The organism is Paractinoplanes durhamensis, assembly GCF_016862175.1.
Lineage (GTDB): Bacteria > Actinomycetota > Actinomycetes > Mycobacteriales > Micromonosporaceae > Actinoplanes > Actinoplanes durhamensis.
This window is the reverse complement of the sequence record NZ_BOML01000006.1, coordinates 114462-225704: the sequence shown is the minus strand read 5'-3', so window position 1 is coordinate 225704 and position 111243 is coordinate 114462. Positions and strand designations below refer to the sequence as shown.

General features: G+C 70.5%; 113 protein-coding genes (2 of these 113 running past the window's edge). 51 read left to right on the top strand and 62 right to left on the bottom strand.

Annotation, left to right across the window (positions count from 1 at the left end; all coding sequences use genetic code 11):
• A protein-coding gene (gene glpX / locus Adu01nite_RS03985; protein ID WP_203724893.1) for a class II fructose-bisphosphatase crosses the window boundary here: on the bottom strand, positions 1 to 816 show its 5' portion. 222 nt of this gene lie to the left of the window's left edge; the window shows 816 of its 1038 coding nt (coding positions 1–816); the start codon lies at positions 814 to 816; its stop codon lies beyond the left edge, outside the window.
• A 103-nt stretch (positions 817 to 919) separates the two neighbouring features.
• On the opposite strand from glpX, the gene Adu01nite_RS03980 reads away from it, so the two are divergent.
• Positions 920 to 1510, top strand: coding sequence for a DUF4245 domain-containing protein (locus tag Adu01nite_RS03980; protein WP_239132114.1), 591 nt, complete (start codon positions 920 to 922; stop codon positions 1508 to 1510).
• A gap of 17 nt (positions 1511 to 1527) precedes the next feature.
• Entirely contained in the window at positions 1528 to 2316 is a 789-nt protein-coding gene (locus Adu01nite_RS03975) for a hypothetical protein (protein WP_203724891.1), read from the top strand.
• On the opposite strand, the gene Adu01nite_RS03970 is transcribed toward Adu01nite_RS03975, so the two are convergent.
• From Adu01nite_RS03970 to Adu01nite_RS03955, 4 genes are read right to left on the bottom strand one after another with little or no spacing between them, the layout of a single operon-like run.
• Positions 2313 to 2516, bottom strand: coding sequence for an exodeoxyribonuclease VII small subunit (locus tag Adu01nite_RS03970; protein ID WP_203724889.1), 204 nt, complete (start codon positions 2514 to 2516; stop codon positions 2313 to 2315). The two genes, Adu01nite_RS03975 and Adu01nite_RS03970, sit on opposite strands and share 4 nt — an antisense overlap.
• Positions 2516 to 3742, bottom strand: coding sequence for an exodeoxyribonuclease VII large subunit (gene xseA / locus Adu01nite_RS03965; protein WP_203724887.1), 1227 nt, complete (start codon positions 3740 to 3742; stop codon positions 2516 to 2518). Before xseA ends, Adu01nite_RS03970 begins: the two co-directional genes overlap by 1 nt.
• Positions 3743 to 3751: 9 nt before the next feature.
• Positions 3752 to 4336 (bottom strand): hypothetical protein, encoded by a 585-nt coding sequence (locus tag Adu01nite_RS03960; RefSeq protein ID WP_203724885.1) that lies wholly within the window; start codon positions 4334 to 4336, stop codon positions 3752 to 3754.
• A 51-nt stretch (positions 4337 to 4387) separates the two neighbouring features.
• Positions 4388 to 4924, bottom strand: a complete 537-nt coding sequence (locus Adu01nite_RS03955) for a hypothetical protein (protein ID WP_203724884.1) — start codon at positions 4922 to 4924, stop codon at positions 4388 to 4390.
• Between the two features lie 98 nt (positions 4925 to 5022).
• Between Adu01nite_RS03955 and Adu01nite_RS03950 the strand changes: the two genes are divergently transcribed.
• On the top strand, positions 5023 to 6003 hold the full coding sequence (locus Adu01nite_RS03950; RefSeq protein WP_203724883.1) for a 4-hydroxy-3-methylbut-2-enyl diphosphate reductase: 981 nt from the start codon (positions 5023 to 5025) through the stop codon (positions 6001 to 6003).
• A gap of 11 nt (positions 6004 to 6014) precedes the next feature.
• Here the strand turns inward: Adu01nite_RS03950 and Adu01nite_RS03945 are convergent, their stop codons facing one another.
• Positions 6015 to 7166 (bottom strand): DNA recombination protein RmuC, encoded by a 1152-nt coding sequence (locus Adu01nite_RS03945; protein ID WP_203724881.1) that lies wholly within the window; start codon positions 7164 to 7166, stop codon positions 6015 to 6017.
• A 53-nt stretch (positions 7167 to 7219) separates the two neighbouring features.
• Between Adu01nite_RS03945 and Adu01nite_RS03940 the strand changes: the two genes are divergently transcribed.
• Positions 7220 to 7960, top strand: coding sequence for a hypothetical protein (locus Adu01nite_RS03940; RefSeq protein WP_203724879.1), 741 nt, complete (start codon positions 7220 to 7222; stop codon positions 7958 to 7960).
• Here Adu01nite_RS03940 and Adu01nite_RS03935 read toward each other — a convergent pair.
• The 4 genes from Adu01nite_RS03935 to Adu01nite_RS03920 all read right to left on the bottom strand — a co-directional run bounded on the left by Adu01nite_RS03935 (position 7957) and on the right by Adu01nite_RS03920 (position 13187).
• On the bottom strand, positions 7957 to 8505 hold the full coding sequence (locus Adu01nite_RS03935) for a hypothetical protein (protein ID WP_203724877.1): 549 nt from the start codon (positions 8503 to 8505) through the stop codon (positions 7957 to 7959). The two genes, Adu01nite_RS03940 and Adu01nite_RS03935, sit on opposite strands and share 4 nt — an antisense overlap.
• A gap of 84 nt (positions 8506 to 8589) precedes the next feature.
• A complete protein-coding gene (gene valS, locus Adu01nite_RS03930; RefSeq protein WP_203724875.1) occupies positions 8590 to 11133 on the bottom strand; it encodes a valine--tRNA ligase in 2544 nt (847 codons plus the stop codon).
• A gap of 49 nt (positions 11134 to 11182) precedes the next feature.
• Complete coding sequence (locus Adu01nite_RS03925) at positions 11183 to 11677, bottom strand: methylated-DNA--[protein]-cysteine S-methyltransferase (protein ID WP_203724873.1); 495 nt, start codon at positions 11675 to 11677, stop codon at positions 11183 to 11185.
• A gap of 85 nt (positions 11678 to 11762) precedes the next feature.
• Positions 11763 to 13187: a DNA-3-methyladenine glycosylase 2 family protein gene (locus tag Adu01nite_RS03920; RefSeq protein WP_203724872.1), complete on the bottom strand. Its 1425-nt coding sequence runs from the start codon at positions 13185 to 13187 to the stop codon at positions 11763 to 11765.
• Between the two features lie 101 nt (positions 13188 to 13288).
• Between Adu01nite_RS03920 and ychF the strand changes: the two genes are divergently transcribed.
• From ychF to Adu01nite_RS03905, 3 genes are read left to right on the top strand one after another with little or no spacing between them, the layout of a single operon-like run.
• Positions 13289 to 14374 (top strand): redox-regulated ATPase YchF, encoded by a 1086-nt coding sequence (gene ychF / locus Adu01nite_RS03915; RefSeq protein WP_203724870.1) that lies wholly within the window; start codon positions 13289 to 13291, stop codon positions 14372 to 14374.
• Positions 14375 to 14429: 55 nt separating this feature from the next.
• Complete coding sequence (locus Adu01nite_RS03910; protein ID WP_203724868.1) at positions 14430 to 14669, top strand: hypothetical protein; 240 nt, start codon at positions 14430 to 14432, stop codon at positions 14667 to 14669.
• Positions 14666 to 15061: a PIN domain-containing protein gene (locus Adu01nite_RS03905; RefSeq protein ID WP_203724866.1), complete on the top strand. Its 396-nt coding sequence runs from the start codon at positions 14666 to 14668 to the stop codon at positions 15059 to 15061. The genes Adu01nite_RS03910 and Adu01nite_RS03905 overlap by 4 nt, the downstream gene beginning before the upstream one ends.
• 12 nt (positions 15062 to 15073) lie before the next feature.
• On the opposite strand, the gene Adu01nite_RS03900 is transcribed toward Adu01nite_RS03905, so the two are convergent.
• Genes Adu01nite_RS03900 through Adu01nite_RS03890 form a run of 3 tightly spaced genes read right to left on the bottom strand, consistent with a single transcriptional unit; the run spans position 15074 to position 18204 of the window.
• Positions 15074 to 15655 carry a Uma2 family endonuclease gene (locus Adu01nite_RS03900; RefSeq protein WP_203724864.1) on the bottom strand — a complete coding sequence of 194 codons (582 nt, stop codon included), beginning with the start codon at positions 15653 to 15655 and terminating at the stop codon, positions 15074 to 15076.
• Positions 15656 to 15712: 57 nt separating this feature from the next.
• On the bottom strand, positions 15713 to 16975 hold the full coding sequence (locus tag Adu01nite_RS03895) for an SUKH-3 domain-containing protein (RefSeq protein WP_203724863.1): 1263 nt from the start codon (positions 16973 to 16975) through the stop codon (positions 15713 to 15715).
• Positions 16972 to 18204 carry an SUKH-3 domain-containing protein gene (locus tag Adu01nite_RS03890; RefSeq protein ID WP_203724861.1) on the bottom strand — a complete coding sequence of 411 codons (1233 nt, stop codon included), beginning with the start codon at positions 18202 to 18204 and terminating at the stop codon, positions 16972 to 16974. Before Adu01nite_RS03890 ends, Adu01nite_RS03895 begins: the two co-directional genes overlap by 4 nt.
• A gap of 122 nt (positions 18205 to 18326) precedes the next feature.
• On the opposite strand from Adu01nite_RS03890, the gene Adu01nite_RS03885 reads away from it, so the two are divergent.
• From Adu01nite_RS03885 to Adu01nite_RS03865, 5 genes are read left to right on the top strand one after another with little or no spacing between them, the layout of a single operon-like run.
• Positions 18327 to 18755, top strand: coding sequence for a YbaB/EbfC family nucleoid-associated protein (locus tag Adu01nite_RS03885; RefSeq protein ID WP_203724860.1), 429 nt, complete (start codon positions 18327 to 18329; stop codon positions 18753 to 18755).
• Positions 18745 to 19071: a hypothetical protein gene (locus tag Adu01nite_RS03880; RefSeq protein WP_203724858.1), complete on the top strand. Its 327-nt coding sequence runs from the start codon at positions 18745 to 18747 to the stop codon at positions 19069 to 19071. Before Adu01nite_RS03885 ends, Adu01nite_RS03880 begins: the two co-directional genes overlap by 11 nt.
• A 4-nt stretch (positions 19072 to 19075) precedes the next feature.
• Positions 19076 to 24985 (top strand): toxin glutamine deamidase domain-containing protein, encoded by a 5910-nt coding sequence (locus Adu01nite_RS03875; RefSeq protein WP_203724856.1) that lies wholly within the window; start codon positions 19076 to 19078, stop codon positions 24983 to 24985.
• The gene (locus tag Adu01nite_RS03870; protein ID WP_203724854.1) at positions 24982 to 25605 is read left to right on the top strand and encodes a hypothetical protein; all 624 of its coding nucleotides are present in this window, start codon (positions 24982 to 24984) and stop codon (positions 25603 to 25605) included. Before Adu01nite_RS03875 ends, Adu01nite_RS03870 begins: the two co-directional genes overlap by 4 nt.
• Positions 25602 to 25925: a hypothetical protein gene (locus Adu01nite_RS03865; protein ID WP_203724853.1), complete on the top strand. Its 324-nt coding sequence runs from the start codon at positions 25602 to 25604 to the stop codon at positions 25923 to 25925. The genes Adu01nite_RS03870 and Adu01nite_RS03865 overlap by 4 nt, the downstream gene beginning before the upstream one ends.
• On the opposite strand, the gene Adu01nite_RS03860 is transcribed toward Adu01nite_RS03865, so the two are convergent.
• The 4 genes from Adu01nite_RS03860 to Adu01nite_RS03845 form a co-directional block, all read right to left on the bottom strand.
• Positions 25892 to 26362, bottom strand: coding sequence for a GNAT family N-acetyltransferase (locus Adu01nite_RS03860; RefSeq protein WP_203724851.1), 471 nt, complete (start codon positions 26360 to 26362; stop codon positions 25892 to 25894). The two genes, Adu01nite_RS03865 and Adu01nite_RS03860, sit on opposite strands and share 34 nt — an antisense overlap.
• Positions 26363 to 26457: 95 nt before the next feature.
• Positions 26458 to 26949: an SRPBCC family protein gene (locus tag Adu01nite_RS03855; protein WP_203724849.1), complete on the bottom strand. Its 492-nt coding sequence runs from the start codon at positions 26947 to 26949 to the stop codon at positions 26458 to 26460.
• Positions 26936 to 27283 carry an ArsR/SmtB family transcription factor gene (locus Adu01nite_RS03850; protein WP_203724847.1) on the bottom strand — a complete coding sequence of 116 codons (348 nt, stop codon included), beginning with the start codon at positions 27281 to 27283 and terminating at the stop codon, positions 26936 to 26938. Before Adu01nite_RS03850 ends, Adu01nite_RS03855 begins: the two co-directional genes overlap by 14 nt.
• 111 nt (positions 27284 to 27394) lie before the next feature.
• The gene (locus tag Adu01nite_RS03845; RefSeq protein ID WP_203724844.1) at positions 27395 to 27865 is read right to left on the bottom strand and encodes a MarR family winged helix-turn-helix transcriptional regulator; all 471 of its coding nucleotides are present in this window, start codon (positions 27863 to 27865) and stop codon (positions 27395 to 27397) included.
• Between the two features lie 164 nt (positions 27866 to 28029).
• Between Adu01nite_RS03845 and Adu01nite_RS03840 the strand changes: the two genes are divergently transcribed.
• Together Adu01nite_RS03840 and Adu01nite_RS03835 are read left to right on the top strand one after the other, a co-directional pair.
• Positions 28030 to 28911 (top strand): G5 domain-containing protein, encoded by an 882-nt coding sequence (locus tag Adu01nite_RS03840; RefSeq protein WP_203724842.1) that lies wholly within the window; start codon positions 28030 to 28032, stop codon positions 28909 to 28911.
• Positions 28912 to 28958: 47 nt separating this feature from the next.
• Positions 28959 to 29792 (top strand): nucleotidyltransferase domain-containing protein, encoded by an 834-nt coding sequence (locus tag Adu01nite_RS03835; protein WP_203724840.1) that lies wholly within the window; start codon positions 28959 to 28961, stop codon positions 29790 to 29792.
• A 33-nt stretch (positions 29793 to 29825) separates the two neighbouring features.
• On the opposite strand, the gene Adu01nite_RS03830 is transcribed toward Adu01nite_RS03835, so the two are convergent.
• Positions 29826 to 30188 (bottom strand): PH domain-containing protein, encoded by a 363-nt coding sequence (locus Adu01nite_RS03830; protein ID WP_203724839.1) that lies wholly within the window; start codon positions 30186 to 30188, stop codon positions 29826 to 29828.
• Positions 30189 to 30201: 13 nt separating this feature from the next.
• Positions 30202 to 30516, bottom strand: a complete 315-nt coding sequence (locus Adu01nite_RS03825; protein ID WP_203724837.1) for a 4a-hydroxytetrahydrobiopterin dehydratase — start codon at positions 30514 to 30516, stop codon at positions 30202 to 30204.
• A gap of 182 nt (positions 30517 to 30698) precedes the next feature.
• Here Adu01nite_RS03825 and Adu01nite_RS03820 point away from each other — a divergent pair, with 182 nt between their 5' ends.
• Positions 30699 to 31124: a (deoxy)nucleoside triphosphate pyrophosphohydrolase gene (locus Adu01nite_RS03820; RefSeq protein ID WP_203725120.1), complete on the top strand. Its 426-nt coding sequence runs from the start codon at positions 30699 to 30701 to the stop codon at positions 31122 to 31124.
• On the opposite strand, the gene Adu01nite_RS03815 is transcribed toward Adu01nite_RS03820, so the two are convergent.
• Complete coding sequence (locus Adu01nite_RS03815; RefSeq protein WP_203724835.1) at positions 31110 to 32645, bottom strand: long-chain-fatty-acid--CoA ligase; 1536 nt, start codon at positions 32643 to 32645, stop codon at positions 31110 to 31112. The genes Adu01nite_RS03820 and Adu01nite_RS03815 overlap by 15 nt on opposite strands.
• An 85-nt stretch (positions 32646 to 32730) precedes the next feature.
• On the bottom strand, positions 32731 to 33903 hold the full coding sequence (locus Adu01nite_RS03810) for an acyl-CoA dehydrogenase family protein (protein ID WP_203724833.1): 1173 nt from the start codon (positions 33901 to 33903) through the stop codon (positions 32731 to 32733).
• Positions 33904 to 33947: 44 nt separating this feature from the next.
• On the opposite strand from Adu01nite_RS03810, the gene Adu01nite_RS03805 reads away from it, so the two are divergent.
• The 4 genes from Adu01nite_RS03805 to Adu01nite_RS03790 are packed head-to-tail and all read left to right on the top strand — an operon-like array spanning position 33948 to position 37607.
• Complete coding sequence (locus Adu01nite_RS03805) at positions 33948 to 34574, top strand: TetR/AcrR family transcriptional regulator (protein WP_203724831.1); 627 nt, start codon at positions 33948 to 33950, stop codon at positions 34572 to 34574.
• Positions 34571 to 35980 carry an aldehyde dehydrogenase family protein gene (locus Adu01nite_RS03800; RefSeq protein WP_203724830.1) on the top strand — a complete coding sequence of 470 codons (1410 nt, stop codon included), beginning with the start codon at positions 34571 to 34573 and terminating at the stop codon, positions 35978 to 35980. Before Adu01nite_RS03805 ends, Adu01nite_RS03800 begins: the two co-directional genes overlap by 4 nt.
• Positions 35977 to 37065, top strand: a complete 1089-nt coding sequence (locus tag Adu01nite_RS03795; RefSeq protein ID WP_203724828.1) for an alcohol dehydrogenase catalytic domain-containing protein — start codon at positions 35977 to 35979, stop codon at positions 37063 to 37065. Before Adu01nite_RS03800 ends, Adu01nite_RS03795 begins: the two co-directional genes overlap by 4 nt.
• Positions 37065 to 37607, top strand: a complete 543-nt coding sequence (locus tag Adu01nite_RS03790) for a DUF6886 family protein (RefSeq protein WP_203724826.1) — start codon at positions 37065 to 37067, stop codon at positions 37605 to 37607. The genes Adu01nite_RS03795 and Adu01nite_RS03790 overlap by 1 nt, the downstream gene beginning before the upstream one ends.
• Here the strand turns inward: Adu01nite_RS03790 and Adu01nite_RS03785 are convergent.
• The 11 genes from Adu01nite_RS03785 to Adu01nite_RS03735 all read right to left on the bottom strand — a co-directional run bounded on the left by Adu01nite_RS03785 (position 37604) and on the right by Adu01nite_RS03735 (position 47970).
• Entirely contained in the window at positions 37604 to 38197 is a 594-nt protein-coding gene (locus Adu01nite_RS03785; protein WP_203724824.1) for a TetR/AcrR family transcriptional regulator, read from the bottom strand. The two genes, Adu01nite_RS03790 and Adu01nite_RS03785, sit on opposite strands and share 4 nt — an antisense overlap.
• Complete coding sequence (locus Adu01nite_RS03780; protein ID WP_203724822.1) at positions 38194 to 39396, bottom strand: acyl-CoA dehydrogenase family protein; 1203 nt, start codon at positions 39394 to 39396, stop codon at positions 38194 to 38196. Before Adu01nite_RS03780 ends, Adu01nite_RS03785 begins: the two co-directional genes overlap by 4 nt.
• Positions 39396 to 40388 (bottom strand): phosphotransferase family protein, encoded by a 993-nt coding sequence (locus Adu01nite_RS03775; protein ID WP_203724819.1) that lies wholly within the window; start codon positions 40386 to 40388, stop codon positions 39396 to 39398. Before Adu01nite_RS03775 ends, Adu01nite_RS03780 begins: the two co-directional genes overlap by 1 nt.
• Positions 40385 to 41170, bottom strand: coding sequence for an SDR family oxidoreductase (locus tag Adu01nite_RS03770; RefSeq protein ID WP_438871066.1), 786 nt, complete (start codon positions 41168 to 41170; stop codon positions 40385 to 40387). The genes Adu01nite_RS03775 and Adu01nite_RS03770 overlap by 4 nt, the downstream gene beginning before the upstream one ends.
• Positions 41167 to 41910 carry an SDR family oxidoreductase gene (locus tag Adu01nite_RS03765; RefSeq protein WP_203724817.1) on the bottom strand — a complete coding sequence of 248 codons (744 nt, stop codon included), beginning with the start codon at positions 41908 to 41910 and terminating at the stop codon, positions 41167 to 41169. Before Adu01nite_RS03765 ends, Adu01nite_RS03770 begins: the two co-directional genes overlap by 4 nt.
• 44 nt (positions 41911 to 41954) lie before the next feature.
• Positions 41955 to 43217, bottom strand: coding sequence for an ABC transporter substrate-binding protein (locus Adu01nite_RS03760; protein WP_203724816.1), 1263 nt, complete (start codon positions 43215 to 43217; stop codon positions 41955 to 41957).
• Positions 43214 to 44227 (bottom strand): branched-chain amino acid ABC transporter permease, encoded by a 1014-nt coding sequence (locus Adu01nite_RS03755; protein ID WP_239132124.1) that lies wholly within the window; start codon positions 44225 to 44227, stop codon positions 43214 to 43216. The genes Adu01nite_RS03760 and Adu01nite_RS03755 overlap by 4 nt, the downstream gene beginning before the upstream one ends.
• 2 nt (positions 44228 to 44229) lie before the next feature.
• The gene (locus Adu01nite_RS03750; protein WP_203724812.1) at positions 44230 to 45108 is read right to left on the bottom strand and encodes a branched-chain amino acid ABC transporter permease; all 879 of its coding nucleotides are present in this window, start codon (positions 45106 to 45108) and stop codon (positions 44230 to 44232) included.
• Position 45109: 1 nt separating this feature from the next.
• Positions 45110 to 45814, bottom strand: coding sequence for an ABC transporter ATP-binding protein (locus Adu01nite_RS03745; protein WP_203724810.1), 705 nt, complete (start codon positions 45812 to 45814; stop codon positions 45110 to 45112).
• Entirely contained in the window at positions 45811 to 46518 is a 708-nt protein-coding gene (locus Adu01nite_RS03740) for an ABC transporter ATP-binding protein (protein WP_203724809.1), read from the bottom strand. The genes Adu01nite_RS03745 and Adu01nite_RS03740 overlap by 4 nt, the downstream gene beginning before the upstream one ends.
• 816 nt (positions 46519 to 47334) lie before the next feature.
• Positions 47335 to 47970 (bottom strand): alpha-ketoglutarate-dependent dioxygenase AlkB, encoded by a 636-nt coding sequence (locus tag Adu01nite_RS03735; RefSeq protein WP_203724807.1) that lies wholly within the window; start codon positions 47968 to 47970, stop codon positions 47335 to 47337.
• 551 nt (positions 47971 to 48521) lie between these two features.
• On the opposite strand from Adu01nite_RS03735, the gene Adu01nite_RS03730 reads away from it, so the two are divergent.
• Positions 48522 to 50615, top strand: coding sequence for a beta-glucosidase (locus tag Adu01nite_RS03730; RefSeq protein WP_239132113.1), 2094 nt, complete (start codon positions 48522 to 48524; stop codon positions 50613 to 50615).
• Between the two features lie 58 nt (positions 50616 to 50673).
• Here the strand turns inward: Adu01nite_RS03730 and Adu01nite_RS03725 are convergent, their stop codons facing one another.
• Positions 50674 to 52209, bottom strand: a complete 1536-nt coding sequence (locus Adu01nite_RS03725; RefSeq protein WP_203724805.1) for an MFS transporter — start codon at positions 52207 to 52209, stop codon at positions 50674 to 50676.
• 85 nt (positions 52210 to 52294) lie between these two features.
• On the opposite strand from Adu01nite_RS03725, the gene Adu01nite_RS03720 reads away from it, so the two are divergent.
• Both Adu01nite_RS03720 and Adu01nite_RS49055 read left to right on the top strand, forming a co-directional pair.
• Positions 52295 to 53029: a TetR/AcrR family transcriptional regulator gene (locus Adu01nite_RS03720; RefSeq protein WP_203724804.1), complete on the top strand. Its 735-nt coding sequence runs from the start codon at positions 52295 to 52297 to the stop codon at positions 53027 to 53029.
• Between the two features lie 35 nt (positions 53030 to 53064).
• Positions 53065 to 53298 (top strand): hypothetical protein, encoded by a 234-nt coding sequence (locus Adu01nite_RS49055; protein WP_239132112.1) that lies wholly within the window; start codon positions 53065 to 53067, stop codon positions 53296 to 53298.
• Positions 53299 to 53825: 527 nt separating this feature from the next.
• Here the strand turns inward: Adu01nite_RS49055 and Adu01nite_RS03710 are convergent.
• The 8 genes from Adu01nite_RS03710 to Adu01nite_RS03675 form a co-directional block, all read right to left on the bottom strand.
• On the bottom strand, positions 53826 to 54824 hold the full coding sequence (locus Adu01nite_RS03710) for a succinate dehydrogenase/fumarate reductase iron-sulfur subunit (RefSeq protein ID WP_203724803.1): 999 nt from the start codon (positions 54822 to 54824) through the stop codon (positions 53826 to 53828).
• Positions 54824 to 56746, bottom strand: a complete 1923-nt coding sequence (locus Adu01nite_RS03705; RefSeq protein ID WP_203724802.1) for a fumarate reductase/succinate dehydrogenase flavoprotein subunit — start codon at positions 56744 to 56746, stop codon at positions 54824 to 54826. Before Adu01nite_RS03705 ends, Adu01nite_RS03710 begins: the two co-directional genes overlap by 1 nt.
• A 14-nt stretch (positions 56747 to 56760) precedes the next feature.
• On the bottom strand, positions 56761 to 57585 hold the full coding sequence (gene sdhC, locus Adu01nite_RS03700; RefSeq protein ID WP_203724800.1) for a succinate dehydrogenase subunit SdhC: 825 nt from the start codon (positions 57583 to 57585) through the stop codon (positions 56761 to 56763).
• A gap of 191 nt (positions 57586 to 57776) precedes the next feature.
• Positions 57777 to 58703: a hypothetical protein gene (locus tag Adu01nite_RS03695; protein ID WP_203724798.1), complete on the bottom strand. Its 927-nt coding sequence runs from the start codon at positions 58701 to 58703 to the stop codon at positions 57777 to 57779.
• A gap of 73 nt (positions 58704 to 58776) precedes the next feature.
• Positions 58777 to 60237, bottom strand: a complete 1461-nt coding sequence (locus tag Adu01nite_RS03690; RefSeq protein WP_203724796.1) for a TldD/PmbA family protein — start codon at positions 60235 to 60237, stop codon at positions 58777 to 58779.
• Positions 60234 to 61661, bottom strand: a complete 1428-nt coding sequence (locus tag Adu01nite_RS03685; RefSeq protein ID WP_203724794.1) for a TldD/PmbA family protein — start codon at positions 61659 to 61661, stop codon at positions 60234 to 60236. The genes Adu01nite_RS03690 and Adu01nite_RS03685 overlap by 4 nt, the downstream gene beginning before the upstream one ends.
• 32 nt (positions 61662 to 61693) lie before the next feature.
• Complete coding sequence (locus Adu01nite_RS03680) at positions 61694 to 62248, bottom strand: Uma2 family endonuclease (protein ID WP_203724792.1); 555 nt, start codon at positions 62246 to 62248, stop codon at positions 61694 to 61696.
• 79 nt (positions 62249 to 62327) lie between these two features.
• The gene (locus tag Adu01nite_RS03675) at positions 62328 to 64103 is read right to left on the bottom strand and encodes a S9 family peptidase (protein ID WP_379138358.1); all 1776 of its coding nucleotides are present in this window, start codon (positions 64101 to 64103) and stop codon (positions 62328 to 62330) included.
• 154 nt (positions 64104 to 64257) lie between these two features.
• Here Adu01nite_RS03675 and mshB point away from each other — a divergent pair, with 154 nt between their 5' ends.
• From mshB to Adu01nite_RS03655, 4 genes are all read left to right on the top strand, one after another.
• Positions 64258 to 65160, top strand: coding sequence for an N-acetyl-1-D-myo-inositol-2-amino-2-deoxy-alpha-D-glucopyranoside deacetylase (gene mshB, locus Adu01nite_RS03670; RefSeq protein ID WP_203724788.1), 903 nt, complete (start codon positions 64258 to 64260; stop codon positions 65158 to 65160).
• A complete protein-coding gene (locus tag Adu01nite_RS03665) occupies positions 65157 to 65648 on the top strand; it encodes a hypothetical protein (protein ID WP_203724786.1) in 492 nt (163 codons plus the stop codon). Before mshB ends, Adu01nite_RS03665 begins: the two co-directional genes overlap by 4 nt.
• Before the next feature lie 7 nt (positions 65649 to 65655).
• Positions 65656 to 66153, top strand: coding sequence for a hypothetical protein (locus tag Adu01nite_RS03660; protein ID WP_203724784.1), 498 nt, complete (start codon positions 65656 to 65658; stop codon positions 66151 to 66153).
• Positions 66154 to 66329: 176 nt separating this feature from the next.
• Entirely contained in the window at positions 66330 to 66803 is a 474-nt protein-coding gene (locus Adu01nite_RS03655) for a hypothetical protein (RefSeq protein WP_203724782.1), read from the top strand.
• A gap of 11 nt (positions 66804 to 66814) precedes the next feature.
• Here the strand turns inward: Adu01nite_RS03655 and Adu01nite_RS03650 are convergent, their stop codons facing one another.
• Positions 66815 to 67780 carry a GNAT family N-acetyltransferase gene (locus Adu01nite_RS03650; RefSeq protein ID WP_203724780.1) on the bottom strand — a complete coding sequence of 322 codons (966 nt, stop codon included), beginning with the start codon at positions 67778 to 67780 and terminating at the stop codon, positions 66815 to 66817.
• A gap of 82 nt (positions 67781 to 67862) precedes the next feature.
• On the opposite strand from Adu01nite_RS03650, the gene fdxA reads away from it, so the two are divergent.
• The 7 genes from fdxA (at position 67863) to Adu01nite_RS03620 (ending at position 74107) form a co-directional block, all read left to right on the top strand.
• Complete coding sequence (gene fdxA, locus Adu01nite_RS47540; protein WP_239132111.1) at positions 67863 to 68186, top strand: ferredoxin; 324 nt, start codon at positions 67863 to 67865, stop codon at positions 68184 to 68186.
• Entirely contained in the window at positions 68183 to 69274 is a 1092-nt protein-coding gene (gene dapC, locus Adu01nite_RS03645) for a succinyldiaminopimelate transaminase (protein WP_239132123.1), read from the top strand. The genes fdxA and dapC overlap by 4 nt, the downstream gene beginning before the upstream one ends.
• A 77-nt stretch (positions 69275 to 69351) precedes the next feature.
• Positions 69352 to 69765: a hypothetical protein gene (locus Adu01nite_RS03640; protein WP_203724777.1), complete on the top strand. Its 414-nt coding sequence runs from the start codon at positions 69352 to 69354 to the stop codon at positions 69763 to 69765.
• Positions 69762 to 71246 carry a hypothetical protein gene (locus Adu01nite_RS48365; protein ID WP_203724776.1) on the top strand — a complete coding sequence of 495 codons (1485 nt, stop codon included), beginning with the start codon at positions 69762 to 69764 and terminating at the stop codon, positions 71244 to 71246. The genes Adu01nite_RS03640 and Adu01nite_RS48365 overlap by 4 nt, the downstream gene beginning before the upstream one ends.
• Before the next feature lie 205 nt (positions 71247 to 71451).
• Positions 71452 to 72000 carry a hypothetical protein gene (locus Adu01nite_RS03630; protein WP_203724775.1) on the top strand — a complete coding sequence of 183 codons (549 nt, stop codon included), beginning with the start codon at positions 71452 to 71454 and terminating at the stop codon, positions 71998 to 72000.
• 10 nt (positions 72001 to 72010) lie between these two features.
• Positions 72011 to 72646, top strand: coding sequence for an SIMPL domain-containing protein (locus Adu01nite_RS03625; RefSeq protein ID WP_203724774.1), 636 nt, complete (start codon positions 72011 to 72013; stop codon positions 72644 to 72646).
• 57 nt (positions 72647 to 72703) lie between these two features.
• Positions 72704 to 74107, top strand: coding sequence for a DUF4407 domain-containing protein (locus Adu01nite_RS03620; RefSeq protein WP_203724773.1), 1404 nt, complete (start codon positions 72704 to 72706; stop codon positions 74105 to 74107).
• Positions 74108 to 74109: 2 nt separating this feature from the next.
• Here Adu01nite_RS03620 and Adu01nite_RS03615 read toward each other — a convergent pair whose 3' ends face one another.
• The 11 genes from Adu01nite_RS03615 to Adu01nite_RS03560 all read right to left on the bottom strand — a co-directional run bounded on the left by Adu01nite_RS03615 (position 74110) and on the right by Adu01nite_RS03560 (position 83184).
• Positions 74110 to 74739 carry a hypothetical protein gene (locus Adu01nite_RS03615; protein ID WP_239132110.1) on the bottom strand — a complete coding sequence of 210 codons (630 nt, stop codon included), beginning with the start codon at positions 74737 to 74739 and terminating at the stop codon, positions 74110 to 74112.
• A 501-nt stretch (positions 74740 to 75240) separates the two neighbouring features.
• The gene (locus tag Adu01nite_RS03610) at positions 75241 to 75855 is read right to left on the bottom strand and encodes a hypothetical protein (RefSeq protein ID WP_203724772.1); all 615 of its coding nucleotides are present in this window, start codon (positions 75853 to 75855) and stop codon (positions 75241 to 75243) included.
• 8 nt (positions 75856 to 75863) lie between these two features.
• Complete coding sequence (locus tag Adu01nite_RS03605; protein WP_203724771.1) at positions 75864 to 76349, bottom strand: hypothetical protein; 486 nt, start codon at positions 76347 to 76349, stop codon at positions 75864 to 75866.
• Between the two features lie 59 nt (positions 76350 to 76408).
• A complete protein-coding gene (locus Adu01nite_RS03600) occupies positions 76409 to 76897 on the bottom strand; it encodes a hypothetical protein (RefSeq protein WP_203724770.1) in 489 nt (162 codons plus the stop codon).
• Positions 76898 to 77399: 502 nt separating this feature from the next.
• Entirely contained in the window at positions 77400 to 78104 is a 705-nt protein-coding gene (locus Adu01nite_RS03595; protein WP_203724769.1) for a hypothetical protein, read from the bottom strand.
• A complete protein-coding gene (locus tag Adu01nite_RS03590) occupies positions 78101 to 78562 on the bottom strand; it encodes a hypothetical protein (RefSeq protein WP_203724768.1) in 462 nt (153 codons plus the stop codon). Before Adu01nite_RS03590 ends, Adu01nite_RS03595 begins: the two co-directional genes overlap by 4 nt.
• Before the next feature lie 62 nt (positions 78563 to 78624).
• Positions 78625 to 79149: a hypothetical protein gene (locus tag Adu01nite_RS03585; RefSeq protein WP_203724767.1), complete on the bottom strand. Its 525-nt coding sequence runs from the start codon at positions 79147 to 79149 to the stop codon at positions 78625 to 78627.
• A 696-nt stretch (positions 79150 to 79845) separates the two neighbouring features.
• On the bottom strand, positions 79846 to 80553 hold the full coding sequence (locus Adu01nite_RS03575) for a carbon-nitrogen hydrolase family protein (protein WP_203724766.1): 708 nt from the start codon (positions 80551 to 80553) through the stop codon (positions 79846 to 79848).
• Between the two features lie 35 nt (positions 80554 to 80588).
• Positions 80589 to 81338, bottom strand: coding sequence for a class I SAM-dependent methyltransferase (locus tag Adu01nite_RS03570; protein ID WP_239132109.1), 750 nt, complete (start codon positions 81336 to 81338; stop codon positions 80589 to 80591).
• Between the two features lie 156 nt (positions 81339 to 81494).
• The gene (locus Adu01nite_RS03565) at positions 81495 to 82538 is read right to left on the bottom strand and encodes a DNA polymerase III subunit beta family protein (RefSeq protein ID WP_203725111.1); all 1044 of its coding nucleotides are present in this window, start codon (positions 82536 to 82538) and stop codon (positions 81495 to 81497) included.
• A gap of 46 nt (positions 82539 to 82584) precedes the next feature.
• Positions 82585 to 83184: a LysE/ArgO family amino acid transporter gene (locus Adu01nite_RS03560; protein WP_203724765.1), complete on the bottom strand. Its 600-nt coding sequence runs from the start codon at positions 83182 to 83184 to the stop codon at positions 82585 to 82587.
• Between the two features lie 71 nt (positions 83185 to 83255).
• Here Adu01nite_RS03560 and Adu01nite_RS03555 point away from each other — a divergent pair, with 71 nt between their 5' ends.
• Positions 83256 to 84068 carry a LysR family transcriptional regulator ArgP gene (locus Adu01nite_RS03555; protein WP_203724764.1) on the top strand — a complete coding sequence of 271 codons (813 nt, stop codon included), beginning with the start codon at positions 83256 to 83258 and terminating at the stop codon, positions 84066 to 84068.
• On the opposite strand, the gene dapD is transcribed toward Adu01nite_RS03555, so the two are convergent.
• Positions 84058 to 85005: a 2,3,4,5-tetrahydropyridine-2,6-dicarboxylate N-succinyltransferase gene (dapD, locus tag Adu01nite_RS03550; RefSeq protein ID WP_203724763.1), complete on the bottom strand. Its 948-nt coding sequence runs from the start codon at positions 85003 to 85005 to the stop codon at positions 84058 to 84060. The two genes, Adu01nite_RS03555 and dapD, sit on opposite strands and share 11 nt — an antisense overlap.
• 71 nt (positions 85006 to 85076) lie before the next feature.
• Between dapD and dapE the strand changes: the two genes are divergently transcribed.
• Positions 85077 to 86150 carry a succinyl-diaminopimelate desuccinylase gene (gene dapE / locus Adu01nite_RS03545; RefSeq protein WP_203724762.1) on the top strand — a complete coding sequence of 358 codons (1074 nt, stop codon included), beginning with the start codon at positions 85077 to 85079 and terminating at the stop codon, positions 86148 to 86150.
• Here the strand turns inward: dapE and Adu01nite_RS03540 are convergent, their stop codons facing one another.
• Positions 86151 to 86327 (bottom strand): hypothetical protein, encoded by a 177-nt coding sequence (locus Adu01nite_RS03540; protein ID WP_203725140.1) that lies wholly within the window; start codon positions 86325 to 86327, stop codon positions 86151 to 86153.
• 161 nt (positions 86328 to 86488) lie between these two features.
• Between Adu01nite_RS03540 and Adu01nite_RS03535 the strand changes: the two genes are divergently transcribed.
• The 6 genes from Adu01nite_RS03535 (at position 86489) to Adu01nite_RS03510 (ending at position 97706) form a co-directional block, all read left to right on the top strand.
• A complete protein-coding gene (locus Adu01nite_RS03535) occupies positions 86489 to 87268 on the top strand; it encodes an LOG family protein (protein WP_203724761.1) in 780 nt (259 codons plus the stop codon).
• 1 nt (position 87269) lies between these two features.
• Complete coding sequence (locus Adu01nite_RS03530; RefSeq protein WP_203724760.1) at positions 87270 to 87833, top strand: LOG family protein; 564 nt, start codon at positions 87270 to 87272, stop codon at positions 87831 to 87833.
• Between the two features lie 23 nt (positions 87834 to 87856).
• Positions 87857 to 88942 carry a hypothetical protein gene (locus tag Adu01nite_RS03525; RefSeq protein WP_203724759.1) on the top strand — a complete coding sequence of 362 codons (1086 nt, stop codon included), beginning with the start codon at positions 87857 to 87859 and terminating at the stop codon, positions 88940 to 88942.
• A 337-nt stretch (positions 88943 to 89279) separates the two neighbouring features.
• Positions 89280 to 90302 (top strand): LacI family DNA-binding transcriptional regulator, encoded by a 1023-nt coding sequence (locus Adu01nite_RS03520; protein WP_203724758.1) that lies wholly within the window; start codon positions 89280 to 89282, stop codon positions 90300 to 90302.
• A 34-nt stretch (positions 90303 to 90336) separates the two neighbouring features.
• Positions 90337 to 94263, top strand: coding sequence for an ATP-dependent helicase (locus Adu01nite_RS03515; RefSeq protein WP_203724757.1), 3927 nt, complete (start codon positions 90337 to 90339; stop codon positions 94261 to 94263).
• Positions 94260 to 97706, top strand: a complete 3447-nt coding sequence (locus tag Adu01nite_RS03510; RefSeq protein WP_203724756.1) for an ATP-dependent helicase — start codon at positions 94260 to 94262, stop codon at positions 97704 to 97706. The genes Adu01nite_RS03515 and Adu01nite_RS03510 overlap by 4 nt, the downstream gene beginning before the upstream one ends.
• An 8-nt stretch (positions 97707 to 97714) precedes the next feature.
• Here Adu01nite_RS03510 and Adu01nite_RS03505 read toward each other — a convergent pair whose 3' ends face one another.
• A complete protein-coding gene (locus Adu01nite_RS03505) occupies positions 97715 to 98125 on the bottom strand; it encodes a pilus assembly protein CpaE (protein WP_203724755.1) in 411 nt (136 codons plus the stop codon).
• 222 nt (positions 98126 to 98347) lie between these two features.
• Between Adu01nite_RS03505 and cspE the strand changes: the two genes are divergently transcribed.
• On the top strand, positions 98348 to 98551 hold the full coding sequence (gene cspE, locus Adu01nite_RS03500; RefSeq protein ID WP_203724754.1) for a transcription antiterminator/RNA stability regulator CspE: 204 nt from the start codon (positions 98348 to 98350) through the stop codon (positions 98549 to 98551).
• Between the two features lie 101 nt (positions 98552 to 98652).
• On the opposite strand, the gene Adu01nite_RS03495 is transcribed toward cspE, so the two are convergent.
• Positions 98653 to 99366, bottom strand: a complete 714-nt coding sequence (locus tag Adu01nite_RS03495; protein ID WP_203724753.1) for a lysophospholipid acyltransferase family protein — start codon at positions 99364 to 99366, stop codon at positions 98653 to 98655.
• Between the two features lie 118 nt (positions 99367 to 99484).
• Between Adu01nite_RS03495 and Adu01nite_RS48360 the strand changes: the two genes are divergently transcribed.
• Entirely contained in the window at positions 99485 to 99607 is a 123-nt protein-coding gene (locus Adu01nite_RS48360; protein ID WP_275414616.1) for a hypothetical protein, read from the top strand.
• Positions 99608 to 99667: 60 nt separating this feature from the next.
• Complete coding sequence (locus Adu01nite_RS03490) at positions 99668 to 100558, top strand: hypothetical protein (protein WP_203724752.1); 891 nt, start codon at positions 99668 to 99670, stop codon at positions 100556 to 100558.
• A 3-nt stretch (positions 100559 to 100561) separates the two neighbouring features.
• Here the strand turns inward: Adu01nite_RS03490 and Adu01nite_RS03485 are convergent, their stop codons facing one another.
• Genes Adu01nite_RS03485 through Adu01nite_RS03470 form a run of 4 tightly spaced genes read right to left on the bottom strand, consistent with a single transcriptional unit; the run spans position 100562 to position 103845 of the window.
• Positions 100562 to 101500, bottom strand: coding sequence for an ABC transporter permease (locus Adu01nite_RS03485; protein ID WP_203724751.1), 939 nt, complete (start codon positions 101498 to 101500; stop codon positions 100562 to 100564).
• A complete protein-coding gene (locus Adu01nite_RS03480) occupies positions 101490 to 102281 on the bottom strand; it encodes an ABC transporter ATP-binding protein (protein ID WP_379130972.1) in 792 nt (263 codons plus the stop codon). Before Adu01nite_RS03480 ends, Adu01nite_RS03485 begins: the two co-directional genes overlap by 11 nt.
• Before the next feature lie 18 nt (positions 102282 to 102299).
• A complete protein-coding gene (locus Adu01nite_RS03475) occupies positions 102300 to 103406 on the bottom strand; it encodes an ABC transporter substrate-binding protein (protein ID WP_203724750.1) in 1107 nt (368 codons plus the stop codon).
• Positions 103407 to 103413: 7 nt separating this feature from the next.
• On the bottom strand, positions 103414 to 103845 hold the full coding sequence (locus Adu01nite_RS03470) for an RrF2 family transcriptional regulator (RefSeq protein WP_203724749.1): 432 nt from the start codon (positions 103843 to 103845) through the stop codon (positions 103414 to 103416).
• A 181-nt stretch (positions 103846 to 104026) separates the two neighbouring features.
• Here Adu01nite_RS03470 and Adu01nite_RS03465 point away from each other — a divergent pair, with 181 nt between their 5' ends.
• The 6 genes from Adu01nite_RS03465 to Adu01nite_RS03440 all read left to right on the top strand — a co-directional run bounded on the left by Adu01nite_RS03465 (position 104027) and on the right by Adu01nite_RS03440 (position 109858).
• Positions 104027 to 105334, top strand: a complete 1308-nt coding sequence (locus tag Adu01nite_RS03465) for a M16 family metallopeptidase (protein ID WP_203724748.1) — start codon at positions 104027 to 104029, stop codon at positions 105332 to 105334.
• Positions 105331 to 106650: a M16 family metallopeptidase gene (locus Adu01nite_RS03460; RefSeq protein WP_203724747.1), complete on the top strand. Its 1320-nt coding sequence runs from the start codon at positions 105331 to 105333 to the stop codon at positions 106648 to 106650. Before Adu01nite_RS03465 ends, Adu01nite_RS03460 begins: the two co-directional genes overlap by 4 nt.
• Positions 106647 to 107609 (top strand): NAD(+) diphosphatase, encoded by a 963-nt coding sequence (gene nudC / locus Adu01nite_RS03455; protein ID WP_239132108.1) that lies wholly within the window; start codon positions 106647 to 106649, stop codon positions 107607 to 107609. The genes Adu01nite_RS03460 and nudC overlap by 4 nt, the downstream gene beginning before the upstream one ends.
• 135 nt (positions 107610 to 107744) lie before the next feature.
• Complete coding sequence (locus Adu01nite_RS03450; RefSeq protein ID WP_239132107.1) at positions 107745 to 108599, top strand: phytanoyl-CoA dioxygenase family protein; 855 nt, start codon at positions 107745 to 107747, stop codon at positions 108597 to 108599.
• Positions 108600 to 108683: 84 nt separating this feature from the next.
• Positions 108684 to 109097: a hypothetical protein gene (locus tag Adu01nite_RS03445; RefSeq protein WP_203724745.1), complete on the top strand. Its 414-nt coding sequence runs from the start codon at positions 108684 to 108686 to the stop codon at positions 109095 to 109097.
• Positions 109094 to 109858: a hypothetical protein gene (locus Adu01nite_RS03440; RefSeq protein ID WP_203724744.1), complete on the top strand. Its 765-nt coding sequence runs from the start codon at positions 109094 to 109096 to the stop codon at positions 109856 to 109858. The genes Adu01nite_RS03445 and Adu01nite_RS03440 overlap by 4 nt, the downstream gene beginning before the upstream one ends.
• Positions 109859 to 109964: 106 nt before the next feature.
• On the opposite strand, the gene Adu01nite_RS03435 is transcribed toward Adu01nite_RS03440, so the two are convergent.
• Positions 109965 to 110207 carry a mycoredoxin gene (locus Adu01nite_RS03435; RefSeq protein WP_203724743.1) on the bottom strand — a complete coding sequence of 81 codons (243 nt, stop codon included), beginning with the start codon at positions 110205 to 110207 and terminating at the stop codon, positions 109965 to 109967.
• An 80-nt stretch (positions 110208 to 110287) separates the two neighbouring features.
• Here Adu01nite_RS03435 and Adu01nite_RS03430 point away from each other — a divergent pair, with 80 nt between their 5' ends.
• On the top strand, positions 110288 to 111243 hold the 5' portion of the coding sequence (locus Adu01nite_RS03430; RefSeq protein ID WP_275414615.1) for an ATP-dependent DNA helicase UvrD2. It continues 1183 nt past the right edge of the window; only the first 956 of its 2139 coding nucleotides appear in the window; the start codon lies at positions 110288 to 110290; its stop codon lies off the right edge, out of view.

Below are 111243 nucleotides of genomic sequence, written 5' to 3'. Positions count from 1 at the left end.
GTCGCCGGTGACCAGGTCGTCGGTGGTCAGCACCCGGTCGAGGTCGTGCCCGGCGGCCAGCGCCTTCTCCCGCTCGGCGTCGTCGCGCGGCCACAGCTTCGCCTGGATCATGCCGCCCAGGCACTTCAGCGCACACGCCGCGGTGATGCCCTCGGGCGTGCCGCCGATGCCCATCAGCACATCCACATCGGACTCCATCCGGGCCGCGGAGATCGCGCCGGCGATGTCGCCGTCCGAGATGAACTTGATATTGGCGCCGGCCTCGCGAACCTCCTTGACCAGCGTCGCGTGCCGCGGCCGGTCGAGGATGCAGACCGTCACGTCGGAGATGCTCGAGCGTTTCGCCCGGGCGATGCGGCGCAGATTTTCCGCGGTGCCGGCGTTGATGTCGACGACGTCGGCGCAGTCCGGGCCGACCGCGATCTTCTCCATGTAGAAGACCGCACTCGGGTCGAACATCGCGCCGCGCTCGGCGACCGCGAGCACCGCCACCGAGCCGGGCATGCCCTTGCTCATCAGGGTGGTGCCGTCGATCGGGTCGACCGCCACGTCGACCTCGGGGCCGGTGCCGTCACCCACCCGCTCCCCGTTGAACAGCATCGGGGCTTCGTCCTTCTCGCCTTCACCGATCACCACGGTGCCGCGCATCTGGATCGAATTGATCAGCTTGCGCATGGCGTCGACGGCCGCGCCGTCACCGCCGTTCTTGTCACCGCGGCCCACCCACCGGCCGGCCGCCATGGCGGCTGCCTCGGTGACGCGAACCAGATCGAGGGCGATGTTGCGGTCGAGATCCTGTGGAACCCGGGCAGGCATGAAAAGTGCCTCCTCGCGACGTTGCGGGGCTGGTAGTCCACCCGATCCTCACATGGCCGGATGCGCAAAGTCCCGTCCCAGCGACATGGTTAACAATGGGTGCGTGGATCCCACCTCGCGAACCGACACCCCGGCTGACGCTCCTGGCGGCGCTGCGGAGAGCAGCCCGGCTCCGCGCCTTGCCCGCGACGCCGAGCGGGCGCCGCGCGACATGATCATGTCGCTGGCCGTGTTGCTCGTCCCGATCGCGCTGCTGCTGATCCTCTACCGCACCCTGCTGAGCGGCGACGCGCCGATCACCGTCGACCCGGCCCCCGCCATCCAGGAGGCCCAGCAGGCCGCTGCGTTCACCGTCGTGGTGCCGCAGGGCCTCGGCGACGACTGGCACACCTCCAGCGCCACGTTCCGGCGCCAGGCCGACGGGGCCACGCTGCGGCTCGGCTACGTCGACCCGGATTCCGACCCGATCCAGCTGGTGGAGAGCAGCGTGCCCGCGGCCACCCTGCTGCCGGGCGAGCTGGGCGCCAAGGCCGCGGCGAAGGGCAACTTCCGCACCGACGACGGGGTGTGGACCGTCTACGACGCCCGGCCGGGGGAGCGGGCGCTGGTGCTCGCCTCGCCGGATCGGACGATCGTGGTGGTCGGGAAGACCGACATGACGAACCTTCAGGCCCTGGCTACGGCGCTGGGCTAGATTTAAGCTGCCCCGTCATGACCACGTTGCGGGGGACCGTCGCCGTGGCCGCGCTGGCCGCCCTGCTCGGTCTCGGGATGAGCGGCTGCAGTGTCGCCAAGACGGATGCCGGCGCCACCAGCGATGACAAGACGGCCGCGGCCGATCCGGGGCCGTCGGGCGACGCGCAGGCCGCCCTCGCCGCCGCCACCAAGGCGCTGAGCTCGGGCAACTACACCTTCGTGGTGGCCTCGCCGACGCTGACCGCCGAGGGCATCGTGCACCTGCCCAGCGAGAGCGCCGAGCTCACCATCGACACCGGCAGCGCGAAGTTCGAGATCGTGCTCGCCGAGCCGGACCGCTGGGTGCGGCTCTCCACCGGCCTCGCCGCCGGGGCCGGCCCGGACACGTGGTTCCACGTCGACTCGAGCGAGATCAAGGAGGGCGGTGACCTCGCCTTCTATCTCACCGACCCGGACGTGATCGACGTGAGCGCGCTGTTCGACGCGGTGACCGAGGCGCGCCTCGACGCGAACACGATCACCGGCACCATCGACGGCACCAGGGTGAACTCGCCGGACGGCTTCCTCGACGACGCCACGATCAAGGCGATGGGCTCGGCCGCCGCGTCGCTGCCGTTCACCGCGACCGTCGACACCAAGGGCCGGCTCGCGGAGCTGGACATCGAGGCCCCGGCGGCCGGGAAGGTGCAGGCCGGCAAGTGGGTCTTCACCGTCTCCGGCTACGGCGAGCAGGAGGCCCGGAAGAAGCCGGCCGGCCAGATCCGGGACCTGCCGCCCTCGGGCTACGCAAAGCTCAACGGCTAATCCGCGTCGCGGGCGGCCCGGGCGGCGTCGATCCGCTCCCGGGCGCCGTCGAGCCAGCGCTGGCAGACGTCGGCCAGCTTCTCGCCGCGCTCCCACAGGGCCAGCGACTCCTCCAGCGAGCTGCCGCCCTGCTCGAGCCGCCCCACCACGTCGGCCAGCTCGGTGCGGGCCTGCTCGTAGCTCAGCGTGTCGTCGCTCATCAGCTCTCCTTCACGGTCGCGTGCAGCTCGCCCTCGGCGAGGCGCACCCGCAGGACGTCGTCGGTCTTCACGTCGCTCGCCGCCCGGACCACGTGGCCGTCGGCGCGCTGCACGATCGCGTAACCCCGCTGCAGGGTGGACTTCGGCGACAGCGTGCGCAGCCGGGCCACCGTGTGCCGCAGGTCGTCGTCGGCGCGGCGCAGCCGATGGTCGAGGCTGCGGACCGCCCGCTCGCGCAGCGCGGTCACGTCGGCCGCCCGCTGGTCGATCAGCAGCTCCGGCCGGGCCAGCGACGGCCGGGACCGCCACGCCTCGATCCGGCTCTCCTCGCGGTCGACGAGGGTGCGCACCGCCCGGTCGAGCCGGCGCCGGGCCGACTCGATCAGCTGCCGCTCCTCGCCCAGGTCGGGCACGATCCGTTTGGCCGCGTCGGTCGGTGTCGAGGCCCGCAGGTCGGCCACGTAGTCGACCAGCGGGGTGTCGGTCTCGTGGCCGATCGCGCTGACCACCGGGGTGCGGGCGCCGAAGACCGCCCGGCAGAGCGCCTCGTCGGAGAACGGCAGCAGGTCCTCCACGCTGCCGCCGCCGCGGGCGAGCACGATGACGTCGACCGTGTCGTCGTTGTCGAGGACCTTGAGCGCGTCGATGATCTGCGGCACCGCGGTCGGCCCCTGGACCGGCACGTTGATCACCCGGAAGTCGACGGCCGGCCAGCGGCGCCGGGTATTCATCAGGACGTCGCGCTCGGCGGCGCTGGCCCGGCCGGTGATCAGGCCGATCCGCTGCGGCAGGAACGGCAGCCGGCGCTTGCGCTCCCGGGCGAACAGGCCCTCCGCGCCGAGCAGCTTCTTCAGCCGCTCCAGGCGGGCCAGCAGCTCGCCCAGGCCGACCTGGCGGATCTCGTCGGCGCGCAGGCTGAGCGTGCCGCGGGCCGGGTAGAACTCCGGCTTCGCGTGCATCGTCACCCGGGCGCCCTCGGCCAGCTCGGGCGCGCCCGAGTCGAGCACGTCGCGGTGGGCGGTGACGGTGAGGCTGAGGTCGGCGGACGGGTCGCGCAGGGTCAGGAACACCACGGCCGAGCCGGGGCGGCGGCTGATCTGGGCGACCTGGCCGTCGACCCACACCCAGCCGAGCTTCGCGATCCAGGCCCCGACCTTCTGACTCACGACGCGCACCGGCCACGGCTCTTCGGCGGTGCTCTTCGGCGTCGACTCGGGGTCACTCACCCGGCCAGACTACGGAAGACCTCTGACATTCTCGTCGTCCACCGTCTCGGGCCGGGGCTCGGCGTGCCGGGGCGGGGCGGACGATGGCGCCGGCTCCGATTCCCGGGCCGGCGTGGCCGGCGTGGCGACCATGACCGCGAGCAGCGCGAATATCCCGATGCAGGCCCAGAAGAGCAGGTCGACGAGGGCGTGCCCGGTGTCCAGGCGCCAGTGGTCGTCCTTCTCCGCCAGCAGGGTGAACGGGAAGCCGTGCCGGGTATCGTAGTCGCTCCGGCAGCAGACCGCCGCCGACGTGTGGGGAAGCGCACTGATCAGCAGGCCGGCCAGGGTGATCAGGGTGCCGGTGAGCCAGGCGGCCGGGCCGGGCCGGCGCCGGAGCACGCCCGCCCCCAGCAGGATGATCCCGGCGGCCGCGACCACCAGGTGAAAGATCAGATAGGGGACGTCGATCCCGCCGGTCGCGCCGGTCACACCCATCGCGAGGTTCAGCACGCCGAGCGCCAGGCAGGCCCAGCCGACCAGCAGCCGGGTCATGCTCAGGTAGGACGACAGGCCGGTCTCCTCGTCGGCGGCCTGCGGCCCGGCGTCGCGCATGCGACCGAGTATTGCCGCAAAGACTGCCCTATTCGGCCGAATCGGTCCTTGTCAGGCCTGCGGTACCGCGCGACCGCTCCGGGCCCGCCGCACCAGCACGCCGACCACCACGAGCAACATCCCGGTGTACGCCCACAACAGCAGATTCGTGGTCAGCGACACCAGATCGACGGTCCAGTCCGCGGAGTCCGCCAGCCGCCGCGCCACCTGCGGATCGTCGGCGATCGCGGCCCGCTGCAGCCAGGTGTACGGCCAGCCGCGATCGGCGATGTACGCGTACGCGCAGCAGGTGCGCTCGGTCAGCGCGACCAGGCCGGCCGCCGTGCCGAACAGCCCGAAACCGGCCATCACCAGAGCGGTGAGCCGCCGCGGCAACCGGATCCGGTGCGGCATGAGCAGCACCAGGCCGGCCGCCACCAGCACCAGCCCGACCGCGAGATCGGTCGGCCCGTGCGTCGCCACCAGGACCCAGGTCAGGCCGCCCACCAGGGATAATGCACCGAGCAGCCAGCGCAGCAGCCGCCCGGTGGCCGCCCAGCGGTTCGTCGGCCCGGTGTCTGTCTTCTCGATCAACGCCTCGTCCGCCACCCGACGAGTATGCCGCCGATATCGACAATCGTCCCCTCGACCTTGTGGCGGACATCGCACGCCGGTCGTAATACGGCGAGCGCACGTACCATGGCCGGGTGACCGAAGCTCGTAAGCGTGTGTTGCTGGCCAAGCCCCGCGGCTACTGTGCCGGCGTCGACCGGGCGGTGCAGACCGTCGAGGAGGCGCTGAAGCTCTACGGTGCGCCGGTCTACGTGCGCAAGCAGATCGTGCACAACAAACACGTGGTGAGCACGCTCGAAGCGGCCGGCGCGATCTTCGTGGAGGAGAACGAGGAGGTCCCCGAGGGGTCCACCGTCGTCTTCTCGGCACACGGCGTCGCCCCCGAGGTGCACGAGCAGGCCAGGGCGCGCAACCTCAAGGCGATCGACGCGACCTGCCCGCTGGTCACCAAGGTCCACCACGAGGCCAAGCGGTTCGCCGCCGACGACTACGACATCCTGCTCATCGGCCACGAGGGCCACGAGGAGGTCGTCGGCACGGCCGGTGAGGCCCCGGCACACATCCAGCTGGTCGACGGCCCCGACTCGGTCGACAAGGTGGTCGTGCGCGACCCGTCGAAGGTGGTCTGGCTCTCCCAGACCACGCTCTCGGTCGACGAGACCATGGAGACGGTGGCCCGGCTCAAGACCAAGCTGCCGCTGCTGATGTCGCCGCCGAGCGACGACATCTGCTACGCCACCCAGAACCGCCAGCACGTGGTCAAGGAGATCGCGCCGGACTGCGACGTGGTGATCGTCGTCGGCTCGAAGAATTCGTCCAACTCGGTGCGCCTGGTCGAGGTGGCCGTCGACGCCGGTGCCCGCACCGGTCACCTGGTCGACTACGCCTCCGAGATCCAGGACGAATGGCTCGAGGGCGCCACCACGGTCGGCGTCTCCTCCGGCGCCAGCGTCCCCGAGGACCTGGTGATGGACGTGCTGTCGCACCTGGCGTTCCGCGGCTTCGGCGAGGTCACCGAATACACCACGGCCGAGGAGCGGCTCACCTTCTCGCTGCCGCAGGAGCTGCGCCGCGACATGAAGGCCGCGGCCGCTGCGGCCGCCGCTCAGTCCTGACCGACCTCCTCTCAGTCCGGACCGACCTCCTCGAACAGCTCCGGCGACTGTGGTTGCCGCGGCGCCGTCTCCACCTGCGGCGGGGTGGGCAACTCCTGGCGGGAGACGCCCATCTCGGCCAGCTTGCGCGCGCTGACCAGCACCCGTGACTCCAGCGAGCCGACCGCCTTGTTGTAGGCGGTGACCGCCCCGCCCAGCGCCGACCCCAGCTTGCCGACGTGATCGCCGAGCGTGGTGATCCGCCCATACATCTCGCGGGCCAGGTCGTGCACGGCCACCGCGTTGCGGGCCAGCTCTTCCTGCCGCCACGAATAGGCCACCGTCCGCAGCATCGCCACCAGGGTGGCCGGGGTGGCCAGCACGACGTTGCGCCGGAACGAGTGCTCCATCAGCGACGGGTCGTGCTGCAGGGCCGCGTCGAGGAACGGGTCGGCCGGCACGAACAGCACCACGAAATCGGGGGACGGCTGGAACGCCGTCCAATATTCCTTGCTCGCCAGCGCGTCGACGTGCCCGCGCAGGTGGCGGGCGTGCTGGCCGAGGAGGGTGTCGCGGGTGCGCTCGTCGCGCGCCTCGGCGGCGGCCAGGTAGGCGTCGAGCGGCGCCTTCGCGTCGACCACCACGCTGCGCCCGCCGTGCAGGCGGACCACCAGGTCGGGGCGGATGCCCTGCTCGTCGGTGCTCGCGGTGACCTGCTCGGCGAAGTCGCAGTGCTCCAGCAGGCCGGCCGCCTCGACCACCCGGCGCAGCTGATGCTCACCCCAGCGACCCCGCACCTGCGGCGACCGCAACGCCGCCACCAGCTGTTTCGTCTCGGTCCGCAGGCCGCCCGCGACGTCGCCCATGGCCCGCACCTGCTCGCGCAGCTCGGCGTAGGCGTCCACCCGGTCACGCTCCAGCTCGGCGACCCGGCGCTCGTAGCGGCGCAGCGTGTCGTGCAGCGGGGCCACCGCCAGCGCCACCGACTCCTGCGACTGGGCCGCGGACTCGTAGGACAGGGCGCGCATCGACTGCTCGAGCCGCTCCTCGCCGTCGCGGTGGGCCTGCACGGTCGCCTCGAGCCGGGCGATGTCGGTTGCCGCCCGCAGTCTCGCCGCCAGCCAGCCCAGGGCGGCGCCGGCCGCGAGACAGAGGAGCACTACGGCCAGCGTTGCGACGGTCACGTTCGAAGATTGCCAGAGAGGTACGACAAGAACCGCGAGGGTACCTTGGGAACATGAGTGTGTTGCTGATTCTGGGCATCGTCATCGTGGTCCTTCTCGTGGTCATGCTGGCCCGCCGCAACGGCGCCGCCTCGCAGGCGACCCGCCTCGAGGACGCGCGGGCCGACGCGCAGCGGTGGTATGAGCGGCTCGGCGGCCAGGTGATGAACCTGCACGGCGACGACCCGGCCGCCCGGCAGGCTCTGGCCGACGCCGGCGAGCGGTACAACGCGGCCGGCGGTCAGCTCCAGCAGGCGAAGACCGTCAATCAGTTCGCGCTCGCCCGCGAGTCCGCGCTCGAAGGCCTGCAATACGTTCGCGCCGCCCGCGTCGCGATGGGGCTCGACCCGGGGCCCGACCTGCCGCCGCTGGCCAGTGCGCAGGGCGTGGGCCAGCTGACCCAGGAGCGCGAGGTCAACGTGCAGGGCCAGCACTACAAGGCCGGCCCGCAGCCCGGCGCCGACACGCCCTACTACTACCCCGGCGGCCGGGTGCAGGGCCGCCCGGTGCCCGCCGGGTGGTATTCGACGCCGGTGTGGAAGACCGCGCTCGGCGCCGGTGCCGGTGTCCTCGGCGGCATGCTGATCTTCGACGCGCTGTTCTCGCCCGGCTTCGGTGACATGGGCTACGGCGACGGTTTCCAGGACGGCTACGCGGACGCCGCGGGCGACTTCGGCGGCGGTGGCGACACCGACTTCGGTGGCGGCAGCGACTTCGGCGGCTTCGACGGCGGCGATTTCGGCGGGGACTTCTAGACCGCCTTGGTCGGCATGTGCTGGGCCAGCGCGCGCTTCAGGGCGCGCGGCCCGGGCCACACCTCACTCAGGTCGGCGGTGAAGGCCGGCCCGTCGCTGGTCTCGGTCATCGCCGGGCCGCCCGGGCCCTCGTCGTCGACCGGGTGCACCCGGTCCAGGTCGACCGGGGTCACCTCCAGCACGCTGCGCAGGCCGGACCGGCGGACCACCACGGTCTCGATGTCCGGCCAGGCCAGCAGGATCGGGTCGCTGTCCTGCGCGGCCAGCTCCAGGCCGCCGGAGGAGATCCGGACCCAGGTCTTCAGCGAGCCGCGGGTCGACCAGGCGTAAGCGCCGGCCGCCACCACGCTGATCACCCCGGCCTGCAGGAAGCTCTGCCACCACGGGTTGCCGGTGCCGCCGACGGCGAGCGCCATGATCGGCGACACCGCGGCGAACGACACCATCAACAGCAGGAAGACGGCGATGAACGTGCGGATCGGGGAGGAACGGAACAGCACGGCGTCGGTGGCCGGTGCTTCGACCTGCTCGGGCGCGATCGACATGCTTTTCATGCTGCCCGGTGCGGCTCCCGGGTTCCGGATTTTGCCGGAACCGGGAGCCGCCGGACTGCCCAGAGCGCAGGCGATTCAGAACGCGCAGGCGATGACCAGCTCCGGGGTGCGGTCGGGCAGGCGGTCGAGCTTGCCGATCCGGCCGGCCGAGCGCAGGTCGCCCTCGATCAGCGCGAGCCGGTCGAGCATCGCCGCCGGGCCGAGCGCCTCGGCCAGCGGCACCTCGGCCTTCATCGACAGCTTCCGGTCGGACTTGGCCCGCCGGACCTGCCGCAGCGCCTCCCCGGCCAGCTCGAGCAGCGAGGGGTCACCCTCGGGCGCGACCCGGGTCAACTCGTACTTCGTCGGCCAGGTCGCGGTGTGCACCGAGCCGTACCGCCACCAGGACCAGACCTCCTCGGTGACATACGGCAGGAACGGCGCGAACAGGCGCAACAGCACCGACAGGCCGGATGCCAGGGCCGCCCGGGCCGAGTCGCCGGCCGGGCCGTCCGAGTAGGCCCGCTCCTTGACCAGCTCGATGTAGTCGTCGCAGAACGACCAGAAGAAGCTCTCGGTCACCTGCAGCGCCTCGGTGTGGTCGTACCGGTCGAAGGCCTCGGTCGCGGTCGTGACCACCTCGGCCAGCCGGGCCAGGATCGCCCGGTCGAGCGACTCGGTGACCGGCTGTCGCAGCGCGGCGGCCGCACCCAGGCCGAGCGCGAACCTCGACGCGTTCAGCAGCTTCGTCGCCAGCCGCCGGCCGACCTTGATCTGCGCCGGGTCGAACGCCAGGTCGGCGCCGGGCCGGCCGTTCGCCGCCCAGTAGCGAACCGCGTCCGAGCCGTTCTGCACCAGCAGGTCCATCGGCGTGACCACGTTGCCCTTGGATTTGGACATCTTCTTGCGGTCCGGGTCGAGGATCCAGCCGGAGAGGACCGCGTTGCGCCAGGGCAGCACGTCGCTCTCCAGGTCGGCGCGCAGCACCGTGCAGAACAGCCAGGTCCGGATGATCTCGTGCGCCTGTGGCCGGTGGTCCATCGGGAAGACCCGCTTGAACAGGTCTTCGTCGTCGTGCCAGCCACCGACGATCTGCGGCGTGAGCGACGACGTGGCCCAGGTGTCCATCACATCCGGGTCGGCCGCGAACCCGCCGGGAACACCCCGCTGCGACTCGTCTAACCCCGGCGGACACTCCGAGGAGGGGTCAACCGGCAACGACGTTTCGTCCGGTATGAGAAGCTGGTCGTAGTCCGGTTCGCCAGCGTTGTCGAGCCGGTACCAAACCGGGATGGGCACGCCGAAGAAGCGTTGCCGGCTGATCAGCCAATCCCCGGTCAGGCCGGTCACCCAGTGCTCGTAGCGGTGTCGCATGTGCTCCGGGAACCAGTGCAGCGCCCGCCCGCGGGCCAGCATCCGGTCGCGGATCTCCGGATCGCGCCCGCCGTTGCGGATGAACCACTGCCGGCTCGTGACGATCTCGAGCGGCGAGTCGCCCTTCTCGTAGAACTTCACCGGGTGCGTGATCGGCGTCGGCTCGCCGGCCAGATCACCGGCCTCGGTCAGCACCCGGACGATCTCCCGCCGGGCGGCGTTGACCGACAGGCCGGCGAACGGCTGATAGGCCGCGGCCGGGACACCGGCCGGCCGGTCCGGCAGGAACCGGCCGTCCCGGCCCAGGACGACCCGGGTCTCCAGCTGCAGGTCCCGCCACCAGGTGACGTCGGTCAGGTCGCCGAACGTGCAGACCATGACGAGACCGGTGCCCTTGTCGACCGCGGCGAGCGGGTGCTCGTGGACCGGGACCTCGACGTCGAAGAACGGCGTGCGGACGGTCTTGCCGAGCAGGTGCTGATAGCGCTCGTCGCCGGGGTGGAAGACCACCGCGACGCAGGCCGGCAGCAGCTCCGGCCGGGTGGTGTCGATCTCGACCGGCCCGTCCGGCCCGTGGAAGCGCAGCCGGTGATAGGCGCCCTGGCGCTCCCGATCCTCCAGCTCGGCCTGGGCGACCGCGGTGCGGAACCCGACATCCCACAGTGTCGGGGCCTCGGCCGTGTAGGCCTCGCCCCGGGCCAGGTTGTTGAGGAAGGCCCGCTGCGAGACGGCCCGGGCCCGGGCGCCGATCGTCGTGTAGGTCAACTTCCAGTCGACGGACAGCCCGAGCCGCCGCCACAGCGCCTCGAACGCTTTCTCGTCCTCGGTGGTCAGCCGGCCGCACAGCTCGACGAAGTTGCGCCGGGAGATCGAGACGGCCTGCTTGCCGGGCTTGTCCGGCGGCTGCCACTGCGGGTCGTAGGGCAGGGCCGGATCGCACCGGACACCGTAGACGTTCTGCACCCGGCGCTCGGTGGGCAGCCCGTTGTCGTCCCAGCCCATCGGGTAGAAGACGGTCTTGCCGCGCATCCGCTGAAACCGCGCGACCGTGTCGGTATGGGTGAACGAGAAGACGTGCCCCATGTGCAACTCGCCCGATACGGTCGGCGGAGGGGTGTCGATCGCATATACATCCGAGCGCTCCTTCGAGCGGTCGAACGCATATGTGTCCTCCTCCTGCCAGTGGCGCGCCCACTTGTCCTCGAGGCCGTCCAGGGACGGGCGCTCGGGGAGACCGGCGCGCGCGGTCGTTCCCGTATCAGTCATGGCTGAATGCTACGGCCGGGGCCACCGCCGGTCTTCCGATAATCGCCGCTCACGCCGCCTCGTAGTCGAGCAGCCACCGCTTCACCGGCAGGCCCCACCGGTATCCGCCGAGCGAGCCGTCCAGCCGCAGCACCCGGTGGCACGGGGTGAACAGCGCGACCGGGTTGCGGGCGCATGCCGCCGCGGCCGCCCGGATCGCCGCCGGCCGCCCGGACAGCTGAGCGAACTCGCTGTAGGTCACCGGGCTGCCCGGCTTGATCTCGCGCATCACCCGCCAGGCGTGCGCGATGAACTCGCCGTCGATCCGCTGCTCCACCACCACCCGGTCGAGCGCACCGCGGTCGCCCTCGAAATAGGACCGCACGTGCCCCGTGACCGGCCCGATGTCGGCATCCGGCCGGGCGTCCTCGCGGAGCCTCGGATGGATCAGCGGCAGCAATTCGTCCACCTCGGCGGTGAAGCCGGCCGCGCGCACGCCGCCGGTGTCGCCCACCACGATCGTGAGCGGGCCGGCCGGGGTATCGATGGTGTGGTGCTTCAACATGGCGTCCTCCAGGGGGTTCGGGAACAAGCGTGGCCGGTTCCGGCCGGCTGCGGGAAAGTTTCTGCGGGCCTGTGGATAACCGTCGTCACGAGGCTCGCCACAGGCGGATGAGGGCGTATGAGCGCCACGGCCGCCACCGCTCGGCGTGCTTCTCCAAGGCCTTCGGCGTGGTGGGCAGGCCGAGCGCCGCCGCCCCGCGCCGCACGGCCAGGTCGGTCGGCAGGAACACGTCCGGGTCACCGATCGCGCGCATCGCCACATAGCCGGCGGTCCACGCGCCGATCCCGGGCAGCTCGATCAGCCGGGCGACCGATTCCTCCCGGTCCGCGCCCGGCTCCAGGTCGATCTTCCCGGCCGCGACCGCCTCGGCCAGGCGCCGGATCGTCTGCCGGCGGCTCACGGGCATCCCGAACGCGGTGTCCGGCAGCTCCGCGAGCGTCGCCGCGGACGGGAACCCGACCAGGTCCGGGCCGTCGAAGCCGCCCGCGGCCCGGAGCATCCGGGTCAGCGTCGTCCGCGCCCCGGCCACGCTCACCTGCTGCCCGACGATCGCCCGCACGGCCATCTCGAAACCGTCGACCGCCCGGGGTACCCGTACCCCCGGCTCGGCAGCAATCGCCGCGCTCAGCGCGACGTCCGCACCCAGCGTCGCATCGACCGCGTCGGGGTCCGCATCCAGGTCGAACAGGCGCCGGCAGCGCGCCACCGCCGGCGCGAGATCGCGCACGTCGGTCAGCCGCAGCGTGGCGGAGACCCATCGGCGCTCCGGCGTCAGCTCGACCGTCGCGCTGCCGTGCGGCAGAAGCAGACCGCGACGGTACGTCGTACCGCTGCGCTCCTCCACGCCCGGCAGCGCCCGCATCTCCAGGAAGTCGAGCAGCGCCGGAATGTGCAGCGGCGACCGGTAGGCGAGTCGCAGATTGATCGTCCCCGCCTCCGCCTGCGCCACCGGACGACGCTCGCGCAGCTGGCCCGGGGCCTGCGCGTACACCTCGAGGATCGTGTCGTTGAACTGGCGCACGCTGCCGAAACCCGCCGCGAACGCGATGTCCGCCAGACCGAGATCGGTCGTCTCGATCAGGATCCGCGCGGTCTGTGCCCGCTGGGCGCGAGCCAGTGCGAGCGGCCCGGCCCCCAGCTCCGCGGTGAGCATCCGGTTGAGGTGCCGCTCGGTGTAGCCGAGCCGGTTCGCCAGGCCCGGCACCCCTTCCCGGTCGACCACGCCGTCGCCGATCAGCCGCATCGCCCGGCCGACCAGGTCGGCCCGCACGTCCCAGTCCGGCGAGCCGGGCGCGGCGTCCGGCCGGCAGCGCTTGCAGGCGCGGAAGCCGGCCCGCTGGGCGCCGGCCGCGCTCGGGAAGAACGTGACGTTCTCCCGCTTCGGCGTCATCGCCGGGCAGGACGGCCGGCAGTAGATGCCGGTGCTGGTCACGGCCGTGTAGAACCAGCCGTCGAAGCGCTGGTCGCGGCTGTCCACGGCCCGGTAGCACCGCTCGAAGTCAAGTTCCATGACGTCGAGTCTGCTCCGCCGAGGGGCCGATCGGCTGGCGGAATTCGGACATGACCGTCGCCGGGCCGGCCGTCGTCGGCGGGTGCGTAAACTGGGCTTCCGTGAGCCTTACCATCGGAATCGTCGGCCTGCCGAACGTCGGCAAGAGCACCCTGTTCAATGCCCTGACCAAGAACGACGTGCTCGCCGCGAACTACCCGTTCGCGACGATCGAGCCCAACGTCGGCGTGGTCGGGCTGCCCGACGACCGCCTGGGAAAGCTCGCCGAGCTGTTCGGCAGCGAGAAGATCCTCCCCGCGCCGGTGAGCTTCGTCGACATCGCCGGCCTGGTCCGGGGCGCGTCGAAGGGCCAGGGCCGCGGCAACGCGTTCCTCGCGAACATCCGCGACGCGTCCGCGATCTGCCAGGTGGTGCGCGCGTTCTCCGACCCGAACGTGCTGCACGTCGACGGCAAGGTCTCGCCGGCCGACGACATCGAGACGATCAACACCGAGCTGATCCTCGCCGACCTGCAGACGGTCGAGAAGGCGCTGCCGCGCCTGCAGAAGGAAGCGAAGCTCAAGAAGGAAAAGGCGGCCACGGTGGCCTCCGCCGAGGCCGCGTTCAAGCTGCTCAACGACGGCGTCACCCTCTACCAGGGCGCCGCCTCGGCCGGCATCGACCTCGACCTGCTGGCCGAGCTGCACCTGCTCACCACCAAGCCGTTCCTGTACGTCTTCAACGTCGACGAGGCCGAGCTCGGCAACGAGGCGTTCCTCGACGAGCTCCGCGCCCTGGTCGCCCCGGCCGAGGCCGTCTTCATGGACGCGAAGATCGAGTCCGAGCTGATCGAGCTGGACGAGGCCGACGCCCTGGAGCTGCTGCAGTCCACCGGCCAGGCCGAGCCGGGTCTCAACCGGCTGATCCGGGTCGGCTTCGACACGCTGGGCCTGCAGACCTACCTGACGGCCGGCCCGAAGGAGGCCCGCGCCTGGGTGGTCCCGGTCGGCGCGACCGCCCCCGAGGCCGCCGGCGTCATCCACAGCGACTTCCAGCGCGGCTTCATCAAGGCCGAGATTGTCAGCTACGACGACCTGATGGCGGCGGGTTCGATGTCCGCCGCAAAGGCGGCCGGCAAGGTCCGCATGGAGGGCAAGGACTACATCATGAAGGACGGCGACGTCGTGGAATTCCGCTTCAACGTCTAGTTCCAGGGCCGTATCGGGGCCCAGGAGCGCGGTAACACCGTGGTATGGTCGCGGTATGGCGAAGACGCGGAAGGTCACCATCACGCTGCCGGTCGAGCTTCTGGAAAGCATGCGGGCGCACACCGACAACGTCTCCGGTTATCTGACCGAGTTGGCCGAACGTGCCGAGCGCCGCCGGCTTCTGCGGGACGAGCTTGACCACTATCAAGGTGAGTTCGGCGCGTTCACCGATCAGGAGATGGTCGAGGCTCAGGCTCTTCTGCACGGGACCGAGGGGATCGAGCGCGCGGCGTGAGCATCGAATCGCTGGTGCTCGATTCGCAGGGCCTCTCTTCGTGGATCGACCGGGACCGCAAGATGATGCGGCTCCTGGAGCAGGCAGAGCGGGACGGGGCCGATCTCGCCATATCGGCCGCCACGATCATTGAGGTTTCGTACGGCGGCGTGGACATCGCGCGGCTGAACTGGCTTTTGTCCCGGATTCGGGTGGAGCCGGTGACAAAGGAAACTGCCCGCCGCAGTGCCGCTCTCCTGCGGGAGGCAAATCTGCATGGGCACAAGTACGCCATCGACGCCATGGTCGCCGAAGTGGCACTGCGGCTGCCGGGGCCGGTGGTGGTGCTGACATCCGACGTCGACGACATGACAAAGCTGTGCGGCCAACGGGTCCGAGTCGTCGGGTTGTAACCAGGGACCGGCTCAGCTCTTGCGGCCGGGCACCAGCCCCTCCAGATCGAGATTGATCGCGAACGGCGTCGTGGTGCGCAGCTCGTGCCGGTGGATTCCGGTCGGCACGTATGCCCGAGTCGGTCCGTCGAGTTCGTAGGCATGGACCACCGGTGATCCGTCCTCGTCCTCGACGCGCCAGTGGTTCGCGATGCCGGCCTCCGCGTACTTTCGTAGCTTGACGCTGCGGTCACGGTGGGCCGATTCCGGCGAGACCACCTCCACGGTCAGAAGAGTCTCGTCAGGCGTGAAGAAGGTGCGGGACGGATCGTACGGCGCGGTCGTGGCCAGGAGATCGGGCTCCGGGCGATTCCATCGGTCGAGCCGGATCGTAATTTCCCGGTCGACTTCGACGCCTGCCGGTGCCTGGTCCATCAAGGACTTCACCAGCGCGGTGACCATCCGGGTGTGCCACACCCGCTGGGGTGACAGTCGGAAGACGAGCGCGCCGTCGATCAATTCGGTGTGGCGCGGTGCTTCGGCGAGCTTGTCGAGGTCATCGGCGTACCAGCCCTCAGGGCGCGGTGGCCGCATCCACTCGGGCACCGCAGTCATGCCGGGACCGTAGCATTCGATGACGGTGGCATCGGCCTGCTGCGATGACCTTCCGGGTCAGTCCTCGCCCGGGCCCCATGTGCCGTCGTCGGTGACGCGGTAGGTGCGGTAGCCGACGACCAGGGTTTCCAGGGCCTCGCCGAACGAGTCGGCGATGAACCACTCGCCGGCCTGGTCGAGGTCGAAGATGCGGCCGCGCTCGTCGATCGCCAGGATCGACTCGTTGTTGATGCTGCCGATCGGGAACAGGCGGGCGCCGATGACCTGGCCGAAGTCGTGCAGCACGTCCGCGCTGTGCTGGGCGAACGCCGGGCCGATGTAGACGACCCGGGAGCGCTGCTCCAGGCCCGGCGCGTGGCGGTGGATGACCACCGTGCCGGCGGTCTGGGCCAGGGCCTCGATCATGGCCGGGAACGCCTGGTGGCGGTGCTCCCTACCGTGGACCTTGACCACGTTTTCCGTCTCGAACTCGGCCAGGGAGACGGCGAAGGCGGGCGCGACGTCCGCCTTCCAGCCGCCGCGGCGCAGCTCCGAGGCCACCACGTCGGAGAACCGCTCCGGGTCGGGGCTGGGCGTCGGTGTCACCGGGTTGTCGTGCAGCGCGGCGACCGCGTCCCAGGGCAGAAGCCTGAGCTGGGTGAGGACGTAGACGCAGGTCTCGCACGGGTCGTTCGGCCGGCCGCCGAGCGGGTCGCCCGCCTCGCGGATCTGGAACGTCTCGAACTGGGCCGCCCCGAGCAGCTCGCGCGCCTCGTCGAGGGTCAGCGGGGTCCGGCCGTCCAGGGCCCGCTTGCGATCCGCCTCGTGCAGCACGTCCGAGCAGACGATCATCTCGGCGTGCCGCTCGCAGCCGCGGACGGTCTGCTGCGGGGTCTGCTCGGCCAGGCGCTCCAGGACCAGCCGGTGGTGGTTGAGCTTCTGGTCGCCCTTGGCGCCGCGCGCGATGTGGACGCGGCCCTCGACGGTGGCGTGGGCGGCGACGCCCGGTGCCACCCGCCGCCGGGCCTCGCGGCGCAGCTGCACCTCGGGGTCGGCGGTCCGGGGCGGGTCGACGACCGCGGCCCGCTGCTCGCCGTAGACCCGCTCCAGCGTGTCGGACGGCCAACTCGGCCACGTCGACACGCGGCCGGTGGCCCGGTCGATGACGGACGAGCCGGCGCCGATCTCGTCGGGCGAGGACGTGCGCCGGACCGGCGTGGTGGTGACGATGAAGCCCAGCTCGAACTCCACCACCGTGGCGCGGTATTCCGCGCCACGGGCCAGCGACTCGGCCCGGGCCCAGGCCGCGGCACTCGCGTCGGCGTCCACACGAGTGATCATTGCTGGACCCTCCAGGTGCCGTCGTTGTGCAGCCGGGCGGCCGGGTGACCCATCAGCAGCGCGGTGAACGCCTGCTCGACGGTCTCGCCGATGAACCACTCGCCGCCCTGGTCGAGGGCGAAGACGCGGCCGCGCTCGTCGATCGCGAGGACCGCCTCGTCGTGCCCCTCGATGCCGAACGGGAACAGCCGGGCCCCGACGAGGATGCCCAACTCGTACAGTGCGTCGGCCAGGTGCCGGAACCCGCCCAGGCCGATGTCGAAGGTCCGGACCCGGGTGGCGACACCCGGGCAGCTCCGGTTCGGGATGACGCCGTAGAACTCGGTGATCGCGGCCTCGGCCGCGGGGAACAACTCCAGCTCGAACTCGGCGCCCGGCATGGCCAGGACCCACGCCATCGCCAGCGCGCCGATCTTGGCCCGGTGCTCCCGCGACTCCGGTTCCCACCCGCGGTCGGCCAGCTCCCACGCGACCTCGGCGGGGAAACGGCCGGGCTCCGGGTCGGTGCCGGACGTCAGCCGGCGCTCGGCCCGGGGCGTCGGCGACACGACGGCGAGGCCGACCAGCACGGTTTCGCAGGTGATGCACAACCGGGCCGGCTCGCCGCCGAGCGGATCGCCGCTCTCCCGGATGTGGAACGTCTCGAACTGACCCTGCTGGAGCAGGTTGCGCGCCTCGTCGACGGTGAGCGGAACGCCGCGGGCCTTGTCGGCCTCGTAGAGCACATCGGACACGACCAGCAGCTCGGCGTGCCGCTCGGCGCCCCGGATCGCACTCGCCGCCGGGATCGCCGCCAGGGCCTGCGCGACCAGCGGATGGTGCTGCAACTCCTGGTCGCCCTTGGCGCCGCGGGCCCGGAACAACCGGTCGCCCAGCGTGATGTGCGCGGCGACCGAGGGGCTGACCCGGCGGAACGCCTCGCGCATCAGCTCGGCGACCGGGTCGGAGGTCTGGTGCCGGCCGATGGCGGCGTCGCGTCGCTCGCGGTAGCGCTCGTCGAGCTCGGCGGTGGACGCGGGCGGCCAGTGCGAGAGCCGGCCGGTGTCCCGGTCGATCACGGTGGTGATGTCCTCGCCCGGCTCGGTGCGCACCTCGGTCGGCAGCAGCATCGTCACCGCGTAGCCGAGAGCCAGCTCATCGACGTGCGGCGTGCAGATGTAACCCCGCCGGATCGACTGTTTGTGCGCCCAGCCCTCCGCGATGAATTCCGCCTCGTCCAGCGTGATCATCCGGCTTCCCCCATGACGATGAGCTTAGAACTATCGGACAACGTCTATTGTCGGGCGCCCTCGGAGTTGCCCGTGGCTGGTAAGTTTTCGAGTCAAATCGCCAGTCCTCGGGGGAGACCAGCGTGACCAGACAGTCCGATCGCGACGCCAACCACGCACTGCGGGCCCGTTTCGATGACGTGGTGTCGCAGTACGAGCGCCTGCGCTCCGGGCTCGACGACATGCAGGAACGCCTGGCCAGGATGGCCGTGACGGCCGAATCGCCGGACGGCATGGTGCGGGCCACGGTCGGCCCGCGCGGCCAGTTGATCGACCTCAAATTCGACCCCGACGTCTATCGCCGCCACGACCCCGACGAGCTGGCCCGCACCATCCTGCGCACCGTCGAGAAGGCCGTCGCGAAGACCACCGACCAGGTGCAGGAGCTGGTCGGCGAGTTCCTGCCGGCCGACTCCGGCGCGTCCCGATTCCTGCGCGACGGCAACTTCGGGTCGCTGCTCTCCCGGCAGGACCGGATCATGCGAGAGGCGGGCGACGACGATGACCGGTGAGCTCTATCTCGAACCCCAGCGCGCCAGCGACGCCGGCCGTGACCTTTCGCTGGCCGGCTCGCAGATGGTCAGCCTGGACAGCAGCACGGTCGCGAGCATCGCCGCGGCGAGCCAGGGGCAGCCCTGGGGCACCGACGACATCGGCGCCGCCTTCCAGAAGAACTACGGTCCGCTGCTTCAGCAGTTCACCGAGGCCTTCGGCCAGATCGCGGGCTACGTCGAGGCGCTCGGTGACGCCGCGCAGAAGTCGGTCGAGGACAACATGAGCGCCGACGCCCGCTCGTCGGAGACCGTCATCAAGTCGTACAAGGCCTGACGCCATGGCCGTGCTGCCGAGCCCGATTCCGCATCCGCTCGACTATTCGCCCTGGGACCTGCCCGGCTGGGCCTACGACGCCCTCGAATGGGTGGTCGGCTTCGACTGGCCGGAGGGCAACGAGAAGGTCACCTGGGACATCGCCGACCAGTGGTACGACCTGGTCGACGCGATGGCCGTGCCGCGCGAGGACGCCGCCGAGGCGGCCGAGCGGATCATCGACGCCTACGGCGGCAGCGGCACCACGATCGACGCCTTCATCGCCGCCTGGATGAAGGTCGCCAACGGCAACGAGGCGCCGCTCAACGCCCTCGTCGACTTCGCCTATCAAATGGGCAAGATGGTCGAGGAGTGCGGCCAGGACATCGAGAGCGCCAAGCTGGAAGCCTGGATCGAGCTCGGCATCTTCGTCATCGAGCTGATCGGCATGGCGGTCACCGTCGCCCTCACCCTCGGTGCCGCCTCACCGGCCGCCGGCGGCCTGATCGCCGCGACCCGGATGGCGATCCAGCAGATCTTCAAGAAGCTGATCGCGCAGCTCGCCAAGAAGGCCATCAAGCAGGGCCTCAAGGACATGGGCAAGCGCGTCGCCAAGGATCTGCTCACCAAGAAAGGCCTCAAGCAGCTCGCCAAGAAGGGGCTGCACGAGGCCAAGGACGAGGCCAAGGAGGAGTTCCTCACCAACCTCGGCATCCAGGCTTACCAGACGGCGAACGGCCGGAACAAGCTCGACTGGGGCGATCTCGCGGATCTCGGTCTCGCCACCGGGGCCGGCGCGGCCGGCGGGTTCGCGGCGCACGGCGGCAGCATCGGTGCGGGCGGCAAGCACGGCCTCTTCCGCGGCGCCGCCTCCGAGGTCCTCGGCGATCTGGGCGGGTCCGCGGCCACCGGCAACCTGTCCGATTTTGAGAGCCTCGCCAAATCCGCGACGTCCGGCGTTTCCGGCACGGCGATCGGCAACACGCATCACGATTTCAAGGGCATGAATGCCAGCCTCGTCGGCGCCGGTGACCTTTCGCTGAGCGACTTGCCGTCGGCTTCGTCGTCCCCCTCCGCAACTTCTTCCGGTACGGATGTGAGCTCCGCGGTCGGCGATTTCTCCTCGGGTGGCAGCCCGGTCCAGCCTGGATCTTCGGGTGGTTCGTCGGGAGGCGCGTCGCCCTCGATCCTGTCGTCCGGTGGGTCGGACGGGTCGGTGACGACCGCGGCCTCGCCCGTCGCGTCGACCGCGTCGCCGGTGGTCAGCCATCACGCCGACACCGCGACGGCGGCGGCACCCGCTTCGGCGTCCGCCGGTCACCCGGCCACGTCCTCGCCGTCGTCCGGCACGGTCTACGCGTCTTCGGCGGCGAGTCCGTCGGTGGATGCCGGCTCGTCCGTCTCCAGTGGTGCCTCGCTGGCGTCGTCGGCGCCGGCGGTCGACGCCGCCGCGCCGGCCGGGTCGCACGCGACCGCCTCGGCATCGGCCTCCGCGCCGGTCTCCACCACGGCGAGCACGCCGACGAATGCGCCGGTGGGCTTTGCCGGGAACACCGGCGGTCCCAACGTCACCGCGTCTCCCGCTGCCGCGCCCACCGGGGGCGCGCCGAGTTCGACCGTGTCGCTCACCGGGAGCAGCCCGGCGACAAGTCCGTCGAGTCTCAACGTCGGCCCGTCGACGAGCGGCCCGACCGGCACCAGCCCGTCGGTGAACCTCTCGCCGAGCAGCAACCCGTCGTCGAGCGTCACCTCGCCGCAGAGCCTGGACACCGGCGGTGCGCGCTCCGGCGGCCCGACCATCAGCTCGACCGGCGGCGTGAACACGTCAGGCCCGAACGTCACGAGCCCGAGCACGACAAGCCCCAACATCAACAGCCCCAACATCAACAGCCCTGGTGGTACGGGGCCGAACGTCACCAGCAATCCGACTCCGAACAGCCCTGGGCCGACCAATCCGGGGCCGAACACCAGCACTCCGACCACCGCCGGGCCCGATGCGAGTCGGCCGCGCACGGACACGCCGCTGGCCTCGACCGGCACCACCACGCCGGACACGTCCTCGCCCTCGAAGTCGTCGCCGAACCCAGCCGATTCGGGACGCCCGAATTCCACCGCGCCGAATTCCACCGCGCCGAATTCCACCGCCCCGAATTCCACCGCGCCGAATTCCACCGCGCCGGACTCCTCCCCGTCGCCGGATCGGCGGGACACGCCGCCGTCGTCGACACCCGGGGATCGGTCGCATCCGGACTCCGGCAAGAACGATCCGCTGGTGGGGGCGGCCGGGCACGCCAATCCGAACCTGACGTCGCGGACGCCCGACCAGGCTCGGTACGAGCAGGCCTACTTCGATCACCAGGCGCAGAACAAGCAGCCCGTCCTCGACCGGATCTTCGCCCGGGAGCGCGGCCGGCACGACACCGTGATCGACGCCTACCGGCAGCAGCAGTCGGCGGCCCGGCGCGAGATGTGGAAGTCGAGGCTCACGCTCGACTTCGCCAGTGCGGCCCACTACCGGAGCCTGGAAGCCCACTACCGGCAGAAGGGCCAGGACGCTCGGCAACTCCGCGACCAGGTCGACGACGCCCTGCACCGGGTGACGCTCGACCTCGGCGACCCCAATGATCCGTTCACCACGCCGGCCGACTTCGACAAGGCGAACAAGGACCGCGGACACCTCGCGGACGGCCCGGTCCACGACAACGACCAGTCGAAACTGCCCGGCGGACGGCCGAGCTCACGGACCCTCCGGAAGTACGGCGAATTCGGTGGTCTGCGCCGTCCGCTGGCGATGCACCAGCAGGACCTGGAGCGGGTGGTGCCCCGTGATCAGAACGGGGTGCCGGTGCGCACGCCGGACCCTCGCGGCCCGCTGCTGAAGCTGCTCAACGACGGCGGGCCGATCGCGGACCCCACCCGCGGCTACAACTGCCTCGACTGCTCGCTGTCGTTCCTGGAGACCTATCTGCACGGCCGGCCGACCGTCTCCGCGCCCCGCACGGTGGACAAGTACACGTTCGGCGAGTCCGACGCGCAGCCGGGCGAGGCCCGCGGCACGTACCGGGCCGAGGAGGCGACCGGCAGCGCCTTCACCCACGTCACGCCGAACGACCCGACCAAGACCCCGGCCGCGGTCAAGGTCGAGATCGATCGCGGTTTCGAGGCGGTGGCCCGCACGCTCCTGCAGGGCGGCCACGGTTCCACCGCGGTCATCGTCACCGAGTGGCAGAGCGGAAGCGCGCACGCCTGGAATGCCGTCAACCACCACGGCACCCTGCTCTTCATCGACCCGCAGACCGGCGAGCACCAGGACGCGACGAACTGGCAGGGCGGCCCCGGCCACCGGACGCTCTACGGCCACACCGGCACCTCGTTCGGCGGCAACGCGGTCGGGCTGCACGCCCTGATGGTCGACGGCCAGGGCAATCCGATGGCCGTCCCGAACACGCAGCTGTCGCCCTACAGCAACCAGAAGACGCTGCCGGCGCCGCCGCTGGCCTACCAACAGCAGCAGGCCCAGCTCCAGCAGCAGGCAATCCAGCAACAGCAACAGAACCAGACACTGCCTGCTCCGCCACCGATCACGACGCAGCAGCAGACGCTGCCGCCTCCGCCACCGATCACCACGCAGCAGCCTGCGCCGCCGATCACGCAGCAGACGACGCCCACGCCGCCGCCGATCACGACGCAGCAGCAGTCGGCTCCTCCTGCACCGCCGGTGACGACGCAGCAGTCCGCGCCGCCGGTCACCACGCAGCAGTCCGCGCCGCCGGTCACGCCACACACTCAGCCGTCGCCTTCGGTCGACACGCATATGCCGCAGCCGGAACCGACGGTTGAGTCGGGGGATCCGACCGTTCGGACGCCCTCGGTGCCGGATGTGACGCCGTCGCCGCAGGTGGACAGCTCACCGCGTACGGAAGAAACGCAGAGCTCGCCGTCGCCGTCGCCGGAGCCGGCGCCGAAGCAGCGAAGCTCTGATCCGCTGTCGGCCCTTGATCCCAAGAATGACCCGCTGTCGGTGCTCGATCCGGCGCCGCGCAAGACCGGCGACATCACGACCGCGCTGGCCACCGACACGACGGTGACGCCGTCGCCGGAGCCGGCCCCGACGGTGGACCCGCGGGCGGCCGAGGAGCAGCGGCAGAAGGAGAACTACCAGTTCGCGACCCAGCGCGCCCGGCTGGACTTCGACGAGTCGCACCGGCAGGGGATGGGCCGGGATCTGCGCAAGCAGTCCGAGGTCCGGTTCGAGCAGGCGATCGAGCTGGGTCGTGCCGCCCGGGGTGCCGACGATAGCCACGACTACGTGACCGCTGACCAGCTCACGGCCGACCGCAAGCGCACGGAGCACGATGCGGAAGGGCTGCTCGACCGGGCCATCGAGGTGGAGAACGGCGCCGACATCGGCGACGTCGAGCTCACCGGCAACGACTGGGAAGTGGTCAACGAGACCGACGGCGGCAGCGATCTCGCGGTCGGTCCGGTGGAGACCGACGACCGGTCGAGCCTGACCGGTGACGACGGCCCGCGCTCGATCGACACCACCCGCCGCTACAACACGCGCGGCGGTCTTCGTCCGCCGCTGCGGATCCACCAGACCGACCTGGAACGCGCGATGCCGCGCGACGAGGACGGCAACGTGGTGCGCAACGCCGATCCGCGGCGCGGCCGCTGGTTCGGCCTGATGAACGACGGCGGCCCGGAGGCCGACCCGACCCGCTCGATCAACTGCGGCGACTCGGTGCTCTCGCTGTTCGACACCTACATGCACGCCCGGCCGCGGGTGTCGGCACCGCGAACGTTCGACGGCTACCACAACGGCGACCCGAGCCGCCCGATCGGCGCCGAGCGCGGAGTCTCGGCCCGCATCGAGAACACCACCGGCGGCCGCTTCGAGGGCCTCACCGACGTGAGCTCACTCGACCCGAACCACGCGCGCGCCGAGATCCGGCTCGCGGAGGGCCGCATCCACCGCCACCTGCTCAGCCTCGGCCACGGTTCGTTCGCGTTCATCACCACCCAGGACCAGGCCGGCCGCACGCACGAGATCGCCGCGGTCAACCAGAACGGCACGATCCTCTACCTCGACCCGCAGACCCGCGCGGTGACCGAGAACTCCCCGCTGCGCACGAACACCGGCTTGGACGTCCCGTCGGACGTGGTCCGAATGGACGCGCTGACGGTCGACGGTCAGGCCCGCCCTCGCCCGCTGACCACCGGCGACGGCCCGTTCATCGCCGCCGACCCGGCGGGTGCCGTGCCGGAGCCCGACAAGGTCTACTCCGAGGCGCAGCAGGCGGAGATGAAGCAGTACGGCAGCGAGTTGGGCCTGAGCGAGAAGCAGTCCGAAGGCTTCATCTCGGTGGGATCCATCGAGAAGCCGGAGAACGTGGCGAAGGGCCGGCCCGCCAAGGAAGCGCTCACGACCGAGCAGGTCAAGCAGCAGATGGACAACTGGACGAACGAGGTGCGGCCCCGGGGCTATCCCTATCACTTCACCAGCCGTGCGCAGTTCGAGGCATTTACCAGCGAGGTTCAAGACCTGCAGGAGGCGTACGGGTTGCCGAGCGGCCGCGTTGTGGTGCAGGGATCGTCGCTCCGGACGCCCAATGCCGGCGATGTCGACGTGGCGATCGTCGTGCCGGACGCTCAGTTCGATGCCTATGGTGAGGAGTGCCGGGACGGTATCGATAGCCGGGCGAGCGCCGGAGCGAACAAAAAAATGGGCAAGGATTTGAACCGGTGTCTCGCCAAGGGATTCGTGCCGAAGTTCCTGGCAAATCGTCCGGCCGGCGTAACTCAGACGTTTGCCCAGGCCACGCACGAGCTGGCGGCCCGTTACGGGCTGCCCGGGCTCGATCTGTCCGTTATGAAGGCGTCGAGTGTTATGATCATGTACCCGGATTTGGACCTCGATATGGATCGGCAATGAGCGGCTTGCAGAGCAAATTCTTCCGTTATGGAGAATCCGCCGAGGAGGAAGTTTCGGAGGCGGAGGCGCGCGCGGACGAATCGTTTGCGCGGGGTGTTTTCGACGCCGCCGGAGAATTGGTTCGTAAAGAGCATTACCGCAAGGGCGAGCTGAAGCAGGTTCGTTATTACGCCGGTGGACTCGAATCAATTATCGCCGAGCATGCTCGCGATTATCCCGGAGTAGAGTTCGCGGCGGTCCGCACCGAGAGTGCGCCGGAAGGCTTCCGGTGGACGTTCCTCGCCCGGTTCGCCGCCGACGGAAGCTCGCTGGGTTTCATCACCCACCTCGTCGATCCGGCCGGCTCGGAGCTGATGACCCTGGAGTACGACGCCGCCGGCGACCTGCGGGTGATCACCAAGGACTGGGACGAGTCGCCGGACGAGAGCGGCATGCTCTTCGAGTACGGATCCGACGGCCAGAACGTGCTCGTCAGCGACCTTGAGTACGGCGACTCCCTGAACTTCGAGGGCGTCCTGCAGGCGATGCCCGACCCGGCCTTCTACGCCGACGGTCTCGCGCTCCCCGCCGCGTTGGCCGGCACCCCGATCCCCGCGGTGCGCGACCACTTCCCGCGGTGACCGACGAGGTCGATCTCTCCGAACTGGACTGCAAGATCTTTGTGAGCGGCGCCGGCGGCCGGGATCAGCTCGACGCGTGGATCAACCCGGTGGCCGCCGGCGGCGATACCGAGATCTTTGTGGGCGAGAACGAGGACGCCGGCGCAGGGCATGGCTTCCTGTTCTTCGACCACGTCGTCGAGGTCTACTTCGCCCGGCAGGCCGACCTGAATCGTCGCGTCGGCGTGGTCTCCGCAATCCTGAACGAGCTTCGGCGACGCGGGCTCTCAGCGGTCGCGGCCTGCGACTACGAGGAGCGGCTGCCCAGAGACCGTTCGTAGCAGACGGAGATGTCCGAGCCGGTGTAGGCGCCGAACACCGGGATTTGGTGGTAGCCCTCTCGTTCGTAGAAGCGCATGGCGTCGGGCTGGCCGTTGCCGGTTTCCAGGCGCAAGGTGGTCCAGCCCTGGGCTCGGGCGTGCGTCTCCAGCGTGCGCAGGATGGCGGTGGCCACGCCCGTTCCTCGGCTGGCCGGCGCTACGTACATGCGCTTCACCTCGGCGGTTGTCCGGTCCAGCCGGCGCAGGGCGCCGCAGCCGATCGCCTCGCCGTCGGGGGTGACCGCCACCAGGAACAGGTCGATGTCGCCGGCCGTGGGGATGATGCCGGGCTCGTTGGCGGCGTCTCCGTAGCGCTCGTCGAGCTCGACCCGCTGCGCCTTGCGCAGCGCGGCGCCCGCCAGGTCGTCCCAGCTCCGCTCCTCGATGGTCCAGGTCACCGTGCGGCCCTTTCTCGCGATAACGGCGGCCCGTTCGGCCGTGGTACAGGAGCGTAGGGCACGAAGGCCTCCGGCCGGAGGCCCTCGCGTGACGGCTAGGCCAGGGAGCGGGCGACCTGTTCCAAGGCGTCGTACGACTCCTGCATGCCGCCCTCCATGCCGGACTCGATGACCATGTCGCGGCCGGTCTTGTCCTTCATCTCCATCAGGGCCTCCAAGTAGGTGCGGCCGTCCTTCTCGGTCAGCGTCACGGTGACCACGGCGGCGTTCTCGTCCGGGTCGGGGATGCCCTCGAAGGCCTCGGTGTTGACCAGGCGGTCGGGGGCGGAGATCTCCCGATACTCGCCGTGGAAGGCGACCTCGAAGCCGCCGTTCGCGGTCATCACGTAGCGCCAGCTGCCGCCGACCCGCAGGTCGACCTCGACGCTGGTCACCGCGCCGCGCTCGCCGGCCCACCAGCGCTTGATGAGCTCGGGCTCGGTGTAGGCGCGCCAGACCAGGTGGCGTGGGGCGTCGAACTCGCGGATGATCAGAATCTGGTTGTCGGTGGGAAGGGTCACCTTCGCCGTGCCGCTAGTCGGTGCCATCGGGTTCCTCCTCTTTGAGCTCCGCAAGAACGGTGTCCAGCAGGTCGAATCGAGCGTTCCACGACTGCTCGTACTTGCGGAGCCAGTCGTGGATCGGGCGCAGCGGCTCCGCGTTCAGCCGGTAGAGCCGCTGCCGGCCCTCGTCGCGGACGCGCACCAGGTCGACCTCGCGCAGCACACGCAGGTGCTTGGAGACCTGGGGCTGGGCCAGGCCGAGCATGGCGACCAGGTCGTTGACCGGGCGCTCGCCCTGGGCCAGGAGGTCGAGGATCTGCCGTCGCCGGGGTTCGGCCACCGCATTGAACGCATCCGTGGTTGTCGCCGCTCGTGCCATGCCTCGAATCGTATACCCATAACGGAATACGTCAAGGCGCTTGGCTTGAGCAGCGCGGGGCGGTCCGCTTGCGGTTGGGGGAGTTTTGGAGCGTACGTCAGGAAAAGGGGTTTATGAATCTCCGGCGATGGCGTTCAGGGCCTTGGCCAGCTGGGGGAGATCCAACTCGGTCAGGTGCTCGAAGATGTGGTGGCGGACGCTGGCCAGGTGAGTGGGCCAGGCCTCGCGCAGGCGAGCGAGACCATTTTCGGTCAGCACGGCATTCCAGCCGCGGGCGTCCGAGTCGCACTTGATGCGCTTGACGTAGCCCTGCGCCTCGAGCTTCGCGGCCAGCCGGGTCATCCCGCTCAGGGACATGTCGCAGGCCTGGGCGAGCTCGCTCATCCGCAGATGACCGCACGCCGACTCGGAGAGGTGGCGCAGCACGCTGTATTCGCTGGCCGTCATGCGTTGCTCGCGCTCGAGGTCGTTGTTGAGGGCTCTCGGGAGCACGAGCATCATGCGGCCCAGAGCGCGCATGACCGCCTCCTCCTCCGCGCTGAGCGGAGCGAGCCCGTTCGGCGGTGGGGTCGTGGCGGACATGCCAGTGATCGTACGACTCGGGCGCCCACGTGCTTGCTTGGCGAAACAAGCCCCTTGATCGGCTCGCCAGGGAAAGGCCAGATGCTTGCCTTGAAAGCAGCGCAAGGCACAATGCTCTGGTGCAAAACCAGACAACTAGTGACTCGTGGCAGAAACTGCTCGAAATGCCACGAAAGTCTTGGTGGGCAAGGCTGCCCTTCGGGGTACGGATGGCGGCCGGCACCGGTGCGCTGCTGATCTTCGTCGGTGGTGGGGTGGCCGGCGTCGCCGCGCTGACCAGGGACGACGGCGGAAAGACCCAGGCCGTGGCCGAGGCGGGGCAGGCTGCGGCCGGTTCGCCGGCCCGGCCGTCGACCGGCGATGGCCTGGCGCCGATCCAGCGGGAGCCGGTGCCCGGGCAGGCCGGCGCGGTCGAGGCGCAGGCTCAGGCGCACGCCAAGGCGCAGGTCCAGGCGCGGGCGCAGGCCCGCGACATCCAGCCGGCCGACCGCACCGCCACCCGCGACCCGGCATCGGTCGCGGCACGGCCGGCCCCGCGCGCGCCGGGCGCTGCGGTGCCCCCGCGCCGCGCGCCGACCGCGCCGCGCGCTCCCGGCGCTCCGGCCGCGCCGGCCGGACCGGTCACCACCGTCCAGACCGAGGTGGAGACCCGGGAGATCCCGTTCGAGACGCGGCTGGTCCGCGATCCGGCTCTCCCGCGCGGCGCCAAACGGATCGAGACGCCCGGCCTTCCCGGCGTGGAGACGCTGCGTTACCAGGTCACCGTCGTCGACGGGCAGACCACCGACCGGCAGCTGATCGACGCGACCGTCACCACGCAGCCGCAGCATCGGATCGTCGCGTTCGGGACCCGGCTGGGGATGAACCATGACCGTGACTCGGAATGCGGCGATGCGCTGCGGCTCTGCGTTCCGCTCGGCCGTAGGGCGGCCTGCCCGCCGGAGGAGCGCGCGGAGAACGCCGGGGTGCTCAACCTCGGCGGCTCGGTCACCGTGGCGGACGAGGACGTCGCGATCCTCAACGAAATCGGCGAACTGGCCTGCTGAACGAGAATCCGCTGTCGCTCGGCCGGAACCCGGGGAAGACTTGATCCGTGCCGCTGACCGATGAACGTCTGATCGAACTGGCCCGCAGCGTGGCCGAGGTGCCCGGGGTGGTCGGCATCGTCCTCGGCGGCAGCCGGGCGCGTGGCTCGCACGCCGACGACTCCGACACCGACGTGGGCCTCTACTACCGCACCCCGCTGGATGTGGACCGGCTCGACCGGCTGGCCAAGTCGGTGGCCGGCCCGTCCGCGGTCGTCACGGCGCCGGGCGGGTGGGGGCCGTGGGTCGACGGCGGCGGCTGGCTGAAGATCGACGACCACCCGGTCGACTGGATCTATCGCGACCTCGACCGGGTGCAGGCCGTCTACACCGACGCCGAGCAGGGGAAATACGCGTTCCATCAGCAGAACGGGCATCCGCTCGGCTTCCCCGACCATGCGTATGCGGGGGAGCTGGCCCTCAGCCGCATCCTGGTGGACCACACCGGCGAGCTGACCGCGCTGCGGGAGAAGCTGCGGGTCTTCCCGCCGAAGCTGTCCGAGGCGCTGGTCGCCGGGCTGTGGGAGGCGGATTTCCTGGTCGCGCTGGCCCGTAAGGCGGTCTCCCGGCGGGACAGCGCCTACGTGGCCGGGTGCCTCTTCCGGGTGGTCGGGGTGTGCGCGCACGCCCTGCACGGGGCGGCCGGTCGCTGGCTGATCAACGAGAAGGGCGCGGTGGCCGCGGCGGCCGGGCTGCCGGGGGCGCCGGCCGGCTTCCGGGCCCGGGTGGACGCGACCTTCGCCGGCATCGACGGTGACCCGCTGCACCTGTCGGCGGCGATCGACGCGGCCGCCGACCTGGTGCTGGAGACCGCGGACGCGTGCACAGCGATGATGCGCTGAGCCGGAGCGGGCGCGGCCCGCTCCGGGGTAACGTCACGAAGCGTAGTGCAGGATCACATTGTGTACGTGCTGGGTCTTCTCCACGCCGCGGAACTCGACCTCGTGCTGGTGGGTGCCGACGGTGATGACGATGGTGCCGGAGGAGAAGAACTCGCCGGCCCAGCTCTTGTTGCTGACCACGCTGACGCTGCTCACCTTGCTGTACGGGATGCTGGTGATCGCGAAGCGCTTACCCACGAACGACTTGTCCTGGATGATGACGCGGCGGTTGGTCAGCCCGATGAAGCCGGTGCCGGCCCCGATCGCGTCGTAGACGGCAATGATCTGCTCGCCCTCGAGCAGGCCGCTCTGGATCTGCTGGAGCTGGCCCTTGTTGTCGTAGATGACGTCGCTCATGGCCCGAGCGTAGCTACTGGGGGGTACCGATGACCGTGCGGTAGAAATCCTCGATCCGCGCGGCCAGGGTGACCTCACCGTCAGTGATGGCCTCGCCGTCTCGATCACCCAAGCAGATCTGAGTGTGACCGTCGAGACGCCGGATAGTGGGGCGTATGCGCAATGTGTCCGCCGCCACCTTGATTCGTTCCGTCAATGCGGCATGCTGACTTTCGTCGCATACCAGTTCGCGCTTCAGCTGGACGCCGTCGCGTTCCCACCCGCTCAGCAGAGCAAGTGCGTCGGTCAGATAGTCGGACCGGGTCCCCCGCCGTCTTCTGGCCCGCATCGCCGCACCCCCTAGGCGTCGTTGCCGGCTTGTGGCCAAACTGTCGCCGTGTCGTCATGGTCGGTGCCCACAGTCTTGTCTTTTGCGCTAACCATGTCCACGCCCACATATCCGTGTTTGCGTGACGATCGGGACGGCTCGGGCAGACTGAACGGTGAACTTTTATGGGAAGCTTTGATCTCATGCCGGGGGAACAGCACGTCAGCGCCGTGAAGTCACGCAAAGTGATCGTTGCGGCAGCCATCATCACCGACGGTCGCGTTCTCGCGTGCGAACGCTCCGCGCCACCCGAGGTGGCCGGCCGCTGGGAGTTCCCGGGCGGCAAGGTCGAACCGGGGGAGACCGACGAGCAGGCCCTGGCGCGCGAGTGCGTCGAGGAGCTCGGGGTCCGCGTCGAGGTCGGCGCGCGGATCGGCCCGGACGTCTCGCTCGCGCACGGCCGCGCGGTGCTGCGGGTCTTCGCGGTCACCCTGCTCGGCGGCGACCAGCCGCAGGCCCTCGAACACACGGCGATGCGCTGGCTGTCCGCGGACGAGCTGGACTCCGTGCCCTGGCTGCCCGCGGACAAACCGATCGTCGCCGCGCTCCCGCCGCTACTCGCCGTCTGAGTAGGTCTTGCGCAGCTCCCGCTTGAGCACCTTCATGCTCGGGCCGAGCGGGAGCGCCTCGGCGAAGCGGATCTTGCGGGGGTATTTGTGCCGGCCGAGCTTCTCCTTCGACCATTCGATGAGCTCGTCGGCCGTGATACCGCCCGGGTCGGCCACCACCACCGCGCAGATCTCCTCGCCGTGCGTCGAGTCGGGCACGCCGATCACCGCGACCTGCACCACGGCCGGGTGCCGGGCCAGCGCCTCCTCGACCTCGCGCGGGTAGACGTTGAAGCCGCCCCGGATCACCAGGTCCTTCTTGCGGTCGACGATCGTGATGAACCCGTCCGCGTCCTTGGTGCCGAGGTCGCCGGTGCGGAACCAGCCGTCCACCACGGCCTGCGCGGTGGCCTCGTCGTTGTTGAGGTAGCCGGCGAAGACGTTGTGCCCGCGGATCACGATCTCGCCGAGCTCGCCGTCCGCCATCAGCTCGATCCGCTCGTCGATCTCCGGCCGGGCGATCTCCACCTCGACACCCCAGATCGGGTGGCCGACGGTGCCGGCCTTGGTGCCGAACGCGGGCTGGTTGGTGGTCGCGGTCGGCGAGGTCTCGGACAGGCCGTACCCCTCGAAGATCTTTGCCTGGAAAACCTCATCGAACTTTTCGAGTACGGCGACCGGCAGCGACGCGCCGCCCGAGACGCAGAGCCGCAGGGCCGGCAGGCGATCGGCCTTGGGCGCGGCCTCCAGGAGTCCGATGTACATGGTCGGTACGCCGTGGAAGATGGTCACGTTCTCCTTGACCATCAGGTCGATCGCGGCCTCGCCGGAGAAGCGGGCCTGCAGCACGAGCGTGCCGCCGAGCCGGAACGTCCCGTTCATCCCGACGGTCTGCCCGAACGTGTGGAACAGCGGCAGGCAGCCCATCACCACGTCGCCCTGCCTGAGGTCGTGGATGTCGAAGACGTTCACCATGGTGTTCATCACCAGGTTGAGGTGGGTGAGCAGGGCGCCCTTGGGCTTCCCGGTGGTGCCGCTCGTGTAGAAGACGACCGCTACGTCCTCGGCTTCGCGACTGGCGTAGGTCTTCAGCGGCGGCACTGTCGCGGCCGCATCCTCCAAGCGCTCGACACCCGGCACGGCCGGCCCCACCGATACGACCTTGATGCCGGTTTTTTCGGCGGCCGCGGTGGCGTTGGCGAGTTGCGACGAGTGCGCGACCAACAGGGAGGCGCCGCTGTCGCTGAGAACGTAGGCATTTTCGTCGGGGGTGAGCAGCAGATGCATCGGGACGATCGTGGCACCGGCCGCGAGCACCGCGAAGTAGATCCGGGGGAAGTCGGCCAGGTTGGGGATCTGGATGGCAACCGTGTCACCGGGACCAACACCAAGGGCTTTGAGACCTGCGGCGTACGCAAGAGTTTGGTCCCATAAATCGCGATAAGTGATGCGTTCACCGGTCGCGCTGTCGATCACAGCCAATGTTGAGGGATGTTTCCGGGCCGCCTCGGCCAGGACGGTGGCCAAAGACAACTGTGTCATGGCTGAGTCACCTCCGGCATGCCCTTCTGGCCCTCGCCTGCGATGCCGTCGCTCGGTGCGGCAGGGTGCCGCTCGGTGCAGTCGGTCATGCCAAGTGCCCTCCGATCTTCGTGTACCCGCGGAGCAGGTCGCGGGAGATGATCAGCCGCTGCATCTCGTCGGTGCCCTCGTAGATCCGCATCAGGCGAACCTGCCGGTACCAGCGCTCGATCGGGAGTTCGCGGGTGTAACCCATGCCGCCGTGGATCTGCATGACCCGGTCGACGACGCGATTGACCATCCCCGCGCCGTACAGCTTGGCCATCGATGAAGCGTGCCTCGGGTCCCAGCCCTGGTCAACGGTCCAGGCAGCACGAAGAATCAGCCAGCGGGCCGCCTCGACCTCCACCTCGGAATCCGCGAGCATCCACTGGATCGCCTGATTCGTCCCGATCTTCGCGCCGAACGTCTCGCGGGTGTTCGCGTATTCGAGCGCCATCCCCAGCGCCCGCTCCGCGATGCCGAGCGCGTTGGACGGGATCAGGTAGCGACCCTTGCCGATCCACTTCATGCCCAGCTCGAAGCCCTGGCCGATCTCGCCGAGGATGTTGCGGTGCGGCACCCGGACGTCCTCGAAGATCAGCGACGCCGGCCCGCCCTCGCCCATGGTCTGGATGAATTCGGAACGCCAGCCCATCGACTTGTCGACCAGGAACGCGGTGGCGCCGCCCTGGCTGGCCCTCTTCGACGGGTCGGTGACCGCGACGACGATGGTGAAATCCGCGTCGTTGCCGTTGGTGATGAACGTCTTCTCGCCGTTGAGCACCCAGTCGTCACCGTCGCGGACCGCCCGCAGCTTGATGTTGGCGGCGTCCGACCCGGCGCCCGGCTCGGTGATCGCGAAGCACGAGATCCGGTCGCCTTCGATGGTGGGCAGCAGAAATTCGCGCTTCTGGTCCTCATTGGCGTAGTAGAGGATGTTGTCGGCCTCGCCACCGAACTTGAACTGCACGAAGGTGCGGCCCAGCTCGGTCCAGATCAGTGACTGGAGGACGGCCGGCAGGTTCATCCCGCCGTACTCCTCCGGGGTCGACAGACCCCAGAAGCCGAACTTCTTCGCCTTCTGTTGAAGCTCGCGCAACTCGCTGAGCTCCAGTCCGGGCTGGTGGCGGCGCTCGCGGAGCAGCGCCTCCTGCTCCAGCGGCATGACCTCTTTGGTGATGAACTGACGGGCCGTATCGCGAATCGCGCGTTCCTCGTCGGTGAGCGAGAAGTCCATATGATTAAACTAGCGGCGTAAGTTTTACTTGGGAAGGTGCTGCGATGGCGCGACCGAAACAAGCGTTGCTGACCCGCGAGCGGATCGTCGCGGCGGCCGGCACGCTGGTCGATGCCGAAGGGCTGGAGGCGCTGAGCGTGCGCCGGCTCGCCGCCGAGCTGGGCGTGCAGGGCCCGTCGCTCTACAACCACTTCCCGACCAAGGCCGACATCGTCGATGCGGTCGCCGACGCCGTCGTCGAACAGGTCGACCTCTCGGTCTTCGGCGAGAAGCCCTGGCCCGAGGCGCTGCGGAGCTGGGCGCAGGATTACCACGGGGTGCTGACCGAACACCCCAACATCGTGCCTGTCCTGGCGCAGGGCCCCGGCCGCCGCCCGGCCGGCCTCGCCATGGCCGAGGCGGTCTTCGGTGCCCTGGTCGACGCCGGCTGGCCACCCGCACGCGCCACCCACATCGGCGCGCTCATGCGTTACCTGGTGACCGGCTCCGCCCTGGGCTCCTTCGCCCTGGGCTTCGACATCGACCCCGACCTCTACGACCGTTACCCGCATCTGCACAACGCGCCGCGTCTGGCGGCGCATCATCAAGCCGTGGACGAAGGCGCCTTCAACCTCGGCCTCGACCTGCTCATCAACGGCCTGCTGGCTCAATTCGAAGGGACCCGCCGATGACCTCCCTCGACCGACCGCTCCTCTACCTTGGCGGAGAGTGGGTGACCCCGTCCACCTCGAAAACCATCCCTGTGGATAACCCGGCCACCGAGGAGACCATCGCCCAGGTGCCGGCCGGTACGGCCGAGGACGTCGACCGGGCCGTGACCGCCGCGCAGGCCGCCTTCGACGGCTGGGCCGGCCGTTCCCGGGCCGAGCGCGGCGAGGTTCTGGACCGCCTGCACACGGCACTCGCCGCCCGGGCCGGCGACATCGCGAGGACCGTCGGGCTCGAGCTGGGCACGCCCCTCAAGATCGCGAAAGCGGTCCAGGCCGGACTGCCGCTCACGGTCCTCCGCGGGTACGCCGACCTCGCCGCCCGCCCGGTGGAGGACGAGACGATCGGTAACTCCCTGATCGTCCACGAGCCGGTCGGTGTGGTCGGCGCGATCACCCCGTGGAACTACCCGCTGCACCAGGTGGTGGCGAAGGTGGCGGCGGCCCTGGCGGCCGGCTGCACCGTCGTGCTCAAGCCCAGCGAGCTGACGCCGCTCGTGGCCTACCTGCTGTTCGACGCGGCCGACGAGGCGGGGGTGCCGGCCGGCGTGCTCAACCTGGTCACCGGCACCGGCGCGGAGGTGGGCGCGGCCATCGCCGGTCATCCCGGCGTCGACATGGTGTCGTTCACCGGATCGACGGCGACCGGCCGGGCCATCACGCACGCCGCCGCCGACCGGATCGCGCGGGTCGCGCTGGAGCTGGGCGGCAAGTCGGCCAACGTGATCCTGGAGGACGCCGACGTGGTCAAGGCGGTGAAGGTCGGGGTCGGCAACGCGTTCCTGAACTCCGGCCAGACCTGCACGGCCTGGACCCGGATGCTGGTGCACCGGTCGCACTACGACGAGGCGGTCGCGCTCGCCGCGAAGACCGCCGCCGGTTACACCGTGGGGGACCCCTTCGACGAGGCGACTCGGCTCGGGCCGCTGGTCTCGGGCGCGCAGCGCGATCGCATACGCGGCTTCATCGAGCGGGCCACCGCGCGCCTGGTCGCCGGTGGCCTGGATGCGCCGCTTCCGGCCAAGGGGCATTTCGTGGCCCCCACCGTCTTCGCCGACGTGGATCCGTCCTCCGAGCTGGCCCAGGAGGAGATCTTCGGCCCGGTGCTGTCGATCATCCCGTTCGACTCCGACGACGAAGCCGTCGAAATCGCCAACAACTCCCGGTACGGCCTGGCCGGCGGGGTCTGGGGCTCGCCCGACCGCGCGCTGGCCGTGGCCCGTCGGCTGCGGACCGGTGCGGTCGACGTCAACGGCGGTGCCTTCAACCCGTTCGCGCCGTTCGGTGGCTACAAGCAGTCGGGCGTCGGGCGCGAGTTGGGCGAGTACGGTCTGGCCGAGTTCCAGCAAACGAAGGCGATTCAACGATGAGCGCTTACTTCAACGGGGTGGTGGTCCGCTCGGCCGGGGAACGGCCCGCGGTCGCGGAGCTGCGCCTGCCGGAGATCGGTCCCGGCCAGGTGCGGGTGCGGATCAAGGCGGCCGGCGTCTGCCACTCCGACCTGTCCATGGTGAACGGCACGATCCGCGCGCCCTATCCGCTGGTCCTCGGCCACGAGGCGGCCGGCGAGGTGGTCGAGGTCGGCGAGCACGTCACCCGGGTCGCGGTCGGCGACCACGCGGTCCTCAACTGGCAGCCGCCGTGCCGCGAGTGCTGGTTCTGCGCGCACGGCGAGCCGTGGCTGTGCTCCACGTCGTCCGGGGTGGCCGCCCTGGAGAACGGCGTCACCCTCGACGGCGCCCCGGTGCACGTCTCGCTGGGCCTGGGCGCGTTCGCCGACGAGGTGGTCGCCCCGGCCAACGCGGTCATCGGGGTGCCGGCCGAGCTGCCGTTCGAGCAGGCCGCCCTGCTCGGCTGCGGCGTCCTGACCGGCACCGGCGCGGTGCGCAACACCGCCCGGGTGGCCGCGGGCGAGTCGGTCGTGGTGATCGGCCTGGGCGGCGTCGGCCTCTCGGTGGTCGCCGCGGCCCGCGCCGCCGGCGCCTCCGACGTGATCGCCGTGGACGTCTCCGAGGCCAAGAAAGGCTTAGCGGAAGCGGCCGGGGCAACGGATTTCGTGGTCTCGTCGGACGCGCTGTCCAAGGAGATCCGGGTCCGCACCGCCGGCCGGGGCGCCGACCACGCCATCGAGTGCGTCGGCCGGTCGGCCACGATCCGCGCGGCCTGGCGGGCCACCCGCCGCGGCGGCAAGGTCACCGTGGTCGGCATGGGCAGCAACGACGACCTGGTGCAACTGTCCGCCCTGGACATCTTCTCGTCGTCGCGGACCCTGCGCTCCTCGGTCTACGGCGCCGCCGACTTCGACACCGAGATCCCGCGCCTGGCCGCCGACGTCCTGGGCGGCACCCTCGCGATCGACCACCTGATCTCCGACCGGATCGGCCTGCCGGACGTCCCCGAGGCCTTCGACCGGATGTCCCGCGGGGAGGGAGCCCGGTCGGTGGTGCTGCTCTGATGCGACCGGCGCCGGGCGAGGTGCTGCACTTCTCCGAGGACCCGGCCATCGAGCGCTTCGTGCCGCACGTGGCGGCCACCGCGGTCGAGACCACGCCGTACGTGTGGGCGGTGGACGCCCGCAGCGCACCCAGCTACTGGTTCCCGCGGGACTGCCCGCGCGCCATGGCGTGGGTACGCGCGGGCACCACCGACCTCGATCGCGAGCGCATCATCGGGGCCGGCAGCGGCACCCGGGTGCACGCGATCGAGTACGCCTGGCTGGACGCGATGCGAACCACCACGCTGTACGCGTACCGGCTGCCGGCCGCGGCGTTCGCGGAGATCGCCTCGCCCGGCGCCGACCCGCACGCGCACGTCGCCACCGAGCCGGTGGTGCCGCTCGGTCCGCCCGAGCCGGTCGGCGACCTGGTCGACTGCCACGCCGCCGCCGGCATCCAGCTCCGCCTGCTCGACAACCTGTGGCCCTTCTGGGACGAGGTCATCACCAGCACGGTCGGCTTCAGCGGCATCCGGCTCCGAAACGCCGCTGCTCGGCCTTAGTCTGCCGCCAGCAGCGACGTGATCGTGCGGGCCATGGCGGCCCGCGAAGCGTTCACCGTCAGGCCCATCACCTCGCGCCAGGCCGACCAGGTCGCCCACATGCTCACCGCGGTCAGCGCGTTCAGCTTCTCCTCGTCGCCGCCGATCTCGGCGGCGAAGAGCGTCGCCAACTCCTCGCGCACCCGAACCATGTGCAGCTTGCGGTATTTCTGCAACGCCTCCGAGAACGGCTCCTTCACCGCCGACGCCTTCGCGTTCGGGGTGATCTGCTCCAGCAGGCGGGCCCGCTGCTTGCAGAACGCGTCGATCCGCTCGGGCAGCGGCAGCTTCGCCGAGATCGGGCGGTAGGCCGCGTCCCGCCATTCCAGGACGCGCTGCCCGCTCTCGGCGAACAGCGCCTCCATGTCGGCGAAGTGGCTCCACAGTGCCCGCAGCGAGACTCCGGCCTGCTTGGCGATCCGGTCCGCGGTCGGCCGCAGATCGCCCTCCCGAATGAGTTGCAGGTGGGCGTCGACGATCGCGTTACGGGTGCGTTCGGAGCGCGCCGTGCGGCCGTCGACGCGCTGCGGTGGGGTGGCGGATTGGGTCACTGTGCGCTCCGGTAACGGTTCAACTCCCGTCGGGCCAGGGAGCGTTTGTGCACCTCGTCCGGGCCGTCGGCGAGGCGCAGGGTGCGGGCCCCCGCCCACAGCGCGGCCAGCGGGGTGTCCTGGCCGACGCCGGCGGCGCCGTGAGCCTGGATCGCCTTGTCGACGACCCACTCGGTCATCGAGGGAACAATAATCTTGATGGACTGGATCTCGGTGTGCGCACCCCTGTTGCCGACCGTGTCCATCAGCCAGGCGGCCTTGAGCACGAGCAGACGGGCCTGTTCGATGCGTACCCGGGATTCGGCGATCCAGTCCTGCACCACACCCTGCTCGGCCAGCGGCTTGCCGAACGCCGTGCGGGCCAGCGCCCGGGTGCACATCAGCTCCAGGGCCCGCTCGGCCATGCCGATCAGGCGCATGCAGTGGTGGATGCGACCGGGGCCGAGCCGGGCCTGCGAGATGGCGAAACCGCTGCCCTCTTCACCGATCAAGTTCGCGGCGGGTACGCGTACGTCGTCGAAGTAGACCTCGGCGTGCCCGCCGTGATCCCCATCGGTGTAACCGAAAACCCGCATGCCGCGCTCGACCCGCACGCCGGGCGTGTCCCGCGCGACCAGGATCATGCTCTGCTGCACGTGGCGGGCGGCGGACGGATCGGTCTTGCCCATCACGATGAAGATCTTGCAGTTCGGGTTCATCGCGCCGGAGATGTAGAACTTGTGGCCGTTGATGACGTACTCGTCGCCGTCGCGGGTGATCCGGGTGCCGATGTTGGTGGCGTCGGAGGAGGCGACCCCCGGCTCGGTCATCGCGAACGCCGAGCGGATCTCGCCGTCCAGCAGCGGTCGCAGCCACCGGTCCTTCTGCGCGGCGGTGCCGAACTGGCTCAGCACCTCCATGTTCCCGGTGTCGGGGGCGGCGCAGTTCAGGGCGGCCGGGGCCAGCTGCGGGCTGCGGCCGGTGATCTCGGCGAGCGGAGCGTACTGAAGGTTGGTCAGGCCGGCGCCGTCCGCGCCGGGGAGGAAGAGGTTCCACAGGCCGGCGGCGCGCGCCGCCACCTGCAGACTCGGCAGGACCGACGGCGGCGACCAGCCGTCGTGCTCGGCGAGCGACGGCTCGGCCGGGTAGACGTGCTCGTCCATGAAGGCGAGCAGCCGCTTGCGGTAGTCCTCGGTCTTGGCGTCGAAGTCGAAGTCCATCAGTTCCCCTCCAGCGCCTCGTGGCCGCGCATCACCAGCGGGCCCACCAGGTTGCCGATCGAATCGAACCCGTCACCGACCGTCTGCCCCTGAACGTATCGGTAGTGCACGCCCTCGAGAATCACGGCGAGCTTGAATGCGGCGAACGCCACGTACCAGTGCAGGTCGCTCACGTCGCGCCCGCTGCGCTCGGCATAACGAGCACCCATCTCGCGCAGCGTGGGATGCCCGGGCACCTTCAGCGGCACGGTCGCCCGGCCGTCGCTGACCTGCAGCGGCAGCCCCGCGTAGACGAGCATCAGGGCGACGTCGCTGAGCGGGTCGCCGAGCGTCGACATCTCCCAGTCGAGCACCGCCCTGACCTCGAGGGAGTCGCCGATCAGCACGTTGTCGAGCCGGAAGTCGCCGTGTACGACCGTGCCGGGGCCACCGGCCGGGATGTCCACGGCCAGCCGCGCGTGCAGCTCGTCGATCCCGGGGACGTCGCGGCTGCGGGACGCGTCGAGCTGCTTCTTCCACCGGTGCACCTGGCGCTGGTTGAAGCCCTCGGGCCGGCCGAAGTCGGCGAGCCCGATCGCGGCCGGGTCGAGAGCGTGCAGGTCGGCGAGGGTGTCCACCAGCGACAGGATCAGCCCGCGCAGGGCTTCCCCGCCCATCACCGCCAGGTCCGTCTCGTCGCGGTAGATCCGGCCGTCGACGTGCTCCATCATGTAGAACGGCGCGCCGATCACCGACGTGTCGGTGCACAGCAGCACCGGCCGCGGCGCCGGGAACCCGGCCTTGGCGAGTGCCTCCAGCACCTTGTGCTCGCGGACCATGTCGTGCGCGGTCGGCAGCACGTGCCCGAGCGGCGGCCGGCGCAGCACCCACCGCTGCTCACCGTCGGTGATCGCGTAGGTGAGGTTGGAACGGCCGCCCGCGAACATGGTCCCGCTGAGTGCCCGCGTCGACCCGAGGTATTCCTGCAGCTTCGCCAGGTCGAGCCCCTTCACCGGGCGTTCCCCTCGTGAGCCCGCTGCATCTTGTTCATCCCACCGAGCCAGCGGTCGGGGTCGGCGGCCCGCAACTTGTAGTAGTCGGTCACCTCGGGGTGCGGCAGGATCAGGAAGCTCTCGCCCTCGAGCGCCTTGGCGGCGACCTCGGCCACCTCGGCCGGTTCGAGCGCGCCGTCGGCCAGCAGCGCGGCACTCGCGCTGCCGCGCGTGTTTCCGCGGGTCAGCATGTCGGTGCGCACTCCCTGCGGGCACAGCGCCTGCACGATCAGACCCCGATGGGCGTACGTCGCTCGCAGCCACTCCGCATACGCCAGAGCAGCGTGTTTGGTCACCGCGTAGGACGCGCTGCCGAGCAGGGACAGCAGGCCGGCCGCGCTGACCGTGATCATCAGCCGCTTCCGTTCGCCCTGGTCGAGCCAGCGCGGCAGCAGGTGCCGGCTCACGTAGACGTGCGACATCACGTTGACGGTCCAGTCGCGGGTCCACGCCTCGTCGGGGGTGTTCTCGTCGCCGGCGGTGAGCACCCCGGCGTTCGAGCAGAACAGGTCGACGCCGCCGAGCTCGGTCCACGCCACCTCGATCAGGCGGCGGGTGTCGTCCTCGTTCGCGGCGTCGGCCGGGACCGCCAGCCCGCCGATGTCGCTGGCCACGGCCTGGGCGGCCGACGCGTCGAGATCACTGACGATCACCTCGGCGCCGTCGGCCGCGAATCGGCGGGCCAGGGCCGCACCGATCCCACCGCCGGCGCCGGTGACCACGACCCGCTGCACCGCGGTCACTGCACCGCCCCGGTGAGCAGAAGGCCGCCGTCGATGACGACGGTCTGCCCGGTGATCCAGGCGGCGTCCGGCCCGCAGAGGAACGCGACCGTGCCGGCCACGTCCTCCGGCACGCCGAGGCGCTGCAGCGGGTAGGCGGCCGAGACCTCGGCCTCGCGGCCCTCGTACAGAGCGGTCGCGAACTTCGTCTTGACCACGGCCGGGGCGACCGCGTTGACCCGCACCTTCGGCGCCAGCTCGACGGCCAGCTCCTCGGTGAGGTGGATCAGCGCGGCCTTGGTGACGCCGTAGAACGCGATGCCCGGCGCCGGGCGGACGCCGGAGACCGACGAGATGTTGACGATCGAGCCGCCCTCGGCCAGCCCGCCGCGCAGGGCTTCCTGCACCCAGCCGAGCGTGCCGAGGACGTTCACGTCGATCATCTTGCGGGCCGCGCCGAGATCGAGCGAGCCGAGCGGACCGTACGCCGGGTTGATGCCGATGTTGTTGACCAGCGTGGTGATCGGTCCGAACCGGCCGAGGACGGTGTCGATCACCACGGCCCGGTGGTCGGCGTCGTCGCCCTTGCCGGCGATGCCGATCGCCACCTCCGGACCACCGAGATCCTTGGCCGCCTGGTCCAGCGCCTCCGCGTTCCGCCCGGTGATCGCCACCCGGTAGCCCTCGGCCACGAAGCGTTGCGCGATGGCGAATCCGATTCCTCGACTGGCCCCGGTCACGATCGCCACTTGGTCCGCCATCGCCGCTCCCTTGCTCGATACAAAATATATTCCGGTGTCTGAAGCTACTGTGCCGTAGGGATTCCGTTCTGTGGAGGTGCGACCGCCGTTCCGGTGTAGGCCGCGACCGCCCCGTCCCCGTCGTCGGTCTGGTACGCCGTACCGAAGTAGGCGGCTTTGCCCCCGGTGAGCTTGGTCAGCTGCTCACCCGCGTACCCCGAGTGATCTTTCGCCGAGAAGCGCACCGGCACCAGCCCAGGCCCGGTGAAACCGCCCTTTTCGACGGCGGCGATCAGGCTGTCCCGGGTGAGGTCCTTGCCCGCGGCCTGCAGCGACTGGACGAACAGATAGCCGACCGACATGCCGTAGACGATGTTGTTGTCGAACTCCGCGTTGCCGTTGTAGTCGGAATTGACCTTTTTGTAGAGCTGGATCCACGGGTTCGCGTCGTCGTTGGCCAGCGGCAGGTAGTTGGCCGCCACCACGCCCTCGAGCAGGCCCGCGGCCGGGCCTAGCGTCTTGGTGAGGGTGGTCGGGTCGGAGCCGACGTTGCTGACCACGAACTGCGGCTTGAAACCGATCTTCGCGGCGGTGCCGATCGACAGCGCGGTGAAGCCGGGCACGGTGGCCAACATCACTACGTCACAGGCGGCGGCCTTGAGCGCGCCGATCTGCGGGCCGACGTTCGGGTTGCTCGTCACGTACGACTGCTTGGCGGTGACCGACCCGAGAATCTTCTCGATGCCTTCCAGGCTGTCCCGGCCGAAGTCGTCGTCCTGCCCGAGGAAGCAGACCTTCTTACCCGGGTACGTCTCCTTCACGTACGTCCCGAGAATCTTGCCTTCGACCGTGTAGTCGGGGTTGAACCCGAATGTCCCCGGATACTTGTCCGGCTGGTTCCAGCTGCGGCTGCCACTGGCCACGAAGAGGTCGGGCACCCGGTTGGTCTTGAGGAAGTCGAGCACGCCGGTGTGCGTGGGCGTGCCCAGGCCGTTCAGGATCGCGAACACCTTGTCCTGCAACACCATCTGCCGGACTACCTGCTGGGTGTTCGACGGGTTGTAGCCGTCATCCATGATCTTGTAGGTGATCTTGCGGCCGTTCACGCCGCCGTTCGCGTTGACGAAGTCGAAATAAGCCTTGGTCGCCGGCGCGATCTTCGAGTAGCCGGCGGCGGCCGGGCCGGTCAGCGGCATGTGCGTGCCGACCGTGATCTCGGTGTCGGTCACTCCGGGGGTGTCGCTGCTACTGCCACTATTGCTGGTTCCGTTGCTGCTGCAGCCTGCGGCCAGCAGCACAACGGCGAGGACGGTCGCGGTGCGTCTCATTTGCGGCCTTTCTGACTTTTGCGGCGGATTCTTAGGTTGGTGAGGGAAGTCAGGCCACCGGGGGCGGCGAGCATGACGACGACGAGGACGACGCCGAAGAACGTCAGCGCGAGGTTGCCCTCCAGCCGCACCGAGCCGGAGCTCTCGGCGATCGACTGCGCGAACGACGGCAGCGCCACCAGCAGCACCGCCCCGATCAGCGCCCCGACCAGCCGGCCGAGGCCGCCGATCACGATCGCCATCAGCAGGAACAGCGACAGCGTGAGCGGAAAGGCACCGGGGGAGACGCTCTGCGCCAGCACGGCGAAGAGGGCACCGGCCAGACCGGCGCAAGCCGCCGAGACCACAAAGGCCAAGACTTGGGTACGGGCTACGCCGATCCCGGCGAGCTTGGCCGCCGTCTCGTCGTCGCGCACCGCGCGCAGGTCACGACCGAACCGGCCGCGAATCAGGTAGGCCAGGAGCAGCACCGTGACCAGCGCGGCCCCCCAGCAGACCCAGGCCTGCCACTGCTCGACGGTGATCGCGTCGGGCGGCGGCTCGAGGGCGACGGTGAGGCCCTGATCGCTGTTGAACGTCTCGTCGAAGGTGCTGGCGATCGACGGGACCACGACCGCGACCGCCAGCGTGAGCCCGGCCAGGTAGGGCCCGCGGAGGCGCGCCGCCGCCAGCCCGATGACCGCGCCCACCACGGTCGTGACCAGGACCGCCACCACGATGCCGGCCACCAGCAGGTTGAAGCGGTTCTGCATCAGCGCGAGCGTGTAGGCGCCGGTGGCCATCAGCGCGCCGTGCCCCAGCGAGAGCTGCCCGTTGAGTCCGGTGAGGACGGTCAGTCCGGCGGTCACGCAGAGGTAGGCGCCGACCGTCGCCAGCTGATAGTTCCGGAACGGCGGCAGAGCATAGGTCAGAGCGAGAATCAGGGCGGCGGCCGGGATGACGACCAGTAGCGGGCTGATCCGTTGTCGCTTTTTTCGGCTTATCGCGACTTTTTTGGGCGCCGACACCATGGTCATGCGGTCCTCGCCTTCGCTTTCGAGAACAGCCCGTCGGGCCGGCCGAGCAGCACGACCACGAGCAGGATCAGGACCGCCATGGGGGCGACCGTGGCGCCCAGGTAGCCGCTCACGTAGGCCAGCAGCAGGCCCACGACCAGGCCACCGACCACCGCGCCGACCGGGCTGTCCAGGCCGCCGAGGACCGCCGCCGTGAACGCCGAGATGAACAGCAGATCCATCGCGTTCGGGTGCAGGCCCAGCTCGGTCGGGACGACCAGCATCCCGGCCAGCGAACCGACCGCCGCCGCCAGCGCCCAGCCCAGCGTCAACATGCCGCCGACCGGCACGCCCAGCAGCCGGGAGACGTCCGGGGCGAACGCGGCCGCGCGCATCCGCAGCCCCGTGGGCGTACGGGTGAAAAGAAGCGTGAGGAGGGCGACCACCGTGCCCACCGCGGCAAAGACGAACAGGTCGTACCGCGAGAGCAGGGCGACGCCGCCGATCTGGAACGCATCCCGGCTGAACGGCGCCTGGGCCGGCCGGAACTCGTTGCCGTAGATCATCCCCAGCACGCCCTGGATGATCAGCACCAGCCCGAGCGCCACCACCACCCCGTTCAGCGGCGACGAATGGTCGACGAACCGCATCACCACCCGCTCGACCGCGGCGCCCAGCAGCAGCCCACCCGCCACCGCGGTGATGAACCCCAGCCAGTACGAGCCGGTCGCATTCGTCACCGAATAACCGGCGTACGCGGCCGCCACCGCCATCGCACCCTGCGCGAAGTTCACGATCCGGGCCGCCCGCCAGATCAGCACCAGGGCCAGCGCGAACGCCGCGTAGATCGCCCCGCGGCTGAGCCCGTCGAACGTCAGGTACAGAAACCTGTCCATGTCAAAACCCCAGGTAGGCGTGCCGGAGATCGGCGTCGCCGGCCAGCGTCGCCGCGTCGTTGCGGGAGACCACCCGGCCCAGCGACAGGACCAGGCCCTCGTCGGCCACGGACAGTGCGCTGCGCACGTTCTGCTCGACCAGCAGCACGGCCAGTCCGGTTCGATCCCGCAGGTCCCGCAGCAGCGCCATGATCTGCGCGGTGATCTTCGGAGCCAGCCCCAGCGACGGCTCGTCGAGCAGCAACAACCGCGGCTCGGCGGCGAGCGCCCGGCCGATCGCCAGCATCTGCCGCTCCCCACCGGACAGCTGATGCCCGAGGTGATCCCGGCGCCGGGCCAACGCCGGGAAGAGCTCGTAGATCCCGTCGTTGCTCGGCCGCGGTTTGCGCCACAGGCTGCCCAGCCGCAGGTTTTCGTCCACGGTCAGCTCGGTGACCACGCCACGCCCCTCCGGAACGTGCGCGATGCCGTGCCGAACCATCCGCTCGACCTTCACCCCACGAAGGTCGAGCCCGTCGAAGACGACCCGCCCCCGCTCGGCCGGCAACAACCCGGAAAGAGCCCGCAGAAGCGTCGTCTTGCCGGCCCCGTTCGCCCCGAGCACTGCCACGATCTGCTTGGTCCGCACGCTGAGACTGACGTCGTGCAGCACGGCCGCCGCGCCATACCCCGCGGTGAGACCTTCGACCTCGAGGAGCGCGCTCATGCGGCCGTCCCCAGATAGGCCTCGGCGACCTTCTCGTTGCCCCGGATCTCGCCGGGCGACCCGAGCGCGATCGGCTTGCCGAAATCAAGCACCAGGATCTCGTCGCAGACCGACATGACCAGATCCATGTGGTGCTCCACCAGCAGAACGGTGGTCTCCACCGTCCGGATCAGCTCCGCCAGCCAGTCGATCTCTTCACTGTCGAGCCCACCGGCCGGTTCGTCGAGCATGAGAATCCGGGGCCGAGAGGCGAGTGCCCGAGCCAACTCGACCCGCTTGCGCTTGGCGTAAGGAAGCGATGCCGGGTACGCCCCCGCAAACTCGCTGACCCCGCACCGCTCGAGCGCTTCGTAGGCGGCTTCTTCGGTAGCCCGGCCCCCACGAATCCCCACCAGAACGTTCTCCAGCACGGTCATCCCGTTGAACTGCCCGACGCCTTGCAGAGTCCGGGCGATGCCATGCCGGCTGAGATGGTGCGGCCGAGGCCGAAACGGCTTCCCGTCGAGCGCGATAGCCCCCGACTGGGCAACGGCAAACCCGCAGATCACATTGAAGAGCGTCGTCTTGCCGGCCCCGTTGGGCCCGATCACCCCAACAACGCGCCCAGGCGGAACCCGAAGCGAAACATCGTCAAGAGCAAGAAGCCCACCAAAGCGAACGGTGATGTGATGAAGGGAAAGTCCCTGGTCAGCGTGCGTTGACAAAGGTCACCTCATGGCCGGACCGACGGATGTCCTGAGTGGAGGGAATGAAGGTCAACTATTTACACTGGGAGTGTAACTTCTTAGCCACCCACGTCAACAAAGTCGTTACTCGTCCGTAACCGGCCCCAAAAAGACCCCTGCTAACACACCCCGGAGCCCCGGCCCGCCCGCCCCACCGGCCACCCGAATGCACCCGTGCGGCGCCCGCCCGCACCCGGCCATCCCGCGTCCTCGCGCCGCGTCCTCGCGCCGCGTCCTCGCGCCGCGTCCTCGCGCCGCGTCCTCGCGCCGCGTCCTCGCGCCGCGCCCTGCGGCTCGCGCCGCGCCCTGCGCCCGTCCTATCGGGGTCGCGCCGACCCGGCGGTCCGCGTCGCGCTTGCCGCGCGCCTCGCGTTGCGCCGGGCCCGTTACTCACGCCGCGTCCGCCCTGCGGTTTGGCGTTACGCCTGCCCTGCGGCTCGTGCCGCGTCGCCATGCGGCGTGCGTCGCACCCCCGTGCGGGAGGGCAGCCTCGCGTGCCGAACCCGTGCGCGTTTCCGCGCAGTTGCTGCGCGTTCGTCGTGCGCCTGGTCTGTGACCCCGCGCGTTCGGTGTGTCCGTCACGTGCCAGCGTCGCGTGCTTGCCTCGCGCCTCTCGGATGTCAGCGCCGGGTCGGCACTGCGTTCGTCCGGACCTGGTCGTCTCCCGTTTTGCTGTGCTGCGACCGTGGTCGCCTACCGCGTGTCCGTCACGCGTGTCCGCGCGGCTCTTGTCCTGCGTCCGCCCGACCCGCGTCCTGTCGGCTCCGGGCCTTCCTCGCGCCCGGTCGTCCGTTGTCAGGCCACGTTGAACGGGCGGAACTGGACGCTTATTCGCGGACCCACCGGCTTTGCGGTCTTGAGAATCGCGTGCTCCCAGGTGCGCTGGCAGGAGCCGCCCATGACGATCAAGTCGCCGTGGCCTAGCGGAAAGCGCAGCGTGTCGTGGCCGCCCGCGCGAGGTCGCAGGGAGAGCTGGCGTGGGGAGCCCAGCGACAGGATGGCGACCATGGTGTCGTGGCGGGCCGAGCGGCCGAGTGTGTCGCCGTGCCAGGCCACGCTGTCGCGGCCGTCGCGGTAGAGGCACATGCCGGCGGTGACGAACTCTTCGCCCAACTCGTCGGCGTAGTGCGCGGACAGCGCGGCTTTCGCCTCGGTGAGCGCGGGATGCGGCAGCTGCTCCTCGCCGCCGAACCAGCGGAGCAGCCGCGGAACGTCGACGACGTTGTCCCACATCTGCCGGCGGTCGGCGCGCCAGTCGATGCCGAGCAGCGTTTCGAAGACCTCGTCGGAGCCCTGTAACCACCCGGGCAGTACATCGACCCACGCTCCAGCCGTCAGCCGGTGGCGGACGAGCCGATCAGCGAGCGGCTCGAGGACCGGCGCCGGCCCGGCCATGAGATCAAGCATCGAAGGCTGGTAGTTGCTGCTCATAAGGCGATGTTAGTACATCCGTTCGAAGATCGACTTGGCCTGTGGATAACCGGCCGCGGCGGTGGTCGGGGCGCGAAGCGTGACTGATGTCCCCGATGTCCTTTCCGCTGCGGCGCTGCTAACTCCGATCCGAAAGACGTGGCTGCGCGGCCGCACCCACCTGCAAAAACTCCCGACGGGACTCCTCATGGGAAGCGCCTCCAGGTGAGTTTCGTGCTAACGCCGGTGCACATTGGACTACGTCCGGCCGCCGTGGCGGACGCATGATCGGGCCAGTTCATCGATCAGAAACAAGTCGATGACATTGGGTTAATCGGACTTCCCCTTCTCTCGATCGCGACCGCCGCACCCCGTGTCCATTCCCGGATCGGGGTCGATTAGGAGGCTGGCAAGTGAATCGTTTCAAGCCGTCGAGACCTCACCGAATCAGCACCGTCCTGGGTTCCGCCATCGCACTAGGCACCCTGCTCGCCACCGGCCCGGGCATACCGGCCGCCGGCCTACCCCGCGCGACCGGCGCGAGCAGTACTTACCCGTCCAACTGCCCATGGATGGACACCCGCAAATCGCCGGACCAGCGAGCCAAGCTGCTGCTGGCACGCAGCACCCTCGGCCAGAAGCTGCGCTGGCTCGACGAGCAGTCCGCCAACTCGCCCACCCAGACCACCTTCGGCGGCGTGACCTACCCCGTCCAGGTCCCGTGCACCCCGACCGTCGTCTACGCCGACGGCCCCGACTACGTACGCGGCCCCGTCGGCGTGACCGTCTTCCCGGCGCAACTCGCCCTCGCCGCCGCCTGGAGCGACGACCTCGCGTACGTCAAAGGCAAGACCCAGGCCGACGAAGCCTTCCGGGCCGGCAAGAACGTCCTGCTCGCACCGGGCGTGTCCAGTTCCCGCACCCCGCTGGCCGGCCGCACCCCGGAGTACCTCGGAGAGGATTCGCTGCTCAGCGGCAACCTGGCCGCCGCACAGACCAACGGCATCCAGCGCGGCAACCCGAAACAGCCGGTGATGGCCGTGCTCAAGCACTACATCGCCAACGAGCAGGAGCTCGACCGGCAGACGAATTCGTCCAACATGGACGGCCGCACGCTGCGCGAGGTCTACGACCTGCCCTTCGCGATCACCGTCAGCAAAAGCGCCCCGGGCGGCGTGATGTGCTCGTTCAACCAGGTCAACGGCGTCTGGGCCTGCGAGAACCAGATCCAGAACACCCTGCTCAAGGGCGAGGCGGGCTTCGACGGTTACATCGTCTCCGACTTTGGTTCGGTGCATTCGACCGGCCCGTCCCTGGTCGGTGGCCTGGACCAGGAGCTGAACCGGCCGCGTTTCTACACCCCGGCGAACATCGAGGCCGCACTCGACGCGGGCCAGGTCACGACGGCGCAGATCGACGCGGCGGCCCTGCGGGTGGTGCGCGCTTACCTCACCGCGGGTCTCTTCGATCACCCGTTGCCGACCGTGCCGTCGACCAGCACCTCGACCGCGGCCAACAAGGCGGTCGCGCAGGCCGTCGCCGAGCGCGGCTCGGTGCTGCTGAAGAACGACGGATCGGTCCTGCCGCTGGCCGGTCGCGGCAAGAAGGTCGCGGTGATCGGGCAGACGGCGTCGAACACGCCCACCGGCGGAGTCAGCGCGGGCACGGTCTGCGCGGAGGGTCGCGGCACCTCGGTGGCTTGCCCCAACCCGGTGGCGCCGCTCGACGCGATCACCGCTCGGGCAACGCCGGCCGGCCAGACCATCTCTTATGACAGCGGCGCGGACCCGGCCGCGGCGGCGTCGGTTGCGCGAGACGCCGATGTCGCGGTGGTCTTCGGGTACGCGAAACAGGGCGAATTCGCCGACCGCGCCACCCTGGCGCTGGACGGCAACGGTGACAACCTGATCGCCGCCGTGGCGGCCGCCAACCCGAACACGATCGTCGTGCTCGAGACCGGCACGGCCACCACGATGCCCTGGCTCGCGAACGTCAAGGGTGTCGTGCAGGCTTGGTATCCGGGTGACCAGCAGGGCACCGCCCTGGCCCGGTTGCTCTACGGCGATGCTGACTTCACCGGCCGGCTCCCGATGACCTTCCCGAAGTCGCTGTCCGACACTCCGACGAACACTCCGGCTCAATACCCGGGCACCTTCGCCGACGGGTCGACCACCCGGCCCGCCGGCAGCACCGCGATCCGGCAGGTCAGCTACAGCGAGGGCTTGAAGGTCGGCTACAAGTGGTACGACTCGCAGGGCATCGAGCCGCTCTTCCCGTTCGGCTACGGCCTGTCCTACACCAGCTTCGCCTACCAGAACCTGCGGGTCACGCCGCACCTGAAAAGCGCGCGGGGCACGGTGACGGTCACCTTCGACGTACGCAACACCGGCGCCCGCACCGGAACTGCCACGCCGCAGCTCTACCTCACTCTGCCGTCGGCCACCGGCGAGCCGGGCAAGCGTCTCGTCGGATATGACCAGGCCACGCTGCGCCCTGGGCAGAGCAGTCGGGTGCAGTTGACGATCGACGCGGCATCGCCGGATCACCCGCTGGGCTTCTGGAACACCACCAAGCACGCGTGGGACGCGGCGGCCGGTGGCTATCAGGTGCAGGTGGGCGCCAGCTCCCGTGACCTGCCCCTGACCGGCTCCTTCACCGTCTCCTGACGCCTGTCGTCTGGATAGGGCGCCCGGTCGGGGTCTCCCCGGCCGGGCACAGCAGGCGTCAACGCTCGGCCGCGACAGCTGCGGCATCGGGAACCGCCGGCGGCTCGCCGGGAGTGGGATCGGGTCTGGCCGAGGGTGGCTGTGGTCGCAGGATCGAGGCTGCGACCACGGCCGCTGCCACCCCGCCCACCACGCCGACCAGCGCAGTGAGTGAGAGAGCGTCCACAAAGGCGTTCTTCGCGAGTTGAGCCAGGGCCGCGTCACCGGTCTGGGCCGCGATCCGCAGGGCATCGCCGATCGACTCCCGCGCCTGCCCGGCCACGTCGGACGGCATCGACGCCCGGTATGCCGCGGCGAGAACGCTGCCGAGCACTGCCACGCTCAGCGCCGCACCGACCTGCTGCACGGTGTCGTTGACCGCCGAGCCGACGCCGGCCCGCTCCGGCGGCAGCGCACCGAGCAGCGTCCCGACGGCCGCCGGGCCGGCCACACCGCTGCCCGCCCCCATCACGACCATCGCGATGGCCAGGTAGATGAAGCCGTCGCCCGGCTCGAGCGAGGCGATCACTCCGAAGCCGGCCGCCATGAGCAGCAGGCCGGCGGTAAGCGCGACACGGGCGCCGAACTTCTTGTCGATGACCACGCCGAGGCCGTTGCAGATCATCGTGGTGACGATCATCGGGATGAAGGCGAGGCCGGCCTTCGCCGGCTCAAACCCGAGAACGAACTGCAGGTATTGGGTCAGGGCGAGCAGCATGCCGCCGGCCGAGAAGGACAGCAGCACGACCGAGAGGCTGGCGCCGGCGAAGTTGCGGTTGCGGAACAGGCTCAGCGGCAGCATCGGCTCCGCCACCCGGCGCTCCCAGACGGCGAACATCGCCAGCACGATCACGGCGACGACGAATCCACCGACCGTCTGTGCCGCCGACCAACCCTCCTTGGCCGAATTGATCACGCCCCAGACCAGGGCGGTCGTGCCGACCATCGAGAGCAGCGCGCCGACCACATCGGGCCGCCCGGCCGGACCGCGCGACTCCGGGATGATCAGGAGTGCCGCCACGATGCCGAGCACAGCGATCGGGATGTTCATCAGGAAGACCGAACCCCACCAGAAGTGCTGCAGCAGAACGCCACCGGCGGCCGGGCCGCCGAGCGCGCCGAGCATCAGCACCGAGGACCAGATGGCGATGGCCTTCTTGCGTTCGTCGTCGTCGAAGACGGTGGTGAGGATCGAGAGTGTGCCCGGCATGAGGAACGCGGCACCCACACCCATCAGCCCGCGCACCGCGATCAGCTGACCCGGTGTCTGGCAGAGGGTGGCCAGCACCGAGGCGCCCCCGAAGACGGTCAGGCCGATGACCAGGCCACGGCGGCGGCCGAACCGGTCGGAGATGCTGCCGGCGATCAGCAGCAGGCCGGCGAAAACCAGGATGTAGGAGTCGATGATCCATTGGATGTCGGACGAGCTCGCGCCCAGGTCGCGGATCAGCGACGGGATGGCGATGTTGAGCACCATGTTGTCGATGACGGCGACGAGCAGGCTCAGGCAGAGCACGCCGAGGATCAGCCAGCGGCGTGGATTTCGATCGGGCATGACAGCTTCCCTCGTACGCTGTTCGATGACTCGCACACCGTACCATCGAGATCGCACACTGTTCGACCCTCGGTAGGATGACCCCATGCCGGACCTCTTCTTCGACTCGGTGTGGCTGCGGCCGCCGACACACAGGCGTGCAGGTCAGCCCACCCTCGACCGCGCCCAGATCGTCCGGGCCGCGATCGAGCTGCTCGACGCCGAGGGCCCGGCCGGCCTGAGCATGCGCCGGCTCGGCACCCACCTCGGTGCGGGCGCCACCTCGCTCTACTGGCACGTGGCGAACAAGGACGACCTGCTCGAGCTCGTCATCGACGAGGTCCTGGGCGAGATCTACGTGCCCGAGCCCGGCGACACCGATTGGCGGATGGCCATGTCGGTGCTGGCCAACGGGATGCGGACGGCGTTCTTGCGGCACCCGTGGGTGATCAGCCTGCTCGGCACCAAACCCACCCTCGGCCCCAACTCGATGCGGATGGGCGAGCGAAGCGTCGCGCTGCTGGTCGCGGCCGGCTTCACCGGCATGGAGGTGGCGCACGTCAGCTCGATGGTCCACGCATATGCGCTCGGCTCGGCCACCGCCCAGGCAGCGGTCGCGACGGCCATCCGGCGAGCCGGCGTGCCGTACGAGAAGATGGCCGAGGAGTTGGAGCCGTTCCTCGACAAGCTCGGCACCGACCACCCGCAGTACGACAAGTGGCGCAAGGAGAATGTCGTCATCGACGACCCCGACCGGATGTGGACCGAGAGCTTCGCCTTCGGCCTCGATCGGCTCCTCGACGGTCTGGAGACGTGGCTCGCCGCCGGAAAACCGTCTTGACCCTCCCCTGGGGGTATGGGTTTAGCTTCCTGAGCATGACGCAGACACTCGCCGGAGATTTCGACTACGACACCCACGGCCAGGGATATGCGCGCCGCCGACAACCCGACCCACGGATCGCCGCCCTGATCGCCGGTGCCCTCGGCAACGCGCACACCGTGCTGAATGTCGGTGCCGGCGCCGGCTCCCACGCGTCTTCCACCCGATCACGGTGCCCGCCATGCACGCCCTCGACGTCCTCCAGTGGCTGGCCAAAACCGATGACCTGACCCGCCCTCATCCGCCAAGCACACCGGAGCTTCCGCGGTGCGGGGCCGAGAGGCCGGTGGGTTTGGGTCGGCCCACTGCATCCAGGGCATCGCGGCGCTTGGGGCGAGGGCGGCCGAGTGGTCGCGCCGGCCGGAGGGCTGCGGTGCGCGTGGGCCGAGAGCCGGTGGCCTGGACCGACCACGTCGGCCAACTGCCGCCGGAGGCGCTGCGGTGCTTGGGCGAAGCGCTGCGGTGGCCGTGCTGGCCGAAGAAGGCTGCGGTGCTTGGGCGAAGCGCTGCGGTGGCCGTGCTGGCCGAAGAAGGCTGCGGTATCTGGCCGGGAGCTGGGAGAGCTGGCGTGGCCTGCTGCACTTCGGGGGGCGTGGTCGGAAACTGGCGAGGTGGGCCGCCGGGAACGGCGACCCACCTCGGGTGAATCTGGGCCGCCAGTGTCGGCAGCCGGTTTTTGCTTACTGGCCGCCGAGGTCGGCGGCTGGCCCTGGCCGGTTTGGCCGGCGATGTCGACTGTCGGCCTTGGCGGGTGGGATCAGTCGTGGGCCGGTGGGTCGTAGTTGAGGTGGCCGGGCGGCAGCGGGAACTCCTGGTCGCCGAACGGGGATGGGCCGCCCTGGGTGGGCAGCGCCAGCTCGGCCACGTCCATCCGGCCGTCGTCGCGGACCGGAGCACCCTCGCCTCGGCGGCCGCTGGTGAACGGCGTTCCCTCGGTGTGCACCGACGGGACCGATGAGCCGGCGGAATGGGCGGGGGCCGGCGTGTACGCGGGCTCGTCGAGCTGGTCGCGGCGGAAGATCTTGCGGCCCAGCCAGACCAGCGGGTCGTAGCGGCGGTCGACCACGCGCTCCTTCATCGGGATGATCGCGTTGTCAGTGATCTTGATGTGCTCGGGGCAGACCTCGGTGCAGCACTTGGTGATGTTGCAGTAGCCGAGACCCTGCTTGGCCTGCGCGTACTCCTTGCGGTCCTCGCGGTCGTCGAGCGGGTGCATGTCCAGCTCGGCCGCCCGGATGAAGTAGCGCGGACCGGAGAAAGCCGGCTTGTTCTCGTCGTGGTCGCGGACCACGTGGCAGGTGTTCTGGCAGAGGAAGCACTCGATGCACTTGCGGAACTCCTGCGAGCGCTCGACGTCGACCTGCTGCATCCGGTATTCCCCGGGGGCCACCCCGACCGGCGGGGCGAACGCGGGGGTCTCGCGCGCCTTCTCGTAGTTGAAGGAGACGTCGGTGACCAGGTCGCGGATCACCGGGAAGGTGCGCAGCGGCGTGATCGTGACCGTCTCGGTCTCCTCGAACGTGGACATCCGGGTCATGCAGCCCAGCCGCGGCATGCCGTTGATCTCCATCGAGCAGGAGCCGCACTTGCCGGCCTTGCAGTTCCATCGGCAGGCGAGGTCGGGCGTCTGGGTGGCCTGCAGCCGGTGGATGATGTCGAGAACGACCTCGCCGTCGTTGACCTCGACGTCGTAATCCTGGATGTCGCCGCCGGAATCGTCGCCGCGCCAGACGCGGAAGTGGCGCTTGGTGCCCATTACTTCGCCTCCGTCTTGCTGTTCTCCGCCAGCGCGTCGAACGAGGTCAACTCGTCATCGGTCAGGTACTTCGACAGCTCGGTGCGCTCGAACAGGCTGATCAGCTCGCCGCGCATCGTCGGCACCGGCTTGTGCTCGAGGTGCACGTCGCCCGACTTCTCGAGGGAACAGACCAGGTTGACGCGCCGCCAGTCGGGGCTCATCGCCGGGAAGTCCTCCCGGGTGTGGCCGCCGCGCGACTCCTCCCGCTCCAGCGCCGCCTTGGCCGTGCACTCCGAGACGACCATCATGTTGCGCAGGTCGAGGGCGAGGTGCCAGCCCGGGTTGTAACGCCGGCCGCCGGTGGCACCGACATTCGCGACCCGGGCCTTGAGCTCCTGCAGCCGCTTGAGTGCGTCGGTCAACTCGCCGGCCCGACGGATGATGCCGACCAGGTCGCCCATCACCGCCTGCAGGTCCTGCTGCAACGTGTACGGGTTTTCGCCGCTCTGCCGGTTGAGCGGCGCGAGCGCCACATCGAGTGCGGCCTCGACGTCGGCGGTGGCGACCTTGGGCCGCTTGGCCAGGGCATCCACGTACGACGAGGCGTGCTCGCCGGCCCGCTTGCCGAAGACCAGCAGGTCGGAGAGCGAGTTGCCGCCGAGCCGGTTGGAGCCGTGCATGCCACCGGACACCTCGCCGGCCGCGAACAGGCCGGTCACCGTGCCGAACGCGGCGGCCGAGTCGGGGTCGACCTCGACCCCACCCATCACGTAGTGACAGGTCGGGCCGACCTCCATCGGCTCCTTGGTGATGTCGACGTCGGCCAGCTCCTTGAACTGGTGGTGCATCGACGGCAGGCGCTTGATGATCGTCTCGGCCGGCATGCGGGTGGAGACGTCCAGGTAGACACCGCCGGCCGGGGTGCCGCGCCCCTCTTTGACCTCGCTGTTGATCGCGCGGGCGACCTCATCGCGGGGGAGCAGCTCGGGCGGGCGGCGGTTGTTGTCCGGATCCGTATACCACCGGTCGGCCTCCTCCTCGGTCTCCGCGTACTGCTTGCGGAAGACGTCGGGGACGTAGTTGAACATGAACCGCTTGCCGTCGGAGTTGCGCAACACGCCGCCGTCGCCCCGGACCGACTCGGTGACCAGGATGCCCTTGACGCTAGGCGGCCAGACCATGCCGGTCGGGTGGAACTGCAAGAACTCCATGTTGATCAGGGTGGCGCCGGCCCGCAGCGCGAGCGCGTGACCGTCGCCGGTGTATTCCCAGGAGTTTGAGGTGACCTTGTAGCTGCGGCCGACGCCGCCGGTCGCGAGCACCACGGCCGGCGCCTCGAGCAGCAGGAACTCGCCGTTCTCCCGGTAGTAGCCGAACGCGCCGGCCACCGCGTCACCGTCGAGCAGCAGCTCGGTGATGGTGGTCTCGGCGAACACCTTGATCTTCGAGTCGTAGCTGCCGGTCTCGGCGAAGTCTTCCTGCTGCAGCGAGACGATCTTCTGCTGGAGGGTGCGGATCAGCTCGAGGCCGGTGCGGTCGCCGACGTGCGCGAGCCGCGGGTATTCGTGACCGCCGAAGTTCCGCTGCGAGATCCTGCCGTCCTTGGTGCGGTCGAAGAGCGCACCGTACGTCTCCAGCTCCCAGATCCGCTCCGGCGCCTCCTTGGCGTGCAGCTCGGCCATCCGGAAGTTGTTGAGGAACTTGCCGCCGCGCATGGTGTCGCGGAAGTGCACCATCCAGTTGTCTTTGGAGTTCACGTTGCCCATCGCGGCCGCCGCGCCGCCCTCGGCCATCACCGTGTGCGCCTTGCCGAACAGCGACTTGGAGATGATCGCGGTGCGCTTGCCGGCCAGCCGGGCCTCGATCGCCGCGCGCAGGCCGGCGCCGCCGGCACCGATCACGACGACGTCATAGTGGTGCCGTTCGATTCGGGTAGTCATCGCAAACGTCCTTCTCAGCCGACGAATCGCAGGTCGGGGAACCAGTCCGCAGCGACCGCCATCACGTAGAAGTCGGTGAGTGCGAGCGTGCCCAGCGTGATCCAGGCCAGCATCATGTGCCGGGTGTTGAGCTTCGACACGAAGGTCCAGAAGCGGTAGCGCACCGGATGGGCCGAGAAATGCTTCAGCCGGCCACCGGCGATGTGCCGGCACGAGTGGCAGGACAGCGTGTAGAGCCAGAGCATCACCACGTTGCCGACCAGCACGATGTTGCCGAGACCGAAGCCGAACCCGTCACCGCTGTGGAACGCGCGGATCGCATCCCATGTGTTGATCAACGAGATGATCCCGGCCGCATAGAACGCGTAGCGGTGGATGTTCTGGAAGATCAGCGGGAAACGGGTCTCGCCGGTGTATTTCTGGTGCGCATCGGGCACTGCGCAGGCCGGCGGCGACAACCAGAAGGCGCGGTAATACGCCTTGCGGTAGTAGTAGCAGGTCAGCCGGAAGAGCAGCAGGAACGGCAGGGTGAACGCCGCCTCCGGGATCAGCCAGAACTTCGGCAGCGGAGTGCCGAACTCGGCCGAGCCCGCCACGCACCGGTCGGTGATGCACGGTGAGTAGAACGGCGTCAGATAGTGGTAGTCATCGACGTAATACCACTTGTGCATGAAGACGCGGACGGTCGCATACGTGACCCATGCCGCTAGACCTACGAAGGTGACGAGTGGGGGAAACCACCATCGGTCGGTGCGCAACGTCCTCGCCGCGATCGCGGCGCGTGCGCGCCCACCTCGATCATGAGGTGGTCCGGTCGGCCTCGTTGCCGTCGTCGTCATTCGATCTCCTGACGTGCCTGTCATGTGACCCGGCTGTTAACGGGCGAGACCCCTCAGCCGCCATGCTTCCGTGATGTGTGGCACACGTTACGCCGGGGGTCAGACAGTTTGCGGCTCAGGGATGGGGTGTGGGTCACAAATTTGAGCCCTCCTCACATCGACGTGGGCAAACGAGGTAGTGGATCTTGCGATCAGAGCTCGGGCGCGGCCAATCGGCGGACCGGTCCGGCGCACGGCGCCGGCGACCACTGCGTGAGCAGATCGGTCACGGCACGGCCGTCGCTGGTCCGGGGAGCGACATAGAAGGCTGGGGTACGGGATTTGGCCTGCCGATCGAGACCGTCGGCGAACACGGTCCGGGCGTCGAGCAGTTGCCGCCACGCGTCCTGGTCCCGCTGACTGTCCAACTCGTCGAGGTAGATACGAAGCGCGGAGTTCTCGTCGCGGATCGCCGTGGCCCGCGCGGCCGGTCCGCCGGTCGCGCCGGGCGGGATCAGCCGATTGAGGCGCCGTTCCAGGTCGAGGCAGCCGGTCTCGCGCAGCGCCCGCGTCTCCCGCGCCTCGGCGGCCCGGTCCTTGGCCCCGTCGATGGTCGACACGACGGACACCGTCCCCGCGCAGAGCGCCACCACGATGATCGCGGCGGCCACCGCGATGGCGGCCACGAACCATCGCCGCCGCCGGCGTTGCCGCTCATCCAGCGGCCCGTCGGCAACCGGTGCAAGCCGCCAGAACCGCCGCCCACGCCGCCCGCCACGGCCGCCGCTACCGACCGCGGTTTCGCTGGCGCCATCTCCGTCGCCGTCCCCATCCGTCCCCGGGGCCGGGCCGGCGGAAGGCGGAAGGGAGGGCGGGGTCGCGTCACCGCCACTCGGCCCGGCGGCACCCGACGAATCGGCGTCACGGCCCGTGGCGGGAGCGGCCGACGAGGTGGCCCGCGGACTGGCCGATGGCCGGCGGCCGCCCGGCCCGGCCCAGTCGTCCGGCTCGGTCATATCGGACGAACCCGCCGGGGCGCCGGTCACCGGCTCATCGGCACGGTCGTCCCCGCCCCGGCCGGCCGGGAAACGGCTGGTCGGAGCATCGTCGTGATCCGGCTCGCGGTGCGTGTCGCTCACCGGCCCAGTGAAGCACGCCGGTCAATGCGTGAGCAGCCCGCCGACCGTCGCCAAAATGCGGCCCGGACCGGTGTCAGCCGGAGGCGTTGCCGGTCAGGTTCCAACTGGCCAGGTGCAGTGCGGGGGCGGCGAAGCGGACCCCGGCGTAGCTGTCCGGCAGAAGGACCGTCTCGCTGCCGATGCCGCGGACCGCGCCGATGCCCAACGCCTGCGGGTAGGACTGGGTGAAGCGCATGTTGCTTACCGCCGCGGTCACCTCGCCGTCCTCCACCAGCCACACCCCGTTCCGGGTCAGGCCGGTCATGACCAGGCTCTTCTGGTCCAGGACTCGCGTATACCAAAAATCGGTGATCAGCAGGCCGCGCTCCATCCGCGCCACCAGCGGGCGGGCCGACTCGGCGGTCGGGCCGGACGGGTCGGCGGGGAGCACCGGCTCGGTGCCGGCCGGGGCCGCCTCCAGGCGCATGTGGGTCGCGATCGGGCCCCACGTGCGCGACACCTCGGACGCGTGGCCGGTCGACTCGGCGCCCACCTCGGCCGCCGACCGGCGATCGTGGGCGACCGCCTCGGTGACCCCGTCGCGGACCAGGACGAGGGACTCGCGCGGCGTTCCCTCGATGTCGAACGGCAGACCCGGTGCGGGCTCGCCGCGGCTGCCCAGCGGATCGTCCACGATGGTCACCGCCGGGTCGAACTGCTCGACGCCCAGCTCGGCGAAGGACTGCTTCTGCGCGAAGGTCCGGCCGTTGAAGCCGAAGTACGCGAAGTTGCCGAGCACGTCGGCGACCGCTTCCGGTTCGAGCACCACTTCGTAGCGCCCCGGCGGCAACTCCACCGGGCGCTCGCCGGCCCGCGCCTTGGCCGCGGCCCGCGCCCCCAGGGCCGCGCCGTCCAGGTCGCCGAGCCGGCCACCGGCCCGCCGGGCGACGCCGTCGGAGCCGTTGAGGCGGGCGATGCCGTCCATGCCGGCCTCGGCCGTGCGGCCCTCGACGGCCTGGCCGGCGGTGTTGGCGAAGGCGGCCGAGCAATACACCGTGCGGCAGTAGCCGGCCGTCTCCAGGCCGCCGGCGGCGCGGACGAAGTCGCGCACCCGGGCCGCCCGCTCGGCCGGGGAGGCCCGCGCGGTCGCCTCGTCGAAGCCGAAGTCGAGGCCGGAGTTTTCGCCGGAGCCGTGGTAACCGGCCGAGTGGTGCAGCGGCCGCGCCGACGTCAGGCCGGGCCAGGTCGGGTCGGCCGGGCTGACCCGAACCGCGGCGATGGTGCGCTCGACCAGCGCGCGCAGGCCGTCGGTGCCGGTGAGCGTGGTGGAGCCGCCGGCCGTGCGGCCGTCGAGGTGCAGCCGGAGCCGGACCGAGGTGGTCGCCTCGGCCACATTCTGGTGGATGGCCGAGTTGGCGAAACGGGTCAGCGCCTCGGCGTTGTGCTGCACCATGACCTCGGCCTCGGCGGCCGGCCCGGCGGCGGCGCGGACCAGCTCGAGCACCCGAGCGGCCAGCTCGAGTTCGGCACCCGTCCGGGCGATGTCGATGCTCATCCGCGAACCCCCACACGTACGTTGGTGAAGCGAGCCGGCGCCGCGGAATGCGCGGTGTGTCCCACCTGGCCGGGCTGGCCCTTGCCGCAGTTCGGAATGCCGACCGGCACGATCTCGGACGAGAGCATGTCCATCGACTGCCAGAACCGGGGGCCGATGCCGGTGTAGGTCGGGTTGCGCAGCATCCGGCCGCGCTTGCCGTTCTTGATCTCGTAGCCGATCTCGCAGCCGAACTGGAAGTTGAGCCGGCGGTCGTCGATCGACCAGGACCGGTTGGTCTCCATGTAGATGCCGTCGTCGGTGGCCGCGATGATCTCGTCGAGGGTGTGCGGGCCGGGCTCGAGGCCGACGTTGGTCATCCGGACCATCGGCAGCCGGGCCCAGCCGTCGGAGCGGACGCTGCCGCCGTAGTCGAGGCCGGCGACCGCGGCCGAGTCACGCCCGGCCAGCACGCCGACCCAGATGCCGTCGCGGACCGCGTCACGCTTGACGGCCGGGGTGCCCTCGTCGTCGTAGCCGAAGCTGCCCAGCGCGCCCGGGATGGTCGGGTCGATGGTGATGTTCATCAGCTCGGAGCCGTAGCGCAGCGAGCCGAGCTTTTCCAGGTCGAGCCAGCTGGTGCCGGCGAACGCGGCCTCCCAGCCGAGGATGCGGTCGAGCTCGATGGCGTGCCCGACCGACTCGTGGATCTGCAGCGCCAGCTGGTCGGCGGCGAGGATGAGGTTGGTCTCGCCGGGCGGGCAGAGGGGCGCGGTCACCAGGGCGCGCGCCTCGTCGGCGATCCGCGCGGCGTTGCCGGCCAGGTCGAGCTCCTCGATCAGCTCCCAGCCGCGCGTGCCGTACTGCTGGCCGTAGGAGCGGCGCTGCACCTCGCCGTCGCCGAGAACGCTGGCGGTCACCCCGCCGCCGCACTCGCGGATGTGCTGGTCGATGCGGTGCCCGTCGCTGGAGACGAACCACTTGCGGGTGTCCCAGATGCCGTAGTGCGCCTCGGCCTGGTCGGCGCCCGCCGACTTGGCCGCGCTGGTGGCCCGGACCAGCAGATCGCCCTTGTCGGCCAGCGGCACGGTGAGCGGATCGATGCGGCACTCGCTCGCCCAGCTGCCCGCGCCGGCACCCTGCGGCACCAGGTCGATCGCAGGACCGGGCACGGTGGCGCTGGCCGCGGCGATCTGCGCGGCCCGCCGGCCGGCCGCGCGGGCGGCCGCGTCGGAGAGGTCGGGCACCGCGTAGAAGCCCCAGCTCGAACCGACCAGGGCCCGGACGCCGAGGCCGGCGCTCTCGTCCGAACTGAGATCCTCGACGTCCCCGTTGCGGGCGGTCATCGACTCCGTGCGGCGCAGCATGATCCGGGCGTCGGCGTAACGCGCCCCGGCGTCCAGGGCGGCTTGCACCGCCGAATACGCCTCATCGAAGTGGCTCATGCACCGACCCTAGGGGACCGGTACGACAAATCTCAGACCCGAGGAAGCAACTCCGCAAGATCGATGGTGGCGACAACGGGCTTGCTCAGGTGCAGAACGTCCCCATCCTTGGCGACGAATTCCTCGACGTACGTGTCGCCGACCAGCCGGAATAGCTGAAGGGTGCGTGCCGACGGGTCCACCAGCAAATACCACGGGATGCGGCCGGCCGCGTAGTAGTGCATTTTGAGCACGCGGTCGGTGGACGCGTTGGACGGCGAGATGATCTCGCACACCAGCCGGATCGCGGAGGCGTCGATGACGAGCTCTTCCAGGTTGATCACTGAGCTGATGACGAGATCGGGGATCGGGATCCGGCTCGGGTTGATCCGGACATTTACTGCTTCCAGCACCAGGAGGCCGGCCGCTTCTGCGCCCGCATCCATGGTGTTGGCCAAGCGGCGCGAAACTAACTGGTGCAGGGGCGTGGCGGCCGGGGTCACGTGGAGGCTCCCATCGAAAAGCTCGATGCGCTCGGGTGTCTCACCGATGGCGAGGAACTCCGCCTCGGCCATCGGCCGCCCGTCGCTGAAGATGGCTGTCGTCATGGCGTCTCCCGAGTGATCGCGGTCGGACTCTCTCACGAAAACTAGTCTCATGACAACTCTCCTAGTGACTATTTCCCACCTAGCCTCGCAGGAACGCTAACTCTTCGTCGAGTGTGGCTGAAGGGGTCGAGTCGAAACCCGGCAGTGAACTGCCCACCAGTAGCAGTGGGCGGCTGTGGTCCGACTGGGCGGCCGCCTCGGCCAGGCTGTGATGGGCGTACACGTCGGCGGAGTCGAGGCGATCGCCCAGGTAGCGTTCGGCGAACGGCGCCGGCAACGCGGTCCAGTCGGTCACCGGCCGGCGTGCGACGGCACGGTGGAAAACCTCCGGCCGGCGCAGCACGGCCATCGCCGCCAGCCACCCACCGAGCCCGGTCCCGCGCACCGACACCGACGAAAGATCAAGATCAGGATGCTTGCCGAGGAGTACGTGCAACGCGTCCACCTGGTCGGTCAGAGCAACGTCCCCGAGCCGTCGATGGACCACCTTCTCGAAGCTGGGCGCCACCCCCGGCGTACCCCGGCTGTCGACACTCACGACGGCGAAGCCGGCGTCTGCCCACCATTGCCGCTCCTGCCACGCGGCCGGATCCGACGTCACCTGCTGGTGCCCCGGCCCGTCGCCGAGCGTGACCAATACGGGGATCTTCTGTCCACCGACGAACCCGGTCGGATAGAGCACGGCAGCGGGAAGTCGCCGGTCGGTGACGCGTTCGAGGGCGGGGCGAGGATGGTAGGGCAGCGGCGCCGCGAGATTACCGAGCGTGGCCACTCGGGCGTCGGCACGCCACACGGTGTCGTCCATGACGAGCACGTCGCCGGAGGCCTCGGCCCGATGCCAGCCCGGGGTCGAGCTGACCTTGCGGGCTTCCGCTCCGCCGCCGCTGAGGGAGGTACGCACCCGGAAGACCGACTGGGCCGCCGGATCGCCGTCGGTGCCCTCGACCACGAGATCGGGCGCGCCGGACGGGGTCCCGGTGCGCGGCAGCGTGCCGACCACCCGCCGCACGTAGAGGCCGGGCGGGGTGAGCAGGCTGCCGTCGGCGAACAGGCAGCGGGCGTCGAAGCCGTCGTGGGCGAGCTCGCCGCCGACCAGCACCCGCCCGTCCGGCAGATGCCGCGGGGTCCCCTCGACCGGCTCGACCCAGCGGGCATCGGCGAGTTCGGCGTGGACCTGGGTCTCGCCGGTGCGCGGGTCGATCGCCAGCACCAGGCCGTGCTGCTGCATCCGGCGCAGCACGGTGATCAGCGGACCGCCGCCCTCGGCCCAGCGCACGTTGACGACGTAGGGATAGGTCTCCCGGTCCCAGTGCACGTCGACCCAGCCGTCGTCCAGGTCGAGCAGGTGCAGGCTGGTCCCGGCGGCGGTGCGGGTGGCCAGGATCTGGCCGCCGTCCGGCGACCACCACCAGCCGCGCCGCCGGCCGAACTGGACGGCGGCCGGGTCGGGCACGCCCCAGGTGATCAACCCGCCGTGCTCCCGCCAGGCGGTGCCGGGTTCGCCGGCCATCAGCCGGTCGCCACCCGGGCCGACCACCCGCAGGGCGGCCGAGCCGCCGGGCGTGACATAGCCGATGTTCCGGCCGATCGGGTCGGGCCGCGGGTCCTCGGCGGGCTCGTCGGTGGCCACCTCGGTGACCGTGCGGCCGAGCAGGTCGACGCGGAAGAGCCGGCCGTCGCGGGCGAAGGCGGCGACGCGGGCGTCGCGGTCGATGGCGTACGAGTCGATCGGGCCGTCCGCGATCAGCGTCTCCTCGGCGGTCGCCACGGTGAGCAACCAGAGCGCCGCGTGCGGGTCCTCGGGGCCGGACGAGCGCAGGAACACCACCCGGGAGCCGTCGCCGCCGATCGTCACGTCGCGCGGGGCGCCAAAGCTGAAGTGACCGGTGCGACCGGCGAGTCCGGGGTAATCCACGGGTCCAGCATCGCTGATCAAGACCGGGTTCCGCTGTGCAAACTCGCAGCCCGGCGCCGGATCGCCCGGCTCGGCGCCGCGTAGAGTGGCGGCCGTGACCGACGCCCTGCCCGCGCGCCGCCTGTTGCTGGTGCACGCACATCCCGACGACGAGGTAACCGGCACCGGCGCCACGATGGCCCACTACGCGGCCGCCGGCGCTCACGTGACGCTCGTGACCTGCACCCTCGGTGAAGAGGGTGAGATCCACGTTCCGGAGCTGGCTCAGCTCGAGGCGAAGCAGGCCGACCAGCTCGGCGGCTACCGCCTGATCGAGCTCTCCCGGGCCTGTGCCGCCCTCGGTGTCACCGATCACCGGTTCCTCGGCGGACCGGGCCGCTACCGCGACTCCGGCATGATGGGCCTGCCGACCAACGAGCACCCGCGGGCGTTCTGGCAGGCCGATCTGGAGGAAGCCGCGGCGCAGCTGCTGGAGATCATCCGGGAGATCAAACCCCAGGTCATGATCACGTACGACGAGAACGGCTTCTACGGTCATCCCGACCACATCCAGGCGCACCGGGTGGCGATGCGGGCGGCCGAGATGGCCGGCGCCGACGGTCCGGAGAAGATCTACTGGACGGCCATGCCGCTGAGCGTGCTGCGCGAGGGCATGGAGGCGTTCCGGGAGCTGGACGACAACCCGTTCGCCGAGGTGGAGAAGGTCGAGGACCTGCCGTTCGGGCACACCGACGAGGAGATCGCGGCCCGGATCGACGGCACCGACTACTACCAGCAGAAGGTGGCGGCGATGCGCTCGCACGCCACCCAGATCCCGGACAACTCGTGGCTCTACGGGATCGCCGGCGACTTCGGCGGCGAGTTCATGGGCGTCGAATACTTTTTGCTCGCCAAGGGTGAGCGCGGCCCGGGCGACGGACCGCACCACTGGGAGAGCGACCTCTTCAGCGGGGTCCGGAGCGTGGAGCCGGCCGCCGCGGAGGCGGCCTCGATATGACCGTCGTGGCCGACGAGACGGACACCGCCCCGGAGAAGAAGAAGCGCAGCTGGGAGCCGGTGATCGTGGCCGGCGGCATGGCTGTCGCGGTCGTCGCCGCGTTCCTCAGCGGGGTGCTCGAGATCCTGCTGACCCCGCTGCGGGCCGGCGACGTCGTGTCGATCTGGCGCGGCGACGCGATCGGTTCCGGCGGCGGTCCGCCGATCGGCCTGGCCATCCTGCTCGCGATGCTCGCCAACTGGGCCATCGCCTGGTTCGCGGTGGGCACCACCGGCAAGCGCTGGGCACTGGCACCGCCGTGGGCGCTCTGGACGCTGATGATGCTGTTCGCGGCGGGCGTGCGTACCGACGAGGGTGACTACCTGATCGGTGGCGACGACTGGGTGGCGCTGGTGATGATCCTGGTCGGCAGTCTCACGTTCGCGGTGTACTCCTATCGCATGATCTTGCGGCGAATTCCCGGCGGGCCGGCGAGCAACGCTCGTTGATACGGGTGTGGACGACCCGGAGCGGTTCGACGTCCGGCGGGCGGTTCTCGTCGGAGTACTGGTCACGGTCCTGCTGTTGGTGGCGGGGGTGGTGGCCTACCGGATGAACGGGGACGTGCCGCACGGCACCCGGATGCTCGGCGTCGAGCTGGGCGGACTGTCTCGCAGCGAGGCCGAGGAGGCCCTGCGTGACCCGGTCGCGCGGCACGCCGCGGACCCGGTGCGGATCTTCCTCGAGGGGCGGCCGACCGCCTTCCCGCCGGCCGCGCTCGGGGTGGCGGTCGACGTCGAGCTCTCCGTCGGCCGTGCCATCCGGGGTGGGCAGAGCCCGGTGGTCCGGGTGGACAAGCCCCGGCTCGAGGCGGCGCTACGTAGTTCCCTGCCGCCCGGTCCGATCACCGATGACGATCGTGTCCTCGACGTGGATCGGGCGGTCCGGGCGATCCGGGCCGCCTGGCCGCGCGGTGAGGTAGCCGAGGTGCGGCTGGTTCACAGTCGCGCATAACTAGCAGCGGACTCCCAGGTTTCACATGAGGACGCGTGGCGCGTCATCCGCAAAGATGGCCGTGAGGTCGAGCGCCGAAGGTTCACCTGGCGTTACGATCCCGAGCCACGATTTGTCTGCGGCGCGCAGCCCTGATGGGGAGCGGCCGCGTGGGTGATTTGTCCCGGGGAGGACACATGAGGCAGCAGCGCTGGTTCCCGCCCGCGGCGCTGGCGGTCGGGCTGTTCGCGATCAACGTGGTGGCCCGCCTGGTCATCCGCTTCGGTTTCGACGGCGACGACGCGGCCGAGAGTCGCGCCACCATCATCATGTTCGGCGTGCTCGGCCTGACGCTCGCGATCTGGACCTTCCTGGCCAGTCAGCGCAAGCGGCCGAGCGAGTGGCTGCTGCCCGACCTGGTCTTCGGCGCGGTCGGCGCGATGCTGCTGACCGTCCTGGTCGGACCGTTCATCAGCGGCGGCAGCGAGCCGTTCAAGAACGGCGCCGGCGACTTCTTCGCACAGGTCTGGCTCTACGCCGGCTTCGCGATCGTCGGCACGCTGCTCGGCTACTGGATCGCCGTGATGCTGGGCCGCGACTACCGGTCGCGCTCGCTCAAGGCGTTCAGCGAGCGCAGCGCGGCCAAGCCCCGCAAGGTCGTCCGCCGCTGAAATGGCCGGCGCTAAGCGGCCGGCGCTTCCCGGGTGAGGTAGGTGTGGTGGGTGCTGAAGCCGACCCGGCCGTAGAGGGCGACGGCGGCCGTGTTGCGCTCCTCCACCTGCAGGTAGGCCCGGGTGCTGCCACGCTGCGTCGCCCACTGCGCCAGACCGCGCATCACCTGCTGGGCGATGCCGCGGCGGCGCGCGGCCGGCGCGGTCTGCAGCAGCGAGATGCCGAGCCAGCGGCCGGGGCCGGTGACCGCGCCGCGGGCCACCGCGAGCAGGCTGCCGTCGGTGTCGCGGACGTGCGCGAAGACCACTTCGGGTACGCCGGTGAGGATGCGCACCGCGGTCGGCGGCAGGGTGCCCTTGTGCTCGGCGACCATCGCGTACCAGTCGTCGCCGGGGGTGTCGGCCAGATCGACCGGCGGCAGGTCGGAATGGGCCGGGATCGTGGTGAGCAGCGGGGCGACCGGGCCGGTCTGCATCAGGGTGAGCGGGCGGGCGGTCCAGCCGCGCGCGTCGAGCGCGGCGTTGACCGGAGCGGCCAGCGGCATCGGCGCGTTGATCAGTGGCTGCTGCCCGTGTGCCGCATACCACTCGACGACGCCGTCGATCGCTGCCTCGAGAGTGCGATCCGGGTCACCCACGGCCAGGGCCGAATTGGCCCGGCCCGTCCAGTTTCCGGCGGCCCGCAGAATCCAGCTGCCGAGCCGGGACTGGGTCGGGGCGGGCCACGCGTCGTTCGCCGCCAGCTCCAGCGCGATCACGTCGGCGGCCGGTGGCCGACGGGCGGGCGGAACGCGTTTTGCCCGGTGAACCTCGTGCAACGGCACCCGCAGGGTGCCCTTCTCGGTAGCGATTGTGAGATCCGTCTCGGTGAGCTCCACGAGCTCTCCGAGAGCATCGGAATACAGCGTTCGCTCCTGCGAAACGCCTACAATCCGACGCACCACCACCCGGTGTCCCACATCCTGCCGACGGAGCACGTGTCACCTCCTTCGGCGGAGATACTAGGCTCTGCACCTGTCGCCGACTGTTCTTGCGGCGTGGCTTTGGAGGGAAAGACCCGTGACCTACATCATCGCTGAGCCGTGCGTCGATGTTCTCGACAAGGCATGCATCGAGGAGTGCCCGGTCGACTGCATCTACGAGGGCAACCGGATGCTCTACATCCACCCCGATGAGTGCGTCGACTGCGGGGCGTGCGAGCCGGTCTGCCCGGTCGAGGCGATCTTCTACGAGGACGACGTCCCGGAGCAGTGGAAGGACTACACCAACGCGAACTACGAGTTCTTCGAGGATCTCGGTTCGCCCGGTGGCGCCTCCAAGCTCGGCAAGGTCGACAAGGACACGCCGTTCATCGTGTCGCAGCCGCCCCGAGGCGAGCACTGAGCGCTCTCGCGTCGGCTCTGCCGGATTTCCCCTGGGACCTTCTGGAGCCGGCGAAGGCGAAGGCCGCGGCGCATCCGGACGGCATCGTCGACCTCTCGGTCGGCACCCCGGTCGATCCGGTGCCCGCGCTGATCCGCCGTGCCCTCGCCGACGCGTCCGACGCGCCGGGTTACCCGCTGACCGCGGGCACCCCGGCGCTGCGCGCGGCGATCGCCGGCTGGCTGGCCCGGTCCGGCGGCGCGTCCGGTGAGCTGGGCGTGCTGCCCACCATCGGTTCCAAGGAGTTGGTCGGCTGGTTGCCCACGCTGCTCGGCGTGGGCCCCGGCGACATCGTGGTGATCCCCTCGGTCTGCTACCCGACCTACGAGGTGGGTGCGCTGCTGGCCGGCGCGACCGTGGTGCGCTCCGACTCGCTCACCGCGGTCGGCCCCAGCTCGCGCGTCAAGCTCGTCTGGGTCAACTCGCCGTCCAACCCGACCGGCCGGGTGCTGCCGGCCAAGCACCTGCGCAAGGTGGTCGCCTGGGGCCGCGAGCGCGGTGCCGTGGTGGCCAGCGACGAGTGCTACCTGTCGCTCGGCTGGGAGACGGCGCCGGTGTCGGTGCTCGACGACACGGTGACCGGCGGCGACTACACCGGCGTGCTGGCCGTCCACTCGCTGTCCAAGCGCTCCAACCTGGCCGGTTACCGCGCCGGTTTCGTCGGCGGGGACCCGGCTCTGATCGCCGGTCTGCTCGCCGTCCGCAAGCACGCCGGCATGATCGTCCCGGCGCCGGTGCAGGCCGCGATGATCGCCGCGCTCGGCGACGAGACGCACGTCGACGAGCAGCGCGAGCGGTATGCCGCCCGCCGCGACACGCTGCGCACCGCGCTCGCCAAGGCGGGCTTCGAGATCACCCACTCGGAGGCCGGTCTCTACCTGTGGGCGAGCCGCGGCGAGGAGTGCTGGCAGACCGTCGACTGGCTCGCCGAGCGGGGCATTCTCGCTGCTCCCGGTGCCTTCTACGGCCCGGCGGCGGCCCAGCACGTGCGCATCGCGCTGACCGCCACCGACGAGCGGGTGGCCGCCGCGGTGAGCCGCCTGACCTGACGGTCGATCTACCCGCAGTGATCACCCCGTGACATACGGGGTTTCTCATGTAGACATTCGTCGCTACCCTCGGGGCGTTGAACGACGCTGCGGGGGAGGCGATCGTGGCTGACGGGGTGCGCGTCGAGACCGACGGGCTGCACAAGTTTTCCGATCAGGTGCAGAACGACACCACCAGCACCCTGGAGAACGGTTACTCGCGCGCGAGCGTGGACCTCTCCACCGGGGTGGAGTTCGGGGCGAGCAACGCGAGCGGTGCCGTGCACGCCGCCAAGCAGCGCTATGTGCAGAGCCTGCAGGAGTCGACCGCCAACGTGGTCGCCTACCTGGAGGCGGCCCGGGTGCTGGCCACCGCGGCCGGCAAGGTCGCGAAGGCGCTCGACGACACCGACGGCCGGGCCGCCCGGCGCGCCTCCGAGGTGCGCGCCCTGCTCGACCAGGCGGTGGTCGAGGTCCGGCAGCGCCAGGCGGATGCCGGCGGCGAAGCATGACCGGCGAACCCGTGCTGACCAGCAGCTGGTGCACCAACTGGGGAGCGTTCAACACGCCCCGGCTGTGGTCGATGGTGGCCGGCGAGGACGACGGTCCCGGCCGCGCCCAGGTGAGCGCCTGGCGCACCCTCGCCGGTTCGGTGCGCAGCCAGCGGGCGGCACTGCTGACCGCCCGCGCCGACCTGGTGGCTGCCTGGCCGCCGGAGGAGAACGAGTCGGCGGCGGCGTTCGTCACCGAGCTCGACGACCTGATCAAGCGGCTGGACACGGCCTCGATCGACGCCGACACCACGGCGAGCGGGCTCGACAACATCCTGAACGCTCTGCAGACCGCGAAGACCTCGATCGAGCCGCTCTGGGAGCAATACCGGGACAAGAGCGACGATCTGACGCCACGCTGGTGGGACGGCGCCGAGGACGAGATCGACGAGAAGGCCCGCGCCGCGATGATCACCGCCGAGCGGGCGGTCGAGGACGCGGTGACGCAGCTCAAGGTCCCGGAGAAATACGAGCTGACCATCGAGGGCGAGCGCAAGGCCATCGTCGACCAGGGGGAGAGTCGGGGCCGGGGCAGCGTGGGCATCACCGCGAGCGTCCCGCACGATCCGGTGCCGCCGCTGCCGGGCCAGGACGCCACGGTCCCGGAGGACGCCTCCGGCGGCGACAACCCCGCGGTCGGTGACGGCAGCGGGTCCGGCGTCGGCGACCGATCAGGTTCCGGGGGTACGCGCGGGAGCGCCACCGCCGGTGCCGGTGGCCCCGATCTGGCCGGTGTGATCGCTCCCGGCCAGCCGCCGGTGGGGCCGGGCCTTGGCGGCGAGCCGATCGGCCTTCCGAGCGGTGGCGGCGGCGGGGGCGGCGGGGGCAATCCCCTCGTGCCCGGCCTCCTGCCCACCACCACCAGCGGCGGCGGCCCGATCGGCCGGAGCGGCGGCCGGTCACCGCGCGGCAGCGCCCGCGCCTCCATCGCGACGACGGGCGAGCCCACGGCCGGCCGTGGCACCTCCACCGGCCGCGGTGCGCCCGGCGGCGCCGGCGGAGGTGCCGGGCTCGGCGGCGCTCGCGGGGGAGCGGGAGTCGGCGGCGCTCGTGGCGGAGGCGGGACCGGCGGCCGTGCGGCCGGTCGCACTGCGGGTCGCGGATCGGGCCGAGGTGCGGGCCGGGCCGGCGTGCCGGGCGTCGAGGCCGAGAGCGTCGGCGGCGCCCGCGGCGGGAGCCGGTCCGGTGGCGTACCCAGGCCGAAGTGGTTGCCCGACGACGAGGCCGGACCGAACCGCCGCGCCGGAGTTGGCACCAGCCCCGCCGGCATGCCCGGCGCGGCCGGCCGGGCCAACCGCCGGGCCCGCGGCGACGACAACACCACCGGCTTCGATCCGGACAATCCGTGGCAGGTCGCCGAGGGCGTCGACCCGGTGATCGCCCCCTCCACCGACGAGCCTCGCCACGACCCGGGACCCAACGTGATCGGCCGCCACGGCTGACCCGCCGCGCTGGGCAACCGCGGATTCCACTCCGGACACTTGATCAACGGCGCGAGAGTTGGCACGAACCGTACGCATCTGCGGGGTCGAATGCCTGACCGGCCGTGCGTTACTCTCAGTGCCGCTGAGATCGGGGGGATCTTCGGTGTCTCTGTTTGTCCAATCAGAACGTGACGACGCGCGAATCGGGGACGCGCGTCAATTCGTGAGCGAGGTCGAGCGGCTGGCGGTGAGCGCCCATGGGGGAGGCGCGCCGCTGCGGATCGACCGCATCGCCGGGCCGGACCGGACGGGCACGGCATTTGCCGTGGTCGATGCGGTCGGCCGGTTTGTCGACGTCAGCCTGCACCCGGGCTGGTGGTCGGAGCTGGGCCCGGCCGGGGTGGCCGCGGGCCTGCTCGAGGCGCTGGCGACCGCACGGCTGAAGGCGGCCCTGGTGCCGATGATCCTGTCCCGCGTTGATCACGTTCCGTTACCCATGCTTGTCGTCAGGCAACGTACGCCCGGTGACGACGGCTTTCTGGACGCCGCCCGTGACCGGATCGCCGAGGCCGGCCGGTTGATCGACGCGGCCGGCCCACTGCCGCCCGAGCGCCAGTTCACCCGGGTGGTCACCGGGCCGCGTGGTCTGTTCCGCCTGCACCTGCGGGGCGGCCGGATCGACCGGGCCGAGGTGGTCGCCGGCCTGACCGCCACCGACGCCGACGCATTGGTCGCCGACGCGCGGGAGGCGTTGCGAGACGCGATGGCCTAGCGTTCCAGGGATGCAGCCGACGATCGTGGTACGCGGTGAGGCACTCCGTGAGGTCCCGCCCGAGCTGGCCGTCTTCTCCGTGACGGTGACGGCCCGCGGGCGGGACAAGGACACGGTGCTCACCCACCTCACCGAGCGGGCGGCCGTGCTGCGCGCCCTGCTGGACGGCTACGGCGAGGCGATCGAGCGCCGGGAGACCAGTGGCGTGCAGGTCCTTCCCGACTTCAAGCGGTCCGGCGACCGCCCGGTGGCCTGGACGGCCAGCGCCGGCACCACGGTGACGGTCACCGACTTCGCGGCGCTCGGCGAGATGCTGCCCCGGCTGGCCGGCCTCGAGCAGGCGTCGATCGCCGGCCCGTGGTGGCAGCTGCGGCGCGGCAGCACGGCCAGTGCCGAGGTGCGCCGCGCCGCGATCGCCGACGCACTGGACCGCGCCCGGGAGTATGCGTCGGCGGTGGGCAGCCGGATCAGCGGCCTGGTGGAGATCTCCGACGAGATCGCCGGCGGCGGGTTCCACCCGATGATGGCCCGGGCCCCGATGGCCGACGCCGCAGGGCTGGAGCTACAGCTGGATCCACAGGTGCAGACGGTGCAGGCGTCGGTCATCGTCCGGGTAACGATCACGGATCCCGACCTGTCCGAGTAAATAAGGAAAATTCGGTTTTGTCCGCGAGGCCGGACATGATCGGTAAGACTCGGCTGCATGCCGAAGCGTCGTCGTGACGTCCTCCTGAGGGTGGCGAACGTCAACCCGGAGAGCGTCATCACGCACACCGACCGGGTTCTCTATTCCGCGGTCGGCGTCTTCGTCTTGCTCTACTTCGTGTACGCCACGGTCGGTGGCGCTGCGTTCATCGACGCCAGCGCCAACTACCAGCAGCCGTGGTACCGCTGGCTGGTCGGGCCGATGATCGCGGCCGGGGTGGTCGCCTACGACCGGGCCGTCGTCGGCCGGGTGTCGATCAGCTACGACAAGCTGGAGTCGACCGACCCCAAGGAGTTCCTGCGCAAACCCACCGCCGGCCTGTACCTCGGCCGGCTCGGCCTGGCCCTGCTCTTCGCCGTCCTGATCACCGAGCCGCTGATGCTCGCCCGCTACCAGGGTGAGATCGACAACCGCCTCAACGAGGTGCACAACCAGCAGCTCACCAAGATCGACACGAACGGCGTGGTCGGCACCTGGACGACCCGGCTCAACCAGCTCAAGCAGGAGACGGTGGCCGACGATGCGGCCCTGCGCGACCTCACCAACCGGGCCTCGCAGAAGCGCCGCGACGCCCGCCTGCTCTACCAGCAGGCGGTCGAGGACTCGGCCGGCGATGGCGTGTCCCGCAACACCGGTTGCCCGCACGGCGGCTACTGCGACGAGCTGGTGCGCCGCTCGCGCGGGCTCGACGACCAGGCGGCGGCCCTGGACCGGCAGGCCGGCACGCTCCTCGACACCCAGCGCACGGCCCGCAACGCCCGCGCCGCCGAGCAGGCCGAGCTGACCGAGCAGATCGGCGATCAGCGGCACGCCAACAACAAGGCGGTCAAGGCCGACGCCGGCTTCGGCGCCCGCACCGCCGCGATGTGGCACCTGGTGACCAGCGACTTCTGGGGCGTCGGCGTCTTTTACCTGGGCATCACGCTGCTGCTGGTGGCGCTGGACTGCGCGGCCGTCGGGCTCAAGTTCGTCTCCCGCGGCAACGCCTACGAGCGCAACGAGGCCCGGATCGCCCGGCGCAGCGAGCACGAGGCGCTGCTGCTGCACGAACGGGAGATCCAGGATTCCCGGACGTACGGCGAGGCGATGGCCAAGGTGGTCTCCAGGGGCATCGCCGCCGCGGCCGAGGACGAGCAGGTCGCCCGCGAATCGGCCGAGCGGGCCGGCGCGGTACTGCGCCACTCGGTGGTGGTGCCTGACGAGGTACGCAAGCTGACCTCGCACCGTGGCCGGCACTACCGCCCCGTGCAAGGTGAGTTGCTGGCGCCCAACACCGAGGACGACGACGAGCCGATCCGCAACGGCCGGCACCGCCGCTCGATCCGCACGCCGGTGATCGTCGACGAGGACGTCCGCGTGCTGCCGGCCGGGGGAACCGGCCGGCAGCACCGCCAGGTCTAGGTCTAGGGCAGGCGGACGCCGGAGGCCTGGATCGGCACCGTGAACATCGAGCCGTTGCAGGCCCCGGCCGCGTCGGCCCGCATGGTCAGCGCGGCCGGGATGGTGAACGCGCCGATCGAGTTGCGCGGCACCTCCCACGAGACCAGGAACCGGTCCCGGGTGAACCGCACCCGTGCGTCCCGGCAGCCCGCGTCCCGATGCTCGGCGTCGGCCACGATGTTCCCGTCACCGGCCGTCACCGCGGTGATCCGGATCGGGAAGTCGTAGTCGTTGGTCACCGTCACGGTGAGGTTGCCGTTCAACCCCGGTGTCAGCGGACGGTTGAGATCGGAGCGGGCACGGAGCGCGAGCACGATCGCGGTACCGCCGGACGTGTGCCCGGTCTCCGACCCGGTGATTCGCCAGTAGACCCAGGCGGCCCCCGCGTTCACCACGACGGCGATGATCGCCGCCGCGGAGAGGATCGCCCTGGTACGGCCGTCGAGCCGCCGCCGGCGTACCTCGGTGGGATGGCGTATCTCCCAGGTCGGCTCCTCGTGATCAGAAGGGCGCAACTCGATGTGTCCCGACGGATCGGGGTCGTTCTTGATGGCGCTTTCTCGCCGCCGGGCGAGCAAATCGAGCGGATTCACGAGAGCGCCTCAAGAATGAGTGCGGCGTGCCGTCTGCTGAGCATTCGCATGCGGGCGCGTTCCTCCTTCTCGGACCGATAGGGGCTGTCTGTTCAACGTTCCCTGATGACTGCCGGTCATGTGATCGGGATTCCGTTCGCCGATGTGCGCGCGTACATCGCACAGTGGAGACTGACCGGCCTAACCCCAACGGGGGATACCTGCCTGACGCATGCTGACCAGCACATATGTTTCCCTGCGATCGATCCGGCCGACAATGCGGCCCGCCGTCGGCCCCCGGTCGGGGCAAATCCACGGTGGTCAGGCCAGGTTTGCCGAGTTCCACTCATTTCCGGTACGGGATGAGCACCGCATCCATCAAACCGGGTTGTTCCCCTCGTCCATACCCCCGGTGCCGCTCGAAAACAACCAGGTCCGCTCGGCTTAATCCGTACGCGCCGAATAAATAGATCGAGCCCCCGGCGCGGGACCCGCCGGGGGTTCGATCGGTTTTCGATCCGGTCAGGAACCAGTTGTTTCCGTTTCCGAAGGCGCCGGTTCGGCGGTCGCCGGGGTGGTTTCCGGCGGGTCGACCGGGGTGTCCACCACCGCCGGGGCGGTGGTGGCCGGTGTGGTCGCCGGGGTCGCCGGGGTGCTGCTGTCCGTCGTCGGTGCCACCGCCGGGTCGTCGCCGGCCGGCCTCGGTGCCGGCGAGCCGGGGAAGGTGAGGCGCTGGCTCTTGCCGCTCTCCTCCCCGGTCCAGGTCCGGTAGAGCGGCGCGATCGTCCAGTACCACCGACCCCCGGCCAGCTCGGCTGCCGGAAAGGCAACCGTCTCGGTGGCCGAGCCGCTCGCCGCCACCGTCCGCGCGATGTCCGGCAGCGGCGGGTCGTCGACGCTGTGCGCCGTGACCACGTAGTGATCCATCAGCACGCCGTCGGTGATCTCCTGAGCGCTCCAGCTGACCACGGCCCGGCCGCTCTGCTCGGCCGCGCTCGGCGTCACGCCGCGCGGCATCTTGGCCACCTTGGCGCTGACCGCCGCATTCCCGGTGATCGTCCAGCCGCCGGCGTAGGCCAGCGCCGTGCCGCCCACTCCGAGGGCGAGCACGACCGCGGCGCCGATCAGGAACTTCATCCCGGGCCTCATCGGTCCACCCGGTAACCCATGCCGGAGATGGTGATGGTGAACCGGGCGCCGGCGCACTTCTCCGAGGTGCCGGACGGCATCACGACCGGAAGTGACCCGCCGAGGTCGGTACGGCCGCGCGCCGTGATCACCATCGGCAGCCGGCCGGTGTATTGCCGAACCTGCAGGCTGGCCGAGGTGGCCGGGCACCCGCGCCGGGACGACCAGGTGACCCGGCCGCTCAGCTGCTGCAGCCGGAGCCGGTATCCGGTCGGGTTGTTCACGGTGACCCGCAGCTGTTCGACCTTGCCCGGGTAGAGGCCGTGCACCGGCTTGGCGGTGAGCGTGAAGTGCAGCGGTGCGCCGTGGTCGCCCCGACCGTGCCCACCGACCATGACCATGGTGTCGTCGGTCGTGACGGTCGTCTGATCCGTCGTGGCCACCACGAGAACCGCCGCCAGCATGACGAGCGTGGCGATCGGGGTCCACCACTTCTTCAACATCGGCTTCCCATGGTCGAGGTGGCGGGGTGCGGCGGTGTCCGCACCCCGCTCGGGCCTGATCAGGCGGTCTGCACGCCGGAGAAGGTGAAGCTCACCTGGATGTGCAGGCCGGCACAGACCTGGGGCAGCTCGTTGACCGTCACGGCCAGGCCCACGTTCTGCGGGCTCGGGCTCACGCCGAGGCTCGGGGTGTTGCTGAACGACGCACTGATGTCGCTGTTCGCGAGGGCGGTGTTGCAGTCGGCGAGGCCGGTCTTGCTGTTACCGCCGCTGGCCTTGACCGAGGTCGTGACGATGCCGTTGTTGAGCACGACCGGGAAGTCGTTGGGGTTCGTCACGGCGGCCGTGGCGTTGACCGAGCGGCCGGGGTACAGCGTGCCGCCGAGGTCGGCCGTGCCGGTGAGCGCCTTGATCGAGGCGGCGGTGGCGTCGGCCGTGCCGGTACCGCCGACGTTCCAGCCGGTGAAGGCCCAGGCGGCCGCACCTCCGCCGATGAGGACGGCGACGACACCAGCGACGACAGCGGAGCGCTTGCTGTTCTTACCCATGGATCGGTTCCTCCGGGAACGGTGAGGGGGCAAACATTCGGCTTCCGAATGCGCTCGACCGGGTCGTGGCGGCGTCCGGCACTGCGAACAACATGCTCGTGCCGAGATGACCGGGCGATAGGGAATACGTGTTACCTGAGAGGCCCTGGAGACACCTGATACTGACCGTTCGGATGATCTCGAACGCCGTTCGCAAGGTAATGCCAGGGCCGTTGATCTTCCGGGTAAATCCCTCCTCACCAGCGAAAACGTGTCCTCCTGAAGGCCTGCGGCGAAAGGCGGTGGGCGAGCGTGCAGCGTGAATTTCCGGAATATTTCAGTGCGGTATTCACGGTCGGAAAATCTGAACCGGACGGCGAAAAGTCAGCCGCATCGACGAGTGATTCGGCTGAAAGATGCATGCCGGTCATGCCTCTGTTGGCTCACGGGCGCCGCGTTGGCGCCGCCAGATCGAGCCTCCGGCGCGGGACCTCGCCGGAGGCTCGATCTCTTCCCGGTTCGGTCAAGGAGCGGTGTCTTCCGTCCCGGTCGTCGACGGCGCTTCGGCCGGGGCCGTGGTGGTCGGCGTGGCCGCCGGAGCGGTGGTCGCCGCATCGACCGGCTTGTCGGCGGCCGGTGCGGTGGCCGGCGTGGTCGGCGCCGGCTGGTCGGCCGCGGCCGGGGGAGCGACGACGGCGCCGACGGGGGCATCGGCAGTCGGCGCCGTCGTCGCTGGTGTGGAGCCGGCCGACCGCGCTGCTGCGATCGTGCCGGCCGGTGGGGTCGCCGGAGTGCCCGGGAACTTGAGGCGGTCGCTCTTGCCGCTCTCGGTTCCCACCCAGAGCCGGAGCTTCGGCACCGTGGTCCAGTACCACTTACCCCCGGCCACCTCGGCGGCGCCGAAGATCACCGTCTCGGTCGCCCCGCCGCTTGCCGTCACCGTGCGGGTGATGTCGGGCAACGGCGGGGTGTCGACGCTGTGCGCCGTGACCACGTAGTGATCCATCGTCGAGCCCGGGCCGATCTCCTGCGCACTCCAGCTGACGACGGCGTCGCCGCCCTGCTTGGTCACGCTGGGCGTGACGCCGCGCGGCATTTTTTCGGTACGGACCTTGACGGTCACCGGCAAACTCGGAACAGCCCAACTTGCGTACGCGTAGAGCGTCCCGGCCACACCCATCGCGCCGACCGTGGCCGCGACGACGAGGTAGGCGACCCGCCGGTTCATCGGCCGATCCTCGCGCCGGCGGTCTCCAACTCGATAGTGAACCGGGTGCTCGCGCACTTCGGCGTGGTGTTCGCCGGCATGGTGACGACCAGCCGGCCCGGCAGGGTGGTCCGCCCGTGAGCGGCCACCCGAACCGGCAACTTCCCGTCGTAACCGTCGACCCGTAGCCCGGCAACCGGGCACCCGCGGCTCGAGGTGGCGACGACCCGGCCGCGCAGCCGGTCGATCCGGAGCACGAACCGCTCCGGATTGTCGACGGTCACCTCGATGCGCCGGACCGCGCCGGGATGCGGACCCTTGACCGCGTCGCCGTCGACCGCGAAATGCCGCTGGCCGCGCCCGTCATGGCCGATCAGGGTGAGCCCCTGGCTCTCGTACTCGCTCACCGGAGGCGAGTCGATCGTGGCCAGCGGCAGAGTGATCAACGCAAGGCTGCCGAGGGTCATCCGCCAGTTCACGCTTCAGCTCCAGCAAAAGGTGGGCAGATGGTGGGGGCGAGAGTCGCCCTCACCGCGTTTCATCAGGGGGTATTGACGAGTTCGCCGTCGAGCGTGAAGTTGATGCGGAGGACCTTGCCTGCGCAGGCAGGGTCTGCAGTGGCCTTCATGGTGACGAATTTGGTGAGGGTCTGGGACAGCGACCACTTGCCGGGGTCGACGAGGATGCCGGCGGTGGGCAGGCTACCGAGCTCGATGTCAGCCTCGTTGGTGCCGCAACCCCCAACGGCGCCCGACTCTCGGGCGGCATCGGACGCGTTGTTGTAAGCGCTGACGACGATCGAGCCGGCCTTGACCTCCGTGGCCTTGACCTTGAACTCGTTGTAGTTACCGATCGTCACGTCCGCGTCGACCGTCTTGCCGGCCCACAGGTTGCTTCCCACCGTGATTCGGGCGGTAACCGGCTTGATCTCCGCGGTTGATGCCGTCACGTTGCTGTCCGCGCCGTTGAACCAGCCGGACACGGCGGCGAAGGCAGCGGTCCCGCCGAGGGCCACGACGGCGACGCCGGCGACGATGGCGGTGGAACGCTTGGTCATCTTGCGCATGAGGAAGTTCCTCCAGGAACGGCTCGGAATTTGTGTGGGCCGGGCCTCGAAGGCGTTCCGGCGCTGCGACAAAGATGACCGACTCCGAATAACGCGGCGATAGGGCGTACGTGTGTCCTGTTCGGAACGCTGAGCCACCGAGTGGAGGCCGTCCGGATTACCCCGAACGGTGGTCCGGAGCCGGAAAGATCAAGCCAACTCGCTGCCGCGACGGTGCCGAAAACGCCTTGACCTGCTGAATCATCGATCGGCGCCCGACCGCAACATGCGCAAGACATCTGAAGATCGACTAGCCCTGGCGGGCCCCGAAATACCCTTGCAACATGAATATGGGGTGCGTTTGATCGTGATTTGAAAGGGTCATAATCACCGCGCTTACCCTAACGAATTAGCCGAATCGGCGGCCGATTCAGCTGAAAGAGGCAAGATGGCTATGGCTCTGTCAAGACGGCAGCGCCGCGATGGCCTCGATCTCGACGAGGAAGGCGGGCTGCACGAGACCGCTCACCTGAACCAGGGAGCTGGCCGGCGGCCGCTGCGGGTCGAGCATCGCCGGAGCCGACGAGGCGCCCCTCGCTGTCGAGGGGCACCTGCCCGGAGACCAGCACCATCGGCCCGGTGACGGTCACGGCGTGGCTGTAGCCGCTGGTCGGCGGCGTGCCGTCCGGCCGGATGTGATGCTGCACCACGTGTTGCCTAGAGGTGGGCGAGCGACTCGGCCACCATCGTGGCGCGGGCCATCTCGCCGACGGCGCGGCCGGCTCGGGCCGCCACCCGGCCGTTCGGCGTCCAGATGCCGGAGCGGCCGGCCGTCTCGGTGTACCCGCCGCCGGTCGGCCCGGCGAACGAGGAGAACGCCACCCAGACCCCGTGCTCGGTGGTGATCCGCTGGGCCCGCTCGCCCGCGACGAGCTCACCGGCCGGCGAGTCGACGATGCCGGCCACGTACGCGTCGATGCCGAGGGTCGCGGTCACGTCGGCGTGCTCGGCGACGCCGGTGTCCCGGCAGATCGCCAGGCCGAGCCGCCACCCGTCCACCTCGAGCACCTCCGGCCCCGGCCCGGGGCGGAAGCGCTCCTCGCTGGTGTGCGGGAACTGCTTGCGGTAGGCGACCCGGACCCCGTCACCGTCGACGGCCAGCGTCGCGATGTAGGGCCCCTCGATCGGCGCCCCGACCAGCGCGACGGTGTCGGTGGCCGCGCACGCCTCGACGAGCGGCGCCAGCCGTGGGTCGTCGACGGCCACGATCGGCGCGTCCAGCTCATAGCCGGTCAGGGACAACTCGGGGAAGACGACCACTCGGGACGCCGCCGCGCGCACGGCGGCCGCGTGGACGAGCACGTTGGTGGTGACGTCGAGCGGAATGATGCGCGGTTGAGCAACGGCGATGACCAAGGAGCGCATGGGCCGATCTTCCTTTGGGGGGATGTGGGTTGAGGCTAACTGCGAACTGCTTGGACAAGGAAGCGGTGTGCGGCGACGGTGAATTCGCCGTGCAGGCGGATGAACGAATCGAGCCGTTCGAGGGCCGCCGCGTACCGCTGGGGGGTGAAGTCCCGGATCTGCCAGGGCAGGTCACGCAGTTGCCGGACCACTTCGCCGACATCGTGGAACGCGACGGCCGGGCGCTCCTCGCGCACGTCGACGACCTCGAGGCCGGCTGCCTCGAGGGAGGCGACGGCGACCTCGGCGTTCCAGAGGCGGTGGTAGGGCGGGGGTGCGCCGAGTGCGGTATTGAGGCCGGCCAGGTCGTCGTGGCCGACCTGCTGGCTGAGCAACCGGCCGCCGGGGCGCAGGAGGCGGAAGATGTCGGCGGCGGGCAGCCGTCCGTGCCGGCTGAGCACGACGTCGAACTCGTCCTCGCCGCCGGGCAGCTCGGCCCGCACGTCCACGCCGAAGGGCGCGAGCCGGTCGATGGCGACCGGGGTGTTGCGGGCCCAGCTCTCCACGGCCACGGTGTGCGCCGGCAGCGGGGCCAGCTCGGCGAGCAGCTCGCCGCTGCCGGTGTCGAGGTCGAGCAGGGAGTGCGCCCGGCGCAGCAGGGCGCGGGCGAGCTCCGGGTATGACCAGGACGGCCCGCCGCCCCGCCCGTCGAGCCAGGCGAACTCCCAGCCGGTGGCTCGTTCGCCCAGGGCGGCGGCGGTCATGGTCGAGTCGGCCGAGTCGCCGTACTGCTGCCCGCTGCGCACCAGACGACGGTAGCCAGGGGACCTGTGCAACAGGCGTCGTTGTGACATGACTCAAGCTCGAAACATGGTTACGGTATGGCATCCACGATCCACTCGGCCGGGCCCGGCCGAGTGGATCGGCACCTCGTATGCCTGTTCGACCTGTTTTGCCGCTGGTCAGTCGCGGACCGGCATCAGGATCGAGAGGCGCGAGTCGTCGCCCGCCAACCGCACGGCGAGCGGATGGATCGGACCGTCCAGCTCCAGCACGAGCTGACCCGGCCCACCGGCGGCGTCGAGCGCGTCGAGGAGGAACTCCCGGTTGACCGCGACGTGCCGCTCGGCGGCCTGGGTCCACTCGCTCTCGGCCGCCATCCGCACGCTGCCGGCCTGGTCAAGACCGAGGATCACCAGGTCGTACGAGTTGCCGGCGTGCTCCCGCCGCGCGGTCGGGGCCGACTCCACCGTCGCCCGCAGGGCCGCGGCGTCGATCGTGACCCGGCTGGTCGGCTCGTTCCGCTCGGCCAGCACCCGGCGGTAGTCGGGGAAGTCCACCGGCAGTGGTTCGTCGTCGATCACCCGGTCGCCGATCTCGGCCCGGATGCTCTTGGCGGCCAGGTCGAGCACGACCGGGCCGGCCGCCGGCGGCAGTAACTCGTCGACGAACGCCACCGGCAGCAACAGCCGCACCGGCGGCCCCTCGACGGTGACCGGCGTGGTCGCCATCGCCATCCGGTAGCGGTCGGTCGCCACCAGGGTGAGCATGTCGCCGTCGGTCTCGAACAGCACGCCGGGCAGCATGCCGGACGGGTCGGTGGCGGCGAAACGGACGGCGTTCAGGCTCGCGGCGAGTGCGGCCGCGGGCAGGGTGATCCGGGTCATCAGGTTCTCCTCCAGGTCGAGCAGGGTGTGGATGCGGAGGAGTTCACGCTTGGCATCGGCCAGACCGTCCTCGAGCCGTCGACGGTGGTGCTCCAGCTGACGGCGGACCGCATCGGGGTCGCCCAGGTCGCGCACCGCCTGCGCGATCTCGGTGACCGGCAGGCCCACCCGGCGCAGCCCGGCGATCAGCCGGGCCGCCCGGATCTGATCGTCGGCATACCGGCGATAGCCGGTCGCCGGGTCGACCTCGGCCGGCACCAGCACCCCGGCGCCGTCGTAGAACCGCAGCGCACTCACCGAAAGCCCACTGGCCCGGGCCACCTCGCCGATGCCGCGCATCTCTCCTCGCACCCCGCAGACTCTGGTGTCTCACCCAGGTGGAGGGTCAAGCGCCTATCAGCAGACTGGCCGCGACCCCGACCATGACCAGCGAGATTACGCCGTCCAGCACGCGCCACGCGGTCGGCTTGGCGAGCAGCGGGGCCAGTCGGTGCGCGCCCAGGCCGAGCGCGGTGAACCAGACCAGGCTGGCCGCGGCGGCGCCGATCCCGAAGAGCCAGCGATGCGGGTGCCGCTGGGCGATCGAGCCGAGCAGCAGCACGGTGTCCAGGTAGACGTGCGGATTGAGATAGGTGAGGGCCAGGCAGGTCAGTACGGTCGCGCCGAGCGTCGCGGGCGCCCGCTCGGCCGGATTCAGCCGGGTGGGCCGCATCGCGCGGCGGGCCGCGAGGACGGCGTACGCCATAAGGAAGGCCGCCCCGACCCAGCGGATGACCGTGACCGTGTCCGGCCGGGCGGTGACCACCGCGCCGAGGCCGCCGATGCCCGCCAGGATCAGCATCAGGTCGGACAGGGCGCAGACCGCCACCACCGCGATGACGTGTTCGCGGCGCAGGCCCTGGCGCAGGACGAAGGCGTTCTGGGCGCCGATGGCGATGATCAGGACGGCCGAGGCGAGGAACCCGGCGAGCACGGAGGTGAGCACGGATTCGACGCTAGGCACTGCTCACGGCGTACACCAGCTAAAGATTTTGACGTTGGTTTAGTTTTGCTTATGTGGATCAGGTGCAGTTGACGACGTTCCAGGCCGTGATCGAGACCGGCAGTTTCGAAGCGGCGGCCCGGCAGCTGCACGTGACGCCGTCGGCGGTGAGCCAGCGGATCAAGGCGCTGGAGAGCGCCGTCGGCCAGGTGCTGGTCCGGCGGGCCAAGCCGTGCGTGGCGACGACGGCCGGTCAGGCGCTGGTCCGGTTCGCCGGGCAGGTCGCGCTGCTGGAACGGGAGGCGCTGGCGCAGGCACGGGACCGCACCCGGGTGTCGATCGTGGTGAACGCGGACTCGCTGCATCTGTGGTTCCTGCCGGCGCTGGCCGCGGTGCCCGGTCCGCAGTACGGGTTGCACACCGATGACCAGGACTTCACCGCCGATCTGCTGCGTTCCGGCACGGCGATGGCGGCGGTGACCGCCGAGCACGTGCCGGTGCAGGGATGCCGGATCGAACCGCTCGGCGCGATGCGGTACCTGGCCGTCGGCGCGTCCCCGGAGCTCGTCCCGATGATCGTTTACAACCGCAAGGACCAGCTGCAACACCGATTCCTGGCGACGATGGACCGGCCCGGGAACCCGCCGGTGCACTACGTGCCGTCGGCGGCCGCCTTCATCGAGGCGATCCGGCTCGGCCTCGGCTGGGGCATGGTGCCGGAGTCGAACGCCCGGCCGGACATCGCCGCCGGTCACTACGTCGAGATGGTCCCGGGGACGCATCTCGACGTGCCGCTCTATTGGCAGTATTGGAAGATCGACTCGGCCCTGCTGCGTGAGCTGACCGCGGCGGTCAAGGCGGCCGCCGCGGAAGCCCTCAGGCGTTGACGTGCAGCGCGGCGTTCAGTTCGATGCCGGTGCCGCTGCGCGGCTTCGCCTCGAGCGTGCCGGTCACCGAGTTCTGCCAGAAGAGCAGGTTGTTCTGCCCCGACAGCTCGCGGGCCTTGACCACCCGGCCGTCCGGCAGGGTGATCTTGGAGCCGGCCGTGATGTAGATGCCGGCCGCGACCACGCAGTCGTCGCCGAGCGAGATGCCGATGCCGGCGTTCGCCCCGAGCAGGCTGCGCTCACCGATGCTGACCCGGTCTTTTCCGCCACCGGAGAGGGTGCCCATGATGGACGACCCGCCGCCGATGTCGGAGCCGTCGCCGACCACCACGCCCTGCACGATGCGGCCCTCGACCATCGAGGTGCCCAGCGTGCCGGCGTTGAAGTTGACGAAGCCCTCGTGCATGACGGTGGTGCCGGTGGCCAGGTGGGCGCCGAGGCGCACCCGGTCGGCGTCGGCGATCCGCACCCCGGCCGGGACGACGTAGTCGGTCATCCGCGGGAACTTGTCGACGCCGTAGACGCTCAGGTGGCGGCCGGCCGCGCGCTCGAGGAAGCGCAGCTCGTCGACCCGGTCGGCCGGGCACGGGCCGGCCGAGGTCCAGGCCACGTTGGCCAGCGAGCCGAAGATGCCGTCCAGGTTGATCGAGTTGGGCACGACCAGCCGGTGCGACAGCAGGTGGAGGCGCAGGTAGGCGTCCGAGGCGTCCTTGATCGGGTCGGCCAGCGAGCCGATCGCGACGCGGACCTCGACCGTGCTCAGGCCGGGCAGCGTGCGGGGGCCGGTCAGTCCGGCGGGCAGCACGGGCGGCTCGGCCGGCTCCGCGCCGAGGCCGAGGAAGCCCTCGGCGAACCAGGTGTCGAGCACCTGGCCGTCGGCGGTAACGGTGGCGAGGCCGATGCCCCAGGCAGGCGAGGTCGAGATCGCGGTGTCCACGTACCGCACCCTATCGTGACGAGAATCGTAACTCTGAGGGTGATTCACCCTGGCCCGGTATGGTGCGCCCTATGGCCAACCCGCTTACCCCGGACGTATTGGTCGACCCGGTGGAGCTCACCCGCGCCCTGGTCGACATCGAGTCCGTTTCCCGCAACGAGGCCGTGATCGCCGGCCACGTCGAGGACGTTCTGCGGAAGACCCCGCACCTGAGCGTGGATCGACTCGGCAACACGGTGATGGCCCGCACCGACCTCGGCCGTGACCAGCGTGTGGTACTCGCCGGCCACCTCGACACGGTGCCGCTCAACAACAATTTCCCATCGACTGTGGTCGATGATCTTATCTATGGGTGCGGCACCTCCGACATGAAGTCCGGGGTGGCCCTGGCGCTGCACCTGGCCGCGACCCTGCCCGACCCCGGCTACGACATCACCTACCTCTTCTACGAGGCCGAGGAGATCGAGTCGAAGTTCAACGGGCTCGCCCTGGTCGCCGAGGCCCGTCCGGAGTGGCTGATCGCCGACTTCGCGGTGCTGCTCGAGCCGACCTACGGCGTGGTGGAGGCCGGCTGTCAGGGCACGCTGCGTGCGCTGGTGCGGACCAGGGGCCGGCGCGCCCACACCGCCCGCGCCTGGCGCGGGGTCAACGCGATCCACGCGGCCGGCGAGATTCTGCGGCGACTCCAGGATTACCGTCCCCGCACGGTCACGATCGACGGGTGTACGTACCGGGAAGGCCTGAACGCGGTTCGCATCTCGGGCGGGGTGGCCGGCAATGTCGTGCCGGACGAGTGTGTCGTCGAGGTCAACCTGCGATTCGCCCCGGACCGCACCGAGAAGCAGGCCCTGGAGCACGTGCACGAGGTCCTGGACGGCTTCGAGGTCGAGCTGACCGACTCGGCGGCCGGTGCACTGCCCGGTCTCACCGCGGCCCCGGCCCGCGAGTTCCTGGCCGCGGTCGGCGCGGAGCCGGCCGCCAAGCTGGGCTGGACCGACGTCGCCCGGTTCGCGGCGCTGGGCATCCCGGCCCTGAATTACGGGCCGGGCGACCCGCTGCTGGCGCACGCCCCGGACGAGCACGTGGAGATCGGCAAGATCCGGGACGGAGCGGCGACGCTGCACCGCTGGCTTGCTTCGGACTGACTAGATGGCCGTCACCGGCACTCGGCCGATGGCCCGCAGTGCCTGTGGCGGGATCTCCACCGTTCGTTCCGGATCGAAGGTCTGGGCGGCGCGCGCCGACCGGCGCTCCTCTACCACCAGTTGAATGCGGCGCTGCATGCGGCGCTGCGCTTTCATCTGCTCGTGCCGGTTCGTCACGGCGGCCCCCTGTGCCCCGTCGGATTTTGGTAACTGTACAGACGCTCCAGAGCTACCGTCCGTTGCTTCAATCTGGCAAAAAGGCTGGCCGGTCGCAATCCTCTTACCGAAACCCAACCGGTTATTCACCAGTTACTGACCGTCCGCACTACCTTGGTGGCATGACGGACAGCACCAACGGGCGACGGCGGACGGGAGCGGAGCGTCATCGTGGCGCGGTCACGCTGCGCCGCGAAGCCATCCCGCCGAGCACCGCGGACGAGAAGTTGCTCGATTCCCACCACCGGCGCGAGTGGAAGACGAAGGACGCCTGGCGGGCGCTGCGCATCCTCTCCGAGTTCGTCGAAGGCTTCGACACCCTGGCCGACCTGCCGCCCGCGGTGAGCGTGTTCGGCTCGGCTCGCAGCACACCGGACAGCCCCGAGTGCGAACTGGCCGCCGACCTGGGCGCGGCGCTCGCCGAGGCGGGCTACGCGGTGATCACCGGCGGCGGTCCCGGCGTGATGGAGGCGACCAACCGCGGCGCCACCGAGGCCGGCGGCATGTCCGTCGGGCTCGGCATCGAGCTGCCGTTCGAGCAGGGCCTCAACGACTGGGTCGACGTCGGCATCGACTTCCGCTACTTCTTCGTCCGCAAGACCATGTTCGTGAAGTACGCCCAGGCGTTCGTGGTGCTGCCCGGCGGGTTCGGCACGCTGGACGAGTTGTTCGAGGCGATCACCCTGGTGCAGACCAAGAAGGTGACCCGCTTCCCGGTGATCCTGATGGGCGTCGACTACTGGGCCGGCCTGCTCGACTGGATCAAGACCACCCTGCTCAAGGACGGCAAGATCAACGAGGCCGACCTCGACCTGCTCCAGGTGACCGACGACGTGGACGAGGCGGTTCAGATCATCGTGGACGCCGACGCGGCGCTCGCCGAAGCCAACGGGATGCGGTGACGTGGCCGCGATCTGCGTCTTCTGCGCCTCCTCCAGCACCCTCGATCAGAAATGGCTCGACCTGGCCACCCGCACCGGCGCCGAGCTGGCCGCCCGCGGACACCGCCTGGTCTCCGGCGGTGGCTGCGTCGGCATGATGGGCGCGGTCGCCGACGGCGCCCGGTCCGGCGGGGCGCACACCCTCGGCGTCATCCCGCAGTCCCTGGTCGACCTCGAGGTCGCCGACCTGTCGTCCGACGAGCTGATCGTCACCATCGACATGGGCGCCCGGAAGAACATCATGATCGAGCGCTCGGACGCGTTCATCACCCTGCCCGGCGGCCTCGGCACCCTCGACGAGCTCTTCGAGGTGTGGACCACGGCCACCCTCGACCTGCACACCAAGCCGATCATCATCCTCGACCCGGACGGCTTCTACGACGGCCTGCTGCGGTGGCTGGACCAACTGGCCGACACCGCGTTCGTGCGGTCGGCCGCCCTCGGCCAGATCATGATCGCGAAGTCGATCGGCGCCGCCCTCGACGAGATCGAGGAGCGGCTCGGCACGGGCAGACCCGAGGCCTGATGTCCTGCTAGGTTCCCCGGTTTGTGACGGCCACATCGACCCAGGCCCTGCTCGAGATCATCCGCTGGTCGGCACCGCCCGCCCCGGTCAACTGGCGCGCGGTGCAGAAGGCGGTCGGGGTCACCTATCCCGCCGAGTTCCGGGAGGTGGCCGACGCGCTGCCGCCCGGCAGCTTCCAGACCTTCCTCTCGCTGCTGCACCCCACATCCCATAAACCGAGGGTGTACGCCGAGGAGCTGCTCGGCTATGCGGGCATGCTGAGCAGCTCGGCCGATTCATCCTTTCCGTACCCGATCTACCCGGCGGCCGGCGGCCTCCTGCCGTGGGCCGTGGTCGGCTTCGACTACATCATCTGCTGGCTGACCGAGGGCGACGATCCGGACGCGTGGCCGGTCGTGATCTGCTCCGCGCACCTGTCCGAGTGGCAGGTCCACCGGATGTCCACGGCCGAGTTCCTGCGGGCGGTGCTGACCGTCCCGTCGCCGATCGAGTTGCTCGACTACGTGGCCGAGGCGCAGCAACCGCCCTCGTACATCGGTGTCGACGGCGCGCAGTCCGATCAGGCCGGCCCGGACGAGCGGTACTGGGTCCGGGAGGCCGAGGGCCGGACGCTGATCGGCCCGGCCGACGCCGTCGAGCAGTTGCGCGAGCTGGTCACGCCGGCGCCGCCGGCCGTCCCGGACTGGTACGACGTCTGGATGAAGGTGCAGGGCAAGATCGGCTGGCCGCCGCCGGCGGACTACCAGCACCTGGTCGAGGAGCTGGGGGCGATCACGGTCGGCGGAGTCACGGTGGCGGTGCCGGGCGGCCCGGTCGACCTGGTCGGCACGTACGAGAAGCTGCGCCGCCGGGTGAACCGGGAGCTCGCGGCGGCCGGCGGCCCGCCCGGTCCGGTGTGGCCCGCCAAGTTCGGTGTCCTGCGCTGGGCCGACATCGCCGGCGGCGGGCACGTCTGCTGGCTGGCCGTCTCGCCGGACCCGGACACCTGGCCGGTCATCGTCCTCGACGCGGAGCTGCGCCGGCACGTGCTCCACATGATGACCGCGTCCCGTTTCCTTCTCGAACTCGCCACGAATCCGGACGCGATCGTGCTGGAGCCGCCGGGCTGAGATGCGTCACGCCGGATGGGTGTCACCACACCCACCCGGCGTGACCAGAGCCCCGGCGAGCCCGCCGGATCACCCGGGGGCGCACTCGGACACGCTCTCACCGGACGCGCTCGGTGCCGCTCACTCCGTTTGACCCGACGGGGTCGCAACTCGCCGGGGCGCGGGTGGCCCCTGCCGAACCGGTGCGATGCGGCGCTGCCGGTCCGGCAGGGGGCCTGTTATCGCTGGATAGCCTGAGGCCGACCCTGCTCTCCTGTGCCGGTGGGCGTCAAGGTATGTCGATCAGTCACTACCTGGGACGTTTCGCGCACTCTGCACGGCATGGAACACTGCGAGGATGCCGCCGCAGAGGGCCACCCTTCTGCAGGTCGCGCAGCGGGCCGGGGTGTCCCGCAGCACGGCCTCCTTCGTCCTGACCGGCCGGCACAAGGACATGCGGATCTCCGAGGACGCCCGGCAGCGGGTTCTCCGGGCCGCTCAGGAGCTGGACTACCGGCCCAACCTGATGGCCCGCAGCCTGCGCACCAAGGTGACCAAGACGGTCGCGATGATCTCCGACACCATCGCCACCGACCAGTACGCCGGCCGCATGATCCACGGCAGCCTCACCGCCGCCGTGGCGAGCGGATACCTGCTGTTCATCGCCGAGACCGACGGCGACCCGGTGGTCGAGGAGAAGCTGATCGCCGACTTCGTCGACCGGCAGGTGGACGCGTTCCTCTACGCCAGCATGTTCACCCGGCAGGTGCGGCTGCCCAAGGCGCTGCGCGACCGGAACGTGGTGCTGCTCAACTGCCTCACCCGGGCCGCGCAGCCGGCCCACCACACGATCATCCCGGACGAGCTGGGCGCCGGGCTGGCCGCCGCCCGTACCCTCCTCGACGCCGGTCATCGCCGGGGGATCTACCTGGTCGGGCACGTCCGCGAGCAGGTCTTCGCCGGCCGGGAGCGGCTCGCCGGCATCAACGAGGAACTCGGCGAGGCCGGAGCGCAGCTCGCCGGGACCATCCCGTGCGACTGGTGGCCCGACTCGGCGTACGACGCGGTCCGCCGGGCGCTCGCCGACGGCCTCGCCCCGAAGGCGCTGATCTGCCTGAACGACCGGGTGGCGCTCGGCGCCTACCAGGCGTTACGCGATACCGGGCGGACCATCCCCGAGGACGTCTCGGTGCTCTCCTTCGACGACTCCGACCTGGCCGCCTGGCTGCGGCCGCAGCTCACCAGCATCGCCCTGCCGCACTATCAGCTCGGCTGGCAGGCGATCGACACCCTGCTGGCCCCGCCGTCGCCGGCCAAGGTGCGGCGCCTGCCCATGCCCGTCCGGCTACGCGCCTCGGTCGCCGCACCGCCCGGCGACTGAACAAACGTCGTACCCGAGTGGTTTCCTGGACGCCGTGAGCACGCCGGCATCTTCCCCAGCGGTTCGCCGGCCTGCCTATCGACTGGTCCGCCGGCCGCGCCCGGCCGTGCCCGCGCTGCGCGGCGACGACCGGCAGCACTACGTGGCCGACCACGTCGACGGCCCACTGCTGGTGGTCGGCGGCCCCGGCACCGGCAAGACGACCACGCTCGTCGAGTCGGTCGCGGCCCGGATAGCCGAGGGCGTCGACCCCGAGCGCATCCTGATCCTCACCTTCGGCCGCCGCGGTGCCACCGCCCTGCGCGACCGCATCGAGGCCCGGATCGCCGGCACCCCCGGCCGCATCGTGCACGAGCCCCTGGTGCGGACGTTCCATGCCTACGCGTTCGCGCTCCTCCGCCGGGCCGCCGCCGAGCGTGGTGAGCCCTCACCCCGCCTGCTCACCGGCCCCGAGCAGGATCTGATCATCCGGGAGCTCCTGGCGGCGGTCGGCGACGACGAGACCCCCGACGAGATCGGCTGGCCGGAGGCGTTGCGCCCGGCCCTGCCGACCCGCGCCTTCGCCCAGCAGCTGCGTGACCTGATGCAGCGCGCGGCCGAGCGCGGCCTCGACGCGGCCGAGCTGGCCCGCATCGGCGAGCGGGTCGGCCGCGACGACTGGCCGGCCGCGGCCCGCTTCCTCCGGCAGTACGTCGCGGTGCTGGCCCTGCGTGACGTGACGACCCGGGGCTCGTCCGCCTACGACCCGGCCGAGCTGGTGCGGGCGGCGTCCGGCCTGCTCGCCGACGACCCCGAGCTGCTGACCGCCGAGCGAAACCGCCTGGCCTACGTCTACGTCGACGAGCTGGCCGACACCGACCCGGCCCAGACCGAGCTCCTGCACCTGGTCGCCGGCGGCGGCAAGCCGCTGGTCGCGTTCGCCGACCCGGATTCCTCCATCTACGGCTTCCGCGGCGCCGACCCGACGGTCGTCTCGACGTTCCCGCAGCGATTCCGCACGCCCTCCGGCGCCGTGGCCGAAACCATCACCCTGCACACGAACTACCGAGCCACCGCCCCCTTGCTCACCTCGACGACGAGGGTGGCCCGCCACATGCGCGGCCCGATCACCCACCGCCCGATGCACCCACCCCGCCTCGATGCGCCGCCCCCCGCCGTGGATGCACCCGGCGCGGAGGCCCCGGCGCCCGTTCCACCCAGCGCCGCATCGGCCAGAGCTCGCATCGCACCCGCACCGCGACCCGCGGGCGATGCATCGCCTCCCGCCGCACCCGCCGCGGCCGAGGCGGGCGCCGCCGCATCCATTTCCTCCCGTCCTTCTGACGATGAGGGCGCGGCGGGCGTGAGTGCAGCCGGCGATAGTGCGGCCGACCGTCGGGGGACCGCAGCCGGTGGCGATGCGAGGGCCGGCGCGATCGTGCGGACCTTCCGGTCGCCGACCTCGGAGACCGCCTACGTCGCCCACGCGCTGCGCGAGGCGCACCTTCTCGACGGTGTGCCGTGGTCCCGGATGGCCGTGGTGCTGCGGTCCACGTCGTTGCAGCTGCCGTCGATGCAGCGAGCCCTGGTCGCCGCGGGCGTGCCGACCGTCACCCACGCCGAGGACCTGCCACTGCACCTGCAGCCGGCGGTGGCGCCGTTCCTGCTGCTCCTGCGGTGTGCGCTCGACCCCGGCCTGCTCGACGAGGAAGCCGCCGTGGCGCTGCTGCACTCGCCGCTGGGCGGGGCCGACCCGCTCGCCGAGCGGCGGCTGCGGCAGGGGCTGCGGGCGCTGGCGCTCGCCGCCGGCGACCGGCGGCCGTCGGGCGAGCTGCTGGTCGACGCGGTGCGCGATCCCACCGGTCTGGACATGGTGGAGCGACGCTGGGCCAAGCCGGCCCAGACGGTGGCCCGGCTGGTCGTCGCCGCCCGGGAGTCGGCCGCCGCGCCGGGCGCGACGGCCGAGCAGGTGCTGTGGACCGTCTGGCGGGAGAGCGGGCTCTCCGACCGGTGGTACGGGTTGAGCACCCGCCCGGTCGCCTCCGACGACCCGGATGCGGGCCGGGCCCGGCAGTGGCGGGCCGAGGCGGCCGACCGTGACCTCGACTCGATGGTCGTCCTGTTCGATGCGGCCGCCCGGTTCGTCGACCGGCTGCCGGGCGCGCGCACCGAGGTCTTCCTCGACCACGTGCTCGGGCAGGACCTGCCGGCCGACTCGATCGCACCGAGCGCCGACCGCGGCGAGGCGGTGCGGCTGCTCACCGCGCACGCGGCCAAGGGCCTCGAGTGGGATGTGGTGGTGCTGGCCGGCGTGCAGGAGGGCATCTGGCCCGACCTGCGGCTCCGTGGCAGCCTGCTCGGCTCCGAGCGCCTGGTCGACTACCTCGCGGGCCGCGCCACCGGCGGCCGGGCGGCCGTGGTCGGCGAGACATCGGCCCTGCTCGACGAGGAGCGCCGGCTCTTCTACGTGGCCACCACCCGGGCCCGGCGCCGGCTGATCGTCACGGCCGTCGCGTCGGCCGGCGTCGGCGGCTCCGACGGCGAGGAGCAGCCCAGCCGCTTCCTCACCGAGCTGGCCCTCCCCATCCCGGGCCGCACCCCCGACGACGGCCCCCCGGACATCCCGCCACCCCCGGACCCACCCGACCCCGACCCCCGGGACACCGACCCCGACGGCCCGGCGGACCCCGACGGCCCGCGCGGCGGAGCTGACGATGCTCAGCCATCGGTCACCGATGGCGAAAAGCCCACCGAAGCCCCCGAAGCCGCGCCGGAAGACATCCGGCCTCCGTCGGAGCGCGACACCGAAGCCGCGCCGGAGCCGGCCGCGCCGGAGCCGGCCGCGCCGGAGCCGGCCGCGCCGGAGCCGGCCGAGCCGTGGGCCGGCGAGCACCTGGTGGAGCAGGGCCCGGGGGAGAGCGCGGTCGAGCCGGTCGGCGGCGGGGACGCCACGACCGCCGCCGACGAGCGGGTCGATGCCGCCATCGAGCTTCCGGTCGGTCGGGCGCCGCGGGCGCTGACGCTGGCCGGGCTGGTCGCCGAACTCCGTACCGTCGTGGTGGGGAAGGACCAGACGCCCAGCCGGCGGCGCGCCGCGGCCGCCGAGCTCGCCCGGCTGGCCGTCGCCGGTGTGCCGGGAGCGCACCCGGACGAGTGGTGGGGGCTGCGTCCGCTGTCCGACGACCGGCCACTCGTCGACGACGGGCAGCCGGTCAAGGTCACCCCGTCCTCGATGGAGAGTGCGCTGCGCTGCAGCCTGCGCTGGCTGCTCGAACGGCACGGCGGTGCCGGGCCGCCGGGCCCGGCCCAGGGCGTCGGCAACCTGGTGCACGCGGCGGCGATGCTCGCCGAGGATGCGAACGCCGACCGGGAGAAGCTGGTCGAGTATGTGTCGGCCCGGTTCGACGCGATCGAGCTGGCCGCGCGCTGGCTGGCCGGCCCGGAGCAGGAGCGCGCCCAGGGGATGGTCGACAAGCTGCTGCGCTGGCTGGCGGTCAACCCGCGGCGCCTGCTGGCGATCGAGCACGAGTTCACCGTGCGGCTGGAGGACGAGCAGCGGCCGATCCAGCTGACCGGCCGGGTCGACCGGCTCGAGGTGGACGAGGAGGGCCGGCTGGTCGTCATCGACCTGAAGACCGGCAAGACCACGACCGTTTCGACGGCCGATGTGGAGGAGCACGCTCAGCTGGCCGGTTACCAGGCGGCGGTGGCGGCGGGCGCCTTCGCCGACCACGGGCTGGAGAGCGGGGGCGCGGCGCTGGTGCAGCTCGGGCCGGGTAAGGACGCCCGCGAGCAGATGCAGCTGCCGCTGGCCGACGCGGTCGACCCGCAATGGGCGTACGCGATGGTCAAGCGCACCGCCGACACGATGGCGGCGGCGACGTTCTCGGCGGTGGCCAACAATCGTTGCCGGGTCTGCCCGGTCCGGACGAGCTGCCCGATTTCCGGCAAGGGGCGACAGGTAGTAGAAGATACGCAGTGACCCAGCCCAGCCTCTTCGCCGACGAACCGGCGGCGCCGCGCCGCCGTGCCGACTCGGGCCCGCGTTACACGCCGGCCGAGCTGGCCAGGCTGTTGCGCCTGCACCGGCCGACCGACGAGCAGACCGAGATCATCTCGGCGCCGGTGCGGCCGTTCCTGGTGGTGGCGGGGGCCGGTTCGGGCAAGACCGAGACGATGGCGTCCCGGGTGGTGTGGCTGGTCGCCAACGGCTATGCCCGGCCCGACCAGATCCTCGGCCTCACGTTCACCCGCAAGGCGTCCGGCGAGCTGGCCCACCGGGTCCGCACCCGCCTCGGCCAGCTGATCCGCCGGGTCGGCCGGGACGACGCGTTCGCCGGCGAGGCCACCATCTCGACCTATCACTCCTACGCGGCCCGGGTGGTGACCGAGCACGGCCTGCGGGCCGGCTACGAACCGTCGGCCCGGCTGCTCACCGAGGCCGCCCGCTGGCAGATCGTCGACTCGCTGGTGCGGTCGTACACCGGCGAGATGACCGGCCTGAACCGCGCGCCGGGCACGGTGACCGACGACGTCCTGGCCCTGTCGGGCGAGCTCGCCGAGCACCTGATCACGCCGGATGAGCTGGCCGCCTGGACCGGCCGGTTCTTCGCCGAGGTGCAGGTGTTGCCCGGCCGGGTCTACAAGGACGTCGCCGACACCCTGCAGCGCCAGCGCCACCGGCTCACCCTGCTGCCCCTGGTCCGGCTCTACGAGAAGCGCAAACTCGACCTGGAGGCGATGGACTTCGGCGACCAGATGGCGCGGGCCGCCCTGGTCGCGCGGGACCATCCGGCGGTCGGCGAGGTCGAGCGCGACCGGTTCCGCATCGTTCTCCTCGACGAATACCAGGACACCAGCCACGCCCAGGTGACGATGCTGAACAACCTGTTCGGCGGCGGCCATCCGGTGACCGCGGTCGGCGACCCGTGCCAGTCGATCTACGGCTGGCGGGGCGCCTCGGCCGGCACGCTGGAACGGTTCCCGGCGAATTTCCCGGACGCCCAGGGCAACGACGCCGCGGTGCTGGGCCTGACCAAGAGCTGGCGCAACCGCCCACAGATCCTCTCGGTGGCCAACCACCTCTCCCGGCCGCTGCGCTCGGCCGGAGCCCGGGTGGCCACGCTGGTCGCGGCGCCCACGGTCGCGCGAGACGTCGGGGGACGCACGGTGACTTGCGCACTCCTTTCGACGTACGCCGAGGAAGCCGAATGGATCGCCGACCAGATGCTGACCGCCTGGCGGATCTCGGCCGGCCTGCCGGAGGCGGCCGCCGAGGAGATCCCGGTGGAGAAACGTCCGACCAGCGCCGTGCTGGTCCGGGTGCGCAGCCAGATCCAGGCGATCGAGTCGGCGCTGCGCGACCGCGGCCTGCCGGTCGAGGTGGTCGGTCTGGGCGGCCTGCTCGACACGCCGGAGGTCCGCGATGTGACCTCGACGCTGCGCGTGCTGGCCGACCCGACCGACGGTGCCTCGCTGCTGCGGCTGCTGACCGGCCCGCGCTGGCGGATCGGCCCGCGGGACCTGGTCGCGCTGCATCGCCGGGCGCGTTCGCTGGCGGCGGCCCGCGCCGAGGTGGTCAACCGGGCCGACCCGGAGGAGATCCTCGGCGACCGGCTCGACGACGCCACCCTGATCGAGGCGATGGCCGATCTCGGTGCACCGCAACAGTTCTCGGCCGAGGGCTACCTCCGGCTCCGCGCGTTCAGCCGCGAGCTGAGTGCCCTCCGCCAGCGCCTCGACCAGCCGTTACCCGATCTGGTCGCGGACATCGAGCGCACCACCGGCCTCGATGTGGAGGTGGCGGTGCGCGGCTGGCAGGCCGGCGACGCCGGTCTGGCCCGCGGCCACCTGGACGCACTGGGTGACGTGGCGGCCCGCTACGGGGCCGAGACCGACGGCGGCACCCTCGCCGGTTTCCTCGCCTTCCTGGCCGCGGCCGAGGAGGAGGAACGCGGTCTGGAGCCGGGCCAGGTCGACGTGGTCGAGGGCGCCGTGCAGATCCTCACCGCCCACGCGGCGAAGGGCCTGGAGTGGGACGTGGTGTCGGTGGCCGGCCTCAGCAAGGGGGTCTGGCCGGGGATGACCCGCGGCACCGACCACTACCTGATGGGCATCGGCGTGCTGCCGTTCCCGTTGCGCGGCGACATGGACGGCCTGCCCCGGCTGGACCTGTCCGAGGCGGTCGACCAGAAGGGCGTGCTGGCCGCGGTGACGGCGTTCGGCCGGGCCTGGCGGGAGCACGACGAGCGTGAGGAACGCCGGCTCGCCTACGTGGCGGTGACCCGCCCTCGCCGGTTGCTGCTCTGCTCCGGCTACTGGTGGGGCGAGGCGGTGAAGCGCCCGCGCGGCCCGTCGGTCTTCCTCGACGAGATCCGGGCGACGTGTGCGGACGGCGCCGGCGTGGTGGACCGGTGGACCGCGGAGCCGGCCACCGACGCGACCAATCCGGCGACGGGCGAGGCGGAGCCGCGCGAGTGGCCGTTCGACCCGCTGGGCCGCCGCCGCCCGGCGATGACGGTGGCCGCCGACCTGATCCGCCGGATGATCGCCGACCCGGACGCCTCGGCCGCGGCGGCCTTCGCCGACCTGGCCACCCGCGATCCGGGGATCGCGGCCCGGGCCGGGTTCGCCGCCGATCTGGTCGGGATACCCGCGGCCGAGGAGAAGGACGAGATCCGCCGCGCGGTGGAGAACGCCGACACCGTTGCCGCCGCGGAGGACCCGGACATCGCCCGCTGGCGCCGGGAGGCCGGTCTGTTGCTGGCCGAGCGGGAGGAGCGGGCGCATCGGGACGGCCCGCTGGAGGTGGCGCTGCCCAGCCACCTGTCGGTCTCCCAATTGGTGGTGCTGCGCCGCGATCCGCAGGCGCTGGCCCGATCGCTGCGCCGTCCGCTGCCGCAGCGCCCGGCGCCGCAGGCCCGCCGCGGTACGGCGTTCCACGCCTGGCTGGAGCAGCGGTTCGGGTCGGCCCGCCTGATCGACATCGACGAGCTGCCGGGCGCCGCGGACGAGGACGCGGCCGCCGATGAGGAGCTGGCCGCGCTGCAGGAGGCGTTCCTGGCCGGCGAGTGGGCCGACCGCACCCCGGTCGAGGTCGAGGTCCCGTTCGCGACGTCGGTGGCGGGCGTGGTGGTGCGCGGCCGGATGGACGCGGTCTTCGCCGAGCCGGGCAACCGGTTCGACGTCATCGACTGGAAGACCGGCCGCCGCCCGTCCGGTGCCGAGGCGGAGGCGGCGGCCGTGCAGCTCGCCGCCTACCGGGTGGCGTGGGCGTCGCTGGCGGGCGTGCCGGTCGATCGGGTCAAGGCCGGTTTCCACTACGTACGCGAGCAGGTCACGGTCCGCCCGGCCGACCTGCTGGAGGCGGCGGCTCTGGCCGCCCTGATCGCCGAGGTCCCCGAGGTAGCCCTACCGGGCGACTAACAAGGGGATCAGGGAAGTCCGGCCGAGGCGAGCAGATGCAGCAGCGCCGCCGCGTACGCCTCGTCGGCCGTTGCCGCGGTGAACCGCCGCTCCTCGCCGAGAAGGTCGATCCGAGCCTCGTAGCCGGATTCGTCGCGACCCAGGCTCCGGAAGCTCCCGCCGAGCAGCTCCCGCAGCTGATCCTCGCGCGGCAACCAGGTCGTCTCGTCGATCTCCACGTCGTCGAGGGCCCACTCGGTGGTGCCGTTGAAGCCGATCACCCGGCCCTCCGGCGTCGTGTGCACCTCGATAGTCATGTTGCTCAGTACGAAGACCTCGTCATCGAGGTCCCGATCCGGTATCGCGAACCGGTCGCCCAGCGTGGGTTTCCAGGTCAGACCGGCTTCTTTGAGCTGCTGTGCCAGTTGTACGCCGATCACCGCTGAGACCTCTCTTCCGTGCTACGCTCCGCACGTTGTTCGTTTGGTTCCCAAGTACTTAGGAGCGCCTGTGGGGAAATTTGCCCAAGGCGCTCTTTGTCGTAACCCGGGTTTCTCCGGTACGGGCGATCAGTACGGCGACACGAGACTCGGGGAATCCGGGTTTTATTACCTCGCTCCCGTCCAGACTGGCGTGAGCGATCGACCGTCGAGGAGACGATCATGGTTACCGGCGTTGTGAAGTGGTTCAACGCGGACAAGGGGTTCGGGTTCATCACCCCCGACGACGGCGGCGCCGACGTCTTCGCCCACTTCTCCGCGATCCAGATGTCGGGTTACCGCAGCCTGGACGAGAACCAGCGGGTTGAGTTCGAGGTTACGCAGGGCCAGAAGGGCCCCCAGGCCGCCAACATCCGCGCGATCTGATTTCGGTCAGAACTGCGCTATCTTCTCTGACGGCGTCGCATCCCTCCGGGTTGCGACGCCGTTGCTTTTCCGCTTCGTCTGAGCTTTCCCGCGGGGAAAGCTCAGACGGCTGCTGCCTCCGGCAGCGGCGCCGTGCCACCCATGTGTGCGGGAAGCCACCAGCGATCGTCCGGGCCGGCCGGCTTGTCCGGGTACGCCTTCTGCACCGCGTCGAGCAGCACGGTGAGGCGCTCGCGCAGGATCGCGGTCAGTGCCTCCGGGGTCACGCCCTTGGCCAGCTCGATCGGCTCGCCGACCTTGATGAGCACCGGCACGTGCCGCTTGGTCAGTTCTTTCTTGTGGCCCTTGGTCCAGAGCCGGTGCGGACCCCACACCACCATCGGGATCAGCGGCACCTTGGCCGTGCGGGCCAGCCGGACCGCGCCCGACTTCATCCCCTTCACCGTGAACGACTCGCTGATCGTCGCCTCCGGGAAGACACCGACCACCTCGCCGTTCTTCAACGCGGTGGTGGCCTCGCGGAACGACGAGGCACCGGCATCCCGGTCGACCGGGATGTGCCGCATGCCGCGCATCAGCGGGCCGCTGATCCGGTGGTCGAAGACCGCCTTCTTGGCCATGAACCGGACCAGCCGCTTGGCCGGCTGGGCGGCGAGGCCGCAGAAGATGAAGTCGAGATAGCTCACGTGGTTACTCGCCAGCACCGCTCCACCCTCGAGCGGGATGTGCTCGGCGCCGTCGACCTCGATCCGCATGTCGAGCGCACGGAACATCGTCTTGGCTAAGCCGACGACCGGGGGATACACGAGTTCCATGGAGAGACGGTAGCGGAACATCCTGAAGATCGGCTGGGCTGGGGTGCAACCACTTGGGCGTCTGCAGCGTCTTAGTCGGTGACGCTCATTCCTGTGAACGGTCGCCGGGGGGATCCACATGCACAGCACGTCCGCTCGCCGCGAGCTCGGCTTCGTGCTCGCGCTTGCTTGCGCAGGCCTGGCGCTGGTTCTGGTGGTGGTCTTCACCCCTTGGTATACGGCGGTCCCACCGGTCGGGTGAGAGTCGGATGAGACCGGTGCCGTGACGCAATAGCAGCCGGCGTGGTGTTCACTGGGATTCATGTCTGAGCCGACCCCGGAGACGTTTTCCTGGCAGCAGCCGGGTGGACGGCTCACATCAGGCATGGTGACGGCTCCCAGCCGCCTGCCGTCCCCGCCGCCTCCGCCCGATTCGCCGGAGCAGGCCCCCGGCCCCGATGGGCCGCAGCGGCGCCGCCGTCAGATGCTGATCTTCGCGGGCATCGCCGGTGCGATCCTGGCGATCGGTCTGACCATCCTTCTCGTGCTGGTGTTCTCGTCCGGCGGCAATCCGTTTCGCGACAAGGCATCCGGCCCGGCCGACCTGCGGCCGCCGCTGGCCCGGGCCTGCCCGCCGCCGAACGCGTCCCCGAGCGCCGCGGCCACCCAGGCGCCGAGCACGCTGCCGCCGGAGAGCGGCGCGCGGACGGTCGACCCGGATGCCGGCATCTCCTACAAGTCGTACGGTGCGCCCTGGGTCTCGTGGAACACGGTGTGGCGGGCCGGGACGCTCGAGGTGCCCTACCGGGTCGGGCAGCATTTCGTGACCGAGCAGTACCAGGGCGGCGAATACCACGCCTCGATCCTGTCGGCGGCGGTGCCGGCCGCCGACAACGACGGCGGGATCGCCGACCTGGAGTGTGTGGGCCGGCAGGTGTCCGCGGACGTGCGCGCGGAGTATTACCCGCAGCCCAACACGATGGAGGCGATCCGGGACGAGCTGACCACGCTGGGCGGCCGGCCGGCCTGGGTGAGCGAGTTCCGGCTGCACTTCAGCCAAGCCGGACTGACCGCCACCGCCGAGTTGTCGGCAGTGGCGGTCATCGACGTCGGCAAGCCGACGGCCGCGGTCCTCTACGTCTCGATCCCGAACACGCACCAGCAGTTCGACTACGTGATCGACGACGTCTTCAAGTCGGTCCGGGTGCCGTAGCGGCTAATTGCCGGTCAGGCCCCAGCGCTTGCGCAGAGCGTTGTCGGCGGCGTTGAAGAGCACGTCGATCAGGATGCCGATGACCAGCACCACGATGATGTAACAGATCACCAGGCTGGAATCGGAAAGATCACGAGCTTGCTGCATGCGTACGCCGATGGAGAGCGCGCCGGGCACGATGACCAGCAGCTCACCGGCCATCAGGCTGCGCCAGGAGAACGCCCAGCCCTGCTTGAGCCCGGAGATGAAGGACGGCAGCGACGCCGGCAGGATCAGGTGCCGGTACTGCGCGATGCCCTTCATGCCGAGCACCTTGCCGACCCGCAGCCAGGTCCGCGGAACGTAGTCGATGCCGCTGATCAGACCGTTCGCCACCGAGGGCGCGGCGCCGATGATGACCACGAACATGATGGCGCTCTCGCTGATCTGGAACAGCAGGATGGCCAGCGGGAACCACATGATTGACGGCATCGTCTGCAGGCCGGTGATCAGCGAGCCGATCGCGGCCCGCAGCGGCGCGAACCGGGAGACCGCGGCGCCGACCACGGTGCCGATCAGCACGGCCAGCGCGAAGCCGGTGACCGCGCGCCGCAGCGTGAGTAGCACACCGTCCCAGAAGTCGCCGGTCCTGAGCACGTCGCCCAGATCGCCGAAGACGGTGCCCGGGCCGGGCAGCACGTAGTCCGGCTTCCACTTCGACCACACCACGATCTGCCAGACCAGCACCACGATCGCGATGGCCAGCAGCTTCGGCCAGGTGCTGCGCCAGATCCGCTTGCCGAGCGTGCCCTTGTCGCTCTTGGGCGCCAGCTCGAGCGCATCGAGGCCGCTGACCTGGTCGTTCTGCGGGTTGACCCCGACCTTCTCGACGGGCGGCGGGATCTCGCCCTCGCCGGCGGTGCCCTCGAGGCCCGCGCGGGCGGACGGATACTTAATGGGCATGGCGGGCGACCTCCGCGCGGAGCCGGTCGGTGATCTCGGCGGCCTGGCCGGAAACCTCGGGCGAGTCGATCCGCCGGGGGCGCTCGTGGGTGATCGGGTAGTCCTCGATCACTCGGCCGGGCCGACTGCTGAGCAGGATGACGCGGTCGCCGAGCCGCACCGCCTCGCGCACGTTGTGCGTCACGAACAGGACGGTCAGCTTCTGCTCCCGCCAGATCCGCTCCATCTCGTCGTGCAGGATGTCGCGGGTCATCGCGTCGAGCGCGCCGAACGGCTCGTCCATCAGCAGGATGTCGGCGTTCTGGGCGAGCGCACGGGCCAGCGCCACGCGCTGGCGCATGCCGCCGGAGAGCTCGTGCGGCCGCTTGTGGCCGAAGCCGCTCAGCCGCACGATCTCCAGCAACTCCTCGGCGCGCTTGCGCCGCTCGGCCTTGCCGACGCCCTGCAGCCGCAGCGGCAGCTCGACGTTGCCGGCGACCGAGAGCCACGGGAAGAGGGCGGCCTCCTGGAACATCAGCGAGACGTGCCGCCCGCCGATGTCCAGGGTGCCGCCAGTGATCTTGTCGAGCCCCGCGACCAGCGAGAGCAGCGTGCTCTTGCCACAACCGGAGGCGCCCAGCAGGCAGACGAACTCGCCCTGCTGGACGGTCAGCGAGACGCGGTCCAGGGCGAGCAGGGCGTTGCTGCCGGACCCGTACTGCTTGGAGACGTTCTCTAGGCGGACAACCGCGTCCCCGCGGCCGGTCACCGGCCGCGGGGTCTGGGTTTCAACAAGGCTCACTGGCTCTCCCTGGGAGGATCAGGCCGCAGCGTCGCTGACCGTCGGCTGGCCGGCTGCGGTCAGCAGCTGGTTCAGCGCATTGAGGTCGTAGATGCCCTTGAGGTCGACGGACTTGAGCAGGCCGACTTCCTCGGCGTGCTTGGCGCTGGTGTACAACGACGCGGCGATCGGGTCGGCGGTGAACGTCAGGTTCTTGAACGCGGCGGCCAGCACGTTGTCCTTGAGCGGCTTACCGCTGAGGGCCTCGATCTGGGCGTTGGCCGCCTTCTGGGCGTCCGCGTCGCTGGACTTGATGAAGTCGAGCGCCTTCAGGTGCCCCTGGATCAGCTTCGTGACCGTCCCCGGGTACTTCTTCAGGAACTCCTGGCTGACGATCACGTGGGTAGTGACGAACTGGCCGCTCGTGTCGGTCCACAGGTCCTTCTCGTTGACCAGCAGCTTGCCGCCGGCCTCGAGTTGATACCGGCTGAGGAACGGCTCCGGGACCCAGGCGCCGTCGATCGAGCCCTGCTGGAAGGCCTGCAGTGCGGTGGCGTTGTCCTGCGGCAGGATCGACACGTCGCCGCCGCCCTGGGCGTCGGCGTTGAGGTTGTTCGACTTGAGCCAGGCCCGCAGCGCGACGTCCTGGGTGTTGCCCAGCTGCGGGGTGGCGAGCTTCTTGCCCTTGAGGTCGGCGACGCCGTTGATGGTCGGCTTGACCACCAGGCCGGCACCGCCCGAGGTGCTGCCCGCGATGATCTTCAGGGACTGGCCCTTGGACTGCGACCAGCTGTTGATCGCCGGGTTCGGGCCGATGTAGGTGGCGTCGATCGCGCCGGAGACGAGCGCCTCGATCGCGGCCGGGCCGGCGTTGAAGGTCTTGGGGTCGAGCTTGGTGCTGCCCAGCGCCTCGGCGAAGAGGTTCTTGTTGACGCCGACCAGGGCGGGCGCGTGGGTGATGTTCGGGAAGTAACCCAGCCGGATCGCGGACGCCTCGGCGCCACCGGACGCGGACGTCGTGGGGGCTTCGTCGTCATCGTCGCCGCAAGCCGCGAGGGCGGATGCGGTCAGCAAAGCGCCGGCGATGGCGAACACTCGCCGCCGCGGTAGCCCAGCGCCCAGCTGCGGAAAGGTGGGGGAGCTCATCTCACTCCTAGTGTTTTATCGGGGAGGGTTGGTGCGTTTTGGCCAAGCGGGAGAGTTCGGCCAAGGTCTTGTGGTCGACGACGCCCTCGATGGCTTCCTCGACGGCGACCCACACGTCGCGTAGCCCGGAGGCCGCGCCGTGGTAGGTGGCAGTGGCGGTGGGCATGCCGCGGACGGTGGTCAACGCTCCACCGACCGCTCGGACGACGTCACCGACGGTGATCTCGGTGGCGGCCCGGGCGAGGGCGTAACCGCCGTCGACGCCGCGGTGGCTGTGCAGGAGGCCGGCACGCCGGAGATCGAGCAGGATCCCCTGTAAGAAGCTCAGTGGGATGTCCTGCGTCGCGGCCAGGCCGGCGGCCTTGACCAGGTGGGGATGCTCGGCCGTGATGGCGAGCATGGCTCGGACGGCATAGTCGGTGCGCGCCGACACATACACGATCCGGCCCTCCTCTCCGGTCTCCCGGTTGCGAAACTCTGCTTTACCTATCCGATGGATGGGAATAATGGACGAGGTGGGATTGCCGCGTCAAGGGCGGACCGCATAGCGGGACCGATCGAGTGAGCCTCCGGTGACCTGCCGTGGCCACGGCCTACACGCAGCGCGCTAATGTCAGTTCGTGGCGCGCAGCAGAAAGATCCCCGCAACGAAGTACCCGGTGGAGCGATTCACCCTGGACAACGGCTTGCGGGTGGTGCTCACGCCCGATCGCAGCGCCCCCGTCGTGGGGGTTGCGGTGGTCTACGACGTGGGCATCCGCTCCGAGCCGGAGGGGCGCACGGGCTTCGCCCACCTCTTCGAGCACCTGATGTTCCAGGGCTCGGAAAACCTCGAGAAGCTCGCCCACTTCCGGCATGTGCAGGGCGCCGGGGGCACCTTCAACGGCTCGACCCACCTCGATTACACCGACTACTTCGAGGTGCTGCCGGCCGGCGCCCTCGAACGGGCGCTCTTCCTCGAGGCCGACCGCATGCGCGGGCCGCGCCTCACCGAGGAAAACCTCCTCAACCAGATCGACGTGGTCAAGGAGGAGATCCGGGTCAACGTGCTGAACCGGCCGTATGGCGGGTTCCCCTGGCTCAAGCTCCCGCCGGTGATGTTCTCCACCTTCGCCAACTCGCACGACGGCTACGGCTCGTTCGGTGATCTGGACAGCGCCACCGTCGACGACGCCAAGGCCTTCTTCGACCGCTATTACGCCGCCGGCAACGCCACCCTGGCGGTGGCCGGTGACTTCGACGTGGCCGCGGCGACCGCGATGATCCAGCGGCACTTCGGCGACGTTCCGGCCCGCCCGGCCCCGAAGCTGCCCGACTTCGACGAGCCCGGCCTCGACGCCGAGCGCCGCGACGTCTACACCGACCGGCTCGCCCCGCTCGGTGGGGTGGCCAGCGCCTGGCGGGTGCCCGACCCGATCGCCGACTTCGCCGGCTACCTGCCGTTCGTGGTGCTCGCCGAGGTGCTCACCGACGGCGAGGCGTCCCGGCTGGTCGAGCGCCTGGTCCAGCGGGACCGCTCGGTGACCACCATCGGCGGTTACCTCGGCTTCATGGGCGACGAGTTCCAGGTGCGCAACCCGACCGCGCTGCTGCTGCAGGCGCACATGCCGCCCGGCGGCGATTCGGAGAAGGTGCTGCGCACCGTCGACGAGGAGATCGACCGGCTGGTCCACGACGGCCTCACCCCCGGCGAGCTCGAGCGCACCCAGGCCCGCATCGCCACCCACCTGCTGCGCGACACCGACGCGGTGCTCGGCCGGGCCCTGCCGATGGCTGTTCTGGAGTTGCAGCGCGGCCGCCCCGAGCTGCTCAACGAGCTGCCGAAGCTGGTCGGTGAGGTCACCGAGGCCCAGATCGTCACCGCCGCCGCCGCCCTGCGCCCCGACCGGCGCGCCACCGTCGAGGTCCTCCCCGGAGCTGCTTCATGAACGTCCATACCCTGCCCGACCTCGTCCCCGACGCCAAGCTCAAACTGCCCAAGCAGGTCGAGCGCACGCTGCCCGGCGGGCTGACGGTGATCGCCATCCGGCGCGCCTCGGTGCCGCTGGTCGAGCTGCGGTTGCGGGTGCCGTTCAGCAAGGCGCCGCTGCCCCGGGCGACCCTGCTGTCCCAGTCGCTGTTCACCGGCACCGGCACGATGTCGAGCATCGACATCGCGGCCGAGCTGCAGGCGGTCGGCGGCGGGCTGTCCGCGGGTCTCGACCCGGACCGGCTGCTGATCACCGGCAACGCGCTGGCCGGCGGGCTGGACCGGATGCTGGAGATCCTGGCCTCGGTGCTCACCGACCCGGCCTACCCGAAGGCCGAGGTCGCCACCGAGCGGGACCGCCTGGTCGACCACATCCAGGTGGCGCTCATGCAGCCCGCGCACCTGGCCCGGACGGCGCTGCTCAAGCGGATGTACGGCAACCACCCGTACGCGGTGCAGACTCCCGAGCCCGAGCAGGTCCGCGCGGTCCGCCCCGGCCAGCTGCGCAGCCTGCACGCCGACCGGGTCCGGCCGAACGGCGCGGTGCTGGTGCTGGTCGGCGACATCAACCCGGAGAAGGCGATCGATGCCGCCGAGAAGGCACTCGGCAGCTGGACCGGCCCCGGCCGGGACGAGACGACGCCGGCCGTGCCGCCGCTCGAGCCCGGCCCGCTGCTGCTGGTCGACCGGCCCGGCTCGGTGCAGTCCTCGCTGCGGATGGCGCTGCCCGCGGTGCCCCGCACCGACCCGCAGTACGCTCCGCTCCAACTGGCCAACCTGATCTTCGGCGGCTACTTCTCCTCCCGCTGGGTGGAGAACCTCCGCGAGGACAAGGGCTACACGTACGGCCCGCACACCTCGATCGAGCACTACCTGGCCGGCTCGGCACTGATGGTCGCGGCCGAGGTCGCCACCGAGGTGACCGGCCCGTCGCTGCTGGAGACCCTCTACGAGCTGGGCCGCATCGCCAGCCTCCCGCCCGGCGAGGAGGAGCTCGAGCAGGCCCGCAACTACGCCCTCGGCACCCTGCGGCTGGGCATGTCCACCCAGGCCGGGCTGGCCGGCCTGGCGAGCATGTATGCGAGCTTCGGCCTGCGCCTGGAGCACCTGCGCGAACACTCGGCCGCGCTGGCCACCACGACGCTCGACCAGGTCGCCGACGTGGCGTCCCGCTTCCTGGCCCCGGCCCAGGCGGTCACCGTCGTCCTGGGCGATGCCGAGAAGATCGCCGCGCCGCTGTCCGCGCTCGCCACGGTCGAGCAAGGCGCCGCGTGACCATCCCGCCGGAGTTCGCCGGCAACGTCCCGCCGCTGGCCCGGGGCACCCTCGACCGGTCCGCCCTGCGGCGCCGGGACGAGACCTGGCTCGCCGACGCCTGGACCGGTGGCCAGGTGATCGTGGTCGACCTGACGAAGGGCGGCCGGGCCCTGGTCGCCGACCGGCCGGACGGCAGCGCCGGGCTGGTGCTGCTGCCCGCGACCGAGGCGCCGGAGGGCGAGCACTGGTTCCTCGGCGTCGACCCGGACGGCACCTCGCTCTGGACGGTGAGCGCGCCGTTGCCGGAAATCGACGGCACCCGGCCGGCCAGCCTGCGCGACGTCGGCCATCTGCTCGACAACCGGGACGCGGGCCTGTTCACGGCCGCGGCGGCGCTCGGCAACTGGCACCTCAGCCATCGGTTCTCGCCGCGCACCGGGTTGCCCACCGAGGTGGTCGAGGCCGGCTGGGCCCGGCGCGACGCCGAGGGCAACATGATGTGGCCGCGCACCGATCCGGCGATGATCGTGCTGGTGCACGACGGGGTGGCCGGCCCGGCCGGCCGCTGCCTGCTCGGGCACAACGCCACCTGGGGCACCACGGCGGACGAGGTGCGCCGGTTCTCCTGCCTGGCCGGTTACGTCGAGCCCGGCGAGTCGGCCGAGGCGGCGGTCTGGCGCGAGGTGGCCGAGGAGGTGGGCATCGGGCTGACCGGTTTGACGTATTCGGGAAGCCAGTCGTGGCCGTTCCCCGGCTCGCTGATGCTCGGTTTCCACGCCACCGCCGACCCGGACACGCCGATGCGCCTCGACCCGGAGGAGATCGACGAGGCTCACTGGTTCACGCGGGACGACGTCGCCAAGATGATCGCCGGGGGCTTTGTTCACCCGGATACGGGCATCAGGATGAGCCTTCCTATGCGATCCTCTATCGCGTTCTACCTGATTGAGACCTGGTTGGGCGGTTTCGGCCGATAGTGGATCGAAGTTGCTCTAAGTAGAGAAGTTTTCTGCTTCCCGAGTAACCAAAACGGGCCTCCACCGCGTCTCGAAATACAAAGACCGAGAGGTGGATATTCGATGACGCAGGTGGAAGCGCCCGCATGGACCCCCATGACGGACGACGAGCGTGCCCAGTTCGACCGGGACGGAATCCTCGTCGTTCCTGGGGTGCTCAGCGAGAGCGAGATCGAGAAGGGGCAGAACGCGATCCAGGGCGCGTACGAGCGGGCGCAGCAGCCCGGCGGCCACGGCCTTAACGCGACCGGCGCCCTGCACCAGCTCTCCGCGATCACGTCGGTCCCCGAGCTGGCCTACCTGATCGATCACCCGACCGCGTTCAAGTACATCTGGTCGCTGCTGGGCTGGAACATTCACATCTACCACTCCCACGTGGACGTGCACCCGCAGATCCACGAGAAGACCAAGGAGTGGTGGCACTGGCACCAGGACGGTGGCCGGCAGAACCGCGAGATCGAGACCGACCCGCGCCCGATGTTCTCGGTGAAGCTGGCGTTCTGGTTCTCCGACGTGAGCGAGACCGGTCGCGGCAACTTCACCGTGATCCCCGGTAGCCACAAGACCAACTGGCTGCCCGGCCCGCCGAGCCGGGGCGTTCCGTGGCCGGAGCCCGAGGGCGCGACCCAGATCACCGCGAACCCCGGCGACCTGGTCGTCTTCGACCGCCGCATCTGGCACGCGCGCTCGGACAACTACTCGCCCTTCACCCGCATGGGCGCGTTCTTCGGCTACACCCCGCGCTGGATCGCCGGTCGCGACGACATCGCCGACCTGCCGAAGCAGGACTGGTTCGACAGCCTCAACCCGGTGCAGAAGCAGCTCCTCGGTCACGCCGGCGACGGCAGCGGTGACCACGCCTGGGGCCACTTCCCGGAGACCACCCCGCTCTACGGTGCGCTCAAGGAGCGGGGCCTGCTCGACTCGAGCATTCCGGCTCTCATCCCGTAAGCACCCGTTAGAGTGCCCCATGTGGGGCAAACCGGGACATTAGACAAAGCGGCGACCGCGGCGGGCCGGCTCATCCTCGAAGCAATGGGGGAGGAGCGCCCGGCGCGGTCGCTGTCTCGTCTCAGCGATTCGCCGCGCTCCGTCCGGCTGCTGCGCGAGCTCTTCACCGTGGCGGTCCGCCGCAGCTTCGTCGGGCGGGACCCGCGCGACATCACCCGCTACGCGCGCGACCTGCTCGAGTACCAAGCGCTGCCGGCCGAGGGCGAGCTGGCCCGGGAGACCGAGGCGATGATCCGCGGAGCCATCGGTGAGCCGGAGCTGGCGCACGGCGTGCCGGAGCTACGCCGCTTCGAGTTGATCTGCCACGTCATCGGCGACCTGACCCGGCCCCCGGGTGTACCCGCCGCCGAGCTGTTCGCGCTCGTCGACCAGGCCGAGAAGCGGGTCGCCCGCTTCGATCGCCCGCGCAACCGCGTCGTCGGCCGGAGGTCGATGTGAGCAAGAACCGGCGTCGACCCACCCGGCACGCCGAGATCGCCGAGCAGGTGGCCGACGTGCCCGAGGCGCAGCCGGCGGTCGACGCGGCGCGGAGTCGCCGCCGGTCGGCCCGCCCGGATGACTTCACCGAGCAGAGCGCCGAGCAGTCGGCCGAGCAGCTTGCGGGGGCGGCCGAGCCGCAGCCCGCCGACGCGGGCCGGAACCGCCGCCGCTCCGCTCGCCCGGATCCGGCCGCCGAGCAGCGCGCGGCGACCGGCGACCGGCCGCGCGCGGAACCGACGCGCACGGTGGGCGCGCTCTCCGGCCAGCTGCCGCCCGGCACCACCCGGCAGGCCGGCGAGATCCACACCGACGCCGGCCGCTACCTACGGCAGGCCGCCCGGGACGACGCGCCCGCGCGCTACGGCACGCCGGCCGGCGACGTGGACGAGTCGGCGCGGCGCGTGTGGGAGATCGCTTTCGGTCTGGTGGTGCGCCGCCGGTTCGAGCCGGACAGCCCGCTCGCCGAGATCAGCCGCACCGTGGCCCTGGCCGTGCACGAGCACGCCAGCGCGGCCCTGCCGATGCTCGACGCCGAGATGCTGGTGCGGCACGCGCTCGGCGAGATCGTCCCGATCGGCGACATCGACGGCGGCATCCGGCTCGCCGTGCACCTGCTGCTGTTCGCCTCGATCGCCGACGAGCTGGCGCTGGGCGAGCAGGAACTCGACGCGATCATCGCGGACGCCGAGGAGAAGGCGGACGCGCTCGTTCCCGCGTGAGGCGGGGACGGCGCTCACCGCGTACACCCGCAAGGAATTTCCGGTGCACGGACCGGGAGAGAAACGCGAAGCGCGGCATCCGATGGATGCCGCGCTCGGCGATGGATCAGGCCGCGATGGCCGCGAGGTGCTGCTTCACCTGGATGATCGACGGGTTGGTGAGCGCCGAGTCGTCCGCGAATCGCAGCGTCGGGACGGTGCGGTTGCCGCCGTTCACGTTCTGCACGAACTCCGCCGCCGCCTCGTCCTGCTCGATGTCGACGACGTCGTAGGCGATGCCCTCTCGGTCAAGCTGTGACTTGAGGCGGTGGCAATATCCGCACCAGGACGTCGAATACATGGTCAACATCGGTCAGGTTCCCTTCGGCTGGGTCACATGGCACTCCGCCTTGCGACATAACGTCAGACCCGAGTGCCATGATTCCCACCGTGCTGAGTGATGCGGTGCTGGCCGGGCTCGATCCGGAACAGCGGACGGTGGTGACCGCTCCGGCCGGTCCGGTCTGCATCCTCGCCGGCGCCGGCACCGGCAAGACCCGGGCGATCACCCACCGCATCGCCTACCGGACGCTGACCGGCGAGATCAGCCCCCGGCACGTGCTGGCGGTCACGTTCACCGCGCGAGCCGCCGCCGAGATGCGGGCCCGGCTCGGCGCGCTCGGCGCCACCGGCGTGCAGGCGCGCACATTCCACGCGGCCGCCCTGCGCCAGGTCCGCTATTTCGCGTCCCGGCTGCTCGAGGGCCGGTCGATGCCCGAGCTGATCGAGTCGAAGGTCCGGATGGTCGGCCTGGCCGCGGCCAAGGCCGGGCTGCGCGCCGACCGCACCGGCGCCCGCGACCTGGCCGGCGAGATCGAGTGGGCGAAGTCGTCGCTGGTCGAGCCGGGGGAGTATGTGGTGGCCGCCACCAAGGCCCACCGGGAGCCGCCGCACGACCCGGCCAAGGTCGCCGAGGTCTTCGCGGCCTACGAGACGCTCAAGCGCCGCCAGGGCGTGATCGACTTCGAGGACATGCTGCGGGCCGCGGTCTGGGGCATCGAGGAGCACCCGGATGTCGGCGAGGAGATCCGGGCGCAGTATCGGCACTTCGTGGTGGACGAATATCAGGACGTCAACCCCCTCCAGCAGCGCCTGCTCGACGCCTGGCTGGGCGGCCGCAACGACCTCACCGTGGTCGGCGACGCCAGCCAGACGATTTACTCGTTCACCGGCGCCACCGCGAGCTATCTGATCGACTTCCCGCGGCAGCGGCGCGACGCCGTGGTGATCCGCCTGGTCCGCGACTACCGCTCCACCCCGCAGGTGGTCGGCCTGGCCAACGCGGTGATCCGGCAGGCCCGCGGCAACGAGGCCCGGCTGCGTCTGGAGCTGGTCGGCCAGCGCCC

Bases quoted from the DNA above. Each gene is read 5' to 3' on its own strand.
- Adu01nite_RS03435 (WP_203724743.1), bottom strand. From the start codon at position 110,207: ATGTTGACCATGTATTCGACGTCCTGGTGCGGATATTGCCACCGCCTC.
- Adu01nite_RS03920 (WP_203724872.1), bottom strand. From the start codon at position 13,187: ATGGAACTTGACTTCGAGCGGTGCTACCGGGCCGTGGACAGCCGCGAC.
- Adu01nite_RS03595 (WP_203724769.1), bottom strand. From the start codon at position 78,104: ATGAACCGGCGGGTCGCCTACCTCGTCGTCGCGGCCACGGTCGGCGCG.
- Adu01nite_RS03975 (WP_203724891.1), top strand. From the start codon at position 1,528: ATGACCACGTTGCGGGGGACCGTCGCCGTGGCCGCGCTGGCCGCCCTG.
- Adu01nite_RS03755 (WP_239132124.1), bottom strand. From the start codon at position 44,227: ATGGTGTCGGCGCCCAAAAAAGTCGCGATAAGCCGAAAAAAGCGACAA.
- Adu01nite_RS03565 (WP_203725111.1), bottom strand. From the start codon at position 82,538: ATGCGCGGCATCGGCGAGGTGGCCCGGGCCAGTGGGCTTTCGGTGAGT.
- Adu01nite_RS03815 (WP_203724835.1), bottom strand. From the start codon at position 32,645: ATGACACAGTTGTCTTTGGCCACCGTCCTGGCCGAGGCGGCCCGGAAA.
- valS (WP_203724875.1), bottom strand. From the start codon at position 11,133: ATGACTGATACGGGAACGACCGCGCGCGCCGGTCTCCCCGAGCGCCCG.
- sdhC (WP_203724800.1), bottom strand. From the start codon at position 57,585: ATGACGACGACGGCAACGAGGCCGACCGGACCACCTCATGATCGAGGT.
- Adu01nite_RS03520 (WP_203724758.1), top strand. From the start codon at position 89,280: ATGCCGCCGCAGAGGGCCACCCTTCTGCAGGTCGCGCAGCGGGCCGGG.
- Adu01nite_RS03725 (WP_203724805.1), bottom strand. From the start codon at position 52,209: ATGCCCGATCGAAATCCACGCCGCTGGCTGATCCTCGGCGTGCTCTGC.
- Adu01nite_RS03765 (WP_203724817.1), bottom strand. From the start codon at position 41,910: ATGGCGGACCAAGTGGCGATCGTGACCGGGGCCAGTCGAGGAATCGGA.
- Adu01nite_RS03925 (WP_203724873.1), bottom strand. From the start codon at position 11,677: ATGTTGAAGCACCACACCATCGATACCCCGGCCGGCCCGCTCACGATC.
- Adu01nite_RS03535 (WP_203724761.1), top strand. From the start codon at position 86,489: ATGACGGACAGCACCAACGGGCGACGGCGGACGGGAGCGGAGCGTCAT.
- Adu01nite_RS03720 (WP_203724804.1), top strand. From the start codon at position 52,295: ATGCCGGACCTCTTCTTCGACTCGGTGTGGCTGCGGCCGCCGACACAC.
- Adu01nite_RS03780 (WP_203724822.1), bottom strand. From the start codon at position 39,396: ATGGACTTCGACTTCGACGCCAAGACCGAGGACTACCGCAAGCGGCTG.
- Adu01nite_RS03680 (WP_203724792.1), bottom strand. From the start codon at position 62,248: ATGACGACAGCCATCTTCAGCGACGGGCGGCCGATGGCCGAGGCGGAG.
- Adu01nite_RS03890 (WP_203724861.1), bottom strand. From the start codon at position 18,204: ATGATCACGCTGGACGAGGCGGAATTCATCGCGGAGGGCTGGGCGCAC.
- Adu01nite_RS03655 (WP_203724782.1), top strand. From the start codon at position 66,330: ATGAGGCAGCAGCGCTGGTTCCCGCCCGCGGCGCTGGCGGTCGGGCTG.
- Adu01nite_RS03730 (WP_239132113.1), top strand. From the start codon at position 48,522: ATGGACACCCGCAAATCGCCGGACCAGCGAGCCAAGCTGCTGCTGGCA.
- Adu01nite_RS03940 (WP_203724879.1), top strand. From the start codon at position 7,220: ATGAGTGTGTTGCTGATTCTGGGCATCGTCATCGTGGTCCTTCTCGTG.
- Adu01nite_RS03845 (WP_203724844.1), bottom strand. From the start codon at position 27,865: ATGTCCGCCACGACCCCACCGCCGAACGGGCTCGCTCCGCTCAGCGCG.
- Adu01nite_RS48365 (WP_203724776.1), top strand. From the start codon at position 69,762: ATGACCGGCGAACCCGTGCTGACCAGCAGCTGGTGCACCAACTGGGGA.
- Adu01nite_RS03935 (WP_203724877.1), bottom strand. From the start codon at position 8,505: ATGTCGATCGCGCCCGAGCAGGTCGAAGCACCGGCCACCGACGCCGTG.
- dapE (WP_203724762.1), top strand. From the start codon at position 85,077: ATGGCCAACCCGCTTACCCCGGACGTATTGGTCGACCCGGTGGAGCTC.
- Adu01nite_RS03490 (WP_203724752.1), top strand. From the start codon at position 99,668: ATGTCTGAGCCGACCCCGGAGACGTTTTCCTGGCAGCAGCCGGGTGGA.
- Adu01nite_RS03600 (WP_203724770.1), bottom strand. From the start codon at position 76,897: ATGGGTAAGAACAGCAAGCGCTCCGCTGTCGTCGCTGGTGTCGTCGCC.
- Adu01nite_RS03620 (WP_203724773.1), top strand. From the start codon at position 72,704: ATGCCGAAGCGTCGTCGTGACGTCCTCCTGAGGGTGGCGAACGTCAAC.
- Adu01nite_RS03710 (WP_203724803.1), bottom strand. From the start codon at position 54,824: ATGGGCACCAAGCGCCACTTCCGCGTCTGGCGCGGCGACGATTCCGGC.
- Adu01nite_RS03895 (WP_203724863.1), bottom strand. From the start codon at position 16,975: ATGATCACTCGTGTGGACGCCGACGCGAGTGCCGCGGCCTGGGCCCGG.
- Adu01nite_RS03875 (WP_203724856.1), top strand. From the start codon at position 19,076: ATGGCCGTGCTGCCGAGCCCGATTCCGCATCCGCTCGACTATTCGCCC.
- Adu01nite_RS03735 (WP_203724807.1), bottom strand. From the start codon at position 47,970: ATGAGCAGCAACTACCAGCCTTCGATGCTTGATCTCATGGCCGGGCCG.
- Adu01nite_RS03460 (WP_203724747.1), top strand. From the start codon at position 105,331: ATGAACGTCCATACCCTGCCCGACCTCGTCCCCGACGCCAAGCTCAAA.
- Adu01nite_RS03625 (WP_203724774.1), top strand. From the start codon at position 72,011: ATGCAGCCGACGATCGTGGTACGCGGTGAGGCACTCCGTGAGGTCCCG.
- Adu01nite_RS03705 (WP_203724802.1), bottom strand. From the start codon at position 56,746: ATGACTACCCGAATCGAACGGCACCACTATGACGTCGTCGTGATCGGT.
- Adu01nite_RS03605 (WP_203724771.1), bottom strand. From the start codon at position 76,349: ATGTTGAAGAAGTGGTGGACCCCGATCGCCACGCTCGTCATGCTGGCG.
- Adu01nite_RS03830 (WP_203724839.1), bottom strand. From the start codon at position 30,188: ATGAGCGACGTCATCTACGACAACAAGGGCCAGCTCCAGCAGATCCAG.
- Adu01nite_RS03900 (WP_203724864.1), bottom strand. From the start codon at position 15,655: ATGACTGCGGTGCCCGAGTGGATGCGGCCACCGCGCCCTGAGGGCTGG.
- Adu01nite_RS03880 (WP_203724858.1), top strand. From the start codon at position 18,745: ATGACCGGTGAGCTCTATCTCGAACCCCAGCGCGCCAGCGACGCCGGC.
- Adu01nite_RS03850 (WP_203724847.1), bottom strand. From the start codon at position 27,283: ATGGCACGAGCGGCGACAACCACGGATGCGTTCAATGCGGTGGCCGAA.
- Adu01nite_RS03665 (WP_203724786.1), top strand. From the start codon at position 65,157: ATGACCGTCGTGGCCGACGAGACGGACACCGCCCCGGAGAAGAAGAAG.
- Adu01nite_RS03825 (WP_203724837.1), bottom strand. From the start codon at position 30,516: ATGCGGGCCAGAAGACGGCGGGGGACCCGGTCCGACTATCTGACCGAC.
- Adu01nite_RS03475 (WP_203724750.1), bottom strand. From the start codon at position 103,406: ATGAGCTCCCCCACCTTTCCGCAGCTGGGCGCTGGGCTACCGCGGCGG.
- Adu01nite_RS03575 (WP_203724766.1), bottom strand. From the start codon at position 80,553: ATGCGCTCCTTGGTCATCGCCGTTGCTCAACCGCGCATCATTCCGCTC.
- Adu01nite_RS03855 (WP_203724849.1), bottom strand. From the start codon at position 26,949: ATGGCACCGACTAGCGGCACGGCGAAGGTGACCCTTCCCACCGACAAC.
- Adu01nite_RS03800 (WP_203724830.1), top strand. From the start codon at position 34,571: ATGACCTCCCTCGACCGACCGCTCCTCTACCTTGGCGGAGAGTGGGTG.
- Adu01nite_RS03795 (WP_203724828.1), top strand. From the start codon at position 35,977: ATGAGCGCTTACTTCAACGGGGTGGTGGTCCGCTCGGCCGGGGAACGG.
- Adu01nite_RS03910 (WP_203724868.1), top strand. From the start codon at position 14,430: ATGGCGAAGACGCGGAAGGTCACCATCACGCTGCCGGTCGAGCTTCTG.
- Adu01nite_RS03685 (WP_203724794.1), bottom strand. From the start codon at position 61,661: ATGAGCCACTTCGATGAGGCGTATTCGGCGGTGCAAGCCGCCCTGGAC.
- Adu01nite_RS03970 (WP_203724889.1), bottom strand. From the start codon at position 2,516: ATGAGCGACGACACGCTGAGCTACGAGCAGGCCCGCACCGAGCTGGCC.
- cspE (WP_203724754.1), top strand. From the start codon at position 98,348: ATGGTTACCGGCGTTGTGAAGTGGTTCAACGCGGACAAGGGGTTCGGG.
- Adu01nite_RS03445 (WP_203724745.1), top strand. From the start codon at position 108,684: ATGGGGGAGGAGCGCCCGGCGCGGTCGCTGTCTCGTCTCAGCGATTCG.
- Adu01nite_RS03690 (WP_203724796.1), bottom strand. From the start codon at position 60,237: ATGAGCATCGACATCGCCCGGACGGGTGCCGAACTCGAGCTGGCCGCT.
- Adu01nite_RS03585 (WP_203724767.1), bottom strand. From the start codon at position 79,149: ATGCGCAAGATGACCAAGCGTTCCACCGCCATCGTCGCCGGCGTCGCC.
- Adu01nite_RS03820 (WP_203725120.1), top strand. From the start codon at position 30,699: ATGCCGGGGGAACAGCACGTCAGCGCCGTGAAGTCACGCAAAGTGATC.
- Adu01nite_RS03450 (WP_239132107.1), top strand. From the start codon at position 107,745: ATGACGGACGACGAGCGTGCCCAGTTCGACCGGGACGGAATCCTCGTC.
- Adu01nite_RS48360 (WP_275414616.1), top strand. From the start codon at position 99,485: ATGCACAGCACGTCCGCTCGCCGCGAGCTCGGCTTCGTGCTCGCGCTT.
- Adu01nite_RS03840 (WP_203724842.1), top strand. From the start codon at position 28,030: ATGCCACGAAAGTCTTGGTGGGCAAGGCTGCCCTTCGGGGTACGGATG.
- Adu01nite_RS03485 (WP_203724751.1), bottom strand. From the start codon at position 101,500: ATGCCCATTAAGTATCCGTCCGCCCGCGCGGGCCTCGAGGGCACCGCC.
- Adu01nite_RS03750 (WP_203724812.1), bottom strand. From the start codon at position 45,108: ATGGACAGGTTTCTGTACCTGACGTTCGACGGGCTCAGCCGCGGGGCG.
- Adu01nite_RS03960 (WP_203724885.1), bottom strand. From the start codon at position 4,336: ATGCGCGACGCCGGGCCGCAGGCCGCCGACGAGGAGACCGGCCTGTCG.
- Adu01nite_RS03810 (WP_203724833.1), bottom strand. From the start codon at position 33,903: ATGGACTTCTCGCTCACCGACGAGGAACGCGCGATTCGCGATACGGCC.
- Adu01nite_RS03760 (WP_203724816.1), bottom strand. From the start codon at position 43,217: ATGAGACGCACCGCGACCGTCCTCGCCGTTGTGCTGCTGGCCGCAGGC.
- Adu01nite_RS49055 (WP_239132112.1), top strand. From the start codon at position 53,065: ATGACGCAGACACTCGCCGGAGATTTCGACTACGACACCCACGGCCAG.
- Adu01nite_RS03805 (WP_203724831.1), top strand. From the start codon at position 33,948: ATGGCGCGACCGAAACAAGCGTTGCTGACCCGCGAGCGGATCGTCGCG.
- Adu01nite_RS03745 (WP_203724810.1), bottom strand. From the start codon at position 45,814: ATGAGCGCGCTCCTCGAGGTCGAAGGTCTCACCGCGGGGTATGGCGCG.
- Adu01nite_RS03870 (WP_203724854.1), top strand. From the start codon at position 24,982: ATGAGCGGCTTGCAGAGCAAATTCTTCCGTTATGGAGAATCCGCCGAG.
- Adu01nite_RS03610 (WP_203724772.1), bottom strand. From the start codon at position 75,855: ATGAAGTTCCTGATCGGCGCCGCGGTCGTGCTCGCCCTCGGAGTGGGC.
- Adu01nite_RS03790 (WP_203724826.1), top strand. From the start codon at position 37,065: ATGCGACCGGCGCCGGGCGAGGTGCTGCACTTCTCCGAGGACCCGGCC.
- Adu01nite_RS03495 (WP_203724753.1), bottom strand. From the start codon at position 99,366: ATGGAACTCGTGTATCCCCCGGTCGTCGGCTTAGCCAAGACGATGTTC.